At 69.9% G+C, this 114,651-nt stretch carries 100 protein-coding genes and 1 riboswitch (2 of these 101 running past the window's edge); of the genes, 52 read left to right on the top strand and 48 right to left on the bottom strand.

Features of this window, described 5'->3' with window-relative positions:
* Both mtrB and mtrA read right to left on the bottom strand, forming a co-directional pair.
* Positions 1–1,355: the 5' portion of an MtrAB system histidine kinase MtrB gene (gene mtrB / locus ACSQ18_RS03550; RefSeq protein WP_436035773.1), read on the bottom strand. Its footprint begins 328 nt before the window's first position; only the first 1,355 of its 1,683 coding nucleotides appear in the window; it begins with the start codon at positions 1,353–1,355; its stop codon lies off the left edge, out of view.
* A 25-nt stretch (positions 1,356–1,380) separates the two neighbouring features.
* Entirely contained in the window at positions 1,381–2,061 is a 681-nt protein-coding gene (mtrA, locus tag ACSQ18_RS03545) for an MtrAB system response regulator MtrA (RefSeq protein WP_144807332.1), read from the bottom strand.
* A 243-nt stretch (positions 2,062–2,304) separates the two neighbouring features.
* Here mtrA and aqpZ point away from each other — a divergent pair, with 243 nt between their 5' ends.
* Positions 2,305–3,111 carry an aquaporin Z gene (gene aqpZ / locus ACSQ18_RS03540; protein WP_436035771.1) on the top strand — a complete coding sequence of 269 codons (807 nt, stop codon included), beginning with the start codon at positions 2,305–2,307 and terminating at the stop codon, positions 3,109–3,111.
* A 300-nt stretch (positions 3,112–3,411) separates the two neighbouring features.
* On the opposite strand, the gene katG is transcribed toward aqpZ, so the two are convergent.
* From katG to ACSQ18_RS03520, 4 genes are all read right to left on the bottom strand, one after another.
* Positions 3,412–5,700 (bottom strand): catalase/peroxidase HPI, encoded by a 2,289-nt coding sequence (katG, locus tag ACSQ18_RS03535; RefSeq protein WP_436035769.1) that lies wholly within the window; start codon positions 5,698–5,700, stop codon positions 3,412–3,414.
* 42 nt (positions 5,701–5,742) lie between these two features.
* Positions 5,743–6,210, bottom strand: coding sequence for a Fur family transcriptional regulator (locus ACSQ18_RS03530; protein WP_436035768.1), 468 nt, complete (start codon positions 6,208–6,210; stop codon positions 5,743–5,745).
* A gap of 70 nt (positions 6,211–6,280) precedes the next feature.
* Positions 6,281–7,738 (bottom strand): adenosylhomocysteinase, encoded by a 1,458-nt coding sequence (ahcY, locus tag ACSQ18_RS03525; protein ID WP_436035766.1) that lies wholly within the window; start codon positions 7,736–7,738, stop codon positions 6,281–6,283.
* Between the two features lie 61 nt (positions 7,739–7,799).
* Positions 7,800–8,006 carry a DUF3499 family protein gene (locus tag ACSQ18_RS03520; protein WP_144807327.1) on the bottom strand — a complete coding sequence of 69 codons (207 nt, stop codon included), beginning with the start codon at positions 8,004–8,006 and terminating at the stop codon, positions 7,800–7,802.
* 79 nt (positions 8,007–8,085) lie between these two features.
* Between ACSQ18_RS03520 and ACSQ18_RS03515 the strand changes: the two genes are divergently transcribed.
* Positions 8,086–8,532, top strand: coding sequence for a metallopeptidase family protein (locus ACSQ18_RS03515; RefSeq protein ID WP_436035763.1), 447 nt, complete (start codon positions 8,086–8,088; stop codon positions 8,530–8,532).
* Positions 8,533–8,548: 16 nt separating this feature from the next.
* On the opposite strand, the gene ACSQ18_RS03510 is transcribed toward ACSQ18_RS03515, so the two are convergent.
* The 3 genes from ACSQ18_RS03510 to manA all read right to left on the bottom strand — a co-directional run bounded on the left by ACSQ18_RS03510 (position 8,549) and on the right by manA (position 13,986).
* Positions 8,549–12,295 (bottom strand): DUF5719 family protein, encoded by a 3,747-nt coding sequence (locus tag ACSQ18_RS03510; protein WP_436035762.1) that lies wholly within the window; start codon positions 12,293–12,295, stop codon positions 8,549–8,551.
* 70 nt (positions 12,296–12,365) lie between these two features.
* Entirely contained in the window at positions 12,366–12,686 is a 321-nt protein-coding gene (locus tag ACSQ18_RS03505; RefSeq protein ID WP_144807324.1) for a WhiB family transcriptional regulator, read from the bottom strand.
* Between the two features lie 73 nt (positions 12,687–12,759).
* A complete protein-coding gene (gene manA, locus ACSQ18_RS03500) occupies positions 12,760–13,986 on the bottom strand; it encodes a mannose-6-phosphate isomerase, class I (RefSeq protein ID WP_436035760.1) in 1,227 nt (408 codons plus the stop codon).
* Between the two features lie 40 nt (positions 13,987–14,026).
* Here manA and ACSQ18_RS03495 point away from each other — a divergent pair, with 40 nt between their 5' ends.
* The 5 genes from ACSQ18_RS03495 (at position 14,027) to ACSQ18_RS03475 (ending at position 22,816) form a co-directional block, all read left to right on the top strand.
* Positions 14,027–15,424, top strand: a complete 1,398-nt coding sequence (locus tag ACSQ18_RS03495) for an O-antigen ligase family protein (protein WP_436035759.1) — start codon at positions 14,027–14,029, stop codon at positions 15,422–15,424.
* A complete protein-coding gene (locus tag ACSQ18_RS03490; protein WP_436035758.1) occupies positions 15,421–16,728 on the top strand; it encodes an O-antigen ligase family protein in 1,308 nt (435 codons plus the stop codon). The genes ACSQ18_RS03495 and ACSQ18_RS03490 overlap by 4 nt, the downstream gene beginning before the upstream one ends.
* Positions 16,729–16,843: 115 nt before the next feature.
* The gene (locus ACSQ18_RS03485; protein WP_436035757.1) at positions 16,844–19,222 is read left to right on the top strand and encodes a CDP-glycerol glycerophosphotransferase family protein; all 2,379 of its coding nucleotides are present in this window, start codon (positions 16,844–16,846) and stop codon (positions 19,220–19,222) included.
* Between the two features lie 136 nt (positions 19,223–19,358).
* Positions 19,359–21,734: a glycosyltransferase family 29 protein gene (locus ACSQ18_RS03480; protein WP_436035756.1), complete on the top strand. Its 2,376-nt coding sequence runs from the start codon at positions 19,359–19,361 to the stop codon at positions 21,732–21,734.
* On the top strand, positions 21,731–22,816 hold the full coding sequence (locus tag ACSQ18_RS03475; protein WP_436035754.1) for a hypothetical protein: 1,086 nt from the start codon (positions 21,731–21,733) through the stop codon (positions 22,814–22,816). Before ACSQ18_RS03480 ends, ACSQ18_RS03475 begins: the two co-directional genes overlap by 4 nt.
* 7 nt (positions 22,817–22,823) lie before the next feature.
* Here the strand turns inward: ACSQ18_RS03475 and glf are convergent, their stop codons facing one another.
* On the bottom strand, positions 22,824–23,975 hold the full coding sequence (gene glf / locus ACSQ18_RS03470) for a UDP-galactopyranose mutase (protein WP_436035752.1): 1,152 nt from the start codon (positions 23,973–23,975) through the stop codon (positions 22,824–22,826).
* A gap of 153 nt (positions 23,976–24,128) precedes the next feature.
* Between glf and ACSQ18_RS03465 the strand changes: the two genes are divergently transcribed.
* From ACSQ18_RS03465 to ACSQ18_RS03425, 9 genes are all read left to right on the top strand, one after another.
* On the top strand, positions 24,129–25,532 hold the full coding sequence (locus tag ACSQ18_RS03465; protein WP_436035750.1) for an SDR family NAD(P)-dependent oxidoreductase: 1,404 nt from the start codon (positions 24,129–24,131) through the stop codon (positions 25,530–25,532).
* 31 nt (positions 25,533–25,563) lie between these two features.
* Positions 25,564–26,775, top strand: a complete 1,212-nt coding sequence (locus ACSQ18_RS03460; protein WP_436035748.1) for a polysaccharide pyruvyl transferase family protein — start codon at positions 25,564–25,566, stop codon at positions 26,773–26,775.
* The gene (locus tag ACSQ18_RS03455; RefSeq protein WP_436035746.1) at positions 26,772–27,905 is read left to right on the top strand and encodes a CDP-glycerol glycerophosphotransferase family protein; all 1,134 of its coding nucleotides are present in this window, start codon (positions 26,772–26,774) and stop codon (positions 27,903–27,905) included. The genes ACSQ18_RS03460 and ACSQ18_RS03455 overlap by 4 nt, the downstream gene beginning before the upstream one ends.
* A 2-nt stretch (positions 27,906–27,907) precedes the next feature.
* Positions 27,908–29,626, top strand: a complete 1,719-nt coding sequence (locus tag ACSQ18_RS03450) for a CDP-glycerol glycerophosphotransferase family protein (RefSeq protein WP_436035744.1) — start codon at positions 27,908–27,910, stop codon at positions 29,624–29,626.
* A gap of 4 nt (positions 29,627–29,630) precedes the next feature.
* The gene (locus tag ACSQ18_RS03445; RefSeq protein WP_436035742.1) at positions 29,631–30,344 is read left to right on the top strand and encodes an IspD/TarI family cytidylyltransferase; all 714 of its coding nucleotides are present in this window, start codon (positions 29,631–29,633) and stop codon (positions 30,342–30,344) included.
* Between the two features lie 360 nt (positions 30,345–30,704).
* Entirely contained in the window at positions 30,705–31,649 is a 945-nt protein-coding gene (locus ACSQ18_RS03440) for a LicD family protein (RefSeq protein WP_436035740.1), read from the top strand.
* An 8-nt stretch (positions 31,650–31,657) separates the two neighbouring features.
* The gene (locus tag ACSQ18_RS03435; protein WP_436035739.1) at positions 31,658–32,947 is read left to right on the top strand and encodes a polysaccharide pyruvyl transferase family protein; all 1,290 of its coding nucleotides are present in this window, start codon (positions 31,658–31,660) and stop codon (positions 32,945–32,947) included.
* Between the two features lie 28 nt (positions 32,948–32,975).
* Positions 32,976–33,686: an IspD/TarI family cytidylyltransferase gene (locus ACSQ18_RS03430; protein WP_436035737.1), complete on the top strand. Its 711-nt coding sequence runs from the start codon at positions 32,976–32,978 to the stop codon at positions 33,684–33,686.
* Positions 33,687–33,692: 6 nt separating this feature from the next.
* Positions 33,693–34,772 carry an NAD-dependent epimerase/dehydratase family protein gene (locus ACSQ18_RS03425; protein WP_436035735.1) on the top strand — a complete coding sequence of 360 codons (1,080 nt, stop codon included), beginning with the start codon at positions 33,693–33,695 and terminating at the stop codon, positions 34,770–34,772.
* Between the two features lie 15 nt (positions 34,773–34,787).
* Here the strand turns inward: ACSQ18_RS03425 and ACSQ18_RS03420 are convergent, their stop codons facing one another.
* The 10 genes from ACSQ18_RS03420 to ACSQ18_RS03375 form a co-directional block, all read right to left on the bottom strand.
* Positions 34,788–36,062, bottom strand: coding sequence for a polysaccharide pyruvyl transferase family protein (locus tag ACSQ18_RS03420; protein WP_436035733.1), 1,275 nt, complete (start codon positions 36,060–36,062; stop codon positions 34,788–34,790).
* Positions 36,059–36,808, bottom strand: a complete 750-nt coding sequence (locus ACSQ18_RS03415) for an ABC transporter ATP-binding protein (RefSeq protein WP_436035732.1) — start codon at positions 36,806–36,808, stop codon at positions 36,059–36,061. Before ACSQ18_RS03415 ends, ACSQ18_RS03420 begins: the two co-directional genes overlap by 4 nt.
* Positions 36,808–37,698 (bottom strand): ABC transporter permease, encoded by an 891-nt coding sequence (locus ACSQ18_RS03410; protein WP_301039456.1) that lies wholly within the window; start codon positions 37,696–37,698, stop codon positions 36,808–36,810. Before ACSQ18_RS03410 ends, ACSQ18_RS03415 begins: the two co-directional genes overlap by 1 nt.
* Positions 37,699–37,799: 101 nt before the next feature.
* Entirely contained in the window at positions 37,800–39,959 is a 2,160-nt protein-coding gene (locus ACSQ18_RS03405) for an SH3 domain-containing protein (RefSeq protein ID WP_436035729.1), read from the bottom strand.
* 80 nt (positions 39,960–40,039) lie between these two features.
* Entirely contained in the window at positions 40,040–41,158 is a 1,119-nt protein-coding gene (locus ACSQ18_RS03400) for a glycosyltransferase (protein ID WP_436035728.1), read from the bottom strand.
* A 9-nt stretch (positions 41,159–41,167) separates the two neighbouring features.
* Entirely contained in the window at positions 41,168–42,574 is a 1,407-nt protein-coding gene (locus ACSQ18_RS03395) for an LCP family protein (protein ID WP_436035726.1), read from the bottom strand.
* Positions 42,575–42,627: 53 nt separating this feature from the next.
* Positions 42,628–43,095, bottom strand: a complete 468-nt coding sequence (gene purE / locus ACSQ18_RS03390) for a 5-(carboxyamino)imidazole ribonucleotide mutase (protein WP_144809118.1) — start codon at positions 43,093–43,095, stop codon at positions 42,628–42,630.
* Between the two features lie 107 nt (positions 43,096–43,202).
* Positions 43,203–44,330, bottom strand: a complete 1,128-nt coding sequence (locus tag ACSQ18_RS03385; protein WP_436035724.1) for a 5-(carboxyamino)imidazole ribonucleotide synthase — start codon at positions 44,328–44,330, stop codon at positions 43,203–43,205.
* Between the two features lie 110 nt (positions 44,331–44,440).
* Positions 44,441–44,992, bottom strand: a complete 552-nt coding sequence (locus ACSQ18_RS03380) for a PH domain-containing protein (RefSeq protein ID WP_436035722.1) — start codon at positions 44,990–44,992, stop codon at positions 44,441–44,443.
* A 70-nt stretch (positions 44,993–45,062) separates the two neighbouring features.
* Positions 45,063–45,851: a biotin--[acetyl-CoA-carboxylase] ligase gene (locus tag ACSQ18_RS03375; RefSeq protein WP_436035720.1), complete on the bottom strand. Its 789-nt coding sequence runs from the start codon at positions 45,849–45,851 to the stop codon at positions 45,063–45,065.
* 102 nt (positions 45,852–45,953) lie between these two features.
* Between ACSQ18_RS03375 and ACSQ18_RS03370 the strand changes: the two genes are divergently transcribed.
* Both ACSQ18_RS03370 and ACSQ18_RS03365 read left to right on the top strand, forming a co-directional pair.
* Positions 45,954–47,543 (top strand): acyl-CoA carboxylase subunit beta, encoded by a 1,590-nt coding sequence (locus ACSQ18_RS03370; protein ID WP_436035718.1) that lies wholly within the window; start codon positions 45,954–45,956, stop codon positions 47,541–47,543.
* On the top strand, positions 47,540–47,794 hold the full coding sequence (locus tag ACSQ18_RS03365) for an acyl-CoA carboxylase subunit epsilon (RefSeq protein WP_436035717.1): 255 nt from the start codon (positions 47,540–47,542) through the stop codon (positions 47,792–47,794). The genes ACSQ18_RS03370 and ACSQ18_RS03365 overlap by 4 nt, the downstream gene beginning before the upstream one ends.
* 265 nt (positions 47,795–48,059) lie before the next feature.
* On the opposite strand, the gene ACSQ18_RS03360 is transcribed toward ACSQ18_RS03365, so the two are convergent.
* The 4 genes from ACSQ18_RS03360 to ACSQ18_RS03345 are packed head-to-tail and all read right to left on the bottom strand — an operon-like array spanning position 48,060 to position 52,298.
* Positions 48,060–49,076: a hypothetical protein gene (locus ACSQ18_RS03360; protein WP_436035716.1), complete on the bottom strand. Its 1,017-nt coding sequence runs from the start codon at positions 49,074–49,076 to the stop codon at positions 48,060–48,062.
* Complete coding sequence (locus ACSQ18_RS03355; RefSeq protein WP_436035715.1) at positions 49,073–50,305, bottom strand: sensor histidine kinase; 1,233 nt, start codon at positions 50,303–50,305, stop codon at positions 49,073–49,075. The genes ACSQ18_RS03360 and ACSQ18_RS03355 overlap by 4 nt, the downstream gene beginning before the upstream one ends.
* Positions 50,295–50,951, bottom strand: a complete 657-nt coding sequence (locus ACSQ18_RS03350; RefSeq protein ID WP_436035714.1) for a response regulator transcription factor — start codon at positions 50,949–50,951, stop codon at positions 50,295–50,297. The genes ACSQ18_RS03355 and ACSQ18_RS03350 overlap by 11 nt, the downstream gene beginning before the upstream one ends.
* A 9-nt stretch (positions 50,952–50,960) precedes the next feature.
* Entirely contained in the window at positions 50,961–52,298 is a 1,338-nt protein-coding gene (locus ACSQ18_RS03345) for a class I SAM-dependent RNA methyltransferase (protein WP_436035713.1), read from the bottom strand.
* A gap of 56 nt (positions 52,299–52,354) precedes the next feature.
* Between ACSQ18_RS03345 and ACSQ18_RS03340 the strand changes: the two genes are divergently transcribed.
* The 3 genes from ACSQ18_RS03340 to ACSQ18_RS03330 all read left to right on the top strand — a co-directional run bounded on the left by ACSQ18_RS03340 (position 52,355) and on the right by ACSQ18_RS03330 (position 55,424).
* The gene (locus tag ACSQ18_RS03340; protein ID WP_436035712.1) at positions 52,355–53,011 is read left to right on the top strand and encodes a Maf family protein; all 657 of its coding nucleotides are present in this window, start codon (positions 52,355–52,357) and stop codon (positions 53,009–53,011) included.
* 92 nt (positions 53,012–53,103) lie between these two features.
* Entirely contained in the window at positions 53,104–54,870 is a 1,767-nt protein-coding gene (locus ACSQ18_RS03335) for an acetyl/propionyl/methylcrotonyl-CoA carboxylase subunit alpha (RefSeq protein WP_436035711.1), read from the top strand.
* Between the two features lie 47 nt (positions 54,871–54,917).
* Positions 54,918–55,424: a hypothetical protein gene (locus ACSQ18_RS03330; protein ID WP_436035710.1), complete on the top strand. Its 507-nt coding sequence runs from the start codon at positions 54,918–54,920 to the stop codon at positions 55,422–55,424.
* Positions 55,425–55,451: 27 nt separating this feature from the next.
* Here ACSQ18_RS03330 and ACSQ18_RS03325 read toward each other — a convergent pair whose 3' ends face one another.
* Positions 55,452–56,930 (bottom strand): NAD(P)H-quinone dehydrogenase, encoded by a 1,479-nt coding sequence (locus ACSQ18_RS03325; protein WP_436035709.1) that lies wholly within the window; start codon positions 56,928–56,930, stop codon positions 55,452–55,454.
* Positions 56,931–57,012: 82 nt separating this feature from the next.
* Between ACSQ18_RS03325 and ACSQ18_RS03320 the strand changes: the two genes are divergently transcribed.
* From ACSQ18_RS03320 to ACSQ18_RS03310, 3 genes are read left to right on the top strand one after another with little or no spacing between them, the layout of a single operon-like run.
* The gene (locus ACSQ18_RS03320; RefSeq protein ID WP_144807298.1) at positions 57,013–57,846 is read left to right on the top strand and encodes a purine-nucleoside phosphorylase; all 834 of its coding nucleotides are present in this window, start codon (positions 57,013–57,015) and stop codon (positions 57,844–57,846) included.
* Entirely contained in the window at positions 57,846–59,510 is a 1,665-nt protein-coding gene (locus ACSQ18_RS03315; RefSeq protein ID WP_436035707.1) for a phospho-sugar mutase, read from the top strand. Before ACSQ18_RS03320 ends, ACSQ18_RS03315 begins: the two co-directional genes overlap by 1 nt.
* Positions 59,511–59,569: 59 nt before the next feature.
* On the top strand, positions 59,570–60,166 hold the full coding sequence (locus tag ACSQ18_RS03310) for a GNAT family N-acetyltransferase (RefSeq protein ID WP_436035706.1): 597 nt from the start codon (positions 59,570–59,572) through the stop codon (positions 60,164–60,166).
* A 3-nt stretch (positions 60,167–60,169) separates the two neighbouring features.
* Here the strand turns inward: ACSQ18_RS03310 and ACSQ18_RS03305 are convergent, their stop codons facing one another.
* Positions 60,170–62,098, bottom strand: a complete 1,929-nt coding sequence (locus ACSQ18_RS03305; RefSeq protein WP_436035705.1) for a BglG family transcription antiterminator — start codon at positions 62,096–62,098, stop codon at positions 60,170–60,172.
* Between the two features lie 118 nt (positions 62,099–62,216).
* Here ACSQ18_RS03305 and ACSQ18_RS03300 point away from each other — a divergent pair, with 118 nt between their 5' ends.
* The 11 genes from ACSQ18_RS03300 (at position 62,217) to ACSQ18_RS03250 (ending at position 73,014) form a co-directional block, all read left to right on the top strand.
* The gene (locus ACSQ18_RS03300) at positions 62,217–62,561 is read left to right on the top strand and encodes a PTS sugar transporter subunit IIB (protein ID WP_144807294.1); all 345 of its coding nucleotides are present in this window, start codon (positions 62,217–62,219) and stop codon (positions 62,559–62,561) included.
* On the top strand, positions 62,558–62,830 hold the full coding sequence (locus ACSQ18_RS03295; protein ID WP_436035704.1) for an HPr family phosphocarrier protein: 273 nt from the start codon (positions 62,558–62,560) through the stop codon (positions 62,828–62,830). The genes ACSQ18_RS03300 and ACSQ18_RS03295 overlap by 4 nt, the downstream gene beginning before the upstream one ends.
* Positions 62,831–62,854: 24 nt before the next feature.
* Positions 62,855–64,516, top strand: a complete 1,662-nt coding sequence (gene ptsP / locus ACSQ18_RS03290; RefSeq protein ID WP_144807292.1) for a phosphoenolpyruvate--protein phosphotransferase — start codon at positions 62,855–62,857, stop codon at positions 64,514–64,516.
* A gap of 31 nt (positions 64,517–64,547) precedes the next feature.
* The gene (locus tag ACSQ18_RS03285) at positions 64,548–66,152 is read left to right on the top strand and encodes a PTS mannitol transporter subunit IICB (RefSeq protein ID WP_436035703.1); all 1,605 of its coding nucleotides are present in this window, start codon (positions 64,548–64,550) and stop codon (positions 66,150–66,152) included.
* Positions 66,153–66,238: 86 nt separating this feature from the next.
* Positions 66,239–66,676 (top strand): PTS sugar transporter subunit IIA, encoded by a 438-nt coding sequence (locus ACSQ18_RS03280; protein ID WP_436035701.1) that lies wholly within the window; start codon positions 66,239–66,241, stop codon positions 66,674–66,676.
* Complete coding sequence (locus ACSQ18_RS03275) at positions 66,676–67,827, top strand: mannitol-1-phosphate 5-dehydrogenase (protein WP_436035700.1); 1,152 nt, start codon at positions 66,676–66,678, stop codon at positions 67,825–67,827. The genes ACSQ18_RS03280 and ACSQ18_RS03275 overlap by 1 nt, the downstream gene beginning before the upstream one ends.
* A complete protein-coding gene (locus ACSQ18_RS03270; protein ID WP_436035699.1) occupies positions 67,824–68,591 on the top strand; it encodes an alpha/beta hydrolase in 768 nt (255 codons plus the stop codon). The genes ACSQ18_RS03275 and ACSQ18_RS03270 overlap by 4 nt, the downstream gene beginning before the upstream one ends.
* A gap of 33 nt (positions 68,592–68,624) precedes the next feature.
* Complete coding sequence (locus ACSQ18_RS03265; protein WP_436035698.1) at positions 68,625–70,025, top strand: flavin-containing monooxygenase; 1,401 nt, start codon at positions 68,625–68,627, stop codon at positions 70,023–70,025.
* Positions 70,022–71,005 (top strand): bile acid:sodium symporter family protein, encoded by a 984-nt coding sequence (locus tag ACSQ18_RS03260; RefSeq protein WP_436035697.1) that lies wholly within the window; start codon positions 70,022–70,024, stop codon positions 71,003–71,005. The genes ACSQ18_RS03265 and ACSQ18_RS03260 overlap by 4 nt, the downstream gene beginning before the upstream one ends.
* Positions 71,002–71,955 (top strand): NAD-dependent epimerase/dehydratase family protein, encoded by a 954-nt coding sequence (locus ACSQ18_RS03255; RefSeq protein WP_436035696.1) that lies wholly within the window; start codon positions 71,002–71,004, stop codon positions 71,953–71,955. Before ACSQ18_RS03260 ends, ACSQ18_RS03255 begins: the two co-directional genes overlap by 4 nt.
* A gap of 171 nt (positions 71,956–72,126) precedes the next feature.
* On the top strand, positions 72,127–73,014 hold the full coding sequence (locus tag ACSQ18_RS03250; RefSeq protein ID WP_436035695.1) for a hypothetical protein: 888 nt from the start codon (positions 72,127–72,129) through the stop codon (positions 73,012–73,014).
* A gap of 99 nt (positions 73,015–73,113) precedes the next feature.
* Here ACSQ18_RS03250 and ACSQ18_RS03245 read toward each other — a convergent pair whose 3' ends face one another.
* The 8 genes from ACSQ18_RS03245 to ACSQ18_RS03210 form a co-directional block, all read right to left on the bottom strand.
* Positions 73,114–74,229, bottom strand: coding sequence for an adenosine deaminase (locus ACSQ18_RS03245; RefSeq protein ID WP_436035694.1), 1,116 nt, complete (start codon positions 74,227–74,229; stop codon positions 73,114–73,116).
* A gap of 23 nt (positions 74,230–74,252) precedes the next feature.
* Positions 74,253–75,554: a thymidine phosphorylase gene (locus tag ACSQ18_RS03240; protein WP_436035693.1), complete on the bottom strand. Its 1,302-nt coding sequence runs from the start codon at positions 75,552–75,554 to the stop codon at positions 74,253–74,255.
* Positions 75,551–75,949, bottom strand: coding sequence for a cytidine deaminase (locus ACSQ18_RS03235; RefSeq protein WP_144807283.1), 399 nt, complete (start codon positions 75,947–75,949; stop codon positions 75,551–75,553). Before ACSQ18_RS03235 ends, ACSQ18_RS03240 begins: the two co-directional genes overlap by 4 nt.
* Before the next feature lie 9 nt (positions 75,950–75,958).
* Complete coding sequence (locus ACSQ18_RS03230) at positions 75,959–77,236, bottom strand: ABC transporter permease (protein WP_436035692.1); 1,278 nt, start codon at positions 77,234–77,236, stop codon at positions 75,959–75,961.
* Positions 77,233–78,525, bottom strand: a complete 1,293-nt coding sequence (locus tag ACSQ18_RS03225) for an ABC transporter permease (protein ID WP_436035691.1) — start codon at positions 78,523–78,525, stop codon at positions 77,233–77,235. Before ACSQ18_RS03225 ends, ACSQ18_RS03230 begins: the two co-directional genes overlap by 4 nt.
* Positions 78,522–80,039 (bottom strand): ABC transporter ATP-binding protein, encoded by a 1,518-nt coding sequence (locus ACSQ18_RS03220; protein ID WP_436035690.1) that lies wholly within the window; start codon positions 80,037–80,039, stop codon positions 78,522–78,524. Before ACSQ18_RS03220 ends, ACSQ18_RS03225 begins: the two co-directional genes overlap by 4 nt.
* Positions 80,040–80,165: 126 nt before the next feature.
* Positions 80,166–81,287: a BMP family lipoprotein gene (locus ACSQ18_RS03215; protein WP_436035689.1), complete on the bottom strand. Its 1,122-nt coding sequence runs from the start codon at positions 81,285–81,287 to the stop codon at positions 80,166–80,168.
* Between the two features lie 184 nt (positions 81,288–81,471).
* Entirely contained in the window at positions 81,472–82,587 is a 1,116-nt protein-coding gene (locus tag ACSQ18_RS03210; protein ID WP_301039420.1) for a mannose-1-phosphate guanylyltransferase, read from the bottom strand.
* 239 nt (positions 82,588–82,826) lie between these two features.
* On the opposite strand from ACSQ18_RS03210, the gene sdhC reads away from it, so the two are divergent.
* From sdhC to ACSQ18_RS03165, 9 genes are all read left to right on the top strand, one after another.
* Positions 82,827–83,264, top strand: coding sequence for a succinate dehydrogenase, cytochrome b556 subunit (sdhC, locus tag ACSQ18_RS03205; protein ID WP_144807277.1), 438 nt, complete (start codon positions 82,827–82,829; stop codon positions 83,262–83,264).
* On the top strand, positions 83,264–83,713 hold the full coding sequence (locus ACSQ18_RS03200) for a succinate dehydrogenase hydrophobic membrane anchor subunit (protein ID WP_144807276.1): 450 nt from the start codon (positions 83,264–83,266) through the stop codon (positions 83,711–83,713). The genes sdhC and ACSQ18_RS03200 overlap by 1 nt, the downstream gene beginning before the upstream one ends.
* Positions 83,714–83,715: 2 nt before the next feature.
* Positions 83,716–85,539 (top strand): succinate dehydrogenase flavoprotein subunit, encoded by a 1,824-nt coding sequence (sdhA, locus tag ACSQ18_RS03195; protein WP_436035686.1) that lies wholly within the window; start codon positions 83,716–83,718, stop codon positions 85,537–85,539.
* Positions 85,539–86,297 (top strand): succinate dehydrogenase iron-sulfur subunit, encoded by a 759-nt coding sequence (locus ACSQ18_RS03190; RefSeq protein WP_144807274.1) that lies wholly within the window; start codon positions 85,539–85,541, stop codon positions 86,295–86,297. The genes sdhA and ACSQ18_RS03190 overlap by 1 nt, the downstream gene beginning before the upstream one ends.
* 50 nt (positions 86,298–86,347) lie before the next feature.
* The gene (locus tag ACSQ18_RS03185) at positions 86,348–87,535 is read left to right on the top strand and encodes a YihY/virulence factor BrkB family protein (protein WP_436035684.1); all 1,188 of its coding nucleotides are present in this window, start codon (positions 86,348–86,350) and stop codon (positions 87,533–87,535) included.
* Positions 87,532–88,371, top strand: a complete 840-nt coding sequence (locus ACSQ18_RS03180; RefSeq protein WP_436035682.1) for an exodeoxyribonuclease III — start codon at positions 87,532–87,534, stop codon at positions 88,369–88,371. Before ACSQ18_RS03185 ends, ACSQ18_RS03180 begins: the two co-directional genes overlap by 4 nt.
* Positions 88,372–88,419: 48 nt before the next feature.
* On the top strand, positions 88,420–89,424 hold the full coding sequence (gene trpS, locus ACSQ18_RS03175) for a tryptophan--tRNA ligase (protein WP_144807271.1): 1,005 nt from the start codon (positions 88,420–88,422) through the stop codon (positions 89,422–89,424).
* 173 nt (positions 89,425–89,597) lie between these two features.
* Complete coding sequence (locus tag ACSQ18_RS03170; protein ID WP_436035680.1) at positions 89,598–90,164, top strand: GNAT family N-acetyltransferase; 567 nt, start codon at positions 89,598–89,600, stop codon at positions 90,162–90,164.
* A 33-nt stretch (positions 90,165–90,197) separates the two neighbouring features.
* Complete coding sequence (locus ACSQ18_RS03165; RefSeq protein WP_436035679.1) at positions 90,198–91,076, top strand: Fpg/Nei family DNA glycosylase; 879 nt, start codon at positions 90,198–90,200, stop codon at positions 91,074–91,076.
* A 3-nt stretch (positions 91,077–91,079) separates the two neighbouring features.
* Here ACSQ18_RS03165 and glpK read toward each other — a convergent pair whose 3' ends face one another.
* The 7 genes from glpK to ACSQ18_RS03130 all read right to left on the bottom strand — a co-directional run bounded on the left by glpK (position 91,080) and on the right by ACSQ18_RS03130 (position 101,844).
* Positions 91,080–92,612: a glycerol kinase GlpK gene (glpK, locus tag ACSQ18_RS03160; RefSeq protein ID WP_436035678.1), complete on the bottom strand. Its 1,533-nt coding sequence runs from the start codon at positions 92,610–92,612 to the stop codon at positions 91,080–91,082.
* An 84-nt stretch (positions 92,613–92,696) separates the two neighbouring features.
* Positions 92,697–94,445: an FAD-dependent oxidoreductase gene (locus tag ACSQ18_RS03155; protein ID WP_436035676.1), complete on the bottom strand. Its 1,749-nt coding sequence runs from the start codon at positions 94,443–94,445 to the stop codon at positions 92,697–92,699.
* 19 nt (positions 94,446–94,464) lie between these two features.
* On the bottom strand, positions 94,465–96,561 hold the full coding sequence (locus ACSQ18_RS03150; protein WP_436035674.1) for an alpha-galactosidase: 2,097 nt from the start codon (positions 96,559–96,561) through the stop codon (positions 94,465–94,467).
* 7 nt (positions 96,562–96,568) lie between these two features.
* Entirely contained in the window at positions 96,569–97,906 is a 1,338-nt protein-coding gene (locus tag ACSQ18_RS03145; RefSeq protein WP_436035672.1) for an ABC transporter substrate-binding protein, read from the bottom strand.
* A gap of 52 nt (positions 97,907–97,958) precedes the next feature.
* Positions 97,959–98,888, bottom strand: coding sequence for a carbohydrate ABC transporter permease (locus ACSQ18_RS03140; protein WP_436035670.1), 930 nt, complete (start codon positions 98,886–98,888; stop codon positions 97,959–97,961).
* Entirely contained in the window at positions 98,885–99,808 is a 924-nt protein-coding gene (locus tag ACSQ18_RS03135; RefSeq protein WP_436035669.1) for a carbohydrate ABC transporter permease, read from the bottom strand. The genes ACSQ18_RS03140 and ACSQ18_RS03135 overlap by 4 nt, the downstream gene beginning before the upstream one ends.
* Positions 99,805–101,844 carry a beta-galactosidase gene (locus tag ACSQ18_RS03130; RefSeq protein ID WP_436035667.1) on the bottom strand — a complete coding sequence of 680 codons (2,040 nt, stop codon included), beginning with the start codon at positions 101,842–101,844 and terminating at the stop codon, positions 99,805–99,807. The genes ACSQ18_RS03135 and ACSQ18_RS03130 overlap by 4 nt, the downstream gene beginning before the upstream one ends.
* Before the next feature lie 142 nt (positions 101,845–101,986).
* On the opposite strand from ACSQ18_RS03130, the gene ACSQ18_RS03125 reads away from it, so the two are divergent.
* Positions 101,987–103,006 carry a LacI family DNA-binding transcriptional regulator gene (locus ACSQ18_RS03125; protein WP_436035665.1) on the top strand — a complete coding sequence of 340 codons (1,020 nt, stop codon included), beginning with the start codon at positions 101,987–101,989 and terminating at the stop codon, positions 103,004–103,006.
* On the opposite strand, the gene ACSQ18_RS03120 is transcribed toward ACSQ18_RS03125, so the two are convergent.
* Complete coding sequence (locus ACSQ18_RS03120) at positions 102,984–103,913, bottom strand: helix-turn-helix domain-containing protein (RefSeq protein WP_436035663.1); 930 nt, start codon at positions 103,911–103,913, stop codon at positions 102,984–102,986. The two genes, ACSQ18_RS03125 and ACSQ18_RS03120, sit on opposite strands and share 23 nt — an antisense overlap.
* Positions 103,914–103,978: 65 nt before the next feature.
* Between ACSQ18_RS03120 and ACSQ18_RS03115 the strand changes: the two genes are divergently transcribed.
* The 5 genes from ACSQ18_RS03115 (at position 103,979) to ribH (ending at position 108,647) form a co-directional block, all read left to right on the top strand.
* A complete protein-coding gene (locus ACSQ18_RS03115; protein ID WP_436035661.1) occupies positions 103,979–104,923 on the top strand; it encodes a phytanoyl-CoA dioxygenase family protein in 945 nt (314 codons plus the stop codon).
* A gap of 55 nt (positions 104,924–104,978) precedes the next feature.
* Positions 104,979–105,124, top strand: a riboswitch (FMN riboswitch).
* Positions 105,125–105,194: 70 nt separating this feature from the next.
* Positions 105,195–106,232: a bifunctional diaminohydroxyphosphoribosylaminopyrimidine deaminase/5-amino-6-(5-phosphoribosylamino)uracil reductase RibD gene (gene ribD, locus ACSQ18_RS03110; RefSeq protein ID WP_436035659.1), complete on the top strand. Its 1,038-nt coding sequence runs from the start codon at positions 105,195–105,197 to the stop codon at positions 106,230–106,232.
* Entirely contained in the window at positions 106,232–106,885 is a 654-nt protein-coding gene (locus ACSQ18_RS03105) for a riboflavin synthase (RefSeq protein ID WP_436035657.1), read from the top strand. The genes ribD and ACSQ18_RS03105 overlap by 1 nt, the downstream gene beginning before the upstream one ends.
* A complete protein-coding gene (gene ribA, locus ACSQ18_RS03100) occupies positions 106,882–108,174 on the top strand; it encodes a GTP cyclohydrolase II (protein WP_436035655.1) in 1,293 nt (430 codons plus the stop codon). The genes ACSQ18_RS03105 and ribA overlap by 4 nt, the downstream gene beginning before the upstream one ends.
* A complete protein-coding gene (gene ribH / locus ACSQ18_RS03095; RefSeq protein WP_301039401.1) occupies positions 108,171–108,647 on the top strand; it encodes a 6,7-dimethyl-8-ribityllumazine synthase in 477 nt (158 codons plus the stop codon). The genes ribA and ribH overlap by 4 nt, the downstream gene beginning before the upstream one ends.
* A gap of 15 nt (positions 108,648–108,662) precedes the next feature.
* Here ribH and ACSQ18_RS03090 read toward each other — a convergent pair whose 3' ends face one another.
* Entirely contained in the window at positions 108,663–109,454 is a 792-nt protein-coding gene (locus ACSQ18_RS03090) for a hypothetical protein (protein ID WP_436035653.1), read from the bottom strand.
* 76 nt (positions 109,455–109,530) lie between these two features.
* Here ACSQ18_RS03090 and ACSQ18_RS03085 point away from each other — a divergent pair, with 76 nt between their 5' ends.
* Together ACSQ18_RS03085 and ACSQ18_RS03080 are read left to right on the top strand one after the other, a co-directional pair.
* Positions 109,531–109,881, top strand: coding sequence for a Fe-S protein (locus ACSQ18_RS03085; protein ID WP_436035651.1), 351 nt, complete (start codon positions 109,531–109,533; stop codon positions 109,879–109,881).
* A 278-nt stretch (positions 109,882–110,159) separates the two neighbouring features.
* Positions 110,160–111,587, top strand: a complete 1,428-nt coding sequence (locus ACSQ18_RS03080) for an MFS transporter (protein WP_436035649.1) — start codon at positions 110,160–110,162, stop codon at positions 111,585–111,587.
* A gap of 42 nt (positions 111,588–111,629) precedes the next feature.
* Here the strand turns inward: ACSQ18_RS03080 and ACSQ18_RS03075 are convergent, their stop codons facing one another.
* From ACSQ18_RS03075 to ACSQ18_RS03055, 5 genes are all read right to left on the bottom strand, one after another.
* Positions 111,630–112,394 carry a DUF4166 domain-containing protein gene (locus ACSQ18_RS03075; protein ID WP_436035647.1) on the bottom strand — a complete coding sequence of 255 codons (765 nt, stop codon included), beginning with the start codon at positions 112,392–112,394 and terminating at the stop codon, positions 111,630–111,632.
* Positions 112,391–113,023, bottom strand: coding sequence for an SRPBCC family protein (locus ACSQ18_RS03070; protein ID WP_436035645.1), 633 nt, complete (start codon positions 113,021–113,023; stop codon positions 112,391–112,393). Before ACSQ18_RS03070 ends, ACSQ18_RS03075 begins: the two co-directional genes overlap by 4 nt.
* Positions 113,023–113,472: a hypothetical protein gene (locus ACSQ18_RS03065; protein ID WP_436035643.1), complete on the bottom strand. Its 450-nt coding sequence runs from the start codon at positions 113,470–113,472 to the stop codon at positions 113,023–113,025. Before ACSQ18_RS03065 ends, ACSQ18_RS03070 begins: the two co-directional genes overlap by 1 nt.
* Positions 113,469–114,146, bottom strand: coding sequence for a TetR family transcriptional regulator (locus ACSQ18_RS03060; protein WP_436035641.1), 678 nt, complete (start codon positions 114,144–114,146; stop codon positions 113,469–113,471). The genes ACSQ18_RS03065 and ACSQ18_RS03060 overlap by 4 nt, the downstream gene beginning before the upstream one ends.
* 80 nt (positions 114,147–114,226) lie before the next feature.
* Positions 114,227–114,651: the 3' portion of an ABC transporter permease gene (locus tag ACSQ18_RS03055; protein ID WP_436035639.1), read on the bottom strand. It continues 394 nt past the right edge of the window; only the last 425 of its 819 coding nucleotides appear in the window; its start codon lies off the right edge, out of view; its stop codon occupies positions 114,227–114,229.

The following is a 114,651-nucleotide window of genomic DNA, read 5'->3' as shown; positions in this document are numbered from 1 at the left end:
AAGTCGCGCACCCCCACCGCAACGGAACGCTGATCGCTGTCGACGGTCACGACGATCGGCCGGCCCTCGCCGTGTTCGATCGCGTTGCCGAGCAGGTTGCGCACGATCCGTCGCACACGCCGCGGATCCATGTCGACGGGCGAATAGCCGCCGGGCGCGACGAGGCGCACGTCCGTACCGTGCTGGTCGGCGAGCTGCTGCATGGAAGCGATGACGTCTTCGGCGAGGTGCGCGAGCGATGTCGGTTCGGTCTCGAGTTGCACCGACCCGGCGTCGTAGCGGCTGATCTCCAGCAGGTCGGTCAGGAGAGTCTCGAAGCGCTGCACCTGCGCGTGCAGCAGCTCCGCCGCGCGCGCGGTCGTGGGATCGAAGTCGGTGCGCTGATCGTTCAGCATGTCGGATGCCAGGCGGATCGTCGTCAAGGGCGTGCGCAGTTCGTGCGAGACGTCGGAGACGAACCGCTGCTGCACGAGGGACAGGTCCGCGAGCTCCTGGATCTGACTCTCGATGCTGTCGGCCATCGCGTTGAACGAGCGCCCCAGAGTGGCGAACTCGTCTTCACCTCGCACCGGAAGCCGCACCTTCAGGTCGCCCGCGGCGAGCTTTGCGCTCGTCTCGGCCGCCTGCCCGATCGGCACCGTGACCGAGCGGAGGACGAACCAGGAGATGGCCCCGATGAGCACGACGAGGACCAGACCGACGCCCCACAGTGTCACCTGCACGAAACGGAGGGTGGCCGCCTCCGACCCCAGGTCGTAGGCGAAGTACAGCTCGTAGGCGCCCGCCTCCGGCAGGAGGAGCTGCTGACCGACGACGACGCCCGGCACGGTTCCGCCGTCGTCGGACGGAAGGCCGATCGACTGCCAGTACTGGTGATCGGGGTCGGCGGCGACGGCTGAGCGGAGATCCTCGGACAGCAGAGTGGCGCGGAGACCGCCGACCTCGACGTCCTGCGGCGCGACGACCGACGGCGCGGAGTCGACCCTCAACAGGGCATATCGGTCGGTCGCCGCCTGGCGGAACTGCGTGTTCTGCACTTCGCTCATGACGCTCTGCAGGGCGACGGCGTTTCCCTCGATGGATGCGGAGTCCAGCGCGGTCTGGGCAGCCAGTGTGGCTTGCTGGGCCGCCGCCTCCACCTGTCGCACGCGTGACTCGAAGAGGTCGTTCTGGATGGCCAGCGCCATCCAGACGAGCGCCACGAGGATCGTGAGCGCTGTGAGGCCCAAGGTCACGGCGAGCGTCCGGAAGCGCAGCGAACGACGCCATGCGTGGGTGAGGGTGTCGGGCCAGTCCCGCCACTCGCGCCACGTCGGCAGCGACGCCGTACGCACCGGTCCCGTCGTTGACGTCACGTTCCCTGCACCGTCGCTCGTCGCGCTAGAGCGCTGCCCCGGCGCGATAGCCGACACCGCGCACGGTCATGACGATCCGCGGGTTGTCGGGGTCGATCTCGACTTTCGCGCGCAGCCGCTGCACGTGCACGTTCACGAGGCGCGTATCGGCCTTGTAGTGGTAGCCCCACACCTGTTCGAGGAGCGCCTCTCGGGAGAAGACCTGCTGCGGCTTCGACGCCAGGGCGACGAGCAGTTCGAACTCGAGCGGCGTGAGGGCGATGACATCGTCGCCCCGGCGCACTTCATGCGCGGCGACATCGACGGAGAGATCGCCGATGCGGAGCACTTCGGCGGGAGAGGCCGAAGCCGGACGGAGGCGCGTGCGGATACGCGCGACGAGCTCCTTCGGGTTGAACGGCTTGACGATGTAGTCGTCGGCGCCGGACTCCAGTCCGCGTACGACGTCGGCGGTGTCGGTGCGCGCCGTCAGCATGATGATCGGGACACCGGACTCGGCACGGATCCGCGTGCACACCTCGATGCCGTCCATGCCCGGGAGCATGAGATCCAGCAGCACCAGCTCGGGTCGCTCCTGCCGCCACACCTCGACGGCCGCGGCGCCGTCGGCGCAGAACACGGGCTCGAACCCCTCGGTGCGCAGGACGATGCCGATCATCTCTGCCAGTGCGGTGTCGTCATCGACGACCAGGATGCGGGAAGCCATCTGACCCATTCGTCCATCGGGTACGGCGGATGCCGTGACGCACCCGGGTGATGTGCGCTGTGTGACACAGTATCGGACACATCCGATACCCGCCTGTGGACGCGGTTCCCGCCGGACCGATACCGCGTCCCGTGAGGACTCGGGGCGTCATTCGTCGTCAATATGTCGCCGCTTCCTGTGCAGGAGCCGAGAACGGCGGCAGAATCACTCACAGCAGGATGCTCACCGAACAAAGGAACACTGATGAGCCCCGATCCGATCCCGGACAATCCCGTCACTCCCACACCACTCGATCACACGCCGGCACCGTCCGGCCCCACGACCGGCATCAAGCTGCTGGCCGAGGCCGCCGGCACCTTCCTCCTCGTCTTCGGCTCCATCGGCGCCGCGCTGTTCGCCGCCGACTTCGGCGTCGGAGGCAACGGCACGTCGCTCGGTATCGGCTTCGTCGGCGTCGCGTTCGCGTTCGGTCTGACCGTGGTCGCGGGCGCCTACGCGTGGGGGCCGATCTCGGGTGGACACTTCAACCCGGCCGTCACGTTGGGGCTGGCCGCGGCCGGGCGTTTCCCGTGGCGCGACAGTATCGGCTACATCGTCGCCCAGATCGTCGGCGGCGCGATCGGCACGAGCCTCATCGTGCTGATCGGCCTCTTCGGCCGCGACGGCTGGCTGTCCGACGCCCAGTCCGGCGGCTTCGCGAGCAATGGCTTCGGGGAGCACTCCCCCGGCGGGTTCGGCCTCGGGGCCGCCATCACCGCGGAGATCCTCTTCACGGGCATCTTCGTGCTGGTGATCCTCGGGGTCACGCATGCGACGCGCGGCACGAAGCTCGCCGGCCTCGTGATCGGTCTGACGCTGACCCTCATCCACCTGGCATCCATCCCGATCGACAACACCTCGGTCAACCCGGCGCGGTCGATCGCCACCGCGATCTACGGCGGCGGTGACGCCCTGCTGCAGCTGTGGGTGTTCCTCGTGTTCCCCATCGTCGGCGCGCTGATCGCCGGCTTCGCACATAAGGCGCTGTTCGACGGCAAGGCCGCCGGCTGACCGCACGTTTCGTCTCGTCGCTGCGCTCCTCGCTCAACGCCCGGAACGACGCCCAGTCCGGTCGTTGAGCGAGCGCAGCGAGACGAAACGCCCGGAACGACGCCCAGTCCGGACGTTGAGCGAGCGCAGCGAGACGAAACGCCCGGAACGACGCCCAGTCCGGACGTTGAGCGAGCGCAGCGAGACGAAACGCCCGGAACGACGCCCAGTCCGGCGGTTGAGCGAGCGCAGCGAGACGAAACGCCGCCGGCAACGCAGAAGGCCCGCTCCCTCGGGAGCGGGCCTTCTGTCGTCAGCGGGTCAGGCGTGCAGGTCGAACCGGTCGAGTTCCGTCACGCGGCCCCACGCGGCCACGAAGTCGCGCACGAACTTCTCGGTCGCGTCGTCGGAGGCGTACACCTCGGCGAGCGCGCGCAGCTCGGAGTTCGAACCGAACAGCAGGTCGACGCGCGTGCCGATGCCGACCTTCTCGCCCGAGCCGTCCTTCGTACCGGCGAAGGCGTGCGAGCCGGGGTCGAGCGGCTTCCACGTGGTGCCGAGGTCGAGGAGGTTCACGAAGAAGTCGTTCGTGAGCACCCCGGGGCGGTCGGTGAACACGCCGTACTCGGAGCCGTCCCAGTTGGCGCCCAGCACGCGGAGCCCCCCGACGAGCACGGTCGTCTCCGGCGCGCTCAGCGTGAGGAGGTTGGCCTTGTCGATCAGCAGGTGCTCGGCGGGCAGACCGGATGCCATGGCGAGCGGACCCTGGTAGTTGCGGAAGCCGTCGGCGGCGGGCTCGAGGTACGCGAACGACTCCACGTCGGTCTGCTCCGCCGTCGCATCGGTGCGGCCGGGGTGGAACTCCACCGTCGCGTCGACACCGGCATCCTTCGCGGCCTTCTCGACGGCCGCGTTGCCCGCCAGCACGATGAGGTCGGCCAGGGACACCTTCTTGTCGTCCTGCGCCGCGTCGAAGTCGGCCTTGATCCCGCCGAGGACACCGAGCACGCGGTGGAGCTGCGCCGGGTTGTTGACCTCCCAGTCCTTCTGGGGAGCCAGGCGGATGCGCGCGCCGTTGACACCGCCGCGCTTGTCGCTGCCGCGGAAGGTGGAGGCCGCCGCCCACGTCGTGGACACGAGTTCGGAGACCGTCAGGCCCGACGCGAGGATCTGCTCCTTGAGGGCAGCCGCGTCGGCGTCGTCGATCAGCTCGTGATCGACAGCGGGAACGCGGTCCTGCCAGATGAGCTCCTCCGCCGGCACCTCGGGTCCGAGGTAGCGATCGATCGGGCCCATGTCGCGGTGCGTGAGCTTGAACCAGGCGCGGGCGAAGGCGTCGGCGAAAGCCTCGGGGTCGTCCTTGAAGCGGCGCGAGATCGCGTCGTAGGCCGGGTCGACGCGCAGCGCGAGGTCGCTGGTGAGCATGCGGGGCTCGCGGCGACCGTTCGAGTGCGCGGCGGGCACCATGTCGGCCCCGCCTCCGTTGACGGGCCGCCACTGGTTGGCGCCGGCCGGGCTCTGGAAGAGCTCCCACTCGTAGGCGTAGAGGATGTGGAAGAACTCGTTGTCCCACCGGGTCGGGTGGTAGGTCCAGGTGACCTCCAGACCCGACGTGATCGTGTCGTCGCCCTTGCCGGACGCGTGGTTGTTCTTCCAGCCGAGTCCCTGCTGCTCGAGACCGGCGGCCTCCGGGTTGTCCTCGAGGTTCGAGTCGGGCGCGGCGCCGTGCGTCTTGCCGAACGTGTGTCCGCCGGCGATGAGGGCGACGGTCTCCTCGTCGTTCATCGCCATGCGCGCGAACGTCTCGCGGATGTCGCGCGCGGAGGCGAGCGGGTCGGGCTGACCGTTGGGACCCTCCGGGTTGACGTAGATGAGCCCCATCTGCACGGCCGCGAGCGGCTTCTCCAGGTCGCGCTCACCCGTGTAACGCTGGTCTCCGAGCCACGTGGTCTCGGGGCCCCAGTACACGTCGTCGTCGGGCTCCCACACGTCGGGGCGGCCACCGGCGAAGCCGAAGGTGCGGAACCCCATCGACTCGAGGGCGACGTTGCCGGCGAGGATCATGAGGTCGGCCCACGACAGGTTCTGCCCGTACTTCTTCTTGACGGGCCACAGCAGGCGACGCGCCTTGTCGAGGTTGACGTTGTCGGGCCAGCTGTTGAGCGGCGCGAACCGCTGCTGTCCCGCACCGCCGCCGCCGCGGCCGTCCATGACGCGGTAGGTGCCGGCGGAGTGCCAGGCCATGCGGATCATGAGGGGCCCGTAGTTGCCGAAGTCGGCCGGCCACCAGTCCTGCGAGGTGGTGAGCACCTCGGCGATGTCCGCCTTGACGGCGGCGAGGTCGAGCGCCTCGAAGGCGGCCCGGTAGTCGAAGTCCTCACCGAGCGGGTTTCCGACGGCCGGGTTCTTCTTCAGGAGCCCCAGGTTGAGCTGGTTCGGCCACCACACGTTGTTGGCGGACCCGCTCGTGGGGTGCGGCTGGCTGTGGACCACCGGGCACGTGGCCGCCTCCTCGGCGCGGGCGGTGTCGGTGTCGGTGACGGTGACGGCCTGATCGATGTCGGTGGGGTTCTCCCCGATCGGCGAGACGCTGTCGTCGTTAACGCTCATGGTGGTCCTTCCTCGGATGGCGGTTCGGGTCGTGATGTGGTGTCAGGATGCCGTGGCGGCGCACGCGGGGCACGTGCCCCAGAAGGTCACTTCTGCGGCCTGCAGCGCGTAGCCGTGGGTATCGGAGGGCGCGAGGCACGGCGCATGGCCGACGACGCAGTCGACGTCTTCGACGGCGCCGCACACGACGCACACGACGTGGTGGTGGTTGTCGGCGACGCGGAGCTCGAAGAGCATGGGACGTCCGGCGGGCTCGATGCGGCGCACGATCCCGGCCTCGGCGAAGTCGCTCAGAGCGTTGTAGACGGACTGCCGGCTGGTGCGCGGCATCCGGGCGACGATGGCCGCGAAGATGTCGTCGGCGCTCGCGTGCGGCGACTGCGCGAGCGCGTCGTAGACGGCGACGCGCGACTCGGTGATGCGCAGGCCGGCGCCGCGGAGCGCGTCGTCCGCGGGTGCCGGGAGCGTCGCAGAACCGCCGGAGCGGATCGACGAGCGGGCGGTGGTCATGGCAACCAGCCTACTCCTGTTTTGATCGAATCAAAATAGGAGGGGTGATGCGCCGCGGAGACGCCGCCGCTCAGTAGCGGTAGTGATCGAGCTTGTACGGGCCCTCCACGGGCACGCCGATGTACGCCGCCTGATGCGGGGTCAGCTCCGTCAGCTCGACACCGAGGGCGGCCAGGTGGAGCCGCGCGACCTTCTCGTCGAGGATCTTCGGCAGCGTGTACACGCCGACGGGATACGCCTCGAGATTGGTGAACAGCTCCAGCTGAGCGAGCACCTGGTTGGTGAACGACGCACTCATCACGAACGACGGGTGCCCCGTCGCGTTGCCGAGGTTCATGAGGCGCCCCTCGGAGAGCACGAGAATGCTCCGGCCCGTGGGGAGGCGCCATTCGTGCACCTGCGGCTTGATCTCGATGCGCTCGGCGCCCGGAAGGCTCTCCAGTCCCGCCATGTCGATCTCGTCGTCGAAGTGACCCACGTTGCCCACGATCGCCAGGTGCTTGAGCCCCAGGAGGTGGTCCACGGTCACGACCTGCGTGTTGCCGGTTCCGGTGATGAGGATGTCGATCTCTCCGAGCACCGACTCCAGACGTGCGACCTGGAAGCCGTCCATGGCCGCCTGCAGCGCGCAGATCGGGTCGACCTCGCCCACGATGACACGGGCTCCCTGGCCGCGCAGCGCTTCGGCGGCGCCCTTGCCGACATCGCCGTAGCCCACGACGAAGGCGACCTTGCCGCCCATGAGCACGTCGGTGGCCCGATTGATGCCGTCGGGAAGCGAATGACGGATGCCGTACTTGTTGTCGAACTTGGACTTCGTGACGGAGTCGTTGACGTTGATGCCCGGGAAGAGGAGCTTGCCCTCGGCATGGAGCTCGTAGAGGCGGTGTACGCCGGTCGTCGTCTCCTCCGTCACCCCGAGAAGCCCCTCGGCCATCCGAGTGAAGCGCTGCGGGTCGCGGGAGAGGCTCGCGCGCAGCGTGTCGAGGACGATGCGGTACTCGACCGAATCGCCGTCGGCGGCATCCGGGACGGCGCCCGCGCGCTCGAACTCGACGCCCTTGTGGACGAGGAGGGTGGCGTCGCCGCCGTCGTCGAGGATGAGGTTCGGTCCGTCGTACCCCTCGGCCGTCCAGTCGAAGATGCGGTCGGCGAGCTGCCAGTACTCCTCGAGCGTCTCCCCCTTGAAGGCGAAGACGGGCACGCCGGCGGGAGCATCGACGGTGCCCGTCGGGCCGACGGCGACCGCGGCGGCGGCCTCGTCCTGCGTGGAGAAGATGTTGCAGCTCGCCCAGCGCACCTGCGCGCCGAGCGCGACGAGCGTCTCGATCAGCACCGCCGTCTGCACCGTCATGTGGAGCGAGCCCGCGATACGCGCGCCCGCGAGCGGCTGCGTGGGCCCGAATTCTTCGCGAAGGGCCATCAGACCCGGCATCTCGTTCTCGGCGAGGCGGATCTGGTGGCGACCGGCCTCGGCGAGGGCGAGGTCGGCGACGACGAAGTCCAGAGTGTTCACGGGAGTCGGCATCCGTCCATTCTCCCACCTCGCACCGGCCCCGTCGGACAGGCCCGCGTCACCGGGGACAGCCTCAGACGCGCAGCGTCTCGTGGCGCACGACGACCCAGCCCTTGGGCACCGAGAGGCGATCGGTGTGGATCGCGCAGAGGTCGTGAGCGTGCGGGTCGTTGCCGCCGCCGAGGGGACCCAGCGCCGCCATCTGGTCGCCGTAGTCGTAGGTCAGGGTCGTCACGGCCTCACGGGCGCAGCCCACCTTGGAGCAGAGTCTGTCACGCATCCCGTTCACGCTAGCCGGGGGCGGGGACGTCGCGCGGATGCCGCGCCGAGGCGGCGGTCTCGCGACCTAGGATGGGGGCATGATCAGGCGGCGGCGCACCTCGGCCCCGGAGTCGGCGCGAGCCGCCACCCCGTCGAGACACGGCCGCCACGGCCGAGAGGACCGCAGTCCCGTCGTCCGCCCGCCGCTGCCGCCCCTCGAGACCCGGGCGGACAAGTTCGACCTCGCCGTCGGCACGGCGGCGGAGTTCCTCCGCAGCGCCTGGTCCGAACTGCGCGACGTGCGCTTCGAGGTCGCGTCGATGCCCCCGGCGGCCGATGACGACGGCATCCCGCGCTGGAGCGTGTCGACCACAGAGAAGCGGATCACGCTGTACCGCCTCCCCATCGAACGGCTCAGCCATCTGCATCGCGACGACGAACTCCACCGGCGCATGATGATCGAGAGCTGCGTCTTCCGCGCGGCCGCCCAGTACCTCGACCGCGACCCGTGGGATCTCGGGCCCGAGAGGTTCCGCTTCTTCTGAGCCGCACTCCCGCCGACTACTGGGGGTAGACGACGACCGGCTCCGCGGCGGCGTCAGCGGGGATGACGTCATAGCCCGCCAGCGCGTCGGGACCGCGATAGGTCACGTTGGCGCGCACGACGCCGCCCTCCGGAGTGAGCTGGTAGACGGCCGCGTCCTGCACCGGCGTCCGCACCGACGATCCCGGCGGAACGAGCACCTGCGTGTCGCCCGACGGACCGCTCACCTCCACCCGCGCCTCGTCGTCGCCCTCGTTGGACAGGGTGAGGACGGGCGAGGGTCCGACCGCCACGGCGACGAGACTGGGCACGTCCACGACCGACGGCGCGGTGTGCCAGGCGAAGTCGGAACCCGCCCCGAAACCGGTGGTCGCCCACAGTGAGGCGACCACAGGCTCGTCGGCCGTCACCTCGACGCGGTACGTGCCGGGGTCGAGCGCGCCGAGGTCCAGCTCCACGGGCACGCCGGCCGGAAGCTCCAGAGTCGTCGACGACGCGGATCCGCCGGTCAGCGGCTGCAGGTCGACGACGGCCTCGGTGTCGTCCGAGGGCGCCAGGATCCTCATGACGGTGCCCGGCTCCGAGGCGCCCTCCTCCCCCGGCTCGACGACGACGCTGACCGAAGGGATGACCTGCCTCTCGGCGGGCGGTGCCGTCGTGCCCACCTGGTCGACGCCACCGGTGAGCAGCGTGCGGGTGAGGCTCGCCTGCAGCGACGCCTGGATCGGCGCACCGGAGGCGTTGATACGAACGACGGGGTTCTCCTGGCCGAGAGCGAGCGCCGCCAGCGGAAGCACGCGCTGCGTGCGCGGAGGCACGATGATCCCGGCCGCCGCGGCGGGCTGCACGGGCCCCTCCGATCCGTACACGGTGATGTCGACCTCGGAGGCGACCCCCGACGGGTTCGACAGCAGCACGACGTCGGCCGCGCCGGTGGTGCCGCTCCCCGCGACCAGCCACGACTCCATGAGCGCGGGAGCACACGCGGATGCCACGAAGCCGGCGAGGTCCTCGTCGGCCACGGTGGCCGAGCCCGCGGCCGCGAGGTCGGTGCGGACGCCGTCCTCCGGCTGCGCGCTCAGGGCATCGGGCCCGGCACCTCCGGACACATCGGGGGCGGCCAGTCGCGCTGCCTCGGCATCCGGCTGTCCAGGCGCCGTCGCGGCTGCCACGTCCTGCCCCGTCGCGTCGGTGAGCAGGGCGGCGTCGGTCGCATCCCGGCCGACGGCGAGCACCGGCCCGGCGCACGAGACGAGGGAGGCGGTGGGCTCGGGCAGCGCCGTCACGGCGACGGGGTCGCGGACGATCACGGGCCACGGGACGAACGCCGCAGCGGGGACGGCCACAGCGACCGCCGCCGCGACGGCGATGCCCGCACCGAGGCGAGCGGCGCGTTGCGAAGAAGTGCGCGGGGTCGCGGTCATGACGCGGCCTCTCCGACGACGCGAGGTTCGCGACGCGCCTGGCGGATCGTCGCGGCCGTCGGCATCCACGTACGCGGGCAGCGTGCTGTCGGGGCCGTTCGTGACGGCGAGGGCGTCGCGGTGCAGCGCGGTGAGAGCCGGAGCGGCGGTGACGGCGAGGCAGACGGCGACGGCGGCGACGGCGAGGCTGCGTGCGCCGGGCCGCGGCATCCCGTCGGCGGTGAGGGCGGCTGCGCCGAGCAGCCCCGCCCACGCGATCGTGAGGCCGGCGCCGGCCCACAGCCCGACCGATGTCGACGCACTCGCGGCGAGGGCCGTGGTCGAAGCCAGCAGCGCCGTCAGGAGCCCGGCCGCGGCCGTCAGCAGCAGCACGAGGGCAGGAAGGAGCCGCGCGAAGACCGGGGCGAGCACGGCGAGCAGGAACAGCGGCACCACGAGCGCGGGGAGCCACGACGGCGCGTCGTCGCGTCCGAGCAAGCCGGCCCACCCCGCGCCGTCCGCGGTCGGGAACCCGCCGAGCAGCAGCAACCGCCCGATCGGATCGGCGGCGGGCGACCCCGGGGCGACGGCGACACCCGGATCGGCGAGGATCGCCCACGGGTCGCCGGTGCGCACGCGCTCCCAGAGCAGGGGCGCCGCGAAGACGGCCGTCGGAATCACGAGCCAGATGACGCGGGCGATGCCCCGACCCGATCGCCGCACGGCCGTGAGTACGACGGCGACGAGCCACAGGAGCACGAGGGCGGGGACCACCGAGGGCGCGGCGGCGGCGGTCGCCGCCAGGGCGAGCGAACCCGCGGCGGCCTGCGTCCAGGAGCGATGTGCCACCGAGGCGGTGAAGAAGAGCCACGGCACGAGCAGGTGGACGAGCACGCCCGTCGGGCGCCCCTCGACCAGGGCCGTCAAGAACGTGGGCGCCAGCGTCCAGCCGATCGCGACGAGCGCACGCGGCCCCGCGCGCTCGGAGAGACGAGTCGCGGCGAACCAGCCGCCGAGCGCCGCGAGCGGAAGGGCCAGCACCCACAGCACGACCAGCGCGCGCGACGGCTCAGCCGGGGAGAGGCTGCCGATGACGGCCACGAGCGCACTGAACGGATCGGCGGGGCCGACGGTGCTCCACCCCAGGGGACGCGGACCGGCGACGGCATCGGCCCACAGTTGCGTGAGGGTGGTGCGCAACGGGGCGAGGGCGCCGCCGCCGAGGACGGGCCAGGCCAGCAGCGCCGGGAAGGCGGCGAGCGACACGACGAGGGCGGCCAGGACGATCCACGCTCCGCCGGTGCTGCTGAAGAACCGCAGATCGGGGCGGGCGAGGGCGTCGGAGCCGTCGTCGTCGAGGCGGTGGCGCAGCTGCCGCGTGCCGATGCGCAGCGAGGCGAGCTGCGCCCACGATGCGCGCCGGTTCCGGCTGATGCCGGCGCGCGCGCGTGCCACCGAGGGAAGCCGCACGAGCACGACGAGGGCGGCGGCGAGCTCGGGGAGGATCAGCCCCGGCCGCTTGGCGAGAAGATGGCCGAGCGAACGCACGACCGCGAGCGGGAGCAGCGACAGCCAGTGGAGCGCCACGACGCCGGGCGCGGCGTAGACGAGACGTCGATGCAGCTGTGCGCTGCGGCGGGCGTACGCCGTGCGCGCGCGGGTGGCGACGTCGTCGCCGGCGGCATCACCGGCGACACCGTCTCCGGCGACGGCGACGATCGCCGTCGGCGCAAGCACCACCCGTCCGCCCGCGAGGCGTGCACGCACCCCCAGGTCGAGTCCCTCGTCGGCACCGTCGAGCGCGGGATCGAGCCCGTCGAGCGAGCGCCAGGCGTCGGCGCGCACGAGCAGCCCGCGGACGTCGGCGCCCATGACGTCCTCGCGCGCGTCGTGCTGGCCCTGGTCGTGCTCGCCATCGGCCAGCCCCACGCTGCGGCCGGTGCGGGTGAGGGTGACGCCGAGCGACACGATGTGCGCGCGGTCGTGCCAGCGGACGAGCTTGGGGGCCGCGACAGCCACCGACGGTGCGGTCTCGACGGCGGCGACCAGGCGCGCGAGTGCCTCGGGCTCGGGTGCGGTGTCCTGCGCGAGCAGCCACACGGCATCCCCGTTCAGGCGATGGGATGCCATCCGCAGCGCGTCCGCGAACCGCGTCGAGCGGGCGGCGGCGATGACAGCCTCCGCGCCCGAGTCCGCGAGCACCTCGCGGACGCGCGGATCGTCTCCGCAGACGACGACCGTCAGCGCGTCGACCGGTCGCGTCTGCGCGGCGAGCGCAGCCAACGTGCGGCGCAGACGGATGTCGGGGGCGACGTGTCCATCGGAGCGCACGACCAGTAGCGCGTGGACTCGGGAGGGCATGACGACGTCAGCCTAAGCGGGCCAGGTCGCGGTGCGCGGAGTGCGCGCCGCGATTCCGGGGATCGACGTCTCAGCCGGCGCGGCGCTTGAGCTTGCGGCGCTCGCGCTCACTCAGCCCGCCCCAGATGCCGAAGCGCTCGTCGTTCTGGAGCGCGTACTCTAGGCACTCGCCTCGCACGTCGCACGACGTGCAGATGCGCTTGGCGTCGCGCGTCGATCCGCCCTTCTCCGGGAAGAAGGCCTCGGGGTCGGTCTGCGCGCACAGCGCGTCGGTCTGCCAGGAGAGCGTGCCGTCGCCCTCGTCCACGGTCGCCCGGCGTACACCGGGGACACCGAGGTTGACCGGGTCGACGAACCAATTCTCGGGAACGCCGGAACGGTAAGCCGCCATATCGCTCTCCCACCTGTTTCGCCTCGCGCTGTTGCGCGTGTTGGGATAATTACACCCTTGTCATTCGGTGAGGTCAAGTCGCAGATCGTAAACCCTCAACGCGTGATTGAACCTTCACGGCGCGCCGTGCGCGTGTCGCGCCGACGGGCGGAGGCCAGGGCTTCCCCGGTCGGGCGAGGAAAACCTCGCCGTCGCCGCGCAGGACGACCTCTCCCGACTCGGCGCTGAGGAATGCGGCCTCACCTGCCGCCAGGGTTGCCTCCTCGCCCCCGCTCACCACATCGACGCGTCCGCGGACGACGAGGGCGATCGTCGGACCGGTGACGGGCAACGAGGCCTCGGCATCCGCTGTCACCTCCGCGCGCTGCAGGAGGAAGTCGGGCACGCCGGCGTCGTAGACCGCTACGGCGCCGTCGCGCGACGGCACGACGCGCGGAGCCGGACCGGGCGTCGTGTCGACGATCCGCAGGAGCTCGGCGACGTCAACGTGCTTGGGCGTGAGTCCGCCGCGCAGGACGTTGTCGCTCGCGGCCATCAGCTCGACGCCGAGCCCCTCCTGGTAGGCGTGCAGCACACCGGCGGGGGCGAACAGCGCCTCGCCCGCACGCAACTCGACGAGGTTCATGAGCAGCGCGACGACGACGCCGGGGTCGCCGGGGAAATCGGCGGCGATGCGGCGCAGCACCTCGAGCTCGGCGGCGAACTCGGCGCTGTCGGCGGAGCTCAGCGCCGCGACGACATCCGACACGGCGTCGCCCGCGTCGCCGGAGAGCACCCATGCGAGCACATCGCGCAGGGCCGCGGGCGGCTCGCCGGCGGCGATCCGGTCTCGCACCGCGACGACACCGGGAGCGGACGGGAGGGCATCGAGCAGCCGGAGCGTCGCATCGACCTCGCGCAAACCCACGAGCGCACGGAAGCGATCGCTGAGCGCGACGATGATCTCCGGCTTGTGGTTGGCGTCGCGGTAGGTGCGGTCGTCGGCGTCGCGCGGGATGTCGGCGGCCTCTTCCCGCGCGTATCCCTCCTCGGCTTCGGCCTTCGAGGGGTGCGCCTGAATCGACAGGGACATGCCCGCGGCGAGCACCTTCAGCAGGTACGGCAGCGGCGGAGCACCCTCCCCGGCCAGCACGGCGTCGAGCGTGCGGCCGTCGGGGGCGCGCGAAGGGCTCCCCGGGTGGTCGCCGTACCAGATCTCCGCTTCCGGCAGACCGGTCGGCTCACGTCCGACCAGACCGGGGATGAGGGTGGGCGACCCCCACGAATATGCGCGCGGTTCATTGGCGATGGGGATCAGCACATGCTCAGCCTAGAGCGGCCCGCGATACCCTGAGGAGCACATGAGCCCCCACACCCAGCACCCCATCGCCGCACCGCCGGCAGCGCCCGTCCGGGAGACCACGGGCCACCTGCTGCTGCGCGGCTGGTGCATCCTCGTGCTGGCGGGGGGCCTCGGCGGCACGAGCCTGCTCATGCTGTTCGGCGCGGTCGGCACGGCTGCGGCCGTGTACGGCTCCGCGATCGTCTCCCTGATCCTGTGGATCGTGTTGCGTCCCGTCGTGCAGTGGCGCCGCCTCCCGTGGTTCGCCGTGTCCTACCTCGCGCTGGCGGTGTCCTCGCTCGCGTGGTCGGCGTGGCCGTCGACGAGCGCGCTCACCCTGGGGCTCGTCCTGTCGCTCACGGTGCACGGCGGCCTCATCGCGGCCGTCCTGACGTGGCGGGAACTCGTGCGCGCCATCGCGTCGGCCCTCAAGTGGATCCTCGGGCTGTCGCTCGTGTTCGAGCTGTGGGTGTCCCTCGTGTGGGGCGGTCCCATCCTTCCGAGGTTCGTTCGCCCCGTCGGCGAATACGACCCGATCATCTTGTGGAGCCGCGACAACCTCTTCGACGGCGGTCGCATCCAAGGGCTCTTCGGCAACTCCAACGCCCTGGCCTACGTCGCCCTGCTCGGCATAGTGGTCTTCGGCATCCGCATCGCCTCCAAGACCCCCCGCCGGGCGCTCCTCGTGGGCTGGATCGCGCTGGCCGCGTTCCTCTTCGTGCGCGCGGGTTCCGCCACGGCGTACCTCGCCGCGGCTTTCACCGTCGTCGTCCTCGCCACCGCCCTCCTCATGCGCACCACCCGGCGTCCGGGGGAACGCACGCGGTACTACATCGCGTACGCCGTGATCGCCGTGGGCGGACTCGGCGCGCTCTGGCTCGCCCGCGACACGGTCTTCCGCCTTCTCGGGCGGTCGGCCGACCTCACGGGGCGCGAGTCGATCTGGGGCGCGGTCGCGGCGCGAGCCAGCGAGCGTCCCGTCTTCGGCTGGGGATTCGCGACCCCGTGGGTGCCGACCGACCCCTTCTTCGACGGGTGGATCGTCGACCACGGCGAGACCGTCATGCAGGCCCACAACATGTGGCTGGACGTCTTCCTCCAACTCGGCGCCGTCGGCGTCACCCTCATGGCGCTCACCTACCTGGCATTCATCTGGCGCTCCTGGTTCTTCGCCGTGGACCGCCCCCGCTGGGACCTCGTCGCCGACCGGCCGTACGCCGCCCTCACGCTCCTTCCCACCCTCACCGCGGCGCAGCTGCTCGTGCAGGGGCTCGCCGAGTCGACACCGCTCTTGAACTGGGGCTGGATGTTCCTCATCATGTTCGCGTTCAAGATCAAGCAGGCTCCCCTCGTGGGACGCGGCCCGTCCGAGCAGCGGCTGGCGGGCGAGCAGGGTGAGCGGCTCGCGGAGCGATGACGACCCTCCGGCGCGCCACCCTGGATTTCCTGCGGTCCTCCGCGCTCGCGGCCGCCTTCACGACGGTGACGATCGGCGCCCTCTTCTCGACTCACCTGCTGCGGCAGCTGATGGGGGATGCCGGCTACGGCGCCGTCATCACGGGCCTATGCGTCATCGGCGCCGGCATGATCGTGGCGCGCCGGCGAGAGCTGCGCGTGTTCGAGATCATGCCCACCCTGCTGCTGCTGTTCCTGCTCTGGCTGTTGCTGACCGTCTTCTGGTCGCGGTCCACGGGCGCGACGCTCGGCGGCTGGCTCCAAATCGCCGCGCCGACCTTCCTTGCCGTCGTGGTGGCGCAGTTCCGCGACACGCTGCAGACGGTGCGCGCGACGGGAGACGTGCTGCGGGCGCTCCTGGTGGGCTCGCTCGCGATCGAGATCCTCAGCGGCATCCTGCTCGACCTTCCCGTGCCGTTCCTGGGCATCGCGGGGAACCTCGCCGAGGGCGGCCCCATCCAGGGACTGTTCGGCACCCGGACGATGCTCGGCCTCGTCACGATCCTCGCGCTGATCACGTTCCTCGTGGAGTGGCGGACCCGCTCGGTCAGCACCGGACTGTCGGTCTTCTCGGTCGTGCTCGCCTGCCTCCTGGCCGTCTTCACCGACTCGCCGATCGTGCTGGGCATGGCGCTCATCGCGGGGCTCGCCACCGGCATCCTCGCGATCGTCCGCCGCACGCCGCCGGAGCGTCGGACGGCCCTGCAGTGGGCGATCGCCGGGGCGCTCGCGATCGGCGGCATCCTCGTCTTCACCTTCCGGCGCCCGATCGTGTACTGGCTCAACGCGGAGCCCGACTTCCTCACCCGGTCGCGCCTGTGGAACGAGATCCTCGACATGGCGGCGCTGCGGCCCGTCCAAGGCTGGGGCTGGGTCGGCAGCTGGCCCGACAACCTGATGCCCTACTACTTCATCCGCGGAGCCACCGGCCGCGAGCACGGGTCGGCGCTGAACGCGTGGATGGACGTGCTGCTGCAGGCCGGCGCGGTCGGCGTCGTCCTGTTCGTCGGATTCGCCGGGCTCGCGCTCGCCCGCGCGTGGGTGACGGCATCCGAGCGTCGCTCCACCGTCTACACGTGGCCGGCCCTGGTGATCATCACCCTGCTCGCCGACTCGGTCGTGACCAGTTCGCTGCTGGGCGGCTTCGGCTGGTTCCTCCTCGTCGTCTGCGCGACCCGAGCCTCGCTCGTGCGCGGGTGGCGCAGCGGGCTCGACACCGGACCGGAGTCACCGGGATGGCGGATGCCGCGCGGCACCGTCCCCTAGGCTCCACACCGCCGCCCTCCCCCGCATACGGCCGCGCGCCGCCGACGGCTCAGCGTTCGCACATCGACCCGACAACTAGGATTGGCCGGGTTCGTCGTCCCACCTGGAGGTTTCCGTGCCCACACTGCGCAGCATGCTGCGAGGGAGCGCGTTCCTGCAGAAGTGGCGGTTCGCGCCCTACATCCTCGCCTATGCGATCGCACGACGAACCCGCCCGGTCCGCCCGGGCCGCGTGCTCTTCCTCTCCGACTCCCGCGCCGGCTTCACGGGCAACTTCGCCTTCTTGGAGGCGGAGATCCGTCGCCAGCAACCGGATGCCGACATCCGCGGCGTCTTCAAGCGACGCCTGCGTGCGCGGCGTCCCCTGAGCGACCTCGTGCGCCTCCCGTGGCTGATCGCAACGGCGCAGACCGTCGTCGTCGACGACTTCTACCCGCTGATCTACCCGCTGCGCCTCCGGAGCGAGACGCGCCTCCTCCAGGTCTGGCATGCCGCGGGCGCCTTCAAGCGGGTGGGCTGGAGTCGCGAAGGCCTTCCCGGGGGACCGCTCCCGGGGTCGCTGGCCCACCGCAACTACACCGACGCGAGCGTCAGCGCAGAGAGCATCCGCAGCGACTACGCGGAGGCGTTCGCGATCGACGTCGAGCGCGTGCACGCGCTCGGGGTGCCGCGCACCGACGTCTTCTTCGACGACGACGGCGTGCAGCGCACGGCTGCCGCGCTGCGCAAGCGCTACGGCATCAAGAAGTCGCAGAAGATCGCCCTCTTCGCCCCGACGTTCCGCGGGAACGGCCAGCTCACGGCGACGTACGACGTCGACGCGGTGCCGTGGGAGAAGCTCGCGGCCGATCTGGGCGACGAGTGGGTCGTCATGGTCAAGATGCACCCCTTCGTCACCCCGCTGGAGGTGCAGCGCCCGCACGTCACGGGTGTGCTGGACGTGTCCGGCGAGCGCGAGCTGAACGAGCTGCTCATGGCCGCCGACGTGCTCGTGACCGACTACTCCTCGGCGATCTTCGAGTACTCGCTGCTGCGCCGACCCATCGTCTTCTTCTGCCCCGATCTGGAGGAGTACACGGCGGCGCGGGACTTCTACTACCCGTTCGAGGCGTACGTCACCGGCCCGCTCGTGCGCGAGGGCGAGAACCTGGCGTCCGCGATCCGCACCGCCACAGTCGGCGCCGACGCCGATGCATTCCGCGAGCGGTTCATGTCCGCGTGCGACGGACGCTCGAGCGAACGGATCACGCGCGAGATCATCCTGGCCCGACGCGCCGACGTCGACACCGCGGCGGTCGCTCCCGGCGGCAGCCCGGCGCCCACGCGCGTGCGGGGCCGCATCGGCGGACAGCTCGCGGTGGCAGCCCTCGCCCGGGTGGGCCTGGCGATCGCCTACACACCCCTCAAGCTGCTGCCTGCGCAGCGCAAAGTCGTGATGATCAGTCGGGAGCATCCCGAGGAGCCGGCCGACTTCGCCGATCTCCGGGATGCCATCACGGCGCTCGCTCCGTCGGTGCGCGTCGTGTCGATGGTGCGCATGGTGCCGCCCGGTCTGGCGGGCAAGGTGCGCTACAGCATCCATATGCTGGCTCAGCTCTACCAGGTGGCCACGGCGAGGGTTCTGATCGTCGACACGTACTCGATCGTGGCGAGCGTCCTCCACCACAAGGACTCCCTCACCGTGATGCAGATCTGGCACGCGCTGGGAGCGTTCAAGAAGTTCGGGCTCAGCATCCTCGGCCAGGAGGAGGGCCGCGACGCCCGCCTCGCGAAGGCGATGCGCATGCACGAGGGCTACGACGTCGTGCTCACGAGCGCCGAGGAGTGCCGCGGCGCCTACGCGGAGGCCTTCGGCACCGATGTGTCCCGCGTCGTGGTGGCACCGCTCCCCCGCGTCGACCGCCTCCGCGATCCCGCGCGTGCCGCCCAGACGCGCGAGCGGATCTATGCGCGCCACCCGCACCTTCGCGGGGCGCGCGTCGCGGTGTTCGCGCCCACCTTCCGGCTCGACGGCACGGTGACCGTCGATGCGGCCGGTCTCGGCGAAGCCCTGCGCGCTCACGGCATCCACACCGTCGTGAAACTCCACCCCCTCATGCACGGGCGCTTCGGCGGCGGCGTGGACACCGCCGACGGGTTCTCCACGCAGGAGATGATGCTGATCGCCGACGTCTTCATCACCGACTACTCCTCCGCGCTGTACGAGGCGGCCGTCGTCGGCGTGCCGAGCTACTTCCTCGTCCCCGATCTCGACGAGTACCTCGCCTCGCGCGACTTCTACCTCGACTACCGGCGAGACCTGCCTGGGCCGATCGTGCGCACCGTGCCGGAGTTGGCCGCGGCGGTCGCCGCCGGGAAGGCGACACCTGCGGATGCCGCGGCGTTCGCCCGTCGGTGGGTCCAGGTTCCCGGCGATCCCGAACCGCGAGCGGGAGCGACGGTCTGCGCAGACGCGATCGCCGCTCGTGTCGTCGCTGCCACGACGGGCCGCTGACCGTCCCTTCGCGGGCCTGAGGCCTCGTCAACCCGGGGTCCATCTCCGCGTCGCCGACGCGCCACATCGGTCGGCTATGATCCCTCGATCCCGCGCCGCACGTCGTCTGCGACGGCGCCCGAACGAGACAGGTCGCATGAAGAAACTCGCCCGGAAGGTCCCCCTGCTGCGTGCGCTCGCACGCCGGTCCCGCCCGCTGCGTACCGCGTGGCGCGGCCGCCTCCGCCGCGGACGAACCCGACTCGTGACTCTCCTCACGCCGCGCGGTCGCCGGCGCGGCGTGGCGACCCCGCAGACACGCCGCGTGACCGACGACCTCACGCTGGCGCGTGTGGAGTGGCGCGATCAGGGGGCGACGCCCTTCCTCCTCGACCGTGCCCGTGCCATGCTCCGCAACTCCGCTGCCTGGCACCTCCTCCCGCCGGCGATGTGGGCCGTGTACGCGGGTGTGCTCCTCGAGGCCGGTGACCGCCCGGCCGCCGAACAGCTGCTGCGCACCTACGTCGCGCGCGGGCTCCCCCTGTCGGAACTCGCACGGTGCCTGCCCGTGGCGCAGTTCGCGACCGAACTGCGCATCGCAGACGACGGTCTCGCACGGGCCTCCCAGGTGGCCGACGTGCTTCGACGCAACAGTGAGCGGCGCCTGTTCGCCGACCTCGTCGCCGGCCGCACCGTCGCGGTCGTGGGCAACGGTCCCGGCGGGATCGGATCGGGTCGAGGCGCCGAGATCGACGCGCACGACGTCGTCATCCGCTTCAACAACCACCCCGCCGGCTACGAGGCCGACTACGGCCGGCGCACCGACGTGTGGGTGCGGGGAGCGCACCGCGACGTTCGCGACCGCGTGGCCGTCGATACGGGCGCCCTCGTCGTGTGGGAGATGGACTTCTTCCGCAACCTCCTGGAGGTGCCCGAGCACGCGGACATCCTCTACCGCGACACCCTGTTCTCTCCCGATCGCGTGACGCACATCGACACCGGCACGAAGGAGCGGCTGCACCGCCGCTCGGGACTGCTGCTTCCCACCTCCGGTGCCCAGATCCTCTGGATGCTCGCGGAGAGCCGGGGGTCGCTCGCGGGCGTCGACGTGTACGGCTTCTCCAGCATCGACGGCGGCGATCAGGGCCACTACTTCGACACCCTGGGAGACATGGCGTCCCGCCACGACGCCGAGGCCGAGGGCGCGTTCCTGCGTTCCCTCCTCATCGAGCACATCGTCACCGAGCGCGACACGCCTCCACAGACGGACGCGACCCTCGGGTCGACCGATGTGACGGTGTTCGCGTGCGCGTACCGCGAATACGACCCGGCGACGGGCAAGACCGGAGGACCGGGCGGCGTGCTGGCGACGCAGCGTCTCGCGCTCGGCGAGCGCGACGGTCGCGTCCGCATGGAGTACCTCTTCCTGCCCCCCGACCGTGAGTCGCTGCGCAACGGGCTCGCGTCGACGACCGCGGGCCTCAGCACGAAGATCGCGCAGATCATCGAGGCGAGCGAGTACATCCGCACGCATCCCGACGTGCTCGCCGCGCGCGATGCGGGCGGCGTGCTGCTCGTCGCCCACGAACTGGGTACGGCCTACGGTGCGTATCGCCTCGGCATCCCGTACGTCCTCGTCTACCACCAGCAGGGCAGCACGCTGCAGGAGATGCGCTCGATCGGACGCACCCCGACCCCGCACGAGACGCACGTCGCCGAGGCGCTGGAGAAGCTGATCCTCGACAATGCCCAGCGCGTCTTCTTCCCGAGCATCGGCGCGCGCGACACGTATCTCGCCACCTCCCGCAGCGGCGTCGCGGCGACGAACTTCGCCGACAGCGCGCTCTACAACACGGTCTCCGCCGTCGATCACGCCGCGGAGACCGACGGACGGCGGGCGCTCCTGGAGGAGCTCGCGCGGGACCTCGACCTGCCGCCGCGGGGCGACGACACCGACGTCTTCCTCAGCGTCGGCGACTTCAACGACGACAAGGGGCTCGACCGCATCCCGGCCCTGCTCGCACGACACGCTGAGCTGTCGGGGCGGAAGGTCGTCTGGATCGCGATCGGCGCCGCCTCCGATCGGTCGCGCTTCGACGACCTCGAACGGCAGCGCGACACCTGGCCCTTCACGGCACGCCTCGTCGGCACCCGCACGACCCACGACCGGCTCCTGGCCCTCATGGACTACGCCGACTACTACGTCATGATGCACCGCAACGCGATCTTCGATCTCGCCACCCTGGAGGCCATGCGCGCCGGAAAGGCTCTCCTCCTCTCCCCCGTCGGCGGCAACGTCGAGGTCGACCTCGGCAGCAACGTGCTGTTCGTCGACGAGGGCACGATCCAGGATGCCTGTCGGGTGCTCGAGACGCGCGACCGGGCGATGTGGGGTGAACGCAACCGGGCCGTGTTCGAGGAACACTTCTCGCTCGAGCGGTTCACGGAGCGCTACCGGCGGATGCTCCACGAGGAGCTCGCGCACGCCCAGCTCCTCCCCGCTGCGGACGCACAGGCGGGAGACCTCGCGTGAAGAAGGCCCTCTGGATCACCTGCGGAGTGCGGGGCAATGCCGGCGATGCGCTCCTGCACGACGTCACCCGCGAGCTGTTCGCCGGGCGCATCGACCTCGACCTCCGGGTCGTCAGCTCGCCGGAGTACCTCTCGAAGGGCGCACCGTCGCCGGAGAACGTCGTGATCGGCCCGGGCGGACTGTTCGTCCAGACCAACTCGTCACGCCACCTGCACGCCAAGCTCGCCAAGCAGTGGGACCGCTTCGAGTCGTCGCAGTTCTCCCTCTGGTCCACCGGCATCCTGCAAGCGCCCACGCCCGACGAGGTCGCCGCCGTCCGACGGGTGACCTCCCGTGCCCCCCAGATCGTCGTGCGAGCCACGCGGGAGGCCGACTTCATCCGTCAGGTCGGCCCGGTGACGAGCCCGGAGTGGGCCCCGTGCGCGTCGCTGTTCACCGACCGCCTCTCCGACGCCACCGCCGCCCACCGCGACGTCGTCGTCGTGAACTTCGACAGCTTCCTCTTCACCCCCGACAACATCGCCGACCACCCCCTGCGACGGTTCGCCGACTTCGCGGCGGCGCACGGCCTAGAGGTGCGCTCCATGGTCAACGCCTCGGGCGACTCCAACCGGCAGATGCTCGACCTGTTCCCGCTGATCGACATCGACGAACCGTACTTCGGCGATCTGCTTCGCGCCGAGAAAGAGGGCCGCGAGTTCCACGAGGGGTTCAACGAGGCACTGTCGCGGCATCCGTCGTTCGCCCAGCGCTACGCCGACTGTCGGTTCGCATTTGGGAAGCGGCTGCACGGCTGGCTGCCGTTCCTCGCCTTCGACAAGCCCGCCGCCTTCATCGGGATGGGTGCGCGGCGAGGGATGCCGAAGGACTACTTCGGCGATGACGAGTTCCTCTGTGCGGTGCCCCGCGCGACCACGATGACGCACCGTCAGCTCGAGCAGACCGCCGACCGGATGATCGCGACCCTCTCGCGGTTCATCGCGCAGGAGGACCGGCTGGCCGCGCGCATCGCCGCTCGACGCGAGGAGCTGTGGGCGCAGCTTCAGAGCCAGGCCGACGCGTTCGCCGACGCGTTGCGGTGAGCGGAGCTCAGAGCTCTTCGGCTCGCGCCAGATCGTTGCGCCACATCGACAGCGCGGCGCCGATCGCCATGTGCATGTCGAGGTACTGGTAGGTGCCCAGCCGCCCACCGAAGTGGACGTCGCCCTCGCCGCGCGCCAGCTCGCGGTAGGCCAGCAGCCGGGCACGATCGGCGGCGGTGTTCACGGGGTAGTAGGGCTCGTCCGAGTTCTCGGCGAAGCGCGAGAACTCGCGCATGATGACCGTGCGATCCTGCGCGTGCCGCTCGTCTCGCTCGGGATGGAAGTGACGGAACTCATGGATGCGGGTGAAGGGCACGTCGGCATCCGCGTAATTCATGACGCTCGTGCCCTGGAAGTCCCGCACCGGCACGACCTCGCGCTCGAAGTCGAGCGTCCGCCACGACAGCGCGCCCTCGGCGTGGTCGAAGTAGCGGTCGATCGGTCCGGTGTACACGAGGGGAACCTGCCCCACCACGGCGCTCTTGTGCAGAGGCTGCGCCTCGTCGAAGAAGTCCACGCCCAGCTTCACCTCGATGTTCGGGTGATCGGCCATGCGTTCGAGCCACGCCGTGTAGCCGTCGACGGGCAGTCCCTCCCACGTGTCGCTGAAGTAGCGGTTGTCGTAGGTGTAGCGCACAGGGAGGCGGCTGATGATCTCGGCCGGCAGATCCCGCGGATCGGTCTGCCACTGCTTGGCCGTGTAGTCGCGGATGAACGCTTCGTAGAGCGGTCGCCCGATAAGCCCGATCGCACGCTCTTCGAGGTTCTGGGCGGACTTCGGATCGAACTCGCCGGCAAGGTCCTGGATGAGCGCACGGGCCTGTGTCGGTGAGTGTGCCGCCTGGAAGAACTGATTGATGGTGCCGAGGTTGATCGGGAGCGGATACACGACGCCGCGGTGATTCGTGTACACGCGGTGGACGTAGTCCGTGAACGCCGTAAAGCGGGAGACGTACTCCCAGACGGTGGGGTTCGACGTGTGGAAGAGGTGCGCGCCGTAGCGGTGCACCTCCACTCCCGTCTCGGCGTCCACCTCGCTGTAGGCATTGCCACCCAGATGGTCGCGACGGTCGATGACGGTCACGCGGCGACCCGCGGATGCCGCACGCTCCGCGATCGTGAGGCCGAAGAACCCGGAGCCGACGACGAGGAGATCCATGAACAGTGCCCTTTTCTGACGCGCGGCGCCCTGCCCCGCCCCACGATCCTACGAAGCCTTCCCGGCGGGTCCCGCCGGATACAGCGTGGTTCACCGGGCGTTGCGCCACCGTTCACGCGGGCGTCGCCGAGACCGGCCCCGTAGGATTGGTGCGTGAGCTCACCCCGCACCGTCGCTGTCGTGCTGGCCGGAGGCATCGGCGTTCGCGTCGGCCTCGGCATCCCGAAGCAGCTCATCAAGATCGCCGGCAAGGCGATTGTGGAGCACACGCTCGAAGCGCTCGACGCCAGCCCCCTGATCGACGAGATCATCATCATGATGAACGCCGCCGCGATCGGCGAGCTCGACCACCTCCTCGACAACGACCGGTTCGGCAAGCTCACCCGCATCCTGCCCGGCGGCGAGACCCGCAACGACACGACGCAGCTCGCGATCGCGGCGATCGAGGGCGACGACACCAAGGTGCTGTTCCACGACGCGGTGCGGCCGTTCATCGACGACCGCATCATCGAGGACTGCGTGCGCGCACTCGACGACTTCGACGCCGTCGACACCGCGATCCCCTCGGCCGACACGATCATCCGCGTCGACGAGAACCGCATCATCACCGGCATCCCCGACCGTTCGATGCTCCGCCGCGGGCAGACTCCGCAGGCCTTCCGGCTCGGCACCATCCGCCGCGCCTACGAGATCGCCGCCGGCGATCCCGCATTCAAAGCCACCGACGACTGCGGCGTCGTATTCACCTACCTCCCCGACCTGCCGATCTACGTCGTCGACGGCACAGCCGAGAACATGAAAGTCACCGAGCCGATCGACGTGCACATCGCCGACAAGCTCTTCCAGCTCCAGTCGGCGAGCCTGTCGCTGGAGAGCATGACGTCGGTCCCCGATCTCACCGGCCAGAGCGTCGTCGTCTTCGGCGGCAGCTACGGCATCGGCGAGAGCATCGTGGAGCAGGCGCGGCAGGCGGGCGCCATCGTGTCGGAGTTCAGCCGCACGTCCACGGGCACCGACATCAAGTCGGCCAAAGCCGTCCGGCGCGCCCTCGCCGAGGTGAAGGATGCCGTCGGCCGCATCGACGTGGTCATCGTCACGGCGGGCGTCCTGCGGATCGCTCCGCTCGTGGAGAGCCGCAAGCGCGACCTGAAGGACACGATCGAGGTGAACCTCATCGGCCCGGCGATCGTGGCCCGCGAGGCGCACGCCCACCTCGCCGAGACATCGGGGCAGGTCGTGCTCTTCACGTCCAGCTCCTACACGCGCGGCAGGGCGGGGTACAGCGCATACTCGGCCACGAAGGCGGGCGTCGTGAACCTCACCCAGGCCCTCGCCGAGGAATGGGAGCAGTCGCGCGTGCGTATCAACTGCATCAACCCGCAGCGCACCCACACGCCGATGCGCACCCAGGCGTTCGGAGACGAACCGCTCGACTCCCTGCTCGATCCGGCCGACGTCGCTCGGGTCACGTTGAACGTGGCCGCGTCGGAGCTCACGGGACAGATCGTCACCGTCCAGGTGGCGGCGATGCGCGGCGCGGAACCGGCATCCGCATGAGCGGGTCGTCTCGGGCGATGCGGGCCCGCGCATGAGGAGAACGATCGGCGTGGTCGGCCTCATGACCAACGAGAATGTGGGCGACTACCTGCTGGTGGAGGCCACCAAGTACCTCCTTCGCACGCACGACCCCGACACGATCCTCGTCGACATCGACGTCGATCCCGCGCAAGCCCGCGCCCACTCGGGTCTGCGACGCGTGAACTATCGAGTGGCGTCGATCATGAAGGTCTTCGAGCGTCCCGTGCTCTCGCTCGTCCGCAGTCGCCGGTTCGCCTACCTCTACCAATCGCTCTACTGGCGCACGAAGCTCGGCTGGTACTTCGCGGAGCGCATCAAAGACGTGGATGCCGTCGTCTTCACGGGAGGCGGCTTCATCAAGTTCAAGACGCAAGGACTGAACTACATCGACGAGCTCATCCTCAGCAATGCGCGCAAGCGCGGGATCCCCGTCATGATGAACGCCGTGGGCGTTGAGGGCTACAGCGAGACCGACATCCGCTGCCAGCGACTGAAAGCGGCCCTGAACGCGGAGAACGTGAAGGTCATCACGACCCGCGACGACATCGACACCCTCGACGAGCGGTACATGCAGACCGACCGCGTCGTCACCGAGCGCGTGGGCGACCCGGTCTTCTGGCTGAACGAGATGGACATCCTCGAGCCAGGGCGCCCCCGCGAACCTCGCGCGACACCGCGGATCGGCATCAATCTGCTCAACCCGAAGAACTTCTCCGTCTACGGCGGCCAGCTCTCGCCGGACGGTGTCGTGAACTTCTACCGCCAGCTGATCGCGGAACTGCGGCGCGCAGACGCCGACTTCGCCCTCTTCTCCAACGGGATGAAGGTCGACCAGGACTTCGGCCAGTCGCTCGTCGCCGACATGAACCTCCGACCGGAGCAGCTGCTGCACCGGCCGACGACGTCAGCGGAGTTCGTCAACGTCGTCGGCGACTTCGACATCATCCTCAGCGCGCGTATGCACGCCGGGATCACGGCCTACGCGCTCGACGTGCCCGTCGTCGGACTCATCTGGGGCGAGAAACTGCAGTTCCTCACCGAGATCACCGGGCTTCGGGACCGGTACTTCACCGAACAGGAGCTGGATCCCGCCCGGATCGCCCGCCTCCTCGTCGACAACGACCTGCCCGATCCCGACTACGCGCGCCGCGACGAGCTGCGGGAGCGCACGCGACGTCAACTCGTGCGCTTCCTCGACGATCTGCCCGGGGGGCGCGCATGATGGACAAACTCCTCGAGGGCCGGCTGCTGACGCTGATCGTGGGCGCTCCCTTCCGCCTCGTCGAAATCCTCGTCCGCGCCGTCCATCTCACGGTGCGGGGGGTTCGGCTCCTCGTGCAGGAGAACATCGCCCGTCGCATCGACCGGCGACTGTCGATATACGGCAAACGCCGGCTCGCGTCGCGCACCACGGTCGACGGAAACTCGCTCGTCCTGATGAGCGCCACCGGCGAGTACGACTCGGATGCCAAGTACATCGCGGAGGAGCTGCTGCGTCGCGGGCCAGCGGCGACGATCACCTGGGTGCTCCGCGACGGCTCGGTCGGGCCGTTCCCCCGACAGCTCGATTTCGTCCACTACGGCACGGCGCGATACTTCCGTGCGCTCGCAGGCGCGAAAGTGGTCGTCCACGAAGGCGGTGCACTCCACGCGAGCGGCGCCGTGCGCGCCCGGGCGCAGCAATGGCTTCACGTCGGCCGCGACGCACCGGCATCCCCGCTCGGTCATCCTCGCAACGACCCGCTGGTCGACGCCTCGGCCGACGGCATCGCCATGGCGCGCAAGAAGGTGCTCGACCGCCTGGGAGTGACCGACTCCGGTCAGCGGTTCCTGCTCTACACGCCACCGCGTCGTACCCCCTCCTCGGTGAGCGGACTGGATCCCGCGCGGGTGCGGGACGCGCTCTCGGAGCGATTCGGGGGGACGTGGGAGATCCTGATCCGCGTCCCGGCGGCCACGGCATCCCTCTCCGCCCAGGTGCTCGCGGGTCTCCCGTACTTCTGCCGCGACGCGACGCCGTACCCCGACCAACAGGAACTGCTCCTCATCGCGGATGCGGCGATGTCCGACCGTCCCGGTGCACTGGCGGACTTCCTCCTCACGGGACGGCCGGCGTTCGTCTTCGACACCCACGGGTCTGGCGCCGCGCAGCCGGAAGACCTCCGCTCCCTCCCCCGCGCCACGTCGCATGCGCAGCTCGTGCAACAGGTGATCCAGTTCGACGACGCCCGCCACCGCGAGCGGGTCGAGCGGATTCTCGCCGAGCAGGGCTCCGCGGACGACGGTCGCGCCGCGTCGCGCGTGGTCGATGAGCTGCTGGGCATGCTCGCTCCCTCCGGTCGGCGAGGCTAACCGTGACCGCACCGCAGCAGGGCATCGATCGCCACGCCACCCTCGAGGTGACGAGCATCTCCTGGGAACGCATCCACGTGACGATCGGGCTGCGACTTTCCTCGCATGGCGCAGCGGCAGACCCGGCGTTCGGCACCACGGGTGCGGCGGTCACCTTCGCCTTCGTGAGCGGCCGCCGCGTGGTCGAGGTGCCCGCGACCGACGCGGGCGACGGACACTTCCACGTGCACGTCAATGTCACGAACTTCGCCCAGCGCCGGGCAGTGCCCGACGGAACGTGGCGCGTGCGGGCGTCGGTCGACGGGCGTGTCGTGGCGGTGGCATCCTTCCCCGGCGGTAGCCTCGGCGACCTCGACGACGCGTCGCGCGTCTTCCTCTACGGCGCCCACTCCGCCGCCCTGACCGTCTCGTACGGCGTGAGCGAGAGCGCGGAGGATCCGAGCAGGCTCGAGTTCCTCATTCACACCTACCATTTGCATCGCGGAGGTTCGGGCGCGCGCGGAGGGCTGATGGGGCGGCTGCGCGGACTGGTCGGGAAGCTGCGGCTACGCCAGCGCTTCGTACGGCTGGTCTACCTCGCGATCGTTCGTGTGCGGGGGCCACAACCGGGACGCATCCTGTTCGCCTCCGACCAGCAGGCGACGATGGGCGGCAATCTCCTCCGCGTCCACGAACGCATGATCGAACGAGGCCTGGATCGGCGTTTCGACCTGCGCACGTCGTTCCGGCTCCCCGCGACGACGGGGTGGCTGACGACCGTCCGCATCCTGCGTCTGCTCGCCACGAGCGAGGTCGTCCTGCTGGATGACTACTTCGGGCTCCTCAACACCGTCACGATCGACAGACGCACCCGGGTCATCCAGCTCTGGCACGCCGGCAGCGGCTTCAAGTCCGTCGGCTACAGCAGGTTCGGCAGCGCGGACTCGCCGCACCTGAACCAGCCCCACCGGCAGTACACGTTCGCGATCTGCGGCTCCGAGCATCTGCGCCCCGTCTACGCAGAGGCCTTCGGCATCGAGGAGCAAGCGGTCATACCGACCGGACTGCCGAGGATCGACTGGTTCCTCGACGAAGAGCGCACCGCGGCATCCGTCGAGACCTTCTACGCGGAGCATCCGCGGCTGCGAGGGACGCGCATCGTCCTGTTCGCGCCGACGTTCCGCGGCGCCTCGTACCACTCCGCGAGCTACGACTACGGGCTGATCGATTTCGACGCGCTCGCCGCCGCGTGCCCACCCGACACCGTGGTGCTGTTCCGCATGCACCACTTCGTCACGGAGCCGGTCCCCATCCCCGACCGCTACCGCGACCGCTTCTTCGACGTGACGAAGTACGCCGACGGTCTGGGGCTGTTGCACGTGACCGACCTGCTCATCACCGACTACTCGTCGATCATCTACGAGTTCTCCCTTCTCGACCGCCCCATGCTCTTCTTCGCTCCCGATCGCGCCGTCTACGCTGCGACGCGCGGGTTCCACCGCGAATACGCGGAGACGGCTCCAGGGCGCGTGTGCGAGACCTTCGCCGATCTCCTCGACGCGCTCACGCGCGGGGACTTCGAGGACGAGAAGCGCGCACGTTTCCGCGCCGAGAACTTCGACCGGATCGACACGGGAGCCGGCGACCGGGTGATCGACTGGCTCATCCTGCAGGAGGGCCCGGCGCAGGCAGGACCGCCCGCAGTGCCGGGCACGAGTTCGACGACGAGTCGAGGAGACTGAGGACATGAACATCGCGCTGATCTTCGCCGGCGGCATCGGCTCACGCATGTCGTCGCAGAATCTGCCCAAGCAGTTCCTGGAGATCCACGGCAAGCCGCTCATCGTCCACACGCTGCAGCACTTCCAGGATCACCCGGAGATCGATGGTGTGGCGGTGGCCATCCTCCCGGCCTGGCGCGCCCACTTCACGAAGCTCGTCGAGCGCTATGAATTGACGAAGGTCACCTGGATCGTCGACGGGGGCTCGACCGGCCAGGAGTCGCGTCACCGCGCGATCCGCGCGGTCGCCGCCGAATGCCCCGACGATGCGGTCGTGCTCATCCACGACGGGGTGCGTCCGCTCATCACGGCGCAGCTCATCTCCGACAACATCCGGACGGTGACAGAGCGCGGCGCGGCGATCACGTGCACGAAGGGCAACGAGACGATCGTCTCCGCCGCCGGCGACGAGATCGACGACGTGCTGCCCCGCGATTTCCTCTACATCGCCCAGGCGCCGCAGAGCCTCCGCCTGAGCACGGCGCTCGAGATCTACGACCGAGCAGTGGCCGACGGCGACGACGACTCCATCGACACGGCAACCCTGCTCCAGCGCTACGGACACAAGATCTTCCGCGTCGACGGACCCCGCTCGAACATCAAGATCACGACCGCCGAGGATTACTACATCTGCCGCGCGTTCTTCGACGTGATCGAACGCAGCCAGATCGGCGGCTGACCGCCGTCTCGGCGCGCGCGCAGCATCTCACCGTCGCGCGACACCGAGACGGGAGGCATTCGGAAACGGCAGAAGCGCACCACGTCACCGACACGTTCACACGGACGCTCGCCGAACCCCTGGATGCGAAGTTGCGGCAGTCCGCACTGGCGCGCAACGTGCTCTGGTGACGCCGGGGTAGGATGTTGCGACGGTCCACACGCCGCGAAATGCGGTCGAACCTGCCGGTTCGACCGGCCCGCGCGATGGCCGTGGTGGCGAGTGGAGGCTCAGTCGTGACGAGGCCGACGGCCCATCGTCACCGGCCGAGAACGCACCGCCCCGAGAAGACGAATGCGTCCTAGAGGAGAAAATCAAGGAATGCGGGACTACACCTACAGCGACCTCAAGGATCTCGCATCCGACGCCGACCACAAGGCGGCGATGCTCGAGCTCCTGCTGGCGTTCGACACGTTCTGCGAAGAACACGGCCTCACCTACTACCTCTCCGGAGGCACGCTGCTGGGCGCGGCCCGTCACAAGGGGTTCATCCCCTGGGATGACGACGTCGACGTGAACATGCCGCGCGAGGACTGCGAGAAGCTCATGGAGCTCTCCGGCGGCCGTATCGGCGAGTTCGAGCTGATGCCCCCGAACTCGTCCCAGCGCTACTTCGCCTACCACTGGAAGCTCTACTCCGAGCGGATCCTCGTCGCCAAGCGCACGAAGGGCGGCATCGGCGGCAAGGTCTACCCGATCTTCCTCGACATCTTCCCCATCGAAGGCCTTCCCGACACTCCGGAGGGCAACCGCGAGCATTACGCGGAGATCAAGCGCCGCAAAGACCGCGTTCGTCACGCGCGGAACGTCCGCAAGTACCGCGGCCGCAATCCCTACCGCATCCTGCGCAACCGCATCGCCACGCGCGTCTACCGGTCGATCGGCGTCGGACCGCTCTTCGACAAGGTCATCGAGCACGCGACGTCGCTCCACTTCGACGACTCCGACTACGTCGGCGTGATGATGACGAACGTCCACACCACCGAGGAACGGGTCGTCAAGGCCGAATACGCTCCGGTGATCCGCATGGAGTTCGAGGGTCACCTCCTTCCGGCACCGGCTGGATACGACACGTACCTGCGCCAGCTGTACGGCGCGAACTACATGGAGTGGCTCCCGGTGCACAAGCGGGTGCCCCGCCACGACTTCGTGACCTTCTTCCCGCACGAGCCGGGCGAGAAGCCCCTCGTCGTCGGGGCCCCGACCGAGTCCGTCGACGACCTCCCGGTCGCCGACGACGACGAGATGCAAGACGAGATGGCGTGACGTCACCGATGACTGGAGACACCAAGACCGTGAAGATCGCCATGTGCGGGCTCGTCAAGAGCGAGAACCTCGGTGAGATGTTCATCGCCCGGAGCCTGGAGCACCTGATCGCCGACGGCCTTCAGAAGGCGGAGCCGGGCATCGAGATCGAATACGTCGAGGTCGATCTCCTCGGCCGCAACGACACGATCTACGAGATCCCGGATGCGCGCGAGCGTCGGCTGCGCAACTACTACCGCTACAGCGAGAAGGGCCGTCTCACCGAGAAGGTCTTTCTCGATCTGCAGCGTCGGGGACGCAAGGCCAAGAGCAAGGCGACGCAGAACCTCATCAGCCGCGCACGGCACCTCATCTGGCGGTTCGGCCGCAACTACCGCAAGCGCCTCGCGAGCTACTTCGACATGAAGCTCGATGGGGTCGACTACATCGTCATCGACGGCGCCGGTCTCCTCGAGTACAGCTACAACGAGTACCACTGGTCGCTTCTGCTGATCAGTGAGTACGCCGAACGGCACGGCCTCGAGGTCGTCTACAACGCGATCGGCCGCGCGGGCGCCTTCGATGAGCGCGACTTCGGCAGCACGATCCTCAAGCGCGCGATCCGCTCCTCTGCCGTGACCTACGTGTCTGCACGCGACAACGTGACCGAGGTGCAGGCGTGCGCCGGGCCCGGCCACAAGGTGAAGCTGCTGGCCGACTCCGCCTTCTGGATGAAAGAGGCGTACGGCATCGACACCTCCGTCGAGCGCAAGAAGATCGGCATCGGTCTGATCCGCGGCAACTCGCTCCAGGGCTATGGGGTCGAGTTCGGCTCGAAGGAGTGGACGGCCCTGTTCGCCGGCATCGCGACCGTGCTCCGTGAGCGCGGGTACGACTTCGAGTTCTTCACGAACGGCCTTCCCGGCGACGTGACGCTCGGCAAGCGCGTGCTCAAGAAGCTCCGTCTTCCCGACTCGTACCTCGTCGAGCGACCCGTCGACGACGAGGTCCTCGTCGACACAATCAACGGCTACGAGGCGATCATCACCTGTCGTATGCACTCGTCGATCGCGGCGTTCACGATGGGCGTTCCGTCGGTCATCCTGTCGTGGAACGACAAGGTCGAGAAGCTGATGGAGATCATCGGCTACCCCGAGCGCGCGATCAAGCAGAAGGACTTCTCGCCGGAGTTCATCGTCGATGCCATGGAGAGGGCGAAGGCCGAAGGCATCGACGACGTCCGACTGACGGCGATGAAGGACAAGGCGAAGGAGAGCGTGGACGACTATCTGCCGCGCATCCTCCGCGCCAGCAAGTGACCTGCCGACCCACCTCCAGGAGCTCCACATGATCACCGCACTTCTCACGGCCGCCGGCACGGGCTCGCGGATGAAGCAGGACATCCCGAAGCAATTCATGCACGTCAAGAACAAGCCGCTGATCGTCTACACGATGGAGGCGTTCCAGAACCACCCCGCAATCGATGCGATCGTCGTGGTCACCCTTCCCTCGTGGATCGACGTCGTGACGGCGTACGCGAAGCAGTACGGCATCACCAAGCTGCAGGCGATCGTGCCCGGTGGCTCGACCGGTCAGGAGTCCATCCACAACGGTCTCGTGAAGATCCGCGAGGAAGGCTCCACCGACGACGACATCGTCATGATTCACGACGGCAACCGCTGCCTCGTGTCGTCGGAGATCATCTCCGACAACATCGCGGAGTTCAAAGCGAACGGCAGCGCCGTAGCGGCCATCCCCTGCGTGGAGGCGGTGTTCCGCAGCGACGACAACGGCGTCTCCTCCACCGTGTCGATTCCCCGCGAGCAGCTCTTCCGCACGCAGACGCCGCACTCCTACACGCTCGGCGCGCTCATGTGGGCGCACGAGCAGGCGAAGGTTCGGGGCATCGGCGACACCGCGGCATCCTGCGTGCTCATGCACGAGCTCGGCGAGACGGTGTACTTCTCCGCCGGTTCGGAACAGAACCTGAAGATCACGACGATGGACGACCTCTACATCTTCGAATCGATCCTCGACGCCCGCCACGCGGCACTCTGAGCGACGATGACGAGCGACTCACCGACGTCCAGCGCGTACGCGGAAGACCTGCGCGTCGCGCTGGACAGCATCCCCGGGGTGCGAGACCTGTTCGGCACGCGGATCCTCGTGACCGGCGCCACCGGCATGATCTGCTCCTCCGTCGTGGATCTCCTCCTCCACATGAACCGTGAGTGGAACGCCGGCATCACCGTCTACGTCGCCGGGCGTCGCGAGCAGGAAGCCCGGAATCGATTCGCCAGCTTCGCCGACGACGAGCGCTTCGTCTTCGTGCCCTACGATGCGACCTCCGGAGACGCCGTCGAACTCGGGGCGGAGCTGGACTACATCATCCACGGGGCGAGCAACGCGAACCCCGCGCTGTACATGGAACGTCCGGTGGACACGATGCTCGCGAACATCGTCGGGCTTTCCGCCATGTTCGACCTGGGCCGTGCAACATCGGCGCGCCGCGTGCTCTACATCTCCTCCAGCGAGGTCTACGGGCAGCGTCACGGGACGGAGGCGTTCCGCGAAGACGACTTCGGCTACCTCGACATCCTCAACCGCCGGGCGGGATACCCGTCCTCCAAGCGGGCCGGTGAGTCTCTCTGCGTGGCGTACGGCATGCAGTACGGACTCGAGTCGGTCATCGTACGCCCGGGCCATATCTACGGACCTTCCATCCGGGATGCCGACAACCGCGTGTCCGCGGAGGTGACCCGTCGCGCTCTCGCCGGCGAGGACGTCATCCTCAAGAGCGCGGGGAGCCAGCTGCGGTCGTACTGCTACTCGCTGGACTGCGCGTCGGCGATCCTCACCGTGCTGCTGCGCGGTGAACCCGCCAACGCCTACAACATCTCCAATCCGCACTCCATCTGCACGGTCCGCGAGCTCGCGGAGGCGGTCGCCCACGCCGGCGGTGTCGAGGTGCGGTTCGACCTTCCCGCCGGCACGGCGACGGTCGTCCACAACCTCATGGACAACTCGTCGCTGGCATCCGACAAGCTGGAGGCACTCGGCTGGACGCCGGCGTTCGACCTCGCCCACGGCGTGGATCGGATGATGAAGGTCCTCCGCGCCGCGGACGGAACGCTGACCGTCTGAGCGACAGCGACGCGGTCACCGTCGGCGTCGCGACGCCTGCGTGACGCGCCACACGGCGCGATCGAGCGGCGAACGCCGCGCGCCTGGGGTCCGTGCTCCGGGAGGGTGCACGGCCGGGGCGAGCTCGACCGGCGCGAGCTCCCGATCGAAGCGCGCGTGAGCTTCGCCGATCGTGTGCGCAAGGCCATGTCGGTCGAGGAACGCTCGGAAGGTCGCGAGGTTGCGCCCGTGGGATGCCGTGAAGGCGTCGAAGTCGGCTCGCTCGTAGAGCCGCCTCACGTTCGCCGACTTCATCGCGGACTTGCGCGCATACGGGATCGAGTGGAACTCGGCCAACTCGCGCGTGCGAGTATCGTGGGCGATGAGGATGGCGGGTACTCCCGCCAAGAGCCCGGCGATCGTTCCGTGGATGCGGGTGCCGATGACGAGATCACGATCGCGCAGGGTGTCGATCCATGTCGTGGCGTCCACGAAGAATCTCATGCGGCCGGTGCGATAGAGCTCGTGCGACGCCGTCTCTGGCAGGTCTCGCTTCGACGCGTACGGAGTCGGGTCGCCCCACATCAGCAGAGCGAGCGCCTCGACCGTCTGCGGCACCACATAGCTGTCCGGGTACGCCGTCGTCGCGGTGCGGACGAAAGTCCCCGCGTCACGAAGGTACGGCGAGTAGGTCACGGCCAGTCGCGCATCGGGAGTGAGCTCGCGCCGCGGCGCGAGGACTCCGTCACCGCCGAAGCCATACAGCGACGGGCACCCAATGATGTCGATGGAGCGGTCGTCGAATCCGAGTGCGACGAGGAAGTCGCGGGTGAAGCCGCCACGCACGCCGATCGAGGGCGATCGATCCAGAACGGCAGACACGAAGGATCGGACGGAGTCGCGAAGCTCCGCGGGGGCGTCGGCCGCGTCGGCGCCGAGGGGGAACTGGGCTCCTACACCGATGACGCTGACCGGGATGTCGAGAAGACGGATCACGTCGGTGAGCCGGTCGAGGCGAGGCAGGAAGCTCTTGCGAAACGCGTTCGCCAGCGGGATGACGAGCCGATCGTATTCGCGGTTGAGACGTTCCGCCTCCTGCCGGGCGGAGCGTTGCTCGGTCGCGTACCCGTCCGCGAAGAGTTCGGTGCGGTCGGTGAGCAGAGCGCGCCACGCTGCCGTGTAGAACAGCATGTTGCCGGCGTTGGTCCCGAACACACCGTCCCGCCGGACAGCGAGGGACCGAGCCGCCGACATCGGCACGAGCGGATCCTTCCCCGCCCGTACGAGCACCCGCTCAGGCCGCGAGGTCATCGACTGTCGAGAGCCTCGAGCGCCTCAGCGATGGGCCCGTCGAAGACGACTCGCCCCTTCCGGATGACGATGCCCCGGCTGCACAGCTGCTTGACCTGGCCCTTGCTGTGGCTGACGACCATCATCGTCACTCCTTGGCCCGCGAGCTCTTTGAGCTTCGCGTTGCACTTGGCGCGGAACGGGGCATCGCCGACGGCGAGTACCTCGTCGACCAGCAGCACGTCGAGCGGAACATGGATGGCGACGCTGAACGCTAGACGCATGAACATACCCGAGGAGTAGTGCTTCACCTCTTGGTCGATGAAGTCCTCGATCTCGCTGAAAGCGACGATCTCGTCGAACCTGGCCTTCGTCTCCTTCTCGCTCATGCCGAGGATGGCGGCATTGAGGAAGACGTTCTCACGTCCGGTGAGCTCGGGGTGGAAGCCTGCGCCGACCTCGATGAGACCCGCCACCTTACCGCGCGTGAACACACGCCCCTCGTCGGGTTCGAGCACGCCCGAGACCAGCTTGAGCGTGGTGGACTTGCCCGACCCGTTGAGGCCCATGACGGCGACGGACTCGCCCTCGCCGATGGTGAACGACACGTCGTTGAGCGCCTGGAACTGGGTTGAGCGCACGGGGCGCCGACGCACGAGGTTGATGAAGGCATCCTTCATCGAGCGGGAACTGCGTTTGTTGAACCACTTCGAGACGTGCTCGACGACGATCCGCGGCTGGGGCTGAGAGTGGGGGGTCGTGTGCATCACAGATCCTGTGCGAAGGTGCGCTCGAAGCGGCGGAACACGAGCTGCCCGACGACCAGCGAGAAGAGGATGACCGCGATCGCGGCCAGGACGTACCAGCCGAACAGCGGCGGCCAGCCGAGGTTGGCGGGGGCCGGGTCGAGAGCCGCCACGGACGGCAGCGAACCCCAGAACGCGTGGTGGAAGAGCTCGACAGCGACCGCGAGGGGGTTCGACATGTAGATGTGGAAGAGCCACGGGATGCTCTGGGACCGTTCGTAGACCATCGCCCACGTGTAGAGGATCGGCACGGACCAGGTCGCGATCGTGCGGATGATCTCGACGACGTTGCTCGCGTCGCGGAAGCGGACGTTGACGGCGGAGAAGAACAGGCCCAGCCCGATGACGAATCCGAGGACGATGAGCACACCCGCGAGCACGAGACCGACGGATGCCAGCGACGGGAGCCACCCGAAGATCAGGCTGGCGACGATGAGGACGGCGAGCTGCGGGAGGAAGTGGGTGAACGCCCCGATGATGGCCGCCAGCGGAAAGAGCTCCCGCGGCAGGTAGATCTTCCGCACGAGGGCTTTGTTGCTGACGATCGAGCCGGTCGCCGCCGCCAGGGTCTCGTTGAAGAGGTTCACGAGGACGAGCCCGCTGAACAGATAGAGCGGGAAGTACGGAACGCTCTTGTGGAGCCCGAGGATCTGGCCGACGACCAGGTAGTAGACGAGGAACTGGACCGTGGGGCGCACGTACGACCAGAACCAGCCCAGAACCGAGTTGCGGTAGCGCAGCGAGGTGCTCTTGCCGATGAGCAGGCGCAGCAGGTAGCGGTAGCGGATGACGTCGAGGACGCCTCGCCCGCGCCCAGGGGTGTCGAAGGCGCTGTAGTCGATCTGTGTCACGGGTTTCCTAGCAGAGCGGGAGAATCCTGCCCGGATCGCAGGCCAGGCGGGCCACCGGCCATCCTAACGGAACTGCGCTGGGTCGACCCTGGATACCGCGTCTACTTCAGGTAGTCGCTGTGCACCCAACCTGTCCGCGAGCCGACCGTGACCTTCCGCCACGCACCCTGGGACGTCGTCACCGTCACCTTCGTGCCCTTTTTGAGCACCGTGATGATCTTCGCGGAGGTCGACGCACTGGAGCGCAGGTTCAGGCTCGTCGTGGTCGTCTTGACGACCTTGGTCGGGGCCACCGTCGTCAGGTACGAACCGTGCACCCAACCCGTCTTCCCGGAGACGCTGACCTTCCGCCACGCCCCGCTGGTCGCGGTGACGCTCACCTTTGTGCCCTTCTTCAGCGTGGTGATGACCTTCGCCGATGTGGATGCACTCGAACGGACATTCAACGACGTCGTCGTCTGCCGCGCGGCAGGCGTCATCTTGGTCAACGCAGACGTGGGCACCCAGGCGGTCGCGGAGCCGACCTTGACGGCGGTCCAGTTCCCGATGCCGTCCACCACGGTGACCTGCGTCCCCTTGGCGAGCTTCTTCACCGCAGTCGACGACGAGGAGGCTGCGACGCGCGACGTGACGGCGGTCTTGGTCTTCATCGTGGTGGTCGCCACAGCGGCGGGCTTCTTCGCGACGAGCTTGCTCGACGCGATCCAGCCCTTCGTGGAGCCGATCTTGACCTGGCTCCAGGTGCCCGACGTCGCCGTCACGGTCACCTTGGTGGATGTCGTGACCGACGACAGGTAGGTCGACGAGCTGGCCTTGGCACGGAGGTGCGTTGCGGCGCGGGCGTACATCGTGGTCGCGTCGGGCGCGGCCGTCGCGGTCGGGGTCGGCGTCGGCGTCGGCTTGGGAGTGGGTACCGGGGTCGTCGAGGGCGATTGGAGCGAGACGTAGGCGCTGTGCACCCAGTACGAGGAGCTGCCCACAGTGATGCGCCACCACACGTCGTACGTCGCGGTGCGCGTGTACACGGCGCCGAGCTTCACCGTGATCCGACCGGTGTCGCACGCCGTGGACGGCGCCTTCCGCGCGTTGAGGCTCGCGGTGGCGACCACCACCTTGCCGGTGGCCTTCGTGATGCTGGAGCTGGCTGGTACGGCGCACGAGCCGCCCGCGGGGGTTCCACTCGACGCGACCTTGAGCGCCGACTTCGCGGCCCACAGCGTCGAGGATCCGCTCTTGACCCGGAGCCAGGCGCCGTAGGTTCCCAGCACCGTGACGGTGGCGCCCTTCGCGAGCGAGACGGTCCCGGACGTGCACTTCGTGGTCGGCGCCTTGCGTCCGGTCGTCGCGGTGGTCACCGTCGCCGTGCCCGAGCCGGCCGTGATGTCGGCCGAGACGGGCACCGTGCAGGCCGAGACCTGGGCGGGGGTACCGGTCGAGCTCGAGGCGCCGGGAGCGAACCAGGTGACGTAGTAGTTGTAGAAGTTGCGGTTCCCGTACGTGGAGCAGCCGTCACCGGTGCCCGATCCGGCTGCCAGCGCGGCGATGTTGGGGCGGTACGGCGTGTAGATGTAGAGGTTCGCCGTGGCCTGGTTCTTGATGAACACCTTCGACGATCCGCACGAGCTCGTCGGGTGCCACTTGATGGTGTTGACCTGGCCTGCGCGGTAGTTGAACGACGTCGGGTTCTTCGTGTACACCTGCAGCTGCCGAGCACCCTTGTACACCTGGTTCACGAAGCCGGCGGCCGCCTCGTCGCACGGCGCCGTGTCGGGGCACGCCTGTCCCATGGCGGCGCGATACGACCATTCCGACGGTGCCGTCGAGGTGACGAGTCCCTGCTCCTTCTGCAGCATGACGAGGATGACCTTGGGGTTGATCCCGCAGGCCTTGGCGACCGCGGCGATGACGGCGGCAGAGGACGCGTCCTCGCGGGCGGAGATCGCCTTGCAGTAACTGTCCGCCTTCTTGGCCGGAAGATCGGTCGTGAAGTCCTTGAGGCACGCCGGACCGGTCGTGGCCTTGCACGTGGTCACACGGGCCTTCAGGAACGACTTGATCTCGGTGGCGGTCATCGAGTCGCTGTCGAAGAACTCGGCGTCGCTGATGATGAATCCGCCGTCCTGAATCGTGGACGGGAGGGCGGTGGCTGCCTGAGCGGGCGCGGGCGGTGAGAACACCAACATCCCCGCGACCAGAGAGAGGACAGCGACGACCAGCGCCGTGGGGGAAACGGCGCGACGAGGTTGCAGTCGGGGGGACATGTGACCATTGTGACGGAAGTCAACTTCCGTTACCACTCCGATTTAGGAACTCGTGCTCCGACACGCCGTTTCGAGAAGGCTCAGAGGTCGGCGTGCAACTGCCACACCCGTTCCGCCGCGCCCGCCCACGAGAACGCGCGACCGCGGTCCCCCGCGAGCACCCCCAGGCGTTCCGCAGCGGACGTCGACCCGAGCGCGGCGGTGAGCGCCTCACCCAGGGCATCCGCGTCGACCTCGGCCACGAGACCCCCCTCCGCGAGCACTTCGCGGTGCACCGCGGAGTCGACGGCGACCACGGGAACTCCGAGCCGCAGCGCTTCTACCAGCCGCCACGGGAAGGCGGAGCCGACTGCGGTGGCGACGTAGGCGACGGCGGCGCCGAAGACGGCCGCGCGGTCGTGCGGATCGAGAGCGGGACGCACGTGCACGTGCGACTCGGGGATGCCGGCAGCCGCCGCGAGCTCGGCGAGCGCCGGCTCCGACCCCTCCGGCGCGTCGAGGATGACGACGGGCAGGTCGATGGCCGCCCGCGCGACGGCGCGGAGCCCGAGCGCCAGGCCGGACGATGCGACGGGGGCACCCCTGAAGAGGACGAAGCCCTCGGGGAGCCCGAGCGCGCGACGGCGACCGATCTCGTCGGCGGGGACGCGGAACGTCTCCGGCGGGGCGCCCGCGATCACACGCACCCGGTCCCCCAGCCGTGCGAGCTCCCCCAGCCGCTGCGCGGTGGCATGCGTGGGCACGACGACCGCGTCGGCGAACTTCACGGCGCGCTTGAGCAGTGCCCGCTGTGAAGCGACGTGGGTGCGAGACATCTCGTCGGGACGCTCCCACGCATCGAGGTCCCACATGGTGACGACGGTCTGGTCGTTGTCGTGCACGCGGTCGTGGCGCACGAGGGGGGCCAGGAGCGACGGCGCGTGGATCAGCCCGCCGCCGACGCCGGTCGGCATCCCGAGCTGCCACGCCGCCGCGAGCTCGCGTCGTCCGAGCGGGAGCCGGGTCGCGGCCTCGAGTCCCGGCACGAGCGATGCGAGGTCTACGGTCTCGTCCGCACGCGCGGCGGGCGCGATCGCTTCGACGGCGCATCCGGCGGGCGCAGTGGCCACCAGCCCGCGCGCCAACTCCAGCGAGGCCGGGCCGACGTCGGACGCCGCCCCTGCCGCCGGGTCGAGCACGATGCGCAGGATCGCGGTCATGCGCCGAGCCTACTGACCGTCGTCGCCGGGCGTCGGGGTGGGCGTCGCGGGATGCAGCGTGTCGTCGACCAGTTCGTGGATGTAGGCGAAGTCCGGGTCGTCAGGGTCGATGCCGTTCTCGTGCGTGAGCTCGATGGTCGACACCTCCTGCTCCTTCGCCTTCACCGCGAGGTCGGCGAGGTAGGAGAGCATCGAGGCCGGAATGTCGGTGTGGACGATCTCGGAACCCGCCTTGGAGATGTCCTGGAACCGCGTGAGCACTGTCGCGGGAGTGAACTGATCCAGGATCGCCGCTTGGAGCTGACGCTGACGCTTCATGCGGTCGTAGTCGCTCGTCGTGTAGCGCGAACGGGCGTACCACTGGGCGGTGTCGCCGTCCATGTGCTGCGCACCGGCTTCGATCCATCCCTTGATCCCCGACAGCGAACCGTCGGCGTTCTTGTGCAGCGCGCCCGTGGGGAGCCGCTCGGCGACGGTGATGTCGACACCGCCGAGCGCGTCGATGAGAGCGGCGAAGCCGTCCATGTCCACGAAGACGAAGTAGGGGATCTCGATGCCGAGCACGCCCTCTGCGGCGTCGCGCGTCGCCTCGATCCCGGGCGTGGAGCCGATCGCCGCGGCATCCGGGTACATCGCGTCCCCGTCCAGGCACAGCCCGACCTCGGTGTTGAGCTGATTGATCTTGTTGTCCCACCCGCAGGTGGCGTCGGCGTGGCCCTCGTGGCCGTTCGGATACCGCTCCTGCATGGGCCCGTCGGAGAACGGCACGTTGCGCATGTCGCGCGGGATGCCGGTGATGGTGACGGCACCGGAATCGGCGTTCACCGACACCACCGAGATGCTGTCGAACAGCATGTGGTCGCGCCCTCCGCCACTGTCGGCACCGAGCAGGAGGAAGTTGTAATAGCCGTCGGAGGGGGGGACGCTCGGTCCGCCGCCGAAGACGGTCGAGATGGCGTCGCGCGCGGAACCGGCGACCTGCGAGGCGTACACGGCGCTTCCCGAGGACACGACGACGAGCGCGACGGCGAGGGCCGCGATCCCGACTCGGGCGCGCGGACGCGTCTTGACGAGACGCACGAGACGGAGGGTGTCGATCGTCAGCACGATCCACAGGACGGCATAGGCCAGCAGAATCACCTGGGCCACGAGGAGGACGAACCAGTTGGCGAGGATCGACACGAGCGACGTCCAGGAGAGGGCGGCGAGCACCACCAGCACGACGACGAGCGCCCAGAGCGCGAGCGTCGAGACGAGCCCGACGCGGCCGAGGCGACGGTGCCCGGCGAGGGTCTGCGCGGAGCCGGGGAGCAGGAAGTTGAGCACGACGAGCCACCAGGCGCGCCGGGTCATGACGGCGGGCGACGAGGTGTCGGGTGTCCGCAGCGAGTGCGCATTCCACAGTGCCGACGGCATCGCCGCCCGCCCTGCAGCAGGCGCGGCACTCCGCCGCGGCGGGCTGGCGATGCTCACAACGAGTCCTTCAGGCGTCGGTTCTTCTCCTCGACCTGTTGCTCCAGATCGCGCGCGTACTCCTCGACCTGTCCGGCGACGGCGGGGTCACCGGCCCCGAGGATGCGCGCGGCGAGCAGACCCGCGTTCTTCGCGCCGTTGATCGAGACGGTGGCCACGGGGATGCCGGCCGGCATCTGCACGATGCTCAGCAGCGAGTCCATGCCGTCGAGGGTGGCGAGCTGCACGGGAACACCGATGACGGGGAGAGCCGTGACGGAGGCGAGCATGCCCGGCAGATGGGCGGCGCCGCCGGCTCCGGCGATGATGACGCGCAGGCCGCGGCCCCGAGCCTCGCGCCCGTAGCGCAGGAGCTTGTCGGGGGTGCGGTGCGCCGAGACGACCTCGACCTCATGGGCGATGCCGAAGTCGGTGAGGACCTGCGACGCGTCGCTCATGACCCGCCAGTCCGAATCGGAGCCCATGACGACGCCGACCAGCGGCGCAGCGGAGGAGTGAAGGGGTCGAGTCACCCGACCAGGCTAGGTGTCGCGCCTGGAAAGTCGCCGGAACGGCGCGCCTTCCGGTGCGGTCAGTCCTCGAAGAACGCGGCCGCGGCGCGGGCCTCGTAGACCACGGCGTCGAGTTCGTCGCCGCTGACGTTCACGTGCCCGACCTTGCGGCCCGGGCGCGGCGCCTTGCCGTAGGTGTGGACCTTGGCGGCGGGGTGGGCAGCCAGCACCGCGGGGAACCGGCTTTCGAGCGAGTCCGCGGCGGGACCGCCGAGGATGTTGACCATCGCCGACCAGCGCGCCCGCGGCGACGGGTCGCCGAGGGGGAGGTCGAGAACAGCGCGGACGTGCTGCTCGAACTGGCCGGTGACAGCACCGTCCTGACTCCAGTGACCGCTGTTGTGCGGACGCATGGCGAGCTCGTTGACGAGGAGCCGCTCATCGGTCGTCTCGAACAGCTCCACCGCGAGCATGCCCGTGACGCCGAGCCCTTCGGCGATCGCGCGACCGATCTCCGCCGCGACATCGGCGACGCGCCCCGCCCCGTGGGGCGCGGGAGCGATGACCTCCGCGCACACCCCATCGCGCTGCACGGTCTCGACCACGGGGTAGGCGACGGCATCCCCCGAGGGACGGCGGGCGACCTGCTGGGCGAGCTCGCGCGTGAAGTCCACGAGCTCCTCCACCAGCAACGCGCCGCCGGGCTCCAGCGCAGCGATCCAGTCGGTCGCGTCGGCGGCGGAGCGCACGACGCGCACGCCCTTGCCGTCGTAGCCGCCGCGCGGCGTCTTCACGACACCGCGCCCCTCGTGCGCGTCGAGGAAGCGCTGCAGGGCGTCGAGGTCTGCCACGGCGGCCCAGTCGGGCTGCGGCATCCCGAGCTCTTCGAGCCGGGCGCGCATGCGCAGCTTGTCCTGCGCGTACTGGAGCGCATCGGGTCCGGGGTGGACGGCGACGCCATCGGCCACGAGGGCGCGCAGCACCTCCTGGGGCACGTGCTCGTGGTCGAAGGTCAGCACGTCGACGTCGCGCGCGAAGGCGCGGACGGTCTCGAGGTCGCGGTAGTCGCCGACGGCGGTGGCGGCGAGCGCCGCCGACATGCCGACGTCCTCGGCGAGCACGCTCACCTGCAGACCGAGCTCGACTGCGGGGGCGATCATCATCCGCGCGAGCTGACCGCCACCGACGATTCCGACCTTGACGGGCATGACTCCCTCTCCTGGAGGGCCGCCCCTCCCCTGAGCCACCATCTTTCCAGGTCGGCACCGTGGCCGGCGACGCCCGTCGCCCGTCGCCCGGCCGCCCGCAGCGGCTCGCGTCAGGAGCGCTCCCCGGCGGATGCCGTCGCGCCGTCGCGGTGGGCGAGGATCTGACTGATCTCCACCTGGTCGGCGAGCGTCTCGTGCACGAGGCGCACGGCGGGGATGTCGATCATCCGCAGCGGTGCGTCGACGCCGTTCGCGAGCGCGAGAGTGCCCGCGCCCCACAGCCGCTGCAGCGGGCCCCGCTTCTCGGAGATCGTGTAGCCGCGGGCGTGGGAGACCTCCCGCCGCGCCCTGCTGACGAAGCCGGACTGTTCGACGACGCGACGTGTCGTGATCGTGTAGGTGTGCGAGAGCCACGCGACGTAGGGCAGGACGACGAGCAGGAGCACCACGAGACCGGCGGCGGCCCACAGCATCCAGTCCTCGAACGGTGCGGGGAGGTTGCCCGTGAAGTAGCCCACGGCACCGGCCACCGCCACCAGCACGAGTACCGACCACCCGAGGTGACGCGCGTGCCGACGCAGCCTCACGAGGCGCAACTCGGGCGCAGCGGCCCCCGGGGCCGGCGTCAGCGGCCGTCCGGAGTACGGAGTCGGCTGGGTCACTGGTCCATTGTGACCGAGGCCCCCGACACCGCCGAGTCGGCGCGCCGGGCGGTGACGCCGCGCGGTGGCGTCAGCTGCGCCCCGGGCGGACGTGCACGACGTCGCCGGCCGAGACGACCGACTCGGTGCCCTCGTGCGACACGACCAGCCGCCCCTCGGCATCCAGCCGCTCGGCACGTCCCTCGAGGCGGGAGCCGTCGGGGAGGGAGACGGTCACGTCGACCCCGAGGGTCTCGCACACCTCGGAGATCCGTTCGCGTGCGCCGTCGGCGCCGTCCACCGCGAGGGAGGCGATGCCGTCGCGGAGGGCCGTCAGGTAGTCGGCGACGAGTCGGTCCTCGTCGACGTCGCGACCGAGGTCGGCGAAGGAGGTCGCCGTCGGTACCGGGAGGTCGGCCCGCGTCATCGTCGTGTTCACTCCCGCGCCGACGACGACCCGGTACGGATCGTCGGGCAGGACTTCGACGAGGATGCCGCTGATCTTCAACCCGCCGACGAGCACGTCGTTGGGCCACTTCAGGGTCGCGATGAGCCCCGTGAGCTGGTCCGCGACCGCGTGGCGCATCGCCTCACCCGCCACGAGGGGGACCCAGCCGCGATCGGCGTGCGCGACCGCGCCGATGTCCAGGAGCACGGAGATCGCGAGCGCCGTTCCCGGGGGCGCCGTCCACGCGCGGTCGAGACGCCCGCGCCCCGCGCGCTGGTCGCGCGTGAGGAGCACCGACAGGTGAGGGTGCCCCGCCGGGTCGGCGGCGGCGTCGGCGAGCAGCTGCGCGTTGGTGGAGTCGACGGTCTCGATCACCTGCAGCCTGGGCGACACGGCGGCGGCGAGCGGATACCCGGATGGAAGAATCGACATGACGGCAACGATACGTGGCTGGGCGACTCCGACAACGGTCGACGCCGCGCGTTGTGGCCGTCTGCCAACGCGGTCGCTGTCGCGCTCGCTAGGGTGGAACGCGTGACCGACCAGCCCGACCTGTCCACGACCGCCGGCAAGATCGCCGATCTCCGTGCGCGCTTCCAGGAAGCCGTCCTCGATGCCGAGGCCGTCGCCCAGGAGAAGCAGCACGCGAAGGGGAAGGGCACGGCGCGTGAGCGCATCGAGCAGCTCGTCGACCCCGGGAGCTTCGTCGAACTCGACGAGTACGTGCGCCACCGCACGAGCGCCTTCGGCATGGACCGGTCCCGGCCCTACGGAGACTCCGTCGTCACCGGTGTCGGCACGATCCACGGCCGCACCGTCGCCGTCTACTCGCAAGACTTCTCGACCTTCGGCGGCTCGCTCGGCGAGGTCGCCGGCGACAAGATCATCAAGGTCATGGAGTTCGCCCTCCGCGGCGGCATGCCCATCGTCGGCATCCTCGACTCGGGCGGCGCCCGCATCCAGGAAGGTGTCGTCGCCCTCGGGAAGTACGGCGAGATCTTCCGCCTGAACACGGCGGCGTCCGGCGTCATCCCCCAGATCTCGATCATCATGGGCCCGGCAGCGGGCGGCGCCGTCTACTCCCCCGCCCTCACCGACTTCGTCGTCATGGTGGACAAGACGAGCCAGATGTTCGTCACCGGTCCCGACGTCATCAAGACCGTCACCGGCGAGGACGTCGGCATGGAGGAGCTCGGCGGCGCGTACACGCACAACACCCGATCGGGCGTCGCGCACTACCTCGCGGAAGACGAAGAGGACGCGATCGACTACGTCCGGACGATGCTCGGCTTCCTCCCCGACAACAACATGGCCGAGATCCCCGACTACGAGCACGCGTTCGAGTTCGAGACGACGGATGCCGATCGCGTGCTCAACACGATCATCCCCGACTCCCCCAACCAGCCGTACGACATCCACGAGGTCATCTCCCACATCACCGACGGTGGCGAGTTCCTCGAGGTGCAACCGCTGTTCGCGCCGAACATCGTCATCGGATTCGGGCGGGTCGAAGGGCGATCGGTCGGCATCATCGCCAACCAGCCCTCTCAGATGGCGGGCACGCTCAACATCGAGGCGGGCGAGAAGGCGAGCCGCTTCGTGCGCTTCTGCGACGCGTTCTCGATTCCGATCGTCACCCTCGTCGACGTTCCGGGCTACCTCCCCGGAACCGACCAGGAGTGGACCGGCGTCATCCGTCGCGGCGCGAAGCTGCTCTACGCGTACGCCGAGGCGACCGTGCCGCTCGTGACCGTCATCCTCCGGAAGGCGTACGGGGGCGCCTACATCGTGATGGGGTCGAAGCAGCTCGGCGCCGACGTGAACCTCGCCTGGCCCACCGCGGAGATCGCGGTGATGGGCGGGCAGGGCGCCGTCAACATCCTCTACCGCGGCGAGATCAAGAAGGCCGAGGAGGCCGGCGAAGACGTCGCCGCCGTCCGCACCCGTCTCGCGAACGAGTACACCTACAACGTGGCATCGCCGTTCCTGGCGGCCGAACGCGGTGAGCTCGACGGCATCATCGAACCCGCTGCGACCCGCGTCGCGATCGCAAAGGCTCTCCGCGCCCTGCGCGGAAAGCGCGCGAGCCTTCCCGCCAAGAAGCACGGGAACATCCCGCTGTGACCGGGGCGGACGGCGTGCCGGTGGGCGACACCTCGGCCGAGGGAGCGGCGCTGCGGATCGACGTGCTGCGCGGTAACCCGACGCCCGAGGAGCTCGCGGCCGCGGTCGCCGTCGTCAGCGAGTCGTACCGCTCGGAGGCCGCGGCGGCCGTCGCCGACGAAGGGCGTCGTCGTTCGGCGTGGGAGATCTCCGCTCGGTCGCTCCGGCAGCCCTTGCGTCACGAGGTCGGCTGGGGTCGATTCTCGGGCTGACCGCCGTCGTTCGGGCCGCGCCGGGAGATGTCCCCCAAAATACCTACAGACATCCCGCACCCTCCGCCGCACACTAGAACTGCTGGAACGCTTCTGCGTTCGGTCGGTCCGCTCTCAGAGCTCAGGCCGGCCAGCGAGTCGGTTTTCGGGTAACCGCTCGCGCAGGCGAGGGGCGGGCGGCTTCGCCGCCCCTCGCCTCCCTCCCCCTCACGGCGCCAGGCAGCACAGTCCTGGGCCTCACGGTGCTAGGCCTCGGTGCTGGTCCTCAGGGCGCGTCGGCGTCAGCGGGCCATCGGATCTCGTGCCAGAGGTCGACCACGTCCTCGCCGTCCGGGTCGTCCTCACTGCGCGATCGACCGACGACGGTGACGGCGATGCTCTCGTGCTGCGACGTGCGGATGAAGACGCGCTCCGACCGCGCATCGGCGAGCGCCTGGGCGAGCTGGGTGCGGATCGCGGTCAGCTGCGTCTCCTCGACACCGTCGAGACCGCCCTCGTCGAGCATCGTGACCTCGGTGCCGCGTCGACGCACGGTCTCCAGCTGCAGCCGCACCGCGTCGTCGAGCAGCCGACGCCCGCGGAGCTCGTCACGCAGCCGCCCCTCGGACAGCCGGGCCAGTGCGCGCTCGTCGTCGTCGAGGACGCCCCCCGTCTCGATGACGCGCGTGAGGACGGGACCGGCCAGCGCGATCGCGCGCTGAACCGTCACGCGCCGCTCCCGCCGCCGTCCCGACTGCGATGCCAGCCATTCCGACGAGGACCGCTGGAGCTCGGTCAGCTCCGCGGTGTCGCGCGCGGCGCGCGCCATGAGCCCGGTGACCAGCTGGGCGATGCCCACCCAGACGACCGCGCCGACAGCGCCGAGGGAGAGAGCGCTGACGATGCCGATCCAGAAGCTGCCGGAGACGGCCAGGATGACGACGCCGATCCACGCCGCCCACACCCGGCGGCGGACGACGAGGATCGCCAGCAGCGCACTGATGCCGCCCAGTCCCCATGTGGCCCACGTCTGCAGGCGCACGTCGTCGCCCGCGGCGAACCAGGTGACGTTCGGCACCAGCACGGCCGCGAGCAGCGCGAGCGCCGTCAGCCAGAGAGGCAGCGGGGTCGTGCCCGAGCCCCAGAAGATGCAGAGCCACACCGTCACGAGGTACAGGGCGATCATGGCGACCATGAGCAGCGGCTGCTGCGGGGTCGAGGTCCAGAACATCCCGCCCACGGCGAGGTAGGCGGTGAACGCGACACCGAGGGCGGACAGCGCCGATCTCAGCGAGGCCTTCATGACGGCCGCTCCCAGTACAGGGCGACCCGCGTGCCGGTCGGGTCGCTCTCGATGCGCGACGTGCCCGCCACCGCAGCGACGCGCGCCGAGATCGAGCCGCGGATGCCGAGGCGGTCATCCGGCACGGCATCCGGATCGAACCCGGGCCCCTCGTCGGCGATGAGGATCTCGACGTGAAGGTCTCCCGCGGCGGCCTCGACGCGCAGCCCCTTGCCGCCGGCGTGCTCGACCGAGTTGGCGACGGCCTGCGTCGTGGCCAGCACGAGAGCACGGGCAACGCGGCCGGGAAGCGACCAGTCGTGCGCGTCGACCGTGCCGCGCACCCTCGGCCCGCCCGCGTCGGACGAGGCACGGTCCAGGTCGGCGACGAAGGATGCCAGGGGCACCGGCGCGTCGGAGCCCTCGCCGGCATCCTGATCGACGTTCGCGAGACGGGTAAGGGCCTCTCGTGCCATCGACACCGCGAGCGACCGTTCGCGCGGTGTCCGGGCGCGTTCGGCAGCGATGAGGGCGGCCAGGACGCTGTCGTGCATGAGCGCTGCCACGGCGACCCGTTCGCGCTCGGACGCGTCGGCGGCTGCCGCGGCGGCGTAGGAGCCGACGGCATCCCGCCGGGCCGTGTCCATCTGCACCGCGACGCTGCGCAGCATCCAGCCCAGCACGACGAAGACCGCCGCGAGGATGATGGCGAACACTACGTCGAGGATGGTCGCCCGCAGCGCATCGGGCCCCACCTGCACGATCCGCACGATGCCGTACAGCAGGGGGATGAAAAGGGCCCACACGATCTGCAGGGGCATCGAGAAGGCGAGGACGGCCGCGACGGTGCCGACGTTGAGCAGGAACCAGATCCACGGCGCGGACGTGCCGGCGGCGTCGCGACCGGCGGTGGCGATCGGCCAGGCCAGCAGCACGAGGGGGAACACGACGGCGAAGACCCCGGCGCACGCGCGGGTCGCGAGCCCCGTGGAACTGGCGACGACCATGAGGATCAGGGGGACGAACACGGCCACCACGAGAGTCACTCGCCACAGCGGACCCTCCTGGGTGGAGGTCAGGGCGTTCAGGAACGCCTGCGCCCCCAGGACCGAGCAGCCGAAACCGACGACGACGCCGAGAATGCGTTCGATGCGCGCCTGCGAGAACCGCTCGCTTCCGGCAGCCGCAGCCTCACCGGGGGGAAGGACCGGCCGGAGCGAGACGGCTCCGGACGGCAGCTCAGACGTCACTCTCGTCCTCAGCGACGAGACCGTCCTCCATGGCGCGGCGGAGCAGGTCGACCTTCGTCGGCGCGGGACGCCCGACGTCGATGTACTTCACGCGCACGCGCGTGATGTTCTCCTTCGCCGTCGAGTACGCGATCCCGAGCCGATCGGCCACCGCCTTGAGGGGCAGGCCCGTGGCGTACAGCCGGAGCACGTCGCGCTCGCGGGCCGACAGCTGCGCGTCGGCGAAAGCCCGGTCGCCGTCGACGGCGCTGGCCCACTCGACGTTGTCGAGGGGCTCTCCTCGGGCGACGATGCGGATCGCCCGGATGACGTCGTCGATGCGCGACGACTTGCTGACCACACCCGCCGCCCCTGCGGCGAGCGCCTCGCGGACGGCGGCCGGCCGATCGGCGACGCTGTGGATGATCACCTCGGAGCCGTCGCGCGTGAGTCGAAGGACGTTCTCCGTGACGGTGGTGCCGTCGCCGAGCGTGAGGTCGAGCACGACGACGTCGGCAGGTCCCGCGTGGGAGAGCACGCGCCACTTCATGTACTCGGTGACGGTGTCGCCGGAGAAGACGACGTCCTTCTCGGGCTCGCGGGCGCATGCGGCCTCGAGCCCCAGGCGCACGGATTCGTGGTCGTCGATGAACGCCACCCGAGTCATGGGGCCAGCCTAACGAGCCACACCCTCACTAGTGAGGAGGACAAGCCCTTCAACATGATGAGAATGCGGGAACAGGTCGAACCCGTGGACCGCCGACGCGTGATAGCCGCGGGCGGCGAACGTGCCGAGATCGCGGGCGAGCGCGACAGGATCGCACGCGACGTAGGCCACGTGCGCCGGTCGGAGCTCGACGATGTGCTCGACGACGTCACGCCCCGCTCCCGCGCGCGGCGGATCGAGCACCACGACTCCCGCACGCAGTCGCGCGCGCTCCGCGGCGGACGCGGATGCCGTGAGGCTCCGCAGCCAGCGGTCGACGCGCCCCGTCTCCGCGCGTGCGCCCACCCATTCCGCCAGGTTCTCGCCGGCGTGCTCCGTCGCCCGGGGATCGGACTCTACGGTCGTGACACGGGTGGCCGGCCCGCCCGCGTCGCCGATGGCGGCGGCGAGGAGCCCCACCCCGCCGTACAGGTCGAGATGCCACGCGTCGGGATCGACGACGTCTCCGGCCAGGAGTTCGCCGAGCGCCGCCGTGAGGGTGTGCGCCGCAGCGCGGTGCACCTGCCAGAACCCGCCCGCGTCGACGCGGAACTCCCGCCCCGCGACCCGCTCTACGACGGTCTCGCGCGCGGCGGGGTCGATCGGCGCGGCCGGTGTCCCGCCGCGGCGAGGACCCCGGCGCGGTCGCCGGTCGGCGGCGTGGGGGCGCGCGATGACGCGCACGCGTCCGTCGGCGGGGACGACGAAGTCCAGCCGGCCCGGTGCGGCGTCACGCGGCTCACGGACGGCGGCGGCGATCTCGTGGACGGCCAGCGGCAGCTCCGTCGTCGGGATGACACGGTGGCTGCGTGCCGCATAGGGCCCGATCCGGCCGTCGCCATCGACGTGGACGCTGACGCGCGTGCGCCAGCCCGCGCCGTCCTCCGCCGCCGGCTCCCCGGGGAGGGGACGAGCCGCGGCGACGGTGACGGGAAGCTCCAGCCCGCCGATGCGCTGCAGCGCGTCGCGGATGACCTGCGTCTTGAGCGTGCGCTGGTGATCGAGGTCGATGTGTCCGAAGTCGGCTCCCCCGGGGCGGTTCTCGGGCGCGACGTCGACGTCGGCCTGCGCCCAGACGTGTGGGCGTCGATGCGGGGATGCCGAGAGCACCTCGAGCACCTCGCCGCGCCAGTACGACGCCTTCCCGGTCTCGGTCAGACGCACCCGGACGCGCTCGCCCGGGATCGCGTCCGGGACGAACACGACCCGTCCGCCGCGGTCAGCGCTGTCCTCATCCTGGTGGCGTCCCACGAAGACGCCGCCGTGCGCGACGTCGGTGACGTCCAGTTCGATCTCGTTCGCGGGCATCCTCCGACTCTCCCACATGCGAGATCGACGGCGCCCGGGCTCGATAGCGTGAAGACATGCGCGTCTGCCTCGCCTCCACGTCCCCGGCCCGTCTCATGCTGCTGCGGCAGGCCGGGATCGAGCCACTCGCGCGCGCGCCGCGCGTCGACGAGGAGGCCGTGATCGCGGAGATCGAGACCCGCGAGGGCCGCGTCCTCCCGCCGGACGAGCACGTCCTTCTGCTGGCGCGCCGCAAGGCCGCCGACGTCGTGGCGAGCTTGACGCACGAAGAGGAGGGCTTCGAGGGGATCGTCATCGGCGGCGACTCCATGTTCGAGCTCGACGGTGAGGTGCTCGGAAAGCCGTACACGGCCGATGCGGCCACGGCCCGCTGGCAGGCGATGCGCGGGCGCACCGGCATCCTCCACTCCGGGCACAGCGTGTATCGCGTGCGACCGGGCCGTGCACCGGAGGAGGCGCACGCCGTCGCCGCCGCCTCGGTCACGTTCGCCGACGACGTGACCGACCGCGAGATCGCGGACTACGTCGCCTCGGGTGAACCGCTGCTGGTGGCCGGCGCGTTCACGGTCGACAGCCTGGGCGGAGCGTTCATCACGCGTGTCGACGGCGATCCCTCCACCGTCGTGGGCATGTCGCTCTCGACGGTGCGGCGATTGACCAGCGAACTCGGGGTCCCGTGGACGTCGCTGTGGAACCGCCCCACCGCCGGGTGACCGAGCCATCGTAGACTCCCGCACACGTTTCCGCGGCGATCTTGTGCGAGTGATCCAAAGGCGCCCGGCTGGACCTGGGTAGGCTGGCACCCATGCCTCATATCGCCAAGGTGCTCATCGCTAACCGCGGCGAGATCGCCGTCCGCGTCATCCGCGCCGCCAAAGACTCCGGGAAGGCCTCGGTCGCCGTCTACGCCGACCAGGACCGCGACGCCATGCACGCCCGCCTCGCCGACGAGGCGTACGCCCTCGAGGGAGCGACCAGCGCGGAGACGTACCTCTCGATCGACAAGATCCTCTCGGTCGCGCGCCGCTCCGGCGCCGACGCGGTGCACCCCGGCTACGGATTCCTCGCCGAGAACGCCGACTTCGCCCGCGCGGTGATCGCGGCCGGACTCACGTGGATCGGCCCGTCGCCCGAGGCGATCGAAGCGCTCGGCGACAAGGTCACCGCTCGACACGTCGCCGAGAAGGTCGGCGCGCCGCTCGCGCCCGGCACGCCCGGACCGGTCGCCGGCGCCGACGAGGTCATCGCTTTCGCCCAGGAGTACGGTCTCCCCATCGCGATCAAGGCCGCGTACGGCGGCGGCGGTCGCGGCCTGAAGGTCGCTCGCGAGCTCGACGAGGTCGCCGAACTGTTCGAGTCGGCCACGCGCGAGGCGATCACCGCCTTCGGCCGCGGCGAGTGCTTCGTCGAGAAGTACCTCGACAAGCCGCGCCACGTCGAGACCCAGTGCCTCGCGGATGCCGAGGGCAACGTCGTCGTGGTCTCCACGCGCGACTGCTCGCTGCAGCGCCGCCACCAGAAGCTCGTCGAGGAGGCCCCCGCGCCGTTCCTGAGCGACGAGCAGAACCGCATCCTCTACGACGCGTCGAAGGCCATCCTCAAGGAGGTCGGGTACGTCGGCGCGGGCACGTGCGAGTTCCTCATCGGCGCCGACGGGACGATCTCCTTCCTCGAGGTCAACACGCGCCTGCAGGTGGAGCACCCGGTGTCCGAGGAGGTCACCGGCATCGATCTCGTGCGCGAGCAGTTCCGCCTCGCCGAGGGCGGCGTGCTCGACTACGACGACCCCGAGCCCGTCGGGCACTCCTTCGAGTTCCGCATCAACGGCGAGGACCCGGGCCGTGGGTTCCTGCCGCAGCCCGGACGCATCCACCAGTTCAAGACGTTCGGCGGCCCCGGCATCCGCCTGGACTCCGGCGTCACGGCGGGCGACAGCGTCTCGGGCGCCTTCGACTCCCTGCTCGGCAAGATCATCGTGTCGGGACGCGACCGCGCCGAGGCGCTCGAGCGCTCCCGCCGCGCTCTCGACGAGTTCGAAGTGGCCGGCATGCCCACCGTGCTGCCGTTCCACCGCAAGGTCGTGCGCGACCCCGCCTTCACCGGCGAGGACGGCACCTTCGGTGTGTTCACCCGCTGGATCGAGACCGAGTTCGACAACGACATCGCCCCCTGGGACGGCGAGCTGGAATCGCCGGATGCCGGCGAGGCGCGTCACACGGTGGTCGTCGAGGTCGCCGGCAAGCGCCTGGAAGTGAGCCTCCCCGACCGCATCGCCCAGGCGCCCACCAAGGTCGGTCGTCCGGCCGCCGTGCCGCCGTCGCGACGCTCGCACGCGCCGACGGTCAACGCCGGCGCGTCCGGCGATGCCGTCAAGTCGCCCATGCAGGCCACGATCGTCAAGGTCGCCGTCGAGGAGGGGCAGCAGGTCGTCAAGGGCGACCTGGTCGTCGTGCTCGAGGCGATGAAGATGGAGCAGCCGCTGCAGGCGCACAAGGACGGCGTCATCGGGGCGATCAACGCGCAACCCGGCACGACGGTACCGGCGGGGCATCAGCTCCTCACCATCTCCTGACGCCGCGTCGTCCTGACACAACGCGCCTCGCGGGTTACCGTGGGGTCATGAGACGCCTCCTCCCCCGCACGGCCTCCGTCGTCGTCGCCGTCGGCGCGGGGCTGCTCCTGGCCGCCTGCGCGCCGGCCGCTCCCAGCGTCGACCTCGACGCGGCCCGCGAATGGGTCGAGGGCCTCCAGGCCGACGAGTCCGACGGCCCGGGCGCGGCGGGCACCGCGACCCTCCTCGTGGAACCCGGCACTCCGGACGACACGGACGACGGCGACCCCGCCGGCAGCATCCGACTCGACTTCGCCACGGAGGCGAACCTCACCCGCGCCGATGCGGCGTGCTTCGGCGGAGGCAGCATCGACGCCGCCGTCACCGTGTTCACGGTCGACGGCGACGCGCAGCAGTCCGACTCGTACAGCGGCGAGATCCCGTGCGACGAGAAGATGCACGAGATCGACCTCGGCGGGAAGCCGGGCTCGTCGGTGCTCATCGAAGCGCGCGGCGACACCGCCACCTACGCGTACGTGCGGGTGATGCAGGGGCTCACGATCAGCAACGACTGACGCTCGCCCCCGAGTGGGCGTACCGGTTCAGCCGAAGAAGTCGTCGTCGCGGTTGACGAGGTGCATCGCGCGCGTCGCATCGGTGATCGAGCCCGACAGCGACGGGAACACGGCGAACACGCGCGAGACCTGGTCGACGGTCATGCGCCGCTCGACCGCGATCGCGATCGGATAGATGAGCTCCGACGCGCGCGGGCCGACGATGACGCCGCCGATGACGGTGCCCGAACCCTCCCGCGCGATGATCTTCACGAAGCCGTCCTTGATGCCCATCATCTTCGCGCGCGCGTTGGCGGCGAGCGGCAGCTTGTAGACGTAGCCGTTGATGGCACCGGACTCGACGTCCTTCTCCTGGCGACCGACCGTGGCGATCTCGGGCGCCGTGAAGATGTTGGCCGTGATGCGCCGTCGCTCCAGCGGGATCACCGTGTCGCCCAGGGCATGGAAGATCGCGGTGCGTCCCTGCATCGAGGCGACGGATGCCAGGGGCACGAAGGTCGTGCAGTCACCGGCCGCATAGATGTTCGGCACCGAGGTGCGCGCCACCCGGTTCACCCGGATGTGGCCCGAGTCGGTGAGCTGCACACCGGCATCCTCTAGGCCGATGCCCGCCGTGTTGGGGATCGACCCGACCGCCATCAGACAGTGGCTCCCCTCGACGGTGCGCCCGTCGGAGAGCGTCACGACGACGCCGTCGCCGACGCGCTCCACCCGATCGGCGCGCGACTTCGAGAGCACCGTCATGCCGCCGCGCTTGAAGACCTTCTCCAGCACCGTGGCGGCGTCACGGTCTTCGCCGGGGAGCACCTGGTCGCGACTGGAGATGAGCGTCACCTTCGCGCCGAGGTTCATGTACGCCGAGGCGAACTCGGCGCCCGTGACGCCCGACCCGACGACGATGAGGTGCTCCGGAAGCGACTTCATGTCGTACAGCTGCGTCCACGTGAGGATGCGCTCGCCGTCGGGCTTGGCGCTGTCGAGCTCGCGCGGGGAGGCCCCGACGGACACGACGAGCGTGTCGGCCTCGATGCGGTCGAAGTCGGTGCCGCCGGGCCCCGTCGACACGACCACGGCATGCGTGCCGTCGAGGCGGCCGTGCCCCGAGACGATCCGGACGCCGGCCTCCACGAGGTGGGCGCGCATGTCGTCGGACTGCTGGCGGGCGAGGGAGAGGAGACGCTTGTTGACCGCGGCGAGGTTGATCGCGACCTCGGGCTTGAGCGGCTTGCCCGTGTCGGTCTTCGCGAACAGCTGCACACCCAGGTCGGATGCCTCGGAGATCGCGACGGCGGCATCGGCCGTGGCGATGAGGCTCTTGGACGGCACGACGTCGGTGATGACGGCGGCGCCGCCGACCCCGGCCCGTTCGACGAGGGTCACTTCCGCGCCGAGCTGCGCGGCGGCGAGCGCCGCCTCGTAGCCTCCGGGGCCGCCGCCGAGGACGGCGACGGACTGAGTGCGCTCGAAGCTCACGGACGGGAGGCTCAGGGACGACATGGCATCCATTCTCTCAAAGGCGGAGCCACGTTCCGTCCGTCCCGGCTGTCGTGCCTGGCACCGGGGCGTCGGTGTTCCTAGAGTGGGCTTCATGTCCGACACGATCCACCACCCGCTCGACGACCCCGCCACCGATCCGTTCGAGGTGGCCGCGCAGGCCGCCGCCGACATCGCCCGGCTGACCGGTGTCGAGCACCACGACATCGCCCTCACGCTCGGAAGCGGCTGGGGCAAGGCCGCCGACCTCATCGGCGAGACGACCGCGACGCTCCCCGCCACCGAGGTGACGGGGTTCAGCAAGCCCGCCCTCGCCGGGCACGTCGGGTCGCTGCGGAGCATCCTCACGCCCTCGGGCAAGCGGGTGCTCGTCATCGGCGCCCGCACCCACTACTACGAGAACCACGGTGTCCGCCGCGTCGTGCACAGTGTGCGCACGGCTGCCGCGACGGGCGCGAAGACGATGGTGCTCACCAACGGCGCCGGCGGCATCAAGGGCTCGTGGAAGCCGGGCACCCCGGTGCTCATCAGCGATCACATCAACCTCACGGGCGACTCCCCGCTCGAGGGTGCGACCTTCATCGACCTCACCGACCTGTACTCGACGCGTCTGCGCGACCTCGCCCGCCGCGTCGATCCGACCCTCGACGAGGGCGTCTACTGCCAATTCCGCGGCCCGCAGTACGAGACGCCGGCGGAGGTGCAGATGGCGAAAATCATCGGCGGTCACATCGTCGGCATGTCCACGGCGCTGGAGGCCATCGCCGCCCGTCAGGCCGGCATGGAGATCCTCGGGTTCTCGCTCATCACCAACATGGCAGCCGGCATCCAGACGACTCCGCTCAGCCACCAGGAGGTCATCGAGGCCGGCCAGCAGGCCGAGCCGGTGATCTCGGCGCTGCTGGCCCGCGTGATCGGCGAGCTGTGATGACCGCGTCGGCGACGCTGGAGGCGGCGCGGCGCTGGCTCGCGCAAGACCCCGACGAGGTCACCCGCGCCGAGCTCACCGGCGTCATCCACGCGGCGGAGTCCGGCGATGCCGACGCGCTGGCCGACCTCGACGACCGCTTCTCGACGCGCCTCGCCTTCGGCACGGCCGGCCTGCGCGGTCGCCTCGGCGCCGGTTCCAACCGGATGAACCGGGTGCTGGTGACGCAGGCCGCGGCGGGGCTCGCCGCCTACGTCGCCGAGACCTCCGCCGACCCGACGCCCCTGATCGTCGTGGGCTACGACGGTCGCCGCAACAGCGACGTCTTCGCGCGCGACAGCGCGGAGATCTTCGCCGGCGCGGGCCTGCGCGCCGTGCTCCTGCCGCGCCTGCTCCCCACGCCCGTCCTCGCGTTCGCCGTACGGCACCTCGGGGCCGCAGCGGGCGTCATGGTCACCGCCTCGCACAACCCGCCCGACGACAACGGCTACAAGGTGTACCTGGGCGGCCCCGACGACGGCTCCCAGATCGTCTCCCCCGCCGACGCCCGCATCGCCGCCCACATCCTCGAGGTGGCGGCCCAGGGCGACGTCTCCACGCTCCCCCGGGGCGAGTACGAGATCGCCGACGAGTCCGTCGTCGACGCGTACGTCGCGGCGACCGCGACGGTGGCCCCCGCGCCCGCCGGAGCGGCGGGGATGACGTGGGTCTACACGGCGATGCACGGCGTCGGTCACGAGACGCTGGAGAAGATCCTGCTCGCGGCCGGGTATCCGCTGCCGACCGTCGTGACCGAGCAGATCCGACCCGACGGCGCATTCCCGACCGTGTCGTTCCCCAACCCGGAGGAACCCGGGGCGATGGACCTGTCGTACGCGACCGCGCGGGAGGTCGGCGCCGAGTTCATCATCGCGAACGATCCGGATGCCGATCGGCTCGCCGTCGCGCTCCCCGACCCGTCTTCGCCGGACGGCTGGCGCCGGCTCACCGGCAACGAGGTCGGCCTGCTCCTGGGCTGGCGCGCGGCGCGCACGGCATCCGGAGGTTCGCTCGCCTGCTCGCTCGTGTCGTCACCGGGCCTGCAGGTCGTGGCCGAGCACTACGGTCTCGACTTCCATGCGACCCTCACGGGCTTCAAGTGGATCTCGCGCGCACCCGGCATCGTCTACGGCTTCGAGGAGGCGCTGGGCTACCTCGTCAACCCGCAGACCGTGCGCGACAAGGACGGCATCTCGGCGGCCGTCGCCATTCTCGGCATGATCGCCGAGGCGCGGGAGCAGGGGCGGACGCTCGCCGATGTCATGACGCAGTTCGACGAGACATTCGGCTACTTCGCGTCGGGGCAGGTGTCGGTGCGGGTCGAAGACCTCTCGCTCATCGGTCGCATCATGGGCGCCCTGCGCGCGGCGCCGCCGACGCGGATCGGCGACATCGCGGTGGACCGCATCGACGACCTGCTGTCGGGAGCCGAGGGGCTCCCGCCGGGCGACGTGCTCCGAGTGTGGCTCGCCGACGGCTCGCGCGTCATCGTCCGTCCGAGCGGAACGGAGCCGAAGCTCAAGGCGTACCTCGACGTGCGCGGCACCTCGAGGGACGACGCCGGCTCACGGCTGGCATCGGTGGAGGCGGGCACCCGCGCGCTGATCACGGCCGCGCAGGCTTGACGAGCACGACTGACGAGCCACACCGTCGCCGGACGCGGCGGTGTGGCTAGGCTCGGGTCGTGCTGCTGAGCGAACCCGTGACCCTCGAGAACGACCACGTGCGGCTGGAGCCTCTCGCACCCGCTCACGTGGACCACCTCACGGCGGCCCGGGAGGGCCTCGCGTACGCGTGGTACACCTCGGTGCCCGCGTCGGTCGGCGACGAGATCGATCGCCGGTTGGGCGAGAGGGATGCCGGTCGCATGAACCCGTGGGCGGTCGTCGCGGGCGGACGCGCCGTGGGCATGACCACCTTCTGCGAGATCGACCAGGCGAACCGGCACGTGGAGATCGGCTACACGTGGCTGTCGGCGGCCGTCCAGCGCACCGCGGTCAACACCGCGGCGAAGCTGCTGCTCCTCACACATGCCTTCGAGGCCTGCGACGCGATCGCCGTCGAGTTCCGTACCCACTGGCACAACCGGCAGTCACGCGCCGCGATCGAACGACTCGGGGCCCGCCAAGACGGCGTGCTGCGCAATCACCGCCTCGGCCCCGACGGGAGCCTGCGCGACACCGTGGTCTACTCGATCCTCCCGCACGAATGGCCTGCGGTGCGGCTCGGCCTCGAGGCGCGGCTGCGGGCTCGCCACGCGGACGCGTCGGCGGGCGACTGACCGTCAGCCGTCGACGACTGCGACCAGCTCGTCGAGGAACGCGCCGAACGTCGTGCCCCTGCGGACGATCCGCTGCACGCTCTCCCGCTCGCTGAACACCTCGACGAGCTGCTCGAACACGGTCTGGAAAGCCGCGCGGTCGGACTCGCTGAAGGCGACCATCGCGACGACCTGCACGCGTCCGTCGCCCCACGGGATCGACGGGTCCGCGATGCCGACGGCGATCGCGGTGCGGGTCGCCGTCATGCCCAGCGCGTGCGGCACGGCGAGCGCGTCGGTGAACGCCGTCGACGACAGGCGCTCCCGCTCGAGCGTGCGCTTCACGTAGCCGTCGTCGATGACGCCCTGCTTCACGAGGAGCTCGCCCAGGCGGGTGATGACCGCCTCCTCGCTCTCGGCGGCGGTGAGGCCGTGCACGAAGGCGTCGGCGTCGAAGTAGCGCTCCAGTTCGGCGCGCAGCCGCGCGAGTCGCCGCCCCCGACGCACGCGCCCTGCCGCGGTCTGCACCCGCTCCACGTCCGCCTCCGTGAGGAACGGCTGGATGCGGACGAAGCGGTCGCCGGTGATCGGCGGATCGATCGTGGTGAGGACGAGATCGGTGTCGATCGATGCCCAGTCGGGATCGACGCGCGTCTCGACCCCGACGACGGTGACCGCCTGCCCCAGCGAGCGGGCGATGCTCGACTGCAGCAGTTCATGGAGCTCGTAGTATCCCGGGCACACGATGGTCGCCGACAGGAGCACGCCGGCGCGACGGCTGCGTTCCAGGCGACCGCCGACGTGCATCGCGATGTAGGCGATCTCGTCGTCCATGAGCGCGATGCCCAGAAGCCCGCGCAGTCCGTCCGAGATGAACACGGCCACCTCGAAGATCATGGGGTAGGTCGTCTTCAGAGACCGCGTGAGCGGATTGCGCGACCACGCCTGCTCCCGGGCCCGCTGCCGGAGGTTCTGCACGTGCAGCGCGAGACGCAGGACGAAGTCCTCGTGATCGATGTCGACCTGGAACTCCGCTGCGGCGCGGGTGACGACATCTCTGACGGCTCGCTCGACCTCGGCATCCAGTCGCTCCCGGATGACGGCGGCCGGCTCGGCGGCGCCCGGGGCGACCACGCGGCTCTGCACGAGTGCGGCGAGGTGGCGGAGGTCTCCCGTGCCGAACGATACGCCCAGGTGGGCGATGCTCAGGCGGTCGATGAGCGCCTCGATGCGGGCGGCGGGCTCCCCGCCCTCCGTGATGCTCGCCTCGTCGAGACCGTGGTCGCGGGCGACGCGATCGGCGGCGATGGCGACGTGCATCATCACGTCGCCGATGCCGAACTCGTTGACGAAGTAGCCGAGAGCCGTCAGCTCCGCGACGAGCTCCGCCTTGAAGGGTCCGAACGCGGCGGCACCGAGCGAATCCTCCCCGAGCGCCCGTCGCAGCGCCTCGAGGTCGAACGCCCCGTCTTCGGTCTCTTCGTGGGCCAGCCGGCTGATGAGCCGGCGCTGAGCCATCTCGGTGCCGCGCAGCCGCGCACGCGAGGCCGTGCGCTCCAGCACGAGGTCGGTGCCGCCGAGGAGTCCCCGCACCCGTGCGAGGTCGGCGTCGAGCGTCGCAGGGCTGACGTGGAAGTGGTCGGCCGTCTCGAAGACGTCGATGCCGTCGGGGGCGGCGAGCACGGCGCGGATGAGCTGGTGCAACCGGTCGCGGGGTGTGCCCGCCTCGATGCCTCCGGCCCGCTGCGCGGCCGCGGCGTCGACCCCGGCACGGTAGCCCTGCGGGCCGGACTCGATCGCGAGGCCGTCGGGAACCCGCGCGTTGATCGCCGTGACGTAGGAGCGGATGCTGCGCGGAGTCACGCCGACGGCATCCGCCAGTTCCGCGGCCGTCGTCCACTCGGGCGAGCGCACGAGCAGTCCGAGGACGCGATCCTGCCGGGCTCTGCTCACCCGTCCAGTCAACCATGCGCACACCGGACGGGACCGTGCGCTTTCCGCCCCCGCGGAAACAGCCGTGGTTGTCCGCTCTCAGCGCTTTCACAAGAATGGGGCCGAAGGAGGCGGATCGATGAGGATCCTCGTGGTGTGCGGCGCTGGAGCGTCGAGCACGTTCGTGGCACAGCGCGTCCGGCATGCGGCACATGATCGCGGTCGGGACATCAGCGCGGTGGCCGGCACCGAGCAATCGTTGCCGATCGACCTGGATGCCGCGGACATCGTGCTCGTCGGTCCCCACCTGCAGCACGCCCTCGAGCGCATCCAGCGCGACGCCGCCCCGCGCGGCACCCGAGTCGTGCTGCTGCCGCCGGACATCTTCACGGACCTCGACGGCTCACGCACCCTCGCGCTGATCGACGAAGCCCTGTCCGCATCGACGGACGCCCCCCGCACGCCCCGAGAGGAACTCGCATGACCGCTGTGTCCCGCACCGTCCGCATCGGCTCGTCCCACGGCCTGCACGCGCGGCCCGCGAAGCTCTTCGCCCAGGCCGTGAAGGACTCCGGCATCCCGGTGACGGTGTCGAAGGGCTCGGGTGCGCCGATCAATGCCGCGAGCATCCTCGGCATCATCGCGCTCGGCGCCGAGAAGGGCGACTACCTGACGCTCACCGCAGAAGGCGAGCGCGCCGAGACCGTGCTCGACACCCTGGCCGAGCTGCTGACGACCGACCACGACGAGTAAAGAACCACTGAGGAGATCCACACCATGAGCGAACTGCGCGGAGTCGGCATCGGACTGGGCGTTGCCCAGGGACCGGTCGCCCGGATGGCAGAACCGCTTCCGGCGCCCGCCGACGAGCCCAGCACCCGCACGCCCGGCGAGGAGATCGCCCGCGTGCGCGAAGCGGTCGCCGCCGTCGCCCGCGAGTTGGAGCAGCGCGGCACGCAGGCGGGCGGCCTGGCCCGCGAGGTGCTGGAAGCGCAAGCCATGATGGCCGAGGACCCGACGCTCGACCAGGAGGTCTCGACGCGGGTGGATGCCGGCAAGACCGGCGAGTTCGCGGTCTACGACGCGTTCGCCACCTTCCGCGACATGCTCTCGGCCATGGGCGGCTACCTCGGCGAGCGCGCCGCCGACCTCGACGACGTCGCCCAGCGCGTGATCGCCCGTCTGCGCGGGTTGCCGGCCCCCGGCATCCCCGACCCGGGCCACCCGTTCGTGCTCGTCGCGAAGGACCTCGCTCCGGCCGACACCGCCCTCCTCGACCTCGACAAGGTGCTCGCCCTCGTCACGACCGACGGCGGACCCACCTCGCACACGGCGATCCTCGCCCGCGAGAAGTCGATCGTCGCGATCGTCGGAGCGGCCGACGCGAAGGCTCTCACCGACGGCGAGACGGTCATCGTGGATGCCGCGAAGGGCATCGTCACGACGCAGCCGACATCCGAAGAGCTCGCTCAGGCCCAGAACCGCGCCGACGCGCGTGCCGCCGCGGCATCCGCTCCGCTGACGCCCGGCGCACTGTCGGACGGCACGGCCGTGCCGCTGCTGGCCAACCTCGGCAAGCCCGGCGGGGCGGCGGAGGCCGTCGAGCTCGGCGCGGAGGGGGTCGGACTCTTCCGCACCGAGTTCCTCTTCCTCTCCGCGACGCAGGCCCCGACCGTCGACGAGCAGACGAAGGCCTACACGGAACTGCTGCAGGCCTTCCCGGGCAAGAAGGTCGTCGTGCGCGCCCTCGACGCCGGCGCCGACAAGCCGCTCGCGTTCCTCAACGACGCCCACGAGGAGAACCCCGCCCTGGGCCTGCGCGGCCTGCGTGCGCTCCGCGCGAGCGAGGACATCCTCCGCGAGCAGCTGACCGCTCTCGCGCAGGCGGATGCCGCGACCGACGCCGACCTGTGGGTCATGGCACCGATGGTCGCGACCGTCGAGGAGACCGAGTACTTCGTCGGTCTCGCCAAGGAGTACGGCATCAAGACGGCCGGCGTCATGGTCGAGGTCCCCTCGTCCGCGCTGCTGGCCGGGAAGGTGCTCGAGATCGCCGACTTCGCGTCGATCGGCACGAACGACCTGACGCAGTACACTCTCGCCGCCGACCGCCTGCTGGGCTCGGTGGCGGGCTTCCAGGACCCGTGGCACCCGGCGGTGCTGCAGCTGATCAAGGCGACCGGCGACGGTGGGAAGGCCAACGGCAAGCCCGTCGGCATCTGTGGCGAGGCCGCCGCAGACCCGCTGTTGGCCGTGGTCCTTGTCGGCCTCGGGGCCACCACCCTGTCGATGGCGCCGACGGCCCTGGCCGACGTCCGCGCGACGCTCCTGCAGTACAGCCGTGAGGATGCCGAGCGCATCGCCGCGGCAGCCCTCGCCGCATCCGATGCGGCATCCGCCCGAACCGCGGCACAGGCCGCGGCCGGATCCCCCGCCTGAGCGCGGTCACCCGAAGAAGGAGAAACCAGCAATGACAACGGCGTCCACCCCCACTTCCGGGGCAAACAAGGCACGAGTCGGAGTCCAGCGCTTCGGCACGTTCCTGTCCGGCATGATCATGCCGAACATCGCGGCCTTCATCGCGTGGGGCTTCATCACGATGCTCTTCATCAGCGCGGGATGGCTCGGTCAGTGGTACCCCGTCGCCGACCTTCTCGGCGGCTTTGGAAACGCAGGAGAGATCGGCTGGCAAGGCGCACGCACAGCGCTTACCGAGGGCGCCGACGGCGCGACCTTCCAGCAGTACATCGGCCTCGTCGGACCGATGATCACCTATCTGCTTCCCCTGCTCATCGCCAACACCGGCGGTCGGATGATCTACGGCGAGCGCGGAGGCGTCGTGGCGACGATCGCCACGATGGGCGTCATCGTCGGAACCGACATCCCGATGTTCCTCGGTGCGATGATCATGGGACCGCTCGCGGGCTACATCACCAAGCAGATGGACCGCATCTGGGACGGCAAGATCAAGCCGGGCTTCGAGATGCTGGTGAACAACTTCTCGGCAGGCATCCTCGGCATGCTCCTCGCGATCGTGGGCTTCTTTGTCTTCGGTCCCGCCATGCTCGGCGTGAGCGCCTTCCTCGGCGGAATCGTCGACTGGCTCGTCGGCTTCAACCTCCTCCCGCTGCTGTCGATCGTGGTCGAGCCGGCGAAGGTGCTGTTCCTCAACAATGCGATCAACCACGGTGTCTTCACTCCGCTGGCGCTGGAACAGGTCGCGGAGAGCGGCAAGTCGATCTTGTTCCTCATCGAGGCGAACCCCGGTCCCGGCCTCGGACTTCTCCTCGCGTTCACGTTCTTCGGAGTCGGCTCCGCGAAGGCCTCCGCTCCGGGCGCCATCGTCATCCAGTTCCTCGGCGGTATCCACGAGATCTACTTCCCGTACGCCCTGAGCAAGCCTGCCACCATCCTGGCGCTCATTGCGGGCGGCGCCACGGGCGTCACCACCAACATGCTGTTCGGCGGAGGCCTCGCTTTCCCGGCGGCTCCGGGAAGCATCATCGCGGTGACCGCCGCGGCTTCCAGCCCTGCGGCGGGCGGCGTCGGCAACTTGCTCGTCGTCTACCTGTCGGTGATCCTCGCGGCCGCTGTGACGTTCCTCATCACGGCAGTCATCCTGCGGGCGTCCCGCAAGCGCGACCTCGCGGCCGAAGGCGACACGTTCAGCGCCGCGATCGCGCAGACCGAGGCCAACAAGGGCAAGTCCTCGGCAGCGATGGACTCGCTGCGCGCGAGCGGCGGCGCCGCTGCGGCAGCGGAAGGCGGTGTGCTCACCGACAAGACGGTCAAGAACATCGTCTTCGCGTGCGACGCGGGCATGGGCTCGTCGGCCATGGGCGCGAGCGTGCTGCGCAACAAGATCAAGAAGGCGGGCGTCGAAGACGTCGCGGTCACCAACAAGGCGATCGCGAACCTCGACGGCAGCGAAGACCTGATCATCACGCAGCAGCAGCTCACCGACCGCGCTCGCGGCGTGAACCCCGGCGCGCTCCACGTGTCGGTCGACAACTTCATGAACTCGCCGAAGTACGACGAGGTCGTGAAGCTGGTCGTCGACCAGCACGACGCGTAACCTCGGAAGACCGCTGCGGGGCCGGGCTGCGCGATGCGCCCGGCCTCGCAGCCCCGAGGCTGAGAATCATCGAAGAGAGGTATGTCATGGCACGTGAAGTCCTGAACGTCGGACAGGTCCGTATCCGCAACGGGTCGGCGACCCGCGAAGAGGCGATGAAGGAGGCGGCCGACATCCTGCAGGCCGCCGGTGCAGTGACGGGCGCCTACTTCGACGCGATGAAGCAGCGCGAGGAGACCGTGTCCACCTACATGGGCAACGAGCTCGCGATCCCCCATGGCACGAACGAGACGAAGGACGAGATCCTCGACTCCGCGCTGTCGTTCGTCCGCTACGACGGCGGCGTCGATTGGGACGGCAACCCGGTGTCGTTCGTCGTCGGCATCGCCGGCAAGGGCGACGAGCACCTCGAGATCCTGTCGCAGATCGCCCTGATCTTCTCCGACGAGGACGAGGTCGCCCGCCTGAAGGCGGCGCAGACGCCCGAAGAGCTCTTCCAGCTGCTGGCCTCGGTCAACGCCTGATGAAGGCCGTCCACTTCGGCGCCGGCAACATCGGCCGCGGGTTCGTCGGGCTCCTCCTCCACGAGGGCGGCTACGACCTCGTCTTCTCCGACGTCGCCGCGCCCCTCGTCGACGCGATCAACGCCGTCGACTCCTACACCGTGCACGAGGTCGGCGACGGCGGCGTCGACAAGGTCGTCACCGGTTTCCGGGCGATCAACAGCGCCACCCAGCCCGACGAACTCGTGGAGGAGATCTCCACCGCGAACGTCGTGACGACGGCGGTCGGACCGACGATCCTCCGCTTCGTCGCCCCGCCGATCGTCGCAGGGCTCGCCCTCCGCGACCCCTCCGCCCCTCCCCTGCAGATCATGGCGTGCGAGAACGCCATCAACGCGACCGACCTCCTGCGCGAGGAGATCAAGGCGCAGGCCGGCGAGGCCTGGGACGCACTGGAAGGCCGCGCGGTCTTCGCCAACACGGCCGTCGACCGCATCGTCCCGGCCCAGCCGGCGGATGCCGGGGTCGACGTGACCGTCGAGCCGTTCTTCGAGTGGGCGATCGAGTCTCCGCCGTTCGGCGAGAACCCTCCCGGCATCCCCGGCGCCCACTTCGTCGACGACCTCGCGCCCTACATCGAGCGCAAGCTCTTCACCGTCAACACGGGACACGCCACGACCGCGTACTTCGGCGCCGAGGCGGGGGTGGAGAAGATCTCCGACGCTCTCGCCGACGAGGCGATCGCCGCGCGCGTCGCCGCCGCCCTGGAGGAGACGTCGGCGCTGCTGGTGGCCAAGCACGGCCTGGATGCCGCCGACCTCGCCGCGTATCGGGCCACCATCCTGCGCCGCTTCGCGAACCCCGCGCTCCCCGACACCGTCGGACGCGTCGGGCGGCAGCCGCTGCGCAAGCTCTCGCGCCACGAGCGCTTCGTCGGCCCGGCCGCCGAAGCCGCCGAACGCGGCCTCCCCGTCGACGGCCTCGTCGCCGCGATGGCCGCCGCCCTCCGCTTCGACGACGCCGACGACGAGCAGTCGGTCGAGCTGCAGCGCCGCCTCCGCGAGGAGACGGCGGAGGAGTTCACCGCCTCCGTCACGGGCCTCGAACCCGGTCATCCCTTGTCGGCGCGGGTGCGAGAGATCGTCGCGGCGCGCCAGGCCGAACTCGCGTGAGCCCTCGTCGACGCGGCCGCCGCATCCTCGCCTGGGTGGCCGGCAGCATCGGCGCTCTCGTGCTCGCCGCTGTCATCGGCATCGTCGTGTGGAGCCAGGTCGGGGTCTACCAGGCCGAGCCCGTGCCGCTGGCCGACGTGCGCGCCGATCCCGGCATCCGCATCTCCGACGCGGGTCCGGGGATCGTGCTGTCGCCGGCGGACTCACCCCCGACCGCCGACAACGACGGCGACGTGGGGCTGGTCTTCATCCCGGGGGCGAAGGTCGACGCGTGGGCGTACGCCGCGACGCTGGCCGGCATCGTCCGCGACGACGGGGTCACCGTCGTGATCACCAAGCCCTGGCTGAACCTCGCGTTCTTCGACGTCCGCCCGCTCTCGTCGTTCACCGATCTCGCACCCGAGGTCGACGCGTGGATCGTCGGCGGACACTCGCTCGGCGGCGTGCGCGCCTGCTCCCTGGCCGGCGACGCCGACGGGCTCGCCCTCTTCGCGTCATACTGCGCCACCGACCTCAGCGACAGCGGACTGCCCGTGCTGAGCCTGTCGGGAAGCGAAGACGGCCTCTCGACGCCGGAGAAGATCGCCGACGCGCGCCCGCTCCTGCCCGCGGATGCCACCCTCATCGAGATCGCCGGGGCCAGCCACGCGTCGTTCGGAGCGTACGGCCCCCAGGACGGTGACGGCACGGCGACCATCTCGCTGGAGGACATGGTGGGCGAGATCGCCACCCCGTTCGCCGCGTTCGCTGAGCGGGTCGGCTGACGTAAGACTGTCCACCGGCTAACATCGGGCCAGATGCCCGCCTCAGTCCCGATGCGCGGCGGATGCCGGCACGAGGGAGTCTGGATGCGGGAGCGTCGCTACGCCGTCATCGGCGCCGGCCCCTCCGGGCTCGCCGCGGCGCGTGCGCTCCAGCGCGAGGGCATCACGGTCGAGGGGTTCGAGGCATCCCACGGCGTCGGGGGGCTCTGGGACATCGACAACCCGCGCTCGACGGTCTACGAGTCCGCCCACCTCATCTCCTCGCGCACGACGACGGAGTTCGCCGAGTTCCCGATGTCCGCCACCGTCGACTACCCCGGCCACCGCGAACTCCTCGCCTACTTCCGTGACTACGCCGATCACTTCGGGCTGACGTCGCTCTTCCGCTTCGACACGCGTGTCACCCGGGTCTCGCGCGGCGACGACGGCGACTGGCACGTGACCGCCGTCGGCCCCGACGGAGAGTCGACCCAGCGGTACACGGGAGTCATCCTCGCCAACGGCACCCTCGCCGAGCCGCAGATCCCCGAGTTCCCCGGAACGTTCACCGGCGAGATCCTCCACACCAGCGCCTACCGGAGCGGACGCCAGCTGACCGGTCGCCGCGTGCTCATCGTCGGCGCCGGGAACTCCGGCTGCGACATCGCCGTGGATGCCGTGCACCACGCGGCATCCGTCGATCTCAGCGTGCGGCGCGGGTACTACTTCGTGCCGCGCTACCTGTTCGGACGCCCCTCCGACACCCTCAACCAGGGACGCCCCCTCCCCCGGCGGATCAAGCAGTTCGTCGACACGCGCGTGCTGCGGGCGTTCACGGGAGACCCCGTGCGGTTCGGGTTCCCGCGGCCCCACTACCGGATCTACGAATCGCACCCGATCGTGAACACGCTCGTCCTCCAGCACCTCGGTCAGGGCGATCTGCGCGTGCGGGCCGACGTCGCACGGTTCGACGGCGACACCGTCCACTTCCGCGACGGCACCTCCGACGACTACGACACCGTGCTGCTCGCCACGGGCTACCGACTCGACTACCCCTTCGTCGACCGGGCCGAGCTGCACTGGAGCGGACCGGCGCCGGGACTGTTCCTCCAGATCTTCCCGCCGACGTTCTCGGGACTGTTCGTCATGGGCATGGTCGAAGCATCGGGACTCGGCTGGCAAGGCCGCTACGAACAGGCCGACCTCATCGCCGCGTACCTGCGCGCCGAGATCGACCATCCCGACCGCGCGTCCGCGTTCCGTCGCCGCGTCACCGCGCCCTGGCCCGACCTGACGGGCGGCTACCGCTACCTGGGCCTCGAGCGGATGGCGTACTACGTCAACAAGGACGTCTACCGACGCACCGTCCGCGACGCGACCCGCGCGCTCCGCGGCGACGAGCCCGCCGGTCGCCGCGGCATCCGCACTGTCGGACGGCGGAGGACGGCAGCATGAACCCCGACGACATCGCGCTGAACTTCGCGCCGGGCACCCTCACGATCCTCAACGTCGTGCTGGCCCTCATCATGCTGGGCGTCGCACTCGACGTCACCCTCGACGACTTCCGCGCCGTCGCCCGTCGCCCCCGACCCATGGTGATCGCCATCATCGCCCAGTTGCTGGTGCTGCCCGCCGTCACGTTCGTGCTGACGCTGGTGCTGCCGGTCACCCCGTCGATGGCACTCGGCATGATCCTCGTCGCCTGCTGCCCGCCTGGAAACATCTCCCAGATCCTCACCCACCGCTCGGGCGGCAATGTCGCCCTCTCGGTGTCGATGACGGCCGTCTCCAACCTGCTCTACATCGTCGCTCTCCCCTTCTCCGTCTCGTTCTGGGGTTCGCTGCGCTCCGACACGCGTGAGCTGCTGAACGTCGTCTCGCTCAACGGCTGGCAGATGCTGCTCGAGATCGTGCTCATCATCGGCGTCCCCTTCGTCGTCGGACTCACGCTGCGCCATCGGATGCCGAGGCTCGCCGCCCGGCTGCGTCCCGCCGTCACGTGGTTCTCGCTGCTCGCGCTCCTCGGCTTCATCGCCGCCGCGCTCGCGGGGAACTGGACCTCCTTCGTCGCCTTCCTCGGCATCCTCGTGCTCGCCGTCACGATCCACGACGCCGTGGCGCTCGCGATCGGCTACACGACGGCCGCCATCGGAGGCCTCGGCACGCGCGAGCGGAAGGCGATGACGTTCGAGGTCGGCATCCGAAACGCCGGGCTCGGCCTCGGCCTCGTGTTCACCTTCTTCGGCGGACTCGGCGGCATGGCGATCGTCGCCGGCTGGTGGGGCATCTGGGACATCATCGCGGGGCTCGCCGTCGCCGCCCTCTGGGCGCGGCACACGAAGCGTCGCACCGGTTCGGCCCGTGGGGATGCGACGCGTCACGCCACGGCGGTCGAGGCTGCGCCGCCGCGCGACGTCGGGGAGGCATCGCCGTGACGCGCGTGCTCATCACCGGCGGGGCCGGGTTCCTGGGGTCGCACGTCGCCACCGCCCTGGCCGCCCGCGACGACGTCGAGCTCGTCGTCGCCGCCGACGTGCGCCACCCCGCTGAACCTCGCAGCGGCGTGCGCTTCGAGCACTACGACGTCACCGACCCGGGCACCCTCGTTCCGCTGCTGCAGCAGCACCGCATCGACGTGGTGGTCCACCTCGCCGCGATCGTCAACACCGGCGGCGACCGCGCCCACGAGTTCCTCGTCGACGTCCGCGGCACGCAGAACGTGCTGTCGGCGTGCGTCACCGTCGGAGTCGGCAGAATCGTCGTCTCCTCCTCGGGCGCCGCCTACGGCTACCACCCGGACAACCCGGAGTGGCTGCGGGAGGACGACCCCCTCCGCGGCAACGACGAGTTCCCCTACTCACGGCACAAACGACTCGTCGAGGAGATGCTGGCCGACTACCGCACCACCTATCCCGAACTCGAACAGGTCGTCTTCCGGATCGGCACGATCCTCGGACCGGGCGTGAGCAACCAGATCACGGCCCTGTGGGACGGTCCGCGCATCCTCGCGATCCGCGGCTCCGACTCCCCCTTCGTGTTCGCCTGGGTCGACGATGTCGCCGCGGCGATGGCCCGTGCCGCCACCGACGGCCCGCCCGGCATCTACAACGTCGCCGGAGCGGGGCGCATGACCGTGTCGGAGATCGCCGACCGCCTCGGCAAGCCGCTGCTCACCGTGCCCGCCGGCTTGCTGGCATCCACGCTCTGGCTCGGCCACGTCGCCCGGATCACCGCACACGGCCCGGAGCACATCCGATTCCTGCGCTACCGGCCGGTGCTCGCCAACGACGCACTCGTCGAGCGCTTCGGCTTCACGCCGGCGAAGACCTCTCGCGAGGCGTTCGAGGCCTATCTGGCGGCCCACCCCGGCGTCGCCCGCCGCTGAGCAGCACCCTCGCGTGCGCCTTGTGCCGCCGGTGCCGCCGGTGCCGCCGGTGCCGCCAGGCGGATGTTGCCGGCGCGCGTCGCTTCCTCCCCCGCGGGACGCCGCCATGAGTTCTCCCGAGAGTCGCCCGAAGGTACCCGCGCTCGTGACGTCGGATGCTCTGGTACTCCTATGCCGCTGCCTTCATCCGAGCACCCCACCGCACAGGAGCTGCTGGCCGCGCACTCTTGGGATACGGAGACTGCCCACGGCGCCTGCGGAACCGAACGCGGCCTCGCCCGCATGGTCGCCGAGGGACGTCTGATCAGAGCGCGACGCGGCCGCTACGTGTCGCCGACGCTTCCCGCACCGATGCTCGACGCTGCTCGCGCGGGGAGTCGACTGGACTGCGTCTCGCTCCTGGCAGTGCTCGGCATCTTCGTGCGTCCCGTTCGGCCCGGACTCCATGTGCAGATCGAGATGGGCGCGAGCCGGCTCCCTCAGCGGTCAGCAACGATCACCGCTCACTGGCGCGCGACGGCACTCGATCCGTCTCGGCTGACGACCGATGTCGTCGAGGCGCTGGTGCAGGCGGTGAGATGCCAACGGCCGCGAGACGCGATCGCCACACTCGACAGTGCATGGAACGGCGGCTGGGTCACCGAGCTCGAGATCGCCGAGGTCTTCGCACGACTGCCACGACGGTTCCGCCGGCTCCGCCCGCTTCTCGATCGCCGAGCGGAGTCGGGGCCCGAGACCCTCGTGCGGCTGATGCTCCGGACGCTCGGATGCCACGTCGATCTGCAGGTGCACATCCTGGGCGTCGGGAGGGTCGATCTGCTCGTCGACGGCTGGCTCATCGTCGAGTGCGACAGTCGGGCGCATCACGACGGGTGGGACGCGCACCGACGGGACCGGCGCCGAGACCTCGTCGCGGCGTCGCTGGGCTACACGACGGTCCGGCCGATCGCCGAGGACGTCCTGGGCGACCCCGAGCGCGTCTTCGCGCTCTTGCGGGCCGCGGTAGCGCATGGTCGCGACCGCCGCGCGTCGTCAACTCCTTCGAAACGTGCATCGTGACGCCCGTGGGGACGAAACCAGGCGGTTCGGACCCGGATCGAAGGAGTTAGCCACCAACAGGCACCAGAGCAGGCACCAGAACAGGCACCTGCGAGCGACTCAGCGGTCGAAGCCGTCGCCGATGAGCTCGATGAGCTCCTCGCGCTCCTCGACCGACAGGAATGCGCCCGCCGCGGCGTTGAGCTGGAACGCTTCGAGATCCTCGAGCGAGTAGTCGAACGTCTCGGCCAGCAGCGCGAGCTCGCGCGTCAGCGACGTGCGGCTCATGGTGCGGTTGTCGACGTTCACCGTCACGGAGAATCCGAGCTGGTAGAGCAGGTCGAACGGGTGGTCCTCCATCGTGGTGCCCCAGCGCGCGATCGCACCGGTCTGCAGGTTCGACGAGGGCGACAGCTCGAGCGGAATTTCCCGGTCGCGCACCCAGTGAGCCAGGTCGCCGAAGGTCACGAAGGTCTCCTCGCCCTTCTGCGACACGACGTCGAGGTCCTCGGCGATCCGCACCCCGTGGCCGAGGCGCAGCGCGCGGCCGTCGATGAGCGCCGAGCGGATCGAATCGAGACCGGCCGCCTCGCCGGCGTGGATCGTGACGGGGAAGAACTGGGATGCCAGGTAGTCGAACGCCGCACGGTGGTTCGACGGCGGGAAGCCGTCCTCGGGTCCGGCGATGTCGAAGCCGACCGCGCCGCGCCCGCGGAAGGCCACGGCCAGCTCTGCGATCTCGAGCGACCGGTCGGTGTGGCGCATGGCGGTGACCAGCTGCCCGACGCGGATGTCATGCCCGTTCGACTCGGCGGCATCCTCGCCCTCTTCGATGCCCTCCTGCACGGCCTCGACGACCTCTTCGAGGCTCAGGCCGCCGGACAGGTGCTGCTCGGGAGCCCACCGCACCTCGCCGTAGATCACGCCGTCGGCGGCGAGGTCTTCGACGAACTCCTTCGCGACACGGCGGAGGCCGTCGCGCGTCTGCATGACGGCGATCGTCAGATCGAACGTCTTGAGGTACTCGACGAGCGAACCGGAGTCGCTCTGCTGCTCGAACCAGTCGGCAAGGTCGTCGGCGGCGTCGGCGGGCACGTCGACTCCCGCCGCGTCGGCGAGTTCGATGATCGTCTGCGGGCGCAGCGCGCCGTCGAGGTGGTCGTGGAGCGACACCTTGGGCAGCGAGCGGATCGAGACGCCCTGCAGCTTCGCGTCGCCGTGCTGGTCGATGGCCATGATTCTCCTGGGATGGGTGCGGTTCAGGCGGTGATGCGTTCGAGGACGAGCGGGCCGGATGCCGGGGCCTCGGCACCGATCGACCACGCGCCGTCGACGGCTTCGAGGGCGCGTGCGAAGCGGTCGGGGTCGTCGGCCGACAGCGTGAACACCGGCTGGCCGGCGCGCACGGTGTCGCCGGGCTTGACGTGGAGGTCGATGCCGGCGGCGTGGATGACGGGGTCCTGCGCGCGGGCGCGGCCGGCGCCGAGACGCCAGGCGGCGACGCCGAACGGCAGCGCCTCCATCCGGTCGATGACGCCGTCGGCATCCGCGACGACGGTGTGGGTCTCGCGCGGCTCGGGCATCGGTGCGTCGGGGTCGCCGTCCTGCGCGACGATCATGCGGCGCCAGGCGTCCATTGCCCGTCCGTCGCGGAGGGCCGCCTCGACGTCGGCGTCGGGCTGACCGGCGAGGGTGAGCATCTCGCGCGCGAGGGCGACCGTGAGTTCGACGATGTCGGCGGGGCCGCCGCCGGCGAGCACCTCCACCGACTCGCGCACTTCGTTCGCGTTGCCGATAGCGAGGCCGAGGGGCGTGTTCATGTCGGTGAGGAGCGCGGTGGTCGCGACGCCCGAGTCGGTGCCGAGGGCGACCATGGTGCGGGCGAGCTCGCGGGCCTTGTCGACATCGCGCATGAAGGCGCCGGAACCGAACTTGACGTCGAGGACGAGCGAGTCGGTGCCCTCGGCGATCTTCTTGGACATGATGCTCGAGGCGATGAGCGGGATCGCCTCGACCGTGCCCGTCACATCGCGGAGCGCGTAGAGGCGCTTATCGGCCGGCGCGAGGCCGGAACCGGCGGCGCAGATGACAGCTCCGACGTCGCGGAGCTGCGCGAACATCTCGTCGTTGGAGAGGGCGGCGCGCCATCCCGGGATGGCTTCGAGCTTGTCGAGGGTGCCGCCGGTGTGTCCGAGGCCGCGTCCCGACAGCTGCGGCACGGCGACGCCGAAGGATGCCACGAGCGGCGCGAGCGGGAGGGTGATCTTGTCGCCGACCCCGCCGGTGGAGTGCTTGTCGACGGTCGGCTTTCCGAGGCCCGCGAAGCTCATCCGCTCGCCGGAGGCGATCATGGCATCCGTCATGACGCGGATCTCGTCGCGCGTCATACCGTTGAGCAGGACGGCCATCGCGAAGGCGGCCATCTGGGCGTCGGCGACGTACTCGCGCGTGTACGCGTCGATCATCCACCGCAGGGCGTCGTCGGCGACGGCGCCGCCGTCGCGCTTGGTGCGGATGACGTCGACGGCGTCGAACGGCTCGACGGTCGAGGAGGCGCTCATCGTGCGGCCTCCAGATCGCGCGGTCCGAACGCGTCGGGCAGCACTTCGTCGATCGTGCGGATGCCGGAGACCGTCTCCAGCAGCATCCCCGGGAGCGAGAACTCGTACAGGAGCTGGCGGCAACGACCGCACGGCATGATCGTCTCGCCGTCGTTGTTGACGCACACGAACGCGACGAGCTGACCGCCGCCGCTCATGTGGAGGTCGCCCACGAGCGCGCACTCGGCGCACAGGCCTACGCCGTACGAGGCGTTCTCGACGTTGCAGCCGGAGACGATCCGCCCGTCGCTGACGAGGGCGGCGGCGCCGACCCGGTAGCGGGAGTACGGCGCGTACGCGCGCTCCATGGCGTCGGTGGCGACCGCGCGCAGGTGGTCCCAATCGATGTCGGTCACGATGTCTCCTCAGGACTTGACATAGGGCACGCCGTCGGCGGCCGGGGCGCGAGACTTCCCCACGACCCCGGCGACGACGAAGATCGTGACGAGGTACGGGAGCATGAGCATGAACTCGCTCGGCACGGGCGAACCGATGACGCTCAACGAGTTCTGCAGGCTCGACGCGAATCCGAACAGCAGCGCCGCGAGTGTCGCCTTGATCGGGTCCCATTGCCCGAAGATGACGGCGGCAAGCGCGATGAAGCCCGCTCCGGCGGTCATCTCCTTGTTGAACGCGATGCCGTTGCCGATCGTGAACACGGTTCCCCCGAGTCCGGCGATCGCACCGGCGAGCAGCACGTTCCAGAACCGCGTCGCATTGACCTTGATGCCGACCGTGTCAGCGGCCTTCGGGTGCTCGCCGACGGCGCGCAGCCGCAGACCCCAGCGGGTACGGAACATCGCGAACCACACGACGAAGACGATGACGTACATGAGGTAGACGAGGATCGTCTGGCGGAACAGCACGGGACCGATGACGGGGATGTCGCTGAGCAGCGGGATCGGCAGGCGCTCGAGCCGTGGCGGGGTGTTGAGGGTCGCCGCGTTGGGCTGCAGCACCTGCGAGTACAGGAAGCTCGTCAGCCCGGTGACGAGCACGTTCAGCACGACTCCGACGATGACCTGGTCGACGATGTACTTGATGGCGAACGCCGCGAGCACGAAGGCCACGAGCGCTCCGGCGACCATCGCGCCGACCATCCCCAGGAGGGGCTGTCCCGTGATGGTCCCGATGATCGCTGCCGTGAAGGCCCCGGCGAGGAGCTGTCCCTCGATGGCGATGTTCACGACACCGGCACGCTCACCGATGACACCCGCGAGCGCACCGTAGATGAGGGGAACCGCGAGGGTGAGCGCCCCCGAGAGCAGGCCCGGGACGGGCAGCGCCGCTCCGCTGGCCGCCCACGTGAGGAAACCCACGATGGCGACGACGACGAACAAGACCACGAGCCAGAGCGGCGAACGACCGGCGCTGCGCACGAAATACGTCGACAGGGCGGTGAGCAGGGCGAGCAGGACGAGGCACACCACGACCGTCGCGCCGACGGGCACCACGAGGTCGGGGAGGGCGAGAGCGTCCTGCGCCGTGGAGAGCCGGAAGGTTGTCTCCCCGCCGCGCGGGGCAGCGAAGATCAGCACCGCGAACAGCACCGAGAACACCGCGAGTGCCACCGGGGTCTTCCAGCTGCGGATCACGGTCGTCTCCGGGAGGACCGCGTCGGTCGAGACGGCAACATTGCTCACGAGGCCACCTCCTCAGCCGCGACCTGCGCTTTCAGCGCCTTCTGCCTCGCCTTCTCCTGCCGTCGGCGATCACGCTCGGGCGAGGGAAGGAAGAAGATGGTGCGCACGAGCGGCGGCGCCGCGATGAACAGCACGATGACCGACTGGACGACGGTGACGATCTCGACGGGGATCTGCTCCGCCGCCTGCATAGAGTACCCGCCGGCCTTGAACGCGCCGAACAGGATGCCGGCCGCGAACGTCCCCCACGGGGTCGAGCGTCCGAGGAGAGCGACCGTGATGGCGTCGAAGCCGATGCCGGCGTCGATGTCGGCGGAGAAGCCGCTCGTGATCGTGCCGAGCACCTGATTCACGCCGGCCAAGCCTGCCAGCGCACCGGCGATCAGCATCGCGTACACGTACATGTTCTTCACGTCGATGCCCGCGACGCGCGCAGCGTTGGGGTTGAGGCCCACGGCCCGGAAGCGGAAGCCGAGGCTCGAACGGCTGAGGATCCACCACACGACCACCGTTGCGAGGATCACGAGGATGAATCCGAAGTGGAGGTTGAACTGCTCGCCGAACAGCAGCGGGAAGACCGCCGTCTCCTTCATCGGAGGCGTCTTCGGGTTGTTGGAGCCGGGCGCCTGGAGGAGCCCGGGGGTGCGCAGCATCCACGAGATCAGATAGAACGCGACGTAGTTCAGCATGATCGTCACGATGACTTCGTGCGCTCCGGTGCGCGCCTTCAGGAGCCCGGCGATGCCGGCCCACATGGCCCCGCACAGCATGCCCACGAGGACAGCGACGGCGAGGTGCAGCGGGAACGGCAGGTCGAAGCTGAAGGCGACCCACCCGGCGCCGGCGGCAGCCATCAGCATCTGGCCGCGGCCACCGATGTTGAACATGCCGACGCGGAAGGTGAGCGCGACACCGAGGCCCGCCGCGATCAACGGCGTGGCGTAGGTGAGGGTCTCGGTCAGCGGGCGGATCGCGCGCGCGAAGGTGGGCGCCCCGAAGTTGTAGATCGAGCCCTGGAACAGTGCGGCGTAGCCGCCGCCGACCGCGTTCCAGATCGCGACGAGCGTGTCACCCGGGCGGGCGAAGAAGTAGGCGGACGTGGCCTGGACGTCCTTGTCCGTGAAGGCGATCATGATGCCGCCGACGATGAGGGCGAGCACGATCGCGAGCACGGAGATGATGGCGTTGCCCTGCGTGATCCGCAGCCAGGTCTCGTGCCATCGGGAGGGCGGGGGCGTCTCCGGCGCAACCGGCGACGCCGGTGGGAGTGTCGGGGTCTGGGCGCTCATGCGGCTGCTCCCTCGGTCGGCGTCTCTCCGGCCATCATCAGGCCGAGGGTCTCGCGCGGCGTGTCGCCCGGCACGATGCCCACGATGCGGCCGCGATACATCACCATGATGCGATCGGCGAGGGCGGCCACCTCGTCGAGCTCGGTCGAGACGACCACGACGGGCACACCGGCATCCCGCGTCTGCACGATGCGCTTGTGGATGAACTCGATCGAGCCGACGTCGACACCGCGTGTCGGCTGAGCGGCCACCAGCAGCGACAGCTCGCGGCTGAGCTCGCGCGCGAGCACCACCTTCTGCTGGTTGCCGCCGGAGAGGCGGCCGACCGCGGTATCGATTCCCTGGGCGCGCACGTCGAACTCGTCGAACTTCTCCTTCGCGAACTCCGCGAGGTAGGCGCGCTGCACGGTGCCCGCGCGCACGAACGGGGCACCGTTCGCGCGATCGAGCATGAGGTTCTCGGCGATCGTGAACTCCCCCACGAGTCCGTCCTCGTTGCGGTCCTCCGGCACGAAGCCGACACCCGCGTCGAGAATGCGGCGCACGCTCCGCCCCACCAGTTCCTGCCCGTCGAGGGTGATCGAACCACGCACCTGCGGCTGAAGACCGAGGAGGGCCTCGGTGAGCTCCGTCTGCCCGTTGCCCTGCACACCTGCCACGGCCAGCACCTCGCCACCGCGCACCTCGAAGCTCACATCGCTCACGACGACGTTGCCGTGGGGGTCGATGACGCTGAGCTTGTCCACCTTCAGCGCGGCATCGGTGTAGGTGGGAGCGTCCTTGTGGACAGTGAGCTCGACCGCGCGGCCCACCATCATGGAGGCGAGCTCGGCGTTGGATGCCGTGGGGCTCGCCTCGCCGACGACCTTGCCGAGCCGGATGACGGTGATGCGGTCGGCGACTTCGCGCACCTCGCGCAGTTTGTGGGTGATGAACACGATCGATGCGCCGGATGCCTTGAGCTGGCGCATGATGCCCATCAGCTCATCGGTCTCCTGCGGAGTGAGCACCGCGGTCGGCTCATCGAACACGAGCACCTTCGCATCGCGGGAGAGCGCCTTGATGATCTCGACGCGCTGCTGCACGCCGACCGGAAGATCTTCGACCCGGGCGTCGGGATCGACGTCGAACCCGAACTGCGACGAGATCTCGCGCACACGCGCACGTGCCGCCTCGAGGTCGAGAAAGCCGCCGGCCTTCGTCGACTCGTGGCCGAGCATGACGTTCTCGGCGACCGTGAAGACGGGGATGAGCATGAAGTGCTGGTGCACCATGCCGATGCCGGCGCGCATCGCGTCGCCCGGACCTTGGAAGTTCTGGACCTGATCGTCGAGGAGGATCGTGCCCTCTTCGGCGGTGTAGAGGCCATAGAGGACGTTCATCAGCGTCGACTTGCCTGCGCCGTTCTCGCCGAGCAGGCAGTGGATCTCTCCGGCCTCCACGACGAGATCGATGTGGTCGTTGGCGACCAGGCTGCCGAACCGCTTCGTGATGCCGCGGAGTTCGAGCTTCATGCTCCCGATCCTATTGAGGGGGGCGTCGGCGCGCGATCCTCAGTCGATCGCGCGTCGATGCACGGGTGGACGACGCAATGGGGAGACCGGCACGGGACCGGTCTCCCCATTGCGTCAGTGAATACGTCAGCCGGCGAGGTAGGACTCGACGGTGATGGAGCCGTCGATGATGCCGGCCTTGATCTCGTCGAGTTCGCCCTGGAGTTCGGGCGAGACCTTGCTCTCGAAGTCGTGGAACGGAGCCAGTCCCACACCGTCGTTGGACAGCGTGCCGACGAACGGGGTCGCGTCGAACTCGCCGACGGCCGCCGCGTTGACGGCGTCCTCGACACCGACGTCGATCAGCTTGCGGATCGAGGTCAGCAGCAGGTCGGCGACACTCGGGTCGGTCTCGTACACGTCTGCGTCGACGCCGATGAGGGCGATCTCACGGCCGGAGTCACGGATGACCGAGGCAGCCGACTGGTAGATCGGGCCACCGACGGGCAGCAGCACGTCGACACCCTGGTCGACGAGACCCTGAGCAGCGTTGATCGCGTCCTGGTTGGCGGTGAAGGCACCGGTGAAGACACCGTCCTGCTTGTCGCGGTCCCAGCCGAGCACCTCGACGTTGTCGTCCTTCTGCTCGTTCCAGTACTCGACGCCCTGGGCGAAGCCGTCCATGAAGATCGAGACCGTCGGGAAGTTCATGCCACCGAAGGTGCCGACCTTCTTGGCGGTCGAGTACGACGCGGACGCGTAGCCGGCGAGGAACGCGGCCTGCGAGGTGTCGAAGATGATCGGCTTGATGTTCGGCGAGTCGGTCTTGCCGTCGAAGTCGGTGTCGACCGTGTCGTCGATCGAGACGTACTCGATGTCGGGGTTGGCCGCGGCAGACTCACCCGCAGCCGACGCGAGAGCAAAGCCGACCGTGATGATCAGCGTGCAGTTCTGGTCGACGAGGTTCGTGAGGTTCGGCGCGAAGTCGGACTCCGAGTCGGACTGGACGGTGGTCGGCTCGTCGAGGCCGAGCGCCTCGGTCGCGCGGACGAGGCCCTCGTAGCCCAGCTGGTTGAACGACTTGTCGTCGAAGCCACCGGCGTCGGAGACCATGCAGGGCTTGAAGCCGTCGACGACCGCGGCGCCGGAGGGGCTCTCGCCGCCACTGGTGGGGGCGGTCTCGGGAGCCGACGCACAACCGGCGAGGGCCACGAACATGCTGGCGGCGAGGAAGCCGCCGAGCACGCGCTTACGGGTGGAAATGGTCAACTGTGCCTCCACGGACGAAGACCCGCGGACTTCGCGGGTGTGCACGTTGAAGTTACCTAGTGTGTCGACCGATTTGCACGCTGAGCAGGCCGGTTCAGCCGAATGGTTACAAAGACGCAATGAACCCGTCACGCGGGCGGCATCCTGCTCAAAATCCCGAACCCGGGGCGGCGCGGCGCTTCTCTCAGAGCACGTCGCCGCGACCGGTGAGCTTCAGCGCATCGACGACGCCCTTGACCCGCTGAGCGTGCTCGCTCGTGGTCACCAGGAGCGCATCGGGGGTGTCGACCACGACGATGTCCTTCACGCCGATGAGGCTGATGACGCGGGTCGTGTGACTGACGACGATGCCGCTGGCGGCATCGGAGAGGATGCGCGCGTTCTCGCCGAGGATCGCCAGGTCGTTCTTGCGTCCGCCCGAGTTGAGCTTGGCGAGGCTGGCGAAATCGCCCACGTCGTCCCAATCGAAGTGGCCCGGGATCACCGCCAGCCGTCCGCGCTCGGCAGCGGGCTCGGCGACGGCGTAGTCGATCGCGATCTTCGGCAGCGTCGGCCACACGCGGTCGACCACCGGGCCGCGCCGCTCGCGGTCGTCCCAGGCCTCGGCGAGCTCGAGGAGGCCCGCGTGGAGCTCGGGCTGATTGGCGGCCAACTCGGCCAGCAGCACGTCGGCGCGAGAGATGAACATGCCCGCGTTCCACAGGTAGTCGCGCGACTGCACGTACTCCTTGGCGGTGTCGAGATCGGGCTTCTCGACGAACCGCTCGACGAGGGCGGCCTCCGGCGCTCCCCCGACGGTGAGCATGTCGGCCTTCTTGATGTACCCGAACCCGACCGACGGCTCGCTCGGCGTGATGCCGATCGTGCAGATGTAGCCCTCGCGGGCGACGGCGACGGCCTGCTGCACCGCCCAGTGGAAGACCGGGAGCACGCGGATCACGTGGTCGGCGGCGAACGATCCGATGATGACGTCGGGGTCGCGACGATGCAGGATCGCGGCGGCCAGCCCGATCGCGGCGGCGGAGTCGCGCGGCTCCGACTCGAGGAACACGTTGGCATCCGGGATGCCGGGCAGCTGCGACTCCACGGCCGCACGGTGAGCGCGGCCCGTCACGACGGCGATGCGATCGGCGCCGGCGAGCGGTTCGAGGCGATCCCACGTATCGCGCAGGAGCGAGTGCCCCGAGCCGGTGAGGTCGTGCAGGAACTTGGGTGCGTCGGCGCGCGACAGCGGCCACAGTCGGCTGCCGACGCCGCCCGCGGGGATGACGGCGTAGAAGTCCTCGATGGGGTCCACCATGTGACGAGCGTACCGGGCACCGCCGACGCCCCCAGGAGAACCGTGACCCCCTCCGAAAGAATGGGGTTTCGTGCCTATCTCTCGATATCGAGAGAACTTAGGCTCCCCTTCCTCGACCCCTCGTGAAACGGCGATCTAGGATGAGATTTGCACTCGTGTGCGACGTCGGGGTCGGAAGCCCCAGGGATGTAGCCGTCCCCGCCGAAGCGAGGTGCCGTTCACACCAAGGGAGGACGACCGTGTCCGCACCAGCACGCGTCATACCGTCGGTAGCCCAGACGACATCCCGGACGCCGCGCGGCACGCTGTACCGCGGCAACGAGGGAATGTGGTCGTGGGTGCTGCATCGCATCACCGGCGTCGCCATCTTCTTCTTCCTGCTCGTGCACGTGCTCGACACGGCGCTCATCCGCGTCGCGCCCGACGCGTACGACGCGGTCATGAGCTCGTACAAGAACCCGATCATGGGCCTCGGCGAGACGGTGCTCGTCGCCGCGATCGTCTACCACGCCTACAACGGCCTCCGCATCATCGCGGTCGACCTGTGGCCGTGGGCGACGCGTCACCAGCGCCAGCTCTGGTGGACCGTGCTCGTGCTCTGGGTCATCACCGTGGGGGGCTTCGCGGCCCGCCACCTCCCCATCGTCTTCTCCGAGTTCGCAGGAGGGGGTCACTGATGTCCGCCGACACCCTGGCCGCGCCCCGCAGCAGCGCCGTCCGCAAGAAGGGCGCCAACCTCGAGAAGTGGGGCTGGATCTACATGCGCGTCTCCGGCGTGCTCCTCGTGGTCCTGATCTTCGGCCACCTCTTCGTCAACCTCATGCTCGGCGAGGGCATCCACGGCATCGACTTCGCCTTCGTCGCCGGCAAGTTCGCCACGCCCTTCTGGCAGTGGTGGGACGTCCTCATGCTGTGGCTCGCGCTCATCCACGGCGCCAACGGCATGCGGACGATCGTCAACGACTACGTCACCGGCCCGCGCGTCCGCACCACCCTCGTCTGGGCGCTGTGGATCACCGCCGGCTTCCTCATCCTGCTCGGCACGCTCGTCGTCTTCACGTTCGACCCGTGCATCCCCAACCTCAGCGACGGCAGCGTCCTGACCGAGATCTGCAAGGCATCCTGACTGTGACTACCGCGTACCCGGACGCCGTCGTGAAAGACGGCGTCCACTACCACCAGTTCGACGTCGTCATCGTGGGCGCCGGCGGCGCCGGCATGCGTGCCGCGATCGAGGCCGGGCCCGGCGCCAAGACCGCCGTCATCTCCAAGCTCTACCCGACGCGTTCCCACACGGGAGCCGCGCAGGGCGGCATGGCGGCGGCGCTGGCCAACGTCGAAGAGGACTCCTGGGAGTGGCACACCTTCGACACGGTCAAGGGCGGCGACTACCTCGTCGACCAGGATGCCGCGGAGATCCTCGCCAAGGAGGCCATCGACGCCGTCATCGACCTCGAGAACATGGGCCTCCCCTTCAACCGGACGCCCGAGGGGAAGATCGACCAGCGCCGCTTCGGCGGTCACACCGCCGACCACGGCAAGACCCCCGTCCGTCGCGCGTGCTACGCGGCCGACCGCACGGGCCACATGATCCTGCAGACGCTCTTCCAGAACTGCGTCAAGCTCGGCATCAACTTCTTCAACGAGTTCTACGTCCTCGACCTCATCACGGTCGGCGAGGGCAAGGACACGCAGATCGCCGGCGTCGTCGCCTACGAGCTCGCCACGGGCGACCTCCACGTCTTCCAGTCGAAGGCCGTGATCTTCGCCACGGGCGGTTTCGGCAAGATCTTCAAGACCACCTCCAACGCCCACACCCTCACCGGCGACGGCGTCGGCGTGATCTGGCGCAAGAAGCTGCCGCTGGAGGACATGGAGTTCTTCCAGTTCCACCCGACCGGTCTCGCCGGCCTCGGCATCCTGCTCACCGAGGGCGCACGCGGCGAGGGCGCGATCCTTCGCAACGCGTCGGGCGAACGCTTCATGGAGCGCTACGCACCAACGATCAAGGACCTGGCGCCGCGCGACATCGTGAGCCGCTGCATGGTCCAGGAAGTGGCCGAAGGCCGCGGCGCCGGCCCGCACCGCGACTACGTGCTGCTGGACTGCACGCACCTCGGCGCCGAGGTGCTGGAGACGAAGCTCCCCGACATCACCGAGTTCGCGCGCACCTACCTCGGCGTCGATCCCGTCGTCGAGCCCGTGCCGGTCATGCCCACCGCCCACTACGCGATGGGCGGCATCCCCACCAACAACGACGCGCAGGTGCTCAGCGACAACACGACGGTCGTCCAGGGCCTGTACGCGGCGGGCGAGTGCGCGTGCGTGTCGGTGCACGGATCGAACCGTCTCGGCACCAACTCGCTCCTGGACATCAACGTCTTCGGCAAGCGCGCCGGGCGCCACGCCGTGCAGTACGCGCAGACGGCCGACTTCGTGCCGCTGCCGGAAGACCCTGCCGCCGAGGTGCGCGAGATGCTCGAAGGACTCCGTCACAACCCGGGCACCGAGCGGATCGCGGTGCTGCGCAAGACGCTGCAGGACGAGATGGACCGCAAGGCCCAGGTGTTCCGCACCGACGAGTCGCTGGGCGACGTGCTCACCGTGATCGCCGACCTGCGCGAGCGCTTCAAGAACGTCCACGTCGACGACAAGGGCAAGCGCTTCAACACCGACCTCCTCGAGGCCGTCGAGCTCGGGTTCCTCCTCGACATCGCCGAGGTCGTCGTCGTCACCGCGCGCAACCGCAAGGAGAGCCGCGGCGGCCACATGCGCGACGACTTCCCGACGCGCGACGACGAGAACTACATGCAGCACACGATGGCCTACCTGTCGGGCGACCCGCACTCGTCGCACGCCGAGGACCACATCCGCCTGGACTGGAAGCCGGTCGTCTTCACGAAGAACGAGGCCGGCGAACTGCGATACCCCCCGCTGGAGAGGAAGTACTGATGACGCTCGTCGCCGATGCTCCGGAGACCGCGAACGACACCGGCATCCAGTCGTTCCTCGTCACCTTCATCATCCGCCGCTTCGACCCCGAGGTCGACAGCGAGCCGCGCTGGGTCGACTACGACGTCGAGCTCTACTCGACCGACCGCGTGCTCGACGCCCTCCACAAGATCAAGTGGGAGGTCGACGGCTCGCTGACCTTCCGCCGCTCGTGTGCGCACGGCATCTGCGGTTCGGATGCCATGCGCATCAACGGGCGCAACCGCCTGGCCTGCAAGACGCTCATCAAGGACCTCGACATCTCGCAGCCGATCTACGTCGAGGCGATCAAGGGCCTGCCGCTGGAGAAGGACCTCGTCGTCGACATGGAGCCCTTCTTCGCGTCGTACCGCGAAGTGCAGCCGTTCCTCATCTCGAACTCGAAGCCCGAGCCGGGCAAGGAGCGCATCCAGTCCATCGTCGACCGCGAGGTCTTCGACGACACCACGAAGTGCATCCTCTGCGCCGCGTGCACGTCGTCGTGCCCGGTCTTCTGGACCGACGGACAGTACTTCGGTCCTGCCGCGATCGTCAACGCGCACCGGTTCATCTTCGACTCGCGCGACGATGCCGGCGACGTGCGTCTGGACATCCTCAACGACAAGGAGGGCGTCTGGCGCTGCCGCACGACCTTCAACTGCACCGAGGCCTGCCCGCGCGGCATCGAGGTCACGAAGGCGATCGCCGAGGTCAAGCAGGCGGTGCTGCGCGGTCGCTGAGGTGCTACGCGGTCGCTGAGGTGCCGCGGAGCCCCCGCTACGCTGGTCGCGTGAGCGACGATCGCACCGATCTCTGGCGGGAGCGCTGGGAGCAGTCCGCCATCCGCGAGCGCCTCGACGAGCCCATCGAGCGCGCGACCGAGTTGACCCGGAAGACGCTCGCCTGGTTCCCGATCCGCGTGTGGCGCCACTTCCTGCGCCACAACGGATTCCTCCTGGCGGCAGCGATCAGCTACCAGTCGATCTTCACGATCTTCGCGGTGCTGTACGTCGCCTTCGCCGTGGTCGGCCTGTGGCTGGGCGGTAGCGAGTCGGCCATCGACGGGCTCGTCGGCCTCATCAACTCCTACATCCCGGGGCTCATCGGCACCGACGGCACGGGCCTCGTCTCTCAAGAAGCGGTGGCGGAGATCGCCGGCAACGCCTCGGGCGTGCTGGCGGTCACGGGTGCCGTGGCGGTGGGCGTCGCCGTGTGGACCGCGATCGGCTTCGTGACCTTCACCCGGCGCGCCGTGCGCGACATCTTCGGGCTCCCCTTCGACAGCCGCAGCTACCTGCTGCTGAAGGCGCGCGACTTCGTCGCGGCAGCCCTCTTCGGCGGCGCCCTGCTCCTGGGCGCCGGCCTCGGCTGGGTCGCCGGTGGGGCGATCGACCTGCTGTTCCGGATGTTCGGCGGCGACCTGTTGCCCGGCTGGGGCAACGTCGCGAGCCGACTGGCATCCCTCCTCATCGCCCTCGTCATCAACACGGCCGCTCTGGCAGGGCTCATCCGGCTGCTCACGGGTACATCGCTGCCGTGGGGACGCATCTGGCCGGGCGCGCTGTTCGGCGGCGGTGCGCTCATCGTTCTCCAGCTCGGCGCGGGCTTCCTCCTGTACTACACGCCGGCCAACCCGCTCCTGGCGACGTTCTCGGTGTTCATCGGCTTCCTCCTGTGGTTCCGCCTCGTCGGGATCGTGATCCTCGTCGCGGCGTCGTGGGTCGCCGTTTCCGCGCGTGACCGCGACGTCCCCCTCGTGCCGATGAGCGAGGCCGAACGCCGCGCCGCCGAACGGGAGGCGCTCCTGGTCGCCGCCCGCGTGCGGGTGCGGGAAGCACATGTGGCACGGGGCGCAGCGCCGTGGTGGCGGCGCTGGGCGGCCGACCGCGATGTGCGCCGGGCGGAGGACGAGCTCGCTCGTATCGAAGCCGACGAGAGCATCTCGACGTCGGGGCCCCTCGCTAGGCTCGACGGGTGACTCGCACGCTCCGCATCGCCTCTGTCAACGTCAACGGCATCCGTGCCGCCGCCCGCAAAGGCATGCTGCCGTGGCTCGAGACGGCCGACGTCGACGTGCTCACCCTCCAGGAGGTCCGAGCCGAGGCCGCCGATCTCGCCGCCGCGCTCCCCGGCTGGCACATCGTCAACGACGAGGCCCTCGCAAAGGGCCGGGCCGGAGTCGCGATCGCGGCGCGCGAACCGCTCGACATCTGGCGGATCGACCTCGCCGGTGCCGACAGCGAGCTCGACACGCGCGGCCGGTGGGTGGAGGCCGACATCGACGTCGACGGCGCCACGATCACCGTCGTCAGCGCCTACGTGTTCACGGGTGAGGCCGACACCGAGAAGCAGGTGGCGAAGTACGCGTTCCTCGATGCGATGGAACGGCGGATGAGCACGATCGGCGACCTCGGCATCATCACCGGCGATCTCAACGTCGGGCATCGAGAGTTCGACATCCGCAACTGGAGAGGCAACGTCAAGAAGGCCGGCTTCCTCCCCCGCGAGCGGGCGTATTTCGACCGTTTCACGGGCGCGGCGGGCACGACGGTCACCGGGGTCGACGGGTCGACGGGAGCCGGACTCGGGTGGGTAGACGTGGGGCGGCGCTGGGCCGGCGAGGTCGACGGGCCGTACACGTGGTGGTCGAACCGCGGCAAGGCGTTCGACAACGACACGGGCTGGCGGATCGACTATCACCTGGCGACGCCGCAGCTGGCAGAGCGGGTCGTCGACTATCGCGTGGTGCGCGCGCCTTCCTGGGACACCCGCTGGAGCGACCACGCCCCCGTCGTCGCCGACTACCGGTTCTGACGCTCCCCGGAGCGGAGGCCGTGGCATCCGCTCTCCTAGACTGGACGGGTGAGCAAACCCCGCCTGTACTCCGGAATGCAGCCCTCCGCCGACTCCCTCCAGATCGGCAACTACATCGGGGCGCTCATGCAGTGGCGCGACCTGCAGCAGGCGTACGACGCGTTCTTCTCCGTCGTCGACCTGCACGCGCTCACGCAGCCGAACGACCCGGCGGAGCTGCGCGAGAAGACTCGGCGCACCGCGGCGCAGTACATCGCGGCCGGCATCGAACCGTCGAAGTCGACCCTGTACGTGCAGTCGCACGTGTCGGCCCATGCGGAACTGCAGTGGATCCTGTCGACCCTGACCGGCTTCGGCGAGGCCGGACGCATGACCCAGTTCAAGGACAAGTCTCAGCGCTACGGGACGGATGCCACCAACGTCGGCCTCTTCACGTATCCCGTGCTGATGGCCGCCGACATCCTGCTGTACCAGACCGACATCGTGCCTGTCGGCGACGACCAGAAGCAGCACGTCGAGCTGACGCGCGATCTCGCGGAGCGCTTCAACTCACGCTACGGCCAGGCCTTCACCGTTCCCACGCCCGTCATCCAGAAGGACACGGCACGCATCTACGACCTCCAGATGCCGACGGCGAAGATGTCGAAGTCGGCCGAGTCGGATGCCGGTGTGCTCTGGCTGCTCGATGAGCCCTCGGCATCCGCGAAGAAGATCATGCGCGCCGTCACCGACTCCGAAGGGTCGGTGCGATACGACCGCGAGAACAAGCCGGGCGTCTCGAACCTGCTCGTGATCTACGCCGCTCTCTCGGGGCGCCAGATCGGATCGATCGAGGACGAGTACGCCGGCCGCGGTTACGGAGACTTCAAGAAGGGTCTCGCGGACGTGGTCGTGAACGAGTTCGGGCCTGTGCGCGAGCGGGCTCTCGAGCTGCTCGCCGACCCGGCCGAACTCGACCGCGTGCTGGCAGCGAACGCGGCGCGCGCCGACGAGGTGGCCGACGCGACCCTCGCCGACGTGTACGACAAGGTGGGCCTCCTCCGCCGCGTGTGACCGCTGCTCCGGGCGGTCAGATCGGAGGGTATCTGCCGTTCGGAGGGCGAATCGGCGGGAACGGCCCTCCGAAGCGCTGAAGTCCTCCGGTGCGCCTGGCCGTCGCGCCGCCGGCGGTTCACGCACGGCGCCGCCGGCCACGCGGTCGCATCGCGGGCGGATAGGGTCGGGGCATGCAACCGGTCACCCTGTCCACCGCGCGGCTCGTGCTGTCCGTACCGACGGAAGAGGACATCGACGCGATCTTCGCCGCGTGCCAGGACCCCGACGTGCAGCGCTACACCACGGTTCCGTCGCCCTACCGTCGGGAGCACGCGGAAGGCTTCGTGGAGAAGGTCGCCGCCTGGTGGGATGCCGGTTCCGAGGCGACGTGGGCAGTCCGCCGCGACGGCGTGCTCGCGGGGATGGTGGGGCTCCACCGGCTCGGGCGCGGACACGGCGAGCTCGGGTACTGGATGACCGCCGGAGCCCGCGGCCAAGGACTGCTGACCGAGGCAGCGCGCGCCGTCGTCGACTGGGGGTTCTCCCCCGACGGCCTGGGCCTCGCTCGGATCGAGTGGCGCGCCGTCACCGGCAATATCGCGTCGGCGCGCGCCGCCCGCACCCTCGGGTTCCGCTACGAGGGCCTGCTGCGCCAGGCACTCCTCCACAGCACCGGACGCCGCGACGACGCATGGATCGCCGGGCTCCTTCCGGGCGACGACCGTACCCCGCAGGACTGGCCGGTCCTGGCGACCTGACCGGGAGTCGGCGCGCAGTGGCAGGATGGCGTCATGCCTGAGATGCCGGAGGTGCAGGGTCTCGTCGACTTCCTCGACGGGCGGTTGCGCGGCCGCACGGTCACGAAAGCAACCGTGGCGAACATCGCCGCCTTGAAGACCTACGACCCGCCCATCGACGCGCTGAAGGGTGCGACGGGGGCCGGAGCGCGCCGTCACGGCAAGTTCATCGACATCGAGACGGATGCCGGAGCCGAAGGCGGCGTGCCGCACCTGATCTTCCACCTGGCGAAGGCGGGCTGGCTGCGCTGGTACGACGAGCTGCCGGGGACCGTCATCCGTCCGGGCAAGACGCCCATCGCCCTGCGCGTCGGGTTCGATGACGGCTCCGGCTTCGACCTCACCGAGGCCGGCACGAAGAAGTCGCTCGCCGTCTACGCCGCGCGACGTCCGGACGACGTGCCGGGGATCGCCCGCCTGGGGCCGGATCCGCTCGATCCCGGTTTCACGCGCGAGACCCTCGCCGCCCTCCTGGCGGGCCGGCGCACGCAGATCAAGGGCGTGCTGCGCGACCAGTCGGTCGTCGCCGGCATCGGCAACGCCTACTCCGACGAGATCCTGCACGCGGCGAAGATGTCGCCCTACGCCCTGGCGGCGACCCTCGACGACGCCGAGGTGGACCGGCTGTTCGCGGCGATCCACGACACTCTCACCGACGCGGTCGCCACGGCATCCGGCAAGCCGCCGGCCGAGCTGAAAGACGCCAAGCGGCGCGGGATGGCGGTGCACGGCCGACGGGGCGAGGCGTGCCCCGTGTGCGGCGACGAGGTGCGGAGCGTCTTCTTCGCCGACAACAGCCTCGAGTACTGCGCGACGTGTCAGACGGGCGGGAAGATCCTTGCCGACCGCCGCCTGTCGCGGTTGCTCAAGTAGACGTCACTCCGTCGTGCCCATGAGGATGCGGGCATCCTCGTCGACCCAGTCGATCGACTTCGTGACGGCCTTCTTCCACTGCCGGTAGCGGCGGGCGCGCTCATCGGCATCCATCTTCGGCTCGAACCGCGCGCCCTCCTTCCAGTGCGTGCGCAGCTCGTCGCGGTCGCGCCAGACGCCCACGGCCAGCCCGGCGGCGTACGCCGCGCCGAGAGCCGTCGTCTCGACCACCTCGGGCCGCACGACCGGGATGCCGAGGATGTCGGCCTGGAACTGCATGAGGGCGTCGTTGCGGGTCATGCCGCCGTCGACGCGCAACTCGTCGAGCGTGTGACCGGAGTCCGCCTGCACGGCCTCGATGACGTCGCGGGTCTGGAACGCCGTCGCCTCGAGCGCGGCGCGGGCGATGTGGCCCTTCGTGACGTAGCGGGTGAGGCCGACGAGAGCGCCGCGCGCGTCGGGGCGCCAGTACGGGGCGAACAGCCCCGAGAAGGCGGGGACGAAGTAGGCGCCGCCGTTGTCGTCGACGGTCGCCGCGAGCGATTCGACCTCTTCGGAGCTGCGGATGATGCCGAGGTTGTCGCGCAGCCACTGCACGAGGGAGCCGGTGACGGCGATCGACCCCTCCAGCGCGTAGCGGGCGGGCTCGTCGCCGCAGCGGTAGGCGACGGTCGTGATGAGCCCCGCGCGCGAGCGGACGAGCTCGGTGCCCGTTCCGACGAGCAGGAAGTTGCCCGTGCCGTAGGTGTTCTTCGACTCACTCGCGTCGAACGCGGTCTGTCCGAACGTCGCGGCCTGCTGATCGCCGAGGATGCCGGCGATGGGGATGCCGGTGAGCTCGCCGACGGCGACCTCGCCCACCACCTCCGACGAGGAACGGATCTCGGGCAGCATGGCGCGGGGCACGCCCCAGACCTCGAGCAGCTCGTCGGACCAGTCGAGGGTGCGGAGGTCCATGAGGAGGGTACGGCTCGCGTTCGTGACATCGGTGACGTGGATGCCGCCGTCCGCTCCGCCCGTGAGGTTCCACACGACCCAGCTGTCGGGGGTGCCGAAGAGGAGATCGCCGGCCTCGGCCGCCGCACGTGCACCCTCGACGTGGTCGAGGAGCCATGCGAGCTTCGACGCGGAGAAGTAGGTCGCGAGCGGAAGGCCGGTCTGGTCGGCGAACGCGTCGACACCGCGCGCGGAGATGAGCCTGTCGACCGCCGGCTGCGTGCGGGTGTCCTGCCAGACGAGCGCGTGGTGCACCGGTGCGCCCGTGTGCCGGTCCCAGACGACCACGGTCTCGCGCTGGTTGGTGATGCCGAGGGCCGCGATCTGCGAGGCCTCCAGCCCGGCGTTGTCGAGCGCCTGCGCGAGCACCCACTGCACGTTGGTCCAGATCTCCGACGCGTCGTGCTCGACCCGCCCCGCCCGCGGGAAGATCTGCTCGTGCTCGCGTTGCGCGGATGCCACCGGCGACCCCGAGGCGTCGAACACGATCGCCCGCGTCGACGTCGTTCCCTGGTCGAGCGCGATCACATGGCTGGACATCGTCGTCTCCTCTTCACGGACTTGCCTGCACGGCCCCGACCGGCCCGTCCGAAGCGGGAACGGGTCGAGGCATGCTCTGCCACGCTATCGCGTGGTGCTCTCCACACGGTCGGACGCGTCGGGCTCGGCGGCGGGCTCTGCGCAGCGCACGGCGGCGAGCGCCCGGGCGACCTCGGCCTCGGTCTGCGCGTCGTTCCAGCCGAGCACGGGCGCGATGACCGCGGCGACCTCCGCGGCCACCGCCTCGGTGGCGTGCCCCACGAACGCGATGCTCGTGCGCCGCTGCAGGACGTCGTCGAGGTGAGCGACGTGCTCGGAGCGGGCGAGGTGACGAAGTTCGCCGGTGCTGTACGTCGGCAGGGTCTCGAGAGGGCGGTCGTCGTCGCCGAGAGCGGCGATGACGTCGGCCGCGACGGTGCCGTACCGGTCGAGCAGCCGTGCGGCCCGGTCGATGCCGAGGACGCGCGCGTGCGGTTCGAGCCACTGGCGCCGCGCCCGCTCGTTCTGCGGGTAGCCCGCACCGCCGCCGATCGGCATCCCCTTGGTGGACGACCGCCGCGGCACGGCGAGCAGGTCCATCACGCGGTCGGCCAGGTGCGCGGCCGACGCGCGGAACGTGGTCCACTTGCCGCCGACCAGGCTCAGCACCCCGGGACCGGCGTCGCCGCCGAGCCGCTGCATCTCGATGCGGTAGTCGCGCGAGACGAAGCCGGGAGCGAGGTCGCCGTGGCCCGGGAGCGGGCGGACACCCGCGAAGCGGTGGACGATCTGCGAGCGGTCGACGCGGATGCCGGGGAAGACATGCCCGATGAGGTCGAAGAAGTAGTCGACTTCCGCATCGGTGCACACGATCGGGTCACCCATGTCGTGTTCGAGGTCGGTCGTGCCGACGAGCACGCGGCCCTTCAACGGATAGATCAGCACGATCCGCCCGTCGGAGTGCTCGAAGAACAGCTCCCGACCGCCCGTGGCCGCGAGCAGTTCCTCGTGGTCGAGGACGATGTGGGACCCCTTCGTGCCGCCCATGTAGCGGGTGGGGTCGCCGAGCGCCGCGTTGGTGAGGTCGGTCCACGGTCCCGACGCGTTGACGATGACGGATGCCGTGAACGCGAACTCCTCGCCGTCCTCCCCCCGCAGCAGCACTTTCCCGTCTTCGGCACCGACGGCCGCGGTGTAGTTGGCCGCGCGTGCCCGTTCGCCACCGGCGGCGACGCCGTCACGGAGCACGTCGATCGCCAGCCGTTCGGGGTCGTGGAGCGAGGCATCCCAGTAGGTCGCCGTGTAGCGCACGGTGGGATCGAGCTGGGGAAGCTGCTCGAGCGACCGGCGCCGCCCGTGGAAGGTGTGGCGGGGCACCGTGCCCTGACCGAAGATCCCCCCGCCCCGCGAGAAGGAGTCGTAGATCACGAGTCCGATCTTGATGAGCGCCGCCCCGCGCTCGCGCGGCTTGCCCCCGCCGTGACGCAGGAAGCGCAGCGGCGCGGACAGGATGCCGGACAGCGTCGAGTAGATGGGGATCGTCGTCTGCAGCGGCCGCACGTAGTGGGGCGCGATCTTCAGCAGCCCGTTGCGCTCGGTGACCGCCTCGTGGACGAGACGGAACTCGCCGTTCTCGAGGTAGCGGATGCCGCCGTGGATCATGTGGCTCGAGGCCGCCGAGGCGCCGGAGACGAAGTCATCGCGCTCGACGAGGGCGACGTCGATGCCCTGCAGCGCCAGGTCGCGGAAGGTCGCGAGGCCGTTGATGCCGCCGCCGATGATGAGGACGTCGGCGTAGGGGCGGCGGGCGAGATCGGCGTGCGGGCGAGGGTGCGAGGTGTCGTGTGAGGTCATGAGTGTTCCCCTATCGAGGCTACGCGGTGGCGGCGACGTCGAGCGCGCGGACGTCGAGGAGGAGGGCGTTGCCCGGCGACAACAGCGGGACGGTGAGCGCCCCCGCCGCGAGGACGGTGCCGGGCAGGACGATGCCGGTCGCGATCCACGGTGGCGGGGCGTCTTCGATGGCGTGCGCGGGCACGCCGAAGTCCACGACCTCGACGCGGTACACGGCGTCGGGATCGAGCCCGGGAAGCGTCAGCGGTGCCGGCAGCGCCGCGTCTGCGCTGTCGAGTGCGGCGTAGCAGTACAGGGCGCGGCGGCGATCCGGGGCGACGACGCCGTGCAGGAGCGCGCTGTCGCCCGGAAGGTCGGCGTGCACCGCGCGGCCCGAGTGGAGGAAGTCGCGGTGTGCGCGGTAGTAATGCGCCCAACGGGCGATCGCCGCGCGGTCCGCGTCGCCCACGCGGGTGAGATCGCTCTCGATCCCGGCGTGGAGGAACAGGGCCGTCGCGAGACGGAAGGAGAGGGAAGAGACGCGCCCCGTCGTGTGCGCGCGGGCATCTCCCACGTGGGCACCGAGGTACTCGGGCGGCAGGAGGAGTCCGGTCCACTGCTGGATGCGCTGGCGCACGAGGGGGTCGTTGGTGTCGCTCGTCCAGAAGCGGTCGGCGTGGCGCACCATCTCGAGGTCGATGCGCGCACCCCCGGAGGCGCACGACTCGAACTCGACGTGCGGGTGGGCGCGACGGAGGTCATCCAGGAGGGAGTAGACGGCCCGCACCTGCCCGCCGCTGTCGTCGACGAGGAGATCGCGGTTGTGGTCCCACTTCACGAAGGAGATGGGGTACTCGCGGAGCAGGGCGTCGATCGCGCCGAAGAGGTGCGCGCGCACGTCGGCCTTCGTGAGGTCGAGCACGTGCTGGAACCGCCAGGTCGGCGTGGCGAGATCGCTCAGCAGCCAGTCGGGGTGGGCGCGCGCGAGATCGGAGTCCAGGCTCACCATCTCGGGTTCGAGCCACAGTCCGAACTCCATGCCGAGACCGCGCACGTGATCGATGAGCGGCGACAGGCCGTCGGGCCAGGACTGTGCATCGACGGTCCAGTCGCCGAGCGCCCGCGTGTCGTCGGTGCGGCCCGTGAACCACCCGTCGTCGAGCACGAAGCGCTCCGCGCCCACGTCGGCGGCCGCGCTGGCCAGCTCGGTGAGCCGCGCGAGATCGTGATCGAAGTAGACCGCCTCCCACGTGTTCACCGTGACCGGGCGGGGTGTCATCGCGCCGCGCGTCTCGCGGACCCAGTCATGCGAGCGGGCGGCCACGGCATCCAGCCCTTCGCCCGACCACAGGGCGAACACGGCGGGTGCGGTGTACACCTCACCCGGGGAGAGGCGGAGGCCGCTCAGGCGCTCGCCGGCGCCGAGCACCGACGCGCCCAGGTCGGAGCGTTCGAACCACAGCCGCTTGTCGCCGCTGAAGGCCAGGTGCACCGCCCACACCTCGCCGCGGGAGAAGCCGAAGCCGGGGGTGCCCGCGACCAGGAGGAACGGGTCGTCATGGCCGCTGCGACCATGGCGGGTCTCGCGCAGCCACACGCCCTGCGCGGGCTGCTGGCGTTGCGGCGCCCGCTCCCCCGACCACCGGCCGGAGAAATCGAGCACCTCGCGCGCCCGATCCGGCACGGGGAGCACGACACCCACGTCGGAGAGCGCGAGATCGTCTCTCCCGTCGTTGGTGACCGTCGTGGCGATGTGCAGGATGCCGGAGGAGGTCAGCTCCCACCGAGTGTCGATGCGCGCCGCCCCCCACCCCACGGAAGTATCGATCCGCTGGGTGCCGACGGCGGTCGTGCCGAGCAGCGTGGGACGAGCCCGGGGGCCCTGAGCCCGGGGGCCTCGGACCGCGACCGGCGGCCGGCCCGTCCACCCGTCGGAGATGTCAGGGAGGACGGAGAGCGAGAAGGGGACGTCGATCGAACTCGGCGCGATCGCCGGCACGCGGGCCTCGGCGAACGCGGTGAGCGCGGTCGGGTCGAGCGCGCCGAGGTCGGCGCCCCAGTGGAGGAGGCGGGGCACCCGCGTGCCGCGGGCATCGAGCACGACGCTGACGCCCGCGGCACGAAGGTGATGGATCATCTCTCGATTATTCCGCGACCGGAATGGACTGCGCCTTGAGGGCGGCGATCGTGGCCGTCTGCCCCTTCTCCAGTGCGTCCGCGAGCGTCCCCGAGCCGGCGACCGCCGACTTGAAGCCGTCGGAGACATCGGCGTAGGTCTGCGTCATCGTCGGGCCCCACACGAAGTCGGGGTTGACCTGGCCGGCGGCCTCAGCGAAGACGTCGTAGATCTTCTGACCGCCGTAGAACTCGACGCCCTCCTGCAGCACGGGCAGGTCGAGACCCGCCTTGGTGGCCGGGTAGATCGCCGCGGTGGCGTTGAGCGACGTGAGCGCCTCCTCCGACGAGTTGAGCCACAGCGCGAACTTCGCGGCCTCGTACAGGTGGTCGGTGCCCTTGAACACCGCGATGGACGAGCCACCCCAGTTGCCGGCGGCCGACTCTCCCGCGTTCCACTGGGGCGACGGGGCGACCGACCAGTTGCCCGCCGTGTCGGGGGCGCCGCTGGCGATCGAGTTCGCTCCCCAGACCGCGGAGTTCCAGGTCCAGACCTCGCCCGAGTTGTAGGCGTTGTTCCACTCGTCGGTCCACGCGGGGTAGGTGGAGACCAGATCGTTCGCGATGAGGTCCTGCCAGTAGTCGGCGACGGTGACCGATGCGTCGCTGGTCAGATCCACCGTCCACTGGTCGCCGTCGTTGCCGAACCACTGACCGCCGGCCTGCCACACGAAGCCCGCGAACTGGTTGATGTCGGTCTGCGAGAAGTTGGTGATGTACCCGCCGAGTTCGCGGATCTTCTCGGCTGCCGCCTTGTACTCCTCCCACGTCGTGGGCACGGCGATGCCGTTCTCCTCGAACAGGTCGCTGCGGTAGAACAGCGCCATCGGACCGGAGTCCTGCGGAACGCCGTACACCTCGTCGTCGGTGCCGAGGCTCACCTGGCCCCACGTCCAGTCCACGAACTGGTCCTTGGCGGCCACGATGTCGGCGCAGACGCCGAGGTCTTCCAGACCGTCCTGGACGCGGAAGTTGGGGATCGCGTCGTACTCGATCTGGCCGAGGTCGGGTGCGTTGCCGGCCTCGAGCTGGTTGAAGAAGTTCTGGTAGGTGCCGGCGTTGCCCGACGGGCCCGTCTGCACCTCGACCTGGATGTCGGGGTTCGCCTCGTTCCAGATCGCGACGGCATCCTCGATACCCGGGATCCAGGAGGTGAACGTCAGGGTGACCTTGCCCTCGGACGGCTCGCAGGCGCCGGCAGCGTCGCCGGTGCCTCCATCGCCTTCGGTGCCGGAGGAGCAGGCCGCCAGCGTGAGCGCCAGCGTGGCGGCGACCGCCAGACCGGCGGCTCTCTTCATGTGTCGCATGATCTCTCTTTCTTGGTGGGACGTGCAGGGTTTCCGGCTGGTACCGGCCGGGTCAGGACTTCAGCGCTCCCGCGCCCAGACCTGAGCGCCAGTACCGCTGAAGAAGCAGGAAGGTGATGATGAGCGGGATGATCGACAGCAGCGCGCCGATGAGCACGAACGTGCGCAGTTCGGGGAACTGGTTGATCGTGGAGTTCCAGGCGTAGAGGCCGTAGGTCACGGGGAAGAGCTCGTCGCTGCGCAGCATGATCAGCGGCAGGAAGAAGTTGTTCCAGATCCCCACGAACTGGAAGAGGAACACCGTGATGAGCGCCGGCACCATGAGCCGGATGGAGACCGTGAAGAAGGTGCGGATCTCGCCGGCGCCGTCGATGCGGCTCGCCTCGAGGAGCTCGTCGGGCACGCTGGCCTCGGCGAAGACCCGCGCGAGGTAGACCCCGAACGGACTGACGATGCTCGGGAGGAAGACTGCCCAGAACGTGTTCGTCAGCTGCACCTGGCTGAACAGGAGGAACAGCGGGAGCGCGAGGGCCGTCGCCGGCACGAGCACGCCGCCCAGCACGACGTTGAAGATGAGCTCCCGCCCGGGGAACCGGTACTTCGCCAGCGCGTAGCCGCACATGCCCGCCAAGAGGGTCGCCACGAGCGCTCCCCCGCCCGCGTATCCGAGGCTATTGAGGATCCAGCGCAGGTAGACGCCGCCGTCGTACTCCAGGAGGCCCGACAGGTTCTCGCCGAAGTTCATGTCGGCGAACCACAGCGGGTTGGTCGAGAACAGATCGCCGCGGCTCTTGGTGGAAGCGACCAGCAACCACCACACCGGAACGAGGAAGTACAGCGTGAAGACGACCATGATGAGCATGGCCACGCCGCGGGAGAGCGGATTCTCCCGCGGACCGCGTGCGCGAGAGGACCTGTCGGCACCTCGCGAGCGCGACGACCGCGACGTCGCCGTCGTGGGGAGGTCGACCGTGCGGCTCATGCGTCTGCCTTCCGTCGAGTGATGCGTAGGAATGTGAACGACATCGCGAAGGTCGCGAGCGCGAGGACCACCGAGAACGCGGCGGCGAGGCTGACGTTGGGGATGGCGGAGGTCGCGTAGATGGTCATGTTCGGGGTGTAGGTGCTCGTCACCGCGGAGCTGAACGAGCGGAAGACCTGCGGCTCGGCGAGCAGCTGGAGCGTGCCGATGATCGAGAGGATCGCGGTCAGCACGAGCGAGGAGCGGACCATGGGGATCTTGATGGACCACGCGATCCGCAGCTGGCCCGCGCCGTCCAGGCGCGCGGCCTCGTACAGGTCGGTCGGGATCGCCAGCAGCGCTGAGTAGATGATGAGCATGTTGTAGCCCACGAACACCCACGTGACGACGTTGGCGATGGCCCACAGCACGAGCTCGGCGGAGAGGAAGTCGACCGAGCCGGTGAGCACCGCGAAGGGCGACAGGTTCGGGGAGTACAGGAAGCCCCACATGATCGCGGCGATCACGCCGGGGACGGCGTAGGGCACGAAGAAGGCCAACCGGAAGAATCGCTTGCCGCGCAGGAGCGGGGAGTCGAGCAGCAGCGCGAAGACGAGCGCGAGTCCGAGCATGACGGGAACCTGCACGATGCCGAACAGGAGCACCCGGCCGACCGACGACCAGAACGGCTCGCTCTGGAACACCAGCGCGTACTGCGCGAGCCCGCCGAAGACCTCGCGCGCCTCGCCGAACGTCCCCTCGCGCTCCACCACCATGAGCGACTTGACGACGGCGTAGCCGATCGGGATCAGGTAGAAGATCACGAACAGCACGGCGAACGGCACGACGAAGAACGCGATCGCCGACTTGTGGTGGACCTTCCCTCGCCCTCTCGTGCGTCGGGAGCGGTCGGTCGTGATGAGTGCCTCGGTGGCGGTCATCGCACGGCATCCTCTCGGATCACTCGGACGGCACCGGCGGGAACGCGCAGTTCTCCGGATACGTCCGTGCCCGTGACCAGGTCGTGGCCTCGGGCGGGAACGACCGCGTCGGACGCGGTGTGGTTGATGATGAAGCGGTAGCCGCGATCCTCGCTCGCACGTCGGATCACGTCGACGCCGGGGGCGGCCCCCGCGAGTCGCTCGACGCCCGCGCCGCGCAGCACGTCGTCGACGACGCGGTCGAGACCGTGCGCGTCGGGGAGGGTCGCGAGATACCACGCGTCGCCCGAGCCGCCTGAGCCGGAGCGGCGGGTGAGGGCCGGTGCGCCGTCTGCGGGTCCGCCGTCGAACCGGTCGCGCACATCGCAGTCCACAGCGACCACCCGCTCGGTCCACAGGGAGGCGGACGTGCCCGATGTGAGCGAGACGGCATCGCCGGGCAGCAGCGGCGCGAACTCCTCGACACGGATGCCGAGCAGGTCGCGCCAGACGGCCGGATAGCCACCCGGTCGCACGCGATCGTTCTCGTCGACGATGCCGCTGTAGAAGGTGACGAGCAGGTGCGCGCCGGCGCGAACAGCATCGTCGACCACGGCGGCGTGTGCGTCGCGCACGAGGTGCAGACCCGGGACGACGATCAGGCGGTACCCGTCGAGCGGCGCCCCCGGGGCGACGACATCGACCGTCGCGCCGGCCTCGCGCAGCGCGCGGTGGGTGGCCCACACCTGGTCGAGATAGGCGACCGACGAGCTCGGGCGGTTCTCGGCGTCGAAGGCCCACCAGGCCTCCCAGCTGAACAGGAGCGCGACGTCGCCGGCGACGCGGCTGCCGGCCACTTCGCCGAGCCGGCCGAGCACGTCGCCGAGCTCCTGCACCTCGGCCCACAGGCGCGACCGGGTGCCGGTGTGCGACACGAGCGCGGAGTGGAACTTCTCCGAGCCCTGCAGCGACGCGCGCCACTGGAAGAAGCACACCGAGTCGGCGCCCCGCGCCACGTGCTCGAGGGAGTCGCGGAGCATCTGTCCGGGGAGCTTGGCCAGATTGTGGGGCTGCCAGTTCACCGATCCCGTGGCGTGCTCCATGAGCATCCACGGCGCACCGCCGGCGAGTCCGCGCGTGAGGTCGGCCGCGAAGGCCAGCTCGCCGTGGGGGTCGGCGAGCCGGTGGTCGAGGTAGTGGTCGTTCGCGATGATGTCGACCTCGGGCGCCCACTGCCAGTAGTCCAGCTCGCGGATGTGCGCCGTGACCATGAAGTTGGTCGTGACGGGCAAGTCGCTGTGGCGGCGGATCACGTCGCGCTCCGCGATCAGGTGATCGCGGAGCTCGTCGGAGCTGAACCGCGAGAAGTCGAGCACCTGCGACGGGTTGCGCGTGGAGAGGGTGCGGCGCGGGGTGCCGATCTCCGCCCAGTCGGTGTAGCGCTGCGACCAGAAGCTCGTCCCCCACGCGCGGTTGAGCTCGGCGATCGTGCCGTAGCGGGCGCGCAGCCAGCGACGGAACGCCGCGGCGCTCTCGTCGCAGTAGCAGTGCGCGTTGTGGCATCCGAGTTCGTTGGACACGTGCCACAGGGCGATCGCGGGATGCCGGCCGTAGCGCTCGGCGACGGCCTCGGCGAGCGCGAGGGCCGCCCGCCGGAAGATCGGCGAGCTCGGGCACCAGGCCTGCCGGCCGCCCGGATAGCGGTACGTGCCGTCGTCGGCGACGGGCAGGATCTCGGGGTGACGCGTCGTCAGCCATGGGGGCGGCGACGACGTACCGGTGCCGAGATTCACGCGGATGCCGTTCGCGTGCAGGAGCTCGATGATCTCGTCGAGGTTCGTGAAGTCGAAAGAGCCGTCGGGAGCCTGCAGATCGGACCAGCCGAAGATGTTGATGGCGACGAGCGAGACGCCGATCTGGCGCATGAGCGCGACATCCTCCCGCCAGACCGCGGGGTCCCACTGCTCGGGGTTGTAGTCGCACCCGAAGTCGATGCCGCGCGGCACGTAGGGCGTCCGCGCTGAGGTGCGCTGGGCGTCGACCAGGGCCAGGTCCACGAGATCTCCTTCGACGTCGTCGGCGATGTGTGCACGTGCACAGATTCGGAGGTCGAAGTTCGGCTCTGAGCTTCTGTGAACGTACACAGAATGGCATCCGCGCTCCGTCGTGTCAACCCTCGACAGCGCTACAGTGGGGGGCGTGTCGGCGAAGGGACCGCGACCGCGGCGAGCAACCGTCCACGACGTAGCCGTCGTGGCGGGCGTCTCCCGCGGCACCATCAGCCGCTACGTCAACGGCGACCCCTACGTCTCCGCCTCCGCGCGAGAGGCGATCGAGGCCGCGATCGCGGAAGTCGGCTACGTGCCCAACACGGCGGCGCGCCACCTCGTCATGCAGCGCACCGAGTCGATCGCCTTCATCGTCCACGAGCCGCACTCGCTGTTCGTCGACGACCCGAACATCGGCGGCATCCTCCTCGGCGCCAACGCCGCCCTCTCCGACGCCGACCACCAGATGGCCGTGCTCATCGTCGACTCCGAGCGCGACACCGACCGCGTCGCGCGCTACCTCTCGGGGGGCGCTGTCGACGGGGCCATCATCGTCTCGGCCCGCGCCAACGACCCCGTCGGCCGCGTCGTGGAGCGCCTGCGTCTGCCGGCCGCGTTCGTCGGGCATCCACCGGGAGCCACGTCGGCGGCCTTCGTCGTCATCGACAACCGCGGGTCGGCGCGCATGATCACCGAACGACTGCTCGAGACCGGGCGGCGACGGGTCGGCATGATCGCCGCGGCCCTCGACCGAGACTCCGGGTCGGAACGCCTCGCCGGCTTCCGCGACGCGCTCGGCGACCGGTTCGACCCCGATCTTGTCGAGCCCGTCCCGCTCTACTCCTACTCCTCCGGACGCGAGGCGATGACCGCGCTCCTGAGCCGCCACCCCGACATCGACGGCGTCTTCGCGGCATCCGATGCGGTCGCGGCGGGCGCCGTCGAGGCCCTCCGCGCCGCCGGCAGGGTCGTACCGACCGATGTGGGCGTCGTCGGCTTCGACGACAGCGCGTGGGCCAGCCGTACGCTGCCGCCCCTGTCGACGGTGCGGCAGCCCGCCGAGGAACTCGGACGCACCGCCGCCGCCCTCGTGCTCGGTCAATTGCGCGGCGAGAGCGCACCCAGCGAGATCCTCCTGGAGTGCGAGGTCATCTGGCGCCAGTCGGCGTGACCGGACCGGCGGGGCTCACCTCGTCCACCGCAGCCGCCGCGCGCAGCCGCCGCCGGTAAGCCGCGGGCGACTGACCGCACAGGCGCCCGAACCGCTCGTAGAACTGGCTCTGCGAGCGGAAGCCCGCCGCGACGCCGACGTCGGGGACGGACAGGTCGGTCGACAGCAGCATCGCCTGCGCGTGGGCGACGCGGCACTGCGCGAGGTACTCCCCCATCGTGATGCCCGCGGCCCGGCGGAACAGGGCCATGGCGTACTGGGGATGGAGGTGGACGTGGGCGGCCACGTCGGCCACCGTGAGGTCGTCGGCGGAGTGCGCGGAGAGAAAGGCGATCATGGCGCCGGCATGGCTGGAACCATCTCCCCGCGACCGCTCGATGGACGGGATGCCGTGCACCGGCGCGACGGCAGCATCTCCCCGCGCGTGCGACGAGGCGACCGCGATGGCCCACCGCAGCACGACGGCCTCGATCTCCAGCAGAGCGATCCGGCGGGACAGCGCCTCGGGGTCGTCGTCCGCGCGCAGCTCGTCGCGCCACTGCGCGAAGCGTTCCGCCACTGGGCCTCCTCCGTCTGCCGCCGGCAGCGACAGGACCTCCCCCTGCACGAGCCGTTCGACGACCTCCTGCGGCATCCCCCACGCGAGCGCCCGCGAGAGCGGAATCGTCATCCACGCCTGCCATCCCTCGCGCGGCGCGGGGAGCAGCCGGTGGGGCCTCGCGGCCCAGAACAGCGAGATCGACCCTGCGGGCATGACGAGTGGCCGCCCGTCGACGAGGTACTCGAGGTCGACGTCGGCGAGGTTCACCTCGATGTCGTCGTGGCGATGGGCGCGCGCCATCGGCTGCACGTCACCGCGCCAGCAGTCCACCCCGAAGGTGTGGCGATCGACATCGTGAGCACTCATGATCCCGGAATTCTTGCACGCGCCAGCGGAAGAAGTGCGGAATCCGCATCTCTACCGTGGATGCCATGACCCTCATCGACATCCCTGCCTCCGTCCCCGCACCGCCCACGCGGAGCTACCACCTCTCCCCCGAGCAGGTCGCGCAGTTCGACCGTGACGGGTATCTCGTGCTCAAGAACCGCATCCCCGCCGACCTGCTGCAACGCCTCCAGGACGCGGCGGACGTCTGGATCCGCGAAGGGCGCGAGATCGCCGCCGACGTTCCGGCGCGCGCGGACTACCAGTTCGCCCAGCGCGGCGGCGCCTCTCGCCTCTTCCGCGTCGACTACCTCCACGGGAAGGGCCAGCCGGCATCCCTCGAACTGCTCGGCAGCCCGGCCGTCCTCGGCATCGCCGAGAGTCTCGCCGGGGTCGACGCCGTGCCCACCTACGAGTCGCTCGTCTTCAAGGATGCCGGCGACGGCGCACCGATCGACTGGCATCAGGATGCCGTGCACCCACGGACGCGGCGGATCTTCAATGTCGACGTCTACCTCGACGCGTCGCGCGTCGGCGAGGGCGCGCTGCGGGTCGCGCCCGGCTCGCATCGCGCCCCGGTGGACGTGTGCCAGCTGCAGGAGGAGTACGGCTGGGATGCGCCGGGCGTCGTGCAGGTCGAGCTCGACCCGGGCGACGTCCTCGTCCACGACGTCATGATCGTCCACGGCAGCGAGGCCGTGCAGGGCAACCGCCTGCGCCGCACGATCTACTACGAGTTCCGCTCGGCGGAGCAGATCCTCGCCGAAGGTCCGTGGGATGCCGAGTGGATCGACCGCCGCCTGCGCCTGCTGCCCGTCGCCCTCCGCGAGCACGCGCGCCGCAATCCCGAGGCCGAGGCGTTCGCGTGGAACATCCCGGCAGCGCTCGCTCCGCAGGTGACCGACGACGACGAGACGGAGCTGCGGATCGCGCACGGCGTGCACTCGCCGGGCTCGTACTGCAGCGCCGGAAGCGTGCCGTTCACGGGATGAGGGCGCGTCACGGAATGAAACCGGTCCGCGCGCGTTGACTACACTCGGAAGCACGATGTGCTCCGGGGTCGGTGAGAATCCGAACCGGCGGTGAGAGTCCGCGAGCCCCCGTTTCGGCGGGGGTTGATCCGGTGGAATTCCGGAACCGACGGTGATGCGACAGGCGAATGCCTGCGCTAGTCCGGATGGGAGGAAGCACATCACGACGCGACGCATGCGCGCATCGTGATGGCGTCGACTGCACCCCGGAGTCCGAACGAAGGACACAGGGATGACCGCCACCGACACCGAGATCGCCGCGATGCGGCGCGCTCTCGCGCTGGCGACCCACGGACCACGCGGGATCAATCCGCAGGTCGGCGCCGTCATCCTCTCCCCCGCCGGCGACGTGCTGGCCGAGGGCTGGCATCGCGGCGCGGGCACGGCGCACGCCGAGGTCGACGCGCTGTCGAAGCTGGCTCCCGGCGCCGCGCGCGGCGCGACGGCCGTCGTCACCCTCGAGCCCTGCAACCACACCGGCCGCACCGGTCCATGCGCCGTGGCCCTCATCGAGGCGGGCGTGGCGCGCGTCGTCTACGCGGTCGCCGATCCGGGCGAACGATCCTCCGGCGGCGGCGAGCGCCTGCGCGCGGCCGGAGTCGACGTCGACGCGGGGCTCCTCGTCGACGAGGGGACCGAGTTGCTCGACTCGTGGCTCACCGTGCAGCGCCTCGGCCGTCCGCACGTCATGGTCAAGTGGGCGCAGTCCCTCGACGGACGCGCGGCGGCGGCCGACGGCACGAGTCAGTGGATCACCGGCCCCGACGCACGGGCCGACGTGCATCGCCGGCGCGCCGACGCGGATGCCATCGTCGTCGGCACCGGCACGCTCCTGGCCGACGACCCGGCTCTGACCGCCCGACGCCCCGACGGGTCGCTCTACGACGCGCAGCCGAGGCCGGTCGTCATCGGAACGCGTGCCGTTCCGCAGGAGGCCGCCGTGCGCCGGCATCCGAAGCCCTTCATCCAGGACGAGGGCGACGACCTCCCCGACCTGCTCGACCGCTTGCGCGAGCTCGGCATCCACCGCGTCTTCGTCGAGGGCGGCCCCACCCTCGCCAGTTCGTTCCTCCGCGCGGGCCTCGCCGACGACGTGCTCGCCTACGTCGCCCCGACACTCCTCGGCGGCGACCGCCTGGCGGTCCGCGACGTCGGCGTCACCACGATCGACGAGCAGCGGCGACTCGACGTGGAATCCGTCGAGCGCCTCGGCGACGACCTCCTGATCGTCGCCCACCCCCGATCCCGCTCCGAGGAGGAGACCCCCTGATGTTCACCGGAATCATCGAAGAGCGCGGCACCGTGACCGCCATCGAGGCGTCGGGCGACGGCGTGCGGCTCACCGTGCGCGCACCCCTCGCCGTGTCCGACGCGCAACGCGGCGACTCGATCTCCGTCAGCGGGGTGTGCCTCACCGTCACCGAGCAGGGCGAGGACTGGTTCACCGCCGACGTCATGAAGCAGACCCTCGACATGTCGTCGCTCGGCGGCTTCGGCGTCGGCACCGAGGTCAACCTGGAACGCGCCCTCGCCGCGCACACCCGCCTGGGCGGTCACATCGTGCAGGGGCACGTCGACGGCACGGGCGAGGTGCTCGAGGTGCGCCCCGGCGCGCAGTGGCGCGTGATCCGTATCGGCCTGCCCGCCGACCTCGCCCCGCTCGTCGTCGACAAGGGCTCCATCTCGGTGCAGGGCGTGTCCCTCACCGTGTCGGCAGCAAGCGCTTCGGATGCCGGCAGCCACTGGTTCGAGATCTCGCTCATCCCCGAGACCCTCGAGAAGACGACCCTCGGCGCACTCGCCCCGGGCGACCGGGTGAACCTCGAGACCGACATCCTGGCGCGCCACGTGCAGCGCCTCCTCGCGTTTTCCACCGCACCCACCGCACTGACCACCGCACCGATCGAAGGAGGCTCCCGATGAGCCTTGCCACCATCCCCGAAGCCCTCGACGCCCTGCGCGCGGGCAAGCCCGTCATCGTCGCCGACGATGAGAACCGCGAGAACGAGGGCGACATCATCCTGTCGGCCGAACTCGCCACGCCCGAGTGGCTCGCGTGGACCATCCGCTGGTCCAGCGGGTTCCTCTGCGCCCCCATGCCCGCCGACTGGGCCGACCGGCTCGACCTGCCGCCGATGGTGGCGGTCAACGAGGACAGCCGGGGCACCGCGTACACGGTCAGCGTCGACGCCGCCGACCGCGTCTCGACCGGTATCAGCGCCGCCGACCGGTCGCACACCCTCAACGTGCTGGCCGACCCGACGTCGACGCCGTCGTCGGTGATCCGCCCGGGCCACGTCCTGCCCCTGCGCGCCGTCGACGGCGGCGTGCGCGAACGCGCCGGCCACACCGAGGCGGCCGTCGAGCTGATGAAGCTCGCGGGCCTCCAGCCCGTCGGGGCGATCGGCGAGGTCGTCGCGGAGGACGGCAGCATGATGCGCCTGCCCGGCCTCCTCGAGCTCGGCGAGCGCGAGGGCGTGCCGGTCATCACGATCGAGCAGCTCATCGCCCACCTCGACGGCACGAGCGAGGGGCACGCCCCCGCCGACCGTGGTGCGCGGCGGCGCGTGAGCCTCCGGGCGGAGGCGAAGGTGCCGACCTCGCACGGGTCGTTCCGCTTCCTCGCGTACAAGGACCGCATCACCGGCACCGACCACATCGCGGTCGTCTCCGGCGACCTGTCCGAGGACGCCGCCCTCGTCCGCGTGCACTCCGAGTGCCTCACGGGTGAGGCGTTCGGCTCGCTGAAGTGCGAGTGCGGTCCGCAGTTGGATGCCGCGCTCGACGCGATCGAGCAGGACGGCGGTGTCGTCATCTACATGCGCGGGCACGAGGGTCGCGGCATCGGCCTCATCAACAAGCTGCGCGCGTACAGCCTGCAGGAGCGCGGCCTCGACACCGTCGACGCCAACCTCGCCCTGGGACTCCCCGCCGACGCTCGCGACTACGCCGCCGCAGCCGGCATCCTCGCCGACCTCGGCATCGAGCGGGTGCGCCTGCTGACGAACAACACCGACAAGGTCAATCAGCTCCGCGGGCTGGGACTCGACATCGTCGAGCAGGTCCCGCTGCTGGTGGGCGTCGGCCCGAACAACCATCAGTACCTCGCCACGAAGGCCGAGCGGATGGGGCACATCATCGACGGCGCCGAGCTCGACAGCGCCCTGACCGCGTCGGCGCAGCTGACCGGCGCGAAGGAGGACCACGCATGAGCGGACACGGCGCACCGAAGGTCGACCGCGTCGACGGCACGGGACTGCGTGTCGTCGTGATCGCCGGGAGCTGGCACGACGTCATCACCGACGGACTGATCGCGGGAGCGGAGCGCGTGCTCGACGCCGCCGGCGCATCGTGGCGGCTCGTCCGCGTGCCGGGATCGTTCGAGCTCCCCGTCGCGAGCAAGGTCGCGTTGGATGCCGGGGCCGACGCGGTCGTCGCGCTCGGGGTGATCATCCGCGGCGGCACGCCTCACTTCGAGTACGTGTCGTCGGCCGCCACCGACGGGCTCACGCGGGTCGCCATCGAGACCGGCAAGCCGGTCGGCTTCGGTGTGCTGACGTTGGACGACGAGCAGCAGGGCCTCGATCGTGCGGGTCTTCCCGACTCGAAGGAGGACAAGGGCGCGGAGGCGGCCGACGCCGCTCTGCGCACCGCACTCCTCCTGCGGGAGCTGCGCGGCGCCTGACCCCGCGGCCGGCGTTCAGTCGGCGGGAGCGGTCTCCCACCCGCGGACCTCGTGGAACACGGCCGTCTTCGGGTAGCGCCCCGCGGGCGGGGCGACCTCGAAGAGGTCGAGCATCAGGAAGAGCGGATACGACGGTGCCTGCGCGATGGCCCGCACCACGACGCCTTCGCAGCCGATGACCGTCTGACCCTCGCCCCAGATCACCGTCCAGGTGTGCCGCCCGCTCGCGTCGACGGGCACGCTCACCGGCGCCATGTCGGTGTCGAGCCGCTCGTCGCCGTGCGCTTTGACGCCGGCGCGCGCCTGCGTGGTGGGACCGATCGCCTCGGCGTCGATCTCGAAGACACAGATCTCGCCCGCGTCGGCCGGGCCGAGATGCTCGGTGCCCACGAGCCACGCGGCGGTCATGCACCCGAGGTCGCGGCTTGCGGAGACCACGACGTCGATGCGTCCCGCCGTCGGCGCGAAGAGGAGGCGGGCGCCGACGGGTGTGCGCACGGAGAGGCCGTCCGGTCGATGCCGATGCGTGCCGACCGCGGAACCGAGCGGCCCCGAGAAGGCGCCCGTCTGCAGGTTCGACACCCGTAGCGGCGCGTCTTCCGGCCGCCAGTCGGGCTGGTCTTCCTCGATGCGCAGCTCGACACCGCGGGGGACGACGCGCAGACGCGCCGCCGACCGTTCGGGGGTGGTCCACTGCGGGAGATAGTGCGGCACCCAGTGCTCCGCCGAGATGCCGCCCGAGAAGTCGTCCGCGAGGTCGGGGGCGCGGTCGGGCGGGTCGGGGAGGCGGTCACCGGGCACGAGCATGACCCCAGTGTGACGGCAGCGGCGGACATCGCCGGTCGTGGCGGCGCAGAGTCATACCTTCAGTTAGACTGAGGCTATGGAGATCCTGCGTCACGCCGTCGTCCTCGTCCACCTCGTCGGATTCGCCGTGCTGTTCGGCGCCTGGGTCGTCGAGGCCTTCGGCCAGCACCGCATCACCCGCCTTCAGAACTGGGGCCTCGCCATCGCGGCCGTCGCAGGCCTGGCGCTCGCGGCACCGTGGGGCATCGAGTACGACCTCAACTACGCCAAGATCGGCACCAAGCTCGTCGTGCTGCTCGTGATCGGCGCCCTCCTCGGCATCGGCGCGGGACGTCAGCGCAAGTCCGGGAGCGTGCCGCCGGCCGTGTTCTGGGGCATCGGCATCCTCACGTTCCTCAACGCGGCCCTCGCCGTGCTCTGGCGCTGACCGCGCGTTCGCAAGACACCACCGCCCGTCGCTTCCCGCGGCGGGCGGTTCGTCGTGCGGCGGCCCGCCCCCGCGAGCGGCGAAGGTAGGCTTGATCGTCGTCCGCAGGTGAACCATCACCGGACGTCTCCCCCCGCGACGCCGCGCCCCGCGCACCATCCCCGCGCGCCGCGCGACACCGCCCGGTCTGTCCCACGAGGACCACGCACGTCTCCGCAGCGCTGCTTACCAGCGCCTCTCCCCAGCGCGTCTCTCCAGCGCCTCCCCCCAGGGCTTTCATGTCACACTCCGCTCCCCCGCTCGCACCCGCCAACCCCCGCTCGCGCGTCATCACCGCGAGCCTCATCGGCACCACGATCGAGTTCTACGACTTCTACGTCTACGCGACGGCCGCCGTCCTCGTCTTCCCGATCCTCTTCTTCCCCACCGGCAACGACACGACCGCGCTGCTCCTGTCGTTCAGCGTCTTCGGGGCAGCGATGGTCGCCCGCCCCGTCGGCGCCGTCGTCTTCGGCCACTTCGGCGACCGGTTCGGCCGCAAGGCGACGCTCGTGGCATCCCTCCTGACGATGGGGATCGCGACCTTCCTCATCGGCTTCCTCCCCACGTTCGACCAGATCGGCGTGTGGGCGGCGGTGCTCCTCCTCATCCTGCGGCTGTTCCAGGGCTTCGCGCTCGGCGGCGAGTGGTCGGGGGCGGCGCTGGTGGCCACCGAGAACGCACCCAAGGGCAAGCGCGCCTGGTACGGCACGTTCCCGCAGCTGGGTGCCCCCATCGGGTTCATCATCGCGAACACCGTCTTCCTGCTCATCAACTTCGCCCTGCCCCACCCCGACGGCCCGGCCGTCCGCTCCGAGGCGTTCCTGGAGTGGGGGTGGCGCGTGCCGTTCCTCTTCTCGGCGGTGATGGTCATCGTCGGGCTCTGGGTGCGCCTCAAGCTCGTCGAGTCGGAGACGTTCGCCCGCGCGGAGAAGAGCGGCGCGATCCGTCGCTTCCCGCTCGGCGACGTGCTGCGGCGCCACTGGTGGCAGCTCATCCTCGGCACGTTCATCATGCTGGCGACCTACGTGCTCTTCTACCTGATGACGAGCTTCACCCTCGCCTACGGCACGAAAGCGACGACCGAGGGCGCGCAGGCCGCCGCGGATGCCGCCGGCCAGCCGTTCGACGCGACGACCTACGTGGCGGGGCTCGGGTTCGGCTACACCGACTTCGTCATCATGCAGATCATCGGCGTCGTCTTCTTCGGCGTCTTCACGCTGCTGTCCGGACCGGTCGCCGACAGCATCGGACGGCGCCGCCTGCTCCTGTGGATCACGGCGGGGATCGGGGTCTTCGGGCTGCTCTTCAGCGTCTTCCTGATGCCCCAGCTCGATCCGAAGTTCAGCGGCGCGCTCGTGCAGGCCTTCCTCATCTTCGGGTTCATGCTCATGGGCGCGACCTTCGGGCCGATGGGTGCCCTGCTGCCGGAGCTGTTCCCCACGAACGTCCGCTACACGGGCTCGGCGATCTCGTACAACGTCTCCTCGATCCTCGGTGCCGCGCTCGCGCCGATCGTCGCGACCGCGCTGTGGGCGGCGGCGGGCGGCTCACCGTGGCTCGTCGGCATCTACCTGTCGGGGTCGGCTGTGCTGACCTTCATCGCCCTGTGGCTCTCGAAGGAGACGAAGGACATCGAGTACGAGTCGAACATCGGCGCGCTCTGACGACATGACGTCGGGGCGGGACGCGAGGCCCCGCGGCATCCGTCATTCCCGGCGCTCGTGGCGCACCGGAAGGATGCGCGCGGGCACGGGCGCCGCGGCGGGGAACGTGCAGCGGAACTCGCCCTCGTAGCCGAACAGGAACCCGAAGAGCCGGTTGCGCACCTCGAGCCGGATGCGGAAGACCTCCGCCTCGTCGTCGTAGCTCTCGCGCAGTTCGGCGCGACCGCTGAAGAGCGGGGGGAACCGGAACGCGAGGGGCCCTTCGCGGAACCGCTGCGCGCCCGACCGCAGGAGGAGACTGCCGTCGGGCTCGGCCGTCAGCTCGAGGTCGACCGCGAGGTGCTGATGCGAACCGAGGTAGTCGACGATCGTCCCGCTCGCGCCGAGGATCATGGTGGCGTCGAAGCGGCGCGGGGCGCGCGGCATCCGGAACTCGCGGACGAAGGTCACCGTCTCGCGCCCGAATGGGTCGAGGTAGGGGTGGTTGTCGATCCGGAACGGGACGTCGTCGGCGACCTCGGGCACGAGGATGCTGCGGAAGCGACCGAGCTGGAGAAACGGCACCGTCCACCAGGGGCCGCGGCGGATGCGGTGCATCGTGCCGCGCCCGACGCACGCGTAGCCTGCGGCGAGGCCCACCCCGAACCGGCGCTGGAGCATGCGGTGCAGCCGAGCGAAGTCCTCGCCCATCGCGCGCGCGAAGATCGAGGTCGTCCCGAGAGGCGGTAGAGATCCGGATGCCACGGCGCGGCGCGAGCCGGTGGGCGCGGGCTCGCGTGGCGCGGGCTCGCGTGTCGCGGCGGTCACGGGTGCGCCAGCTGTCGCAGCGCAGCGGGCGCGTCGGCCATGAGGCGACGCGGTGCACGGCGGTCGGAGCGCGCCGCCCGAGGACGGTCGCGCCGCCAGCACGCCAGCACGGATCGCAGCGGCCACCGCTCGGGCGGAGTGCCCGTCTCGGCCCAGATGCGGAGCCGGTCGAAGCTCCACGCCGTCAGCCACCCGATCAGCGGCCGCACGAGCACGTCGGCGACACGCCCCCAGTTCGGCCTGTAGTCGTACCCCGTGGTGAAGACGACCTCGTCGCCGTCCAGCTCGTAGCGCCAGTAGCCGCGGCCGTCGCCCAACGGTGAGAGCCGGTCGTCGGCATCGAAGCGCAGGACGGAGGTGCGCACGCCGTCACCCGACGCTCGTTCTCCGACCGTCGTGCCGTGCCCGGAGATCACGAACGGTCCGACGCGGCGTGCGTAACGGAACCGGACGCCGTCACCCTCCAGCGCACCGACCGGCGTAATCCGACTGAATCGGGCATCCCACCGCGCGTGCTGTCCGGGATCCTGCGTCAGGTGCCACACGCGATCCAGCGACGCGCGGATGCGGATCCGGACATAGACGGGGCGTTGAGCGCGGGCACGGCCTCGTGCTGCGGTGCGCGTCATCACAGCGAACCGAGCAGTGCGGGACCCCACAGCACCGCGAACACGATCGACGGAACCGTGAGCATGATCGTGCCCCACACCGTCATCGCGCGGAGAAACCGGACGCCTCGCTGCTCGACGTGGAACATGCACAGCGATGACAGCGCTGCGGCCGCCGCGACGATCATCAGCGAGATCGCAGGGAACCCCACCGTCACGGAGACGACGGGGAACAGCAGGACGAGCCCGAACGCTGCGCCTCCCTGCCCGCCGAACAGCCCCGGCAGCGCGACGACGGCCGACACGACCACGATCGACGTGTTGAGGATCGTGAGCACCCGGAACCACATCTCGCTCCACAGGCCGACGCGGGGTGCTGCGATCTCCGGCGAGGCGGGAACGGCGGGGGCCGCCGGCGTCGCGTCGAGTGGGGTCACCGGGTGGCGGCGGTCTGCAGGGCCGGCGGTCATGCCTGCACCTCGGCTATCAGGTCGAGCAGCTCGCGCAGCGGCTTGCGAAGCACGCGCAGCCGCACGAGGGGCAGCGAGAGCTTCAGCAGTCGCAGACCACGATCGAGCAAGAGGCGGGTGCGTTCGCGATCCGGAGACGTGTCGTACACCCAGAAGAGCGCGAGCAGCAGGTGGCCGAGCAGGAGGGCCGACGGCAAGCCGTGGTCGAACTCCGAGGGAAGCCGGTCGGCGGCACCGGACACGGCTTCCTGGAAGAGTCCGACGACGATGTCACGGGATTCGGACGATTCGCCCGACAGGGGGTTGATCGAGGAGCGCGGCGACACCGCGGCGGAGAGGAACTCGGGGGCGAACCGGTGGTACGGCTCCAGTTGCGCCAGGCCCGTGCGGTACACGATCCCGAGGCGCTCGACCAGGTCGGTCGTCGTTTCGAGCACCGGCAGGGCCGCGTCGCGGTGGGCCTGCTGCACATCGAGGTACAGCTCCTGCACGAGGTCGTTCTTCGACGCGAAGTGGTAGTTCGTGGTGCCCACCGAGACACCGGCCTCCTCCGCGATGAGCCGGATCGTCGTGTGGTCGTACCCGCGCTCGCGGAACGAACGCAGGGCGACCTCGCGGATGACGGCACGGGTGCGCTCGCTCTTCGGGGTGGCGCTGACGGGAGAACTGGACATGTTCAGAACCTATCTCAGTTTCTGAACATGTTCAATAACGGAGAGACGCGTCTCCTGCGCCCCGGCTCACGCGCGGGACGTCAGTCGAGGAACAGCGCCCGCAGTCGCTTCGTCGTGAAGACGAGCCCCACCGCGATCATCACCGCGTAGTAGAGGACGTGCCACAGCATCCCCGCACTGAGGATGCCGGTCGTGAGCCCTCGGATGAGCTCGACGCCGTGCCACAGCGGCAACGCCATGACGATCTGCTGCACCCATCCCGGGTACACCGAGATCGGGTAGAACGTGGCCGAGAAGAGGAACATCGGCAACAGCACGAAGTTGATCCAGTCCATGTGCTGGAAGGTCTTCATGTAGCTCGTGATCGCCATGCCGACGCTCGCGAACCCGAAGGCGATGAGGAGCACGGCGGGGATCGCCAGGATCGCGGTGGGCGCCAGGTTCAGCCCCAGGATCTGCATGATGATGAGGAACCCCGTGGCGTACAGGAGCCCGCGCAGCAACG

This window comes from Microbacterium sp. LjRoot45 (assembly GCF_964253325.1).
Classification (GTDB): domain Bacteria; phylum Actinomycetota; class Actinomycetes; order Actinomycetales; family Microbacteriaceae; genus Microbacterium.
Note: the sequence above shows the minus strand (reverse complement) of the source record. Positions and strands in the feature narration are given on the sequence as shown.

What these genes read in the sequence shown, in the direction of transcription:
- ribA (WP_436035655.1), top strand. Translation starts at nt 106,882, where the DNA reads ATGAGCCTTGCCACCATCCCCGAAGCCCTCGACGCCCTGCGCGCGGGC.
- ACSQ18_RS03415 (WP_436035732.1), bottom strand. Translation starts at nt 36,808, where the DNA reads ATGCACACGACCCCCCACTCTCAGCCCCAGCCGCGGATCGTCGTCGAG.
- ACSQ18_RS03320 (WP_144807298.1), top strand. Translation starts at nt 57,013, where the DNA reads ATGTCCGACACGATCCACCACCCGCTCGACGACCCCGCCACCGATCCG.
- aqpZ (WP_436035771.1), top strand. Translation starts at nt 2,305, where the DNA reads ATGAGCCCCGATCCGATCCCGGACAATCCCGTCACTCCCACACCACTC.
- ACSQ18_RS03395 (WP_436035726.1), bottom strand. Translation starts at nt 42,574, where the DNA reads ATGCCGTCGGCACTGTGGAATGCGCACTCGCTGCGGACACCCGACACC.
- ACSQ18_RS03220 (WP_436035690.1), bottom strand. Translation starts at nt 80,039, where the DNA reads ATGAAGCTCGAACTCCGCGGCATCACGAAGCGGTTCGGCAGCCTGGTC.
- ACSQ18_RS03445 (WP_436035742.1), top strand. Translation starts at nt 29,631, where the DNA reads ATGAACATCGCGCTGATCTTCGCCGGCGGCATCGGCTCACGCATGTCG.
- ACSQ18_RS03090 (WP_436035653.1), bottom strand. Translation starts at nt 109,454, where the DNA reads ATGCTCGTGCCCGGTGACCGCCTCCCCGACCCGCCCGACCGCGCCCCC.
- ACSQ18_RS03300 (WP_144807294.1), top strand. Translation starts at nt 62,217, where the DNA reads ATGAGGATCCTCGTGGTGTGCGGCGCTGGAGCGTCGAGCACGTTCGTG.
- ACSQ18_RS03510 (WP_436035762.1), bottom strand. Translation starts at nt 12,295, where the DNA reads ATGCCCTCCCGAGTCCACGCGCTACTGGTCGTGCGCTCCGATGGACAC.
- purE (WP_144809118.1), bottom strand. Translation starts at nt 43,095, where the DNA reads ATGGGCTCCGATTCGGACTGGCGGGTCATGAGCGACGCGTCGCAGGTC.
- mtrA (WP_144807332.1), bottom strand. Translation starts at nt 2,061, where the DNA reads ATGGCTTCCCGCATCCTGGTCGTCGATGACGACACCGCACTGGCAGAG.
- ribD (WP_436035659.1), top strand. Translation starts at nt 105,195, where the DNA reads ATGACCGCCACCGACACCGAGATCGCCGCGATGCGGCGCGCTCTCGCG.
- ACSQ18_RS03245 (WP_436035694.1), bottom strand. Translation starts at nt 74,229, where the DNA reads ATGGCCATCGACCAGCACGGCGACGCGAAGCTGCAGGGCGTCTCGATC.
- ACSQ18_RS03325 (WP_436035709.1), bottom strand. Translation starts at nt 56,930, where the DNA reads ATGGATGCCATGTCGTCCCTGAGCCTCCCGTCCGTGAGCTTCGAGCGC.
- ptsP (WP_144807292.1), top strand. Translation starts at nt 62,855, where the DNA reads ATGAGCGAACTGCGCGGAGTCGGCATCGGACTGGGCGTTGCCCAGGGA.
- ACSQ18_RS03345 (WP_436035713.1), bottom strand. Translation starts at nt 52,298, where the DNA reads ATGCCCGCGAACGAGATCGAACTGGACGTCACCGACGTCGCGCACGGC.
- ACSQ18_RS03405 (WP_436035729.1), bottom strand. Translation starts at nt 39,959, where the DNA reads ATGTCCCCCCGACTGCAACCTCGTCGCGCCGTTTCCCCCACGGCGCTG.
- ACSQ18_RS03240 (WP_436035693.1), bottom strand. Translation starts at nt 75,554, where the DNA reads ATGAGCGCCTCCTCGACCGTCGAGCCGTTCGACGCCGTCGACGTCATC.
- ACSQ18_RS03190 (WP_144807274.1), top strand. Translation starts at nt 85,539, where the DNA reads ATGACGCTCGTCGCCGATGCTCCGGAGACCGCGAACGACACCGGCATC.
- ACSQ18_RS03170 (WP_436035680.1), top strand. Translation starts at nt 89,598, where the DNA reads ATGCAACCGGTCACCCTGTCCACCGCGCGGCTCGTGCTGTCCGTACCG.
- ahcY (WP_436035766.1), bottom strand. Translation starts at nt 7,738, where the DNA reads ATGCCGACTCCCGTGAACACTCTGGACTTCGTCGTCGCCGACCTCGCC.
- glf (WP_436035752.1), bottom strand. Translation starts at nt 23,975, where the DNA reads ATGGATCTCCTCGTCGTCGGCTCCGGGTTCTTCGGCCTCACGATCGCG.
- ACSQ18_RS03340 (WP_436035712.1), top strand. Translation starts at nt 52,355, where the DNA reads ATGCGCGTCTGCCTCGCCTCCACGTCCCCGGCCCGTCTCATGCTGCTG.
- ACSQ18_RS03455 (WP_436035746.1), top strand. Translation starts at nt 26,772, where the DNA reads ATGATGGACAAACTCCTCGAGGGCCGGCTGCTGACGCTGATCGTGGGC.
- ACSQ18_RS03495 (WP_436035759.1), top strand. Translation starts at nt 14,027, where the DNA reads ATGAGCCCCCACACCCAGCACCCCATCGCCGCACCGCCGGCAGCGCCC.
- ACSQ18_RS03080 (WP_436035649.1), top strand. Translation starts at nt 110,160, where the DNA reads ATGTCACACTCCGCTCCCCCGCTCGCACCCGCCAACCCCCGCTCGCGC.
- ACSQ18_RS03070 (WP_436035645.1), bottom strand. Translation starts at nt 113,023, where the DNA reads ATGACGCGCACCGCAGCACGAGGCCGTGCCCGCGCTCAACGCCCCGTC.
- ACSQ18_RS03460 (WP_436035748.1), top strand. Translation starts at nt 25,564, where the DNA reads ATGAGGAGAACGATCGGCGTGGTCGGCCTCATGACCAACGAGAATGTG.
- ACSQ18_RS03400 (WP_436035728.1), bottom strand. Translation starts at nt 41,158, where the DNA reads ATGACCGCGATCCTGCGCATCGTGCTCGACCCGGCGGCAGGGGCGGCG.
- ACSQ18_RS03265 (WP_436035698.1), top strand. Translation starts at nt 68,625, where the DNA reads ATGCCCGCCTCAGTCCCGATGCGCGGCGGATGCCGGCACGAGGGAGTC.
- ACSQ18_RS03065 (WP_436035643.1), bottom strand. Translation starts at nt 113,472, where the DNA reads ATGACCGCCGGCCCTGCAGACCGCCGCCACCCGGTGACCCCACTCGAC.
- ACSQ18_RS03225 (WP_436035691.1), bottom strand. Translation starts at nt 78,525, where the DNA reads ATGAGCGCCCAGACCCCGACACTCCCACCGGCGTCGCCGGTTGCGCCG.
- ACSQ18_RS03430 (WP_436035737.1), top strand. Translation starts at nt 32,976, where the DNA reads ATGATCACCGCACTTCTCACGGCCGCCGGCACGGGCTCGCGGATGAAG.
- ACSQ18_RS03295 (WP_436035704.1), top strand. Translation starts at nt 62,558, where the DNA reads ATGACCGCTGTGTCCCGCACCGTCCGCATCGGCTCGTCCCACGGCCTG.
- ACSQ18_RS03165 (WP_436035679.1), top strand. Translation starts at nt 90,198, where the DNA reads ATGCCTGAGATGCCGGAGGTGCAGGGTCTCGTCGACTTCCTCGACGGG.
- ACSQ18_RS03145 (WP_436035672.1), bottom strand. Translation starts at nt 97,906, where the DNA reads ATGCGACACATGAAGAGAGCCGCCGGTCTGGCGGTCGCCGCCACGCTG.
- ACSQ18_RS03490 (WP_436035758.1), top strand. Translation starts at nt 15,421, where the DNA reads ATGACGACCCTCCGGCGCGCCACCCTGGATTTCCTGCGGTCCTCCGCG.
- ACSQ18_RS03530 (WP_436035768.1), bottom strand. Translation starts at nt 6,210, where the DNA reads ATGACCACCGCCCGCTCGTCGATCCGCTCCGGCGGTTCTGCGACGCTC.
- ACSQ18_RS03360 (WP_436035716.1), bottom strand. Translation starts at nt 49,076, where the DNA reads ATGAAGGCCTCGCTGAGATCGGCGCTGTCCGCCCTCGGTGTCGCGTTC.
- katG (WP_436035769.1), bottom strand. Translation starts at nt 5,700, where the DNA reads ATGAGCGTTAACGACGACAGCGTCTCGCCGATCGGGGAGAACCCCACC.
- ACSQ18_RS03085 (WP_436035651.1), top strand. Translation starts at nt 109,531, where the DNA reads ATGGAGATCCTGCGTCACGCCGTCGTCCTCGTCCACCTCGTCGGATTC.
- ACSQ18_RS03315 (WP_436035707.1), top strand. Translation starts at nt 57,846, where the DNA reads ATGACCGCGTCGGCGACGCTGGAGGCGGCGCGGCGCTGGCTCGCGCAA.
- ACSQ18_RS03285 (WP_436035703.1), top strand. Translation starts at nt 64,548, where the DNA reads ATGACAACGGCGTCCACCCCCACTTCCGGGGCAAACAAGGCACGAGTC.
- ACSQ18_RS03350 (WP_436035714.1), bottom strand. Translation starts at nt 50,951, where the DNA reads ATGACTCGGGTGGCGTTCATCGACGACCACGAATCCGTGCGCCTGGGG.
- ACSQ18_RS03210 (WP_301039420.1), bottom strand. Translation starts at nt 82,587, where the DNA reads ATGGTGGACCCCATCGAGGACTTCTACGCCGTCATCCCCGCGGGCGGC.
- ACSQ18_RS03260 (WP_436035697.1), top strand. Translation starts at nt 70,022, where the DNA reads ATGAACCCCGACGACATCGCGCTGAACTTCGCGCCGGGCACCCTCACG.
- ACSQ18_RS03120 (WP_436035663.1), bottom strand. Translation starts at nt 103,913, where the DNA reads ATGAGTGCTCACGATGTCGATCGCCACACCTTCGGGGTGGACTGCTGG.
- ACSQ18_RS03385 (WP_436035724.1), bottom strand. Translation starts at nt 44,330, where the DNA reads ATGCCCGTCAAGGTCGGAATCGTCGGTGGCGGTCAGCTCGCGCGGATG.
- ACSQ18_RS03425 (WP_436035735.1), top strand. Translation starts at nt 33,693, where the DNA reads ATGACGAGCGACTCACCGACGTCCAGCGCGTACGCGGAAGACCTGCGC.
- ACSQ18_RS03515 (WP_436035763.1), top strand. Translation starts at nt 8,086, where the DNA reads ATGATCAGGCGGCGGCGCACCTCGGCCCCGGAGTCGGCGCGAGCCGCC.
- ACSQ18_RS03105 (WP_436035657.1), top strand. Translation starts at nt 106,232, where the DNA reads ATGTTCACCGGAATCATCGAAGAGCGCGGCACCGTGACCGCCATCGAG.
- ACSQ18_RS03275 (WP_436035700.1), top strand. Translation starts at nt 66,676, where the DNA reads ATGAAGGCCGTCCACTTCGGCGCCGGCAACATCGGCCGCGGGTTCGTC.
- ACSQ18_RS03150 (WP_436035674.1), bottom strand. Translation starts at nt 96,561, where the DNA reads ATGATCCATCACCTTCGTGCCGCGGGCGTCAGCGTCGTGCTCGATGCC.
- ACSQ18_RS03505 (WP_144807324.1), bottom strand. Translation starts at nt 12,686, where the DNA reads ATGGCGGCTTACCGTTCCGGCGTTCCCGAGAATTGGTTCGTCGACCCG.
- ACSQ18_RS03435 (WP_436035739.1), top strand. Translation starts at nt 31,658, where the DNA reads ATGACTGGAGACACCAAGACCGTGAAGATCGCCATGTGCGGGCTCGTC.
- ACSQ18_RS03420 (WP_436035733.1), bottom strand. Translation starts at nt 36,062, where the DNA reads ATGACCTCGCGGCCTGAGCGGGTGCTCGTACGGGCGGGGAAGGATCCG.
- ACSQ18_RS03250 (WP_436035695.1), top strand. Translation starts at nt 72,127, where the DNA reads ATGCCGCTGCCTTCATCCGAGCACCCCACCGCACAGGAGCTGCTGGCC.
- ACSQ18_RS03115 (WP_436035661.1), top strand. Translation starts at nt 103,979, where the DNA reads ATGACCCTCATCGACATCCCTGCCTCCGTCCCCGCACCGCCCACGCGG.
- ACSQ18_RS03335 (WP_436035711.1), top strand. Translation starts at nt 53,104, where the DNA reads ATGCCTCATATCGCCAAGGTGCTCATCGCTAACCGCGGCGAGATCGCC.
- ACSQ18_RS03140 (WP_436035670.1), bottom strand. Translation starts at nt 98,888, where the DNA reads ATGAGCCGCACGGTCGACCTCCCCACGACGGCGACGTCGCGGTCGTCG.
- ACSQ18_RS03440 (WP_436035740.1), top strand. Translation starts at nt 30,705, where the DNA reads ATGCGGGACTACACCTACAGCGACCTCAAGGATCTCGCATCCGACGCC.
- ACSQ18_RS03060 (WP_436035641.1), bottom strand. Translation starts at nt 114,146, where the DNA reads ATGTCCAGTTCTCCCGTCAGCGCCACCCCGAAGAGCGAGCGCACCCGT.
- ACSQ18_RS03520 (WP_144807327.1), bottom strand. Translation starts at nt 8,006, where the DNA reads ATGCGTGACAGACTCTGCTCCAAGGTGGGCTGCGCCCGTGAGGCCGTG.
- ACSQ18_RS03375 (WP_436035720.1), bottom strand. Translation starts at nt 45,851, where the DNA reads ATGTCGATTCTTCCATCCGGGTATCCGCTCGCCGCCGCCGTGTCGCCC.
- glpK (WP_436035678.1), bottom strand. Translation starts at nt 92,612, where the DNA reads ATGTCCAGCCATGTGATCGCGCTCGACCAGGGAACGACGTCGACGCGG.
- ACSQ18_RS03135 (WP_436035669.1), bottom strand. Translation starts at nt 99,808, where the DNA reads ATGACCGCCACCGAGGCACTCATCACGACCGACCGCTCCCGACGCACG.
- ACSQ18_RS03200 (WP_144807276.1), top strand. Translation starts at nt 83,264, where the DNA reads ATGTCCGCCGACACCCTGGCCGCGCCCCGCAGCAGCGCCGTCCGCAAG.
- ACSQ18_RS03155 (WP_436035676.1), bottom strand. Translation starts at nt 94,445, where the DNA reads ATGACCTCACACGACACCTCGCACCCTCGCCCGCACGCCGATCTCGCC.
- ACSQ18_RS03330 (WP_436035710.1), top strand. Translation starts at nt 54,918, where the DNA reads ATGAGACGCCTCCTCCCCCGCACGGCCTCCGTCGTCGTCGCCGTCGGC.
- ribH (WP_301039401.1), top strand. Translation starts at nt 108,171, where the DNA reads ATGAGCGGACACGGCGCACCGAAGGTCGACCGCGTCGACGGCACGGGA.
- ACSQ18_RS03280 (WP_436035701.1), top strand. Translation starts at nt 66,239, where the DNA reads ATGGCACGTGAAGTCCTGAACGTCGGACAGGTCCGTATCCGCAACGGG.
- ACSQ18_RS03480 (WP_436035756.1), top strand. Translation starts at nt 19,359, where the DNA reads ATGAAGAAACTCGCCCGGAAGGTCCCCCTGCTGCGTGCGCTCGCACGC.